Annotated in this window: 106 protein-coding genes, 1 tRNA gene, 1 rRNA gene and 4 pseudogenes; 32 read left to right on the top strand and 80 right to left on the bottom strand. The window is 54.7% G+C overall.

Annotation, left to right across the window (positions count from 1 at the left end; genetic code table 11):
• The first annotated feature begins 190 nt into the window (after positions 1–190).
• Positions 191–544: a helix-turn-helix domain-containing protein gene (locus ACOTY5_RS16170; RefSeq protein ID WP_045142499.1), complete on the top strand. Its 354-nt coding sequence runs from the start codon at positions 191–193 to the stop codon at positions 542–544.
• A gap of 101 nt (positions 545–645) precedes the next feature.
• Here the strand turns inward: ACOTY5_RS16170 and guaA are convergent, their stop codons facing one another.
• On the bottom strand, positions 646–2223 hold the full coding sequence (gene guaA / locus ACOTY5_RS16165) for a glutamine-hydrolyzing GMP synthase (protein ID WP_006811514.1): 1578 nt from the start codon (positions 2221–2223) through the stop codon (positions 646–648).
• Between the two features lie 67 nt (positions 2224–2290).
• Complete coding sequence (guaB, locus tag ACOTY5_RS16160) at positions 2291–3757, bottom strand: IMP dehydrogenase (RefSeq protein WP_003860601.1); 1467 nt, start codon at positions 3755–3757, stop codon at positions 2291–2293.
• A gap of 159 nt (positions 3758–3916) precedes the next feature.
• Here guaB and xseA point away from each other — a divergent pair, with 159 nt between their 5' ends.
• Genes xseA through ACOTY5_RS16145 form a run of 3 tightly spaced genes read left to right on the top strand, consistent with a single transcriptional unit; the run spans position 3917 to position 6719 of the window.
• The gene (gene xseA, locus ACOTY5_RS16155; protein ID WP_062934017.1) at positions 3917–5290 is read left to right on the top strand and encodes an exodeoxyribonuclease VII large subunit; all 1374 of its coding nucleotides are present in this window, start codon (positions 3917–3919) and stop codon (positions 5288–5290) included.
• Positions 5291–5348: 58 nt separating this feature from the next.
• Positions 5349–6368: a M4 family metallopeptidase gene (locus ACOTY5_RS16150; protein WP_045142497.1), complete on the top strand. Its 1020-nt coding sequence runs from the start codon at positions 5349–5351 to the stop codon at positions 6366–6368.
• Positions 6369–6719: a protealysin inhibitor emfourin gene (locus ACOTY5_RS16145; protein ID WP_006811517.1), complete on the top strand. Its 351-nt coding sequence runs from the start codon at positions 6369–6371 to the stop codon at positions 6717–6719.
• Here the strand turns inward: ACOTY5_RS16145 and ACOTY5_RS16140 are convergent.
• The 17 genes from ACOTY5_RS16140 to ACOTY5_RS16060 all read right to left on the bottom strand — a co-directional run bounded on the left by ACOTY5_RS16140 (position 6716) and on the right by ACOTY5_RS16060 (position 31027).
• Positions 6716–6937: a zinc ribbon domain-containing protein gene (locus ACOTY5_RS16140; RefSeq protein ID WP_015572176.1), complete on the bottom strand. Its 222-nt coding sequence runs from the start codon at positions 6935–6937 to the stop codon at positions 6716–6718. The two genes, ACOTY5_RS16145 and ACOTY5_RS16140, sit on opposite strands and share 4 nt — an antisense overlap.
• 50 nt (positions 6938–6987) lie before the next feature.
• The gene (locus ACOTY5_RS16135) at positions 6988–8022 is read right to left on the bottom strand and encodes a Gfo/Idh/MocA family oxidoreductase (protein ID WP_045142496.1); all 1035 of its coding nucleotides are present in this window, start codon (positions 8020–8022) and stop codon (positions 6988–6990) included.
• Between the two features lie 61 nt (positions 8023–8083).
• Positions 8084–9625 (bottom strand): peptide MFS transporter, encoded by a 1542-nt coding sequence (locus ACOTY5_RS16130; RefSeq protein ID WP_045142495.1) that lies wholly within the window; start codon positions 9623–9625, stop codon positions 8084–8086.
• A 299-nt stretch (positions 9626–9924) separates the two neighbouring features.
• Positions 9925–11397, bottom strand: coding sequence for a ribosome biogenesis GTPase Der (gene der / locus ACOTY5_RS16125; RefSeq protein WP_022648998.1), 1473 nt, complete (start codon positions 11395–11397; stop codon positions 9925–9927).
• 112 nt (positions 11398–11509) lie between these two features.
• Entirely contained in the window at positions 11510–12688 is a 1179-nt protein-coding gene (gene bamB / locus ACOTY5_RS16120; RefSeq protein WP_421631973.1) for an outer membrane protein assembly factor BamB, read from the bottom strand.
• Between the two features lie 10 nt (positions 12689–12698).
• Complete coding sequence (locus ACOTY5_RS16115) at positions 12699–13319, bottom strand: YfgM family protein (RefSeq protein WP_017383526.1); 621 nt, start codon at positions 13317–13319, stop codon at positions 12699–12701.
• 13 nt (positions 13320–13332) lie between these two features.
• Positions 13333–14607, bottom strand: coding sequence for a histidine--tRNA ligase (gene hisS, locus ACOTY5_RS16110; protein WP_022649001.1), 1275 nt, complete (start codon positions 14605–14607; stop codon positions 13333–13335).
• Positions 14608–14688: 81 nt separating this feature from the next.
• Positions 14689–15807, bottom strand: a complete 1119-nt coding sequence (ispG, locus tag ACOTY5_RS16105) for a flavodoxin-dependent (E)-4-hydroxy-3-methylbut-2-enyl-diphosphate synthase (protein WP_017383528.1) — start codon at positions 15805–15807, stop codon at positions 14689–14691.
• 26 nt (positions 15808–15833) lie between these two features.
• A complete protein-coding gene (gene rodZ / locus ACOTY5_RS16100) occupies positions 15834–16844 on the bottom strand; it encodes a cytoskeleton protein RodZ (protein WP_032649072.1) in 1011 nt (336 codons plus the stop codon).
• A 291-nt stretch (positions 16845–17135) separates the two neighbouring features.
• The gene (locus ACOTY5_RS16095) at positions 17136–18302 is read right to left on the bottom strand and encodes a bifunctional tRNA (adenosine(37)-C2)-methyltransferase TrmG/ribosomal RNA large subunit methyltransferase RlmN (protein ID WP_003860623.1); all 1167 of its coding nucleotides are present in this window, start codon (positions 18300–18302) and stop codon (positions 17136–17138) included.
• A 147-nt stretch (positions 18303–18449) separates the two neighbouring features.
• The gene (ndk, locus tag ACOTY5_RS16090; RefSeq protein ID WP_003860625.1) at positions 18450–18881 is read right to left on the bottom strand and encodes a nucleoside-diphosphate kinase; all 432 of its coding nucleotides are present in this window, start codon (positions 18879–18881) and stop codon (positions 18450–18452) included.
• 124 nt (positions 18882–19005) lie between these two features.
• Positions 19006–19881, bottom strand: coding sequence for a 4Fe-4S binding protein (locus ACOTY5_RS16085; protein WP_032649074.1), 876 nt, complete (start codon positions 19879–19881; stop codon positions 19006–19008).
• Positions 19881–20660, bottom strand: a complete 780-nt coding sequence (locus ACOTY5_RS16080; protein ID WP_032103986.1) for a dimethyl sulfoxide reductase anchor subunit family protein — start codon at positions 20658–20660, stop codon at positions 19881–19883. The genes ACOTY5_RS16085 and ACOTY5_RS16080 overlap by 1 nt, the downstream gene beginning before the upstream one ends.
• Complete coding sequence (locus tag ACOTY5_RS16075; RefSeq protein WP_015572168.1) at positions 20653–21282, bottom strand: DMSO/selenate family reductase complex B subunit; 630 nt, start codon at positions 21280–21282, stop codon at positions 20653–20655. Before ACOTY5_RS16075 ends, ACOTY5_RS16080 begins: the two co-directional genes overlap by 8 nt.
• Entirely contained in the window at positions 21279–23657 is a 2379-nt protein-coding gene (locus ACOTY5_RS16070; protein WP_421631972.1) for a DMSO/selenate family reductase complex A subunit, read from the bottom strand. Before ACOTY5_RS16070 ends, ACOTY5_RS16075 begins: the two co-directional genes overlap by 4 nt.
• 88 nt (positions 23658–23745) lie before the next feature.
• Positions 23746–26073 (bottom strand): peptidoglycan glycosyltransferase PbpC, encoded by a 2328-nt coding sequence (pbpC, locus tag ACOTY5_RS16065; RefSeq protein WP_062934016.1) that lies wholly within the window; start codon positions 26071–26073, stop codon positions 23746–23748.
• 1 nt (position 26074) lies between these two features.
• Entirely contained in the window at positions 26075–31027 is a 4953-nt protein-coding gene (locus tag ACOTY5_RS16060) for an alpha-2-macroglobulin family protein (RefSeq protein WP_045142492.1), read from the bottom strand.
• A gap of 286 nt (positions 31028–31313) precedes the next feature.
• Between ACOTY5_RS16060 and ACOTY5_RS16055 the strand changes: the two genes are divergently transcribed.
• From ACOTY5_RS16055 to ACOTY5_RS16040, 4 genes are all read left to right on the top strand, one after another.
• On the top strand, positions 31314–32858 hold the full coding sequence (locus tag ACOTY5_RS16055) for a PTS transporter subunit EIIC (RefSeq protein ID WP_045142491.1): 1545 nt from the start codon (positions 31314–31316) through the stop codon (positions 32856–32858).
• Between the two features lie 12 nt (positions 32859–32870).
• On the top strand, positions 32871–34238 hold the full coding sequence (locus tag ACOTY5_RS16050; protein ID WP_017692919.1) for a 6-phospho-alpha-glucosidase: 1368 nt from the start codon (positions 32871–32873) through the stop codon (positions 34236–34238).
• An 89-nt stretch (positions 34239–34327) separates the two neighbouring features.
• Positions 34328–35173: a 3-mercaptopyruvate sulfurtransferase gene (gene sseA, locus ACOTY5_RS16045; protein WP_017383536.1), complete on the top strand. Its 846-nt coding sequence runs from the start codon at positions 34328–34330 to the stop codon at positions 35171–35173.
• Positions 35173–35943, top strand: coding sequence for a MurR/RpiR family transcriptional regulator (locus tag ACOTY5_RS16040; RefSeq protein ID WP_045142490.1), 771 nt, complete (start codon positions 35173–35175; stop codon positions 35941–35943). Before sseA ends, ACOTY5_RS16040 begins: the two co-directional genes overlap by 1 nt.
• A 17-nt stretch (positions 35944–35960) precedes the next feature.
• Here the strand turns inward: ACOTY5_RS16040 and sseB are convergent, their stop codons facing one another.
• The 11 genes from sseB to trmJ all read right to left on the bottom strand — a co-directional run bounded on the left by sseB (position 35961) and on the right by trmJ (position 44758).
• Positions 35961–36737, bottom strand: a complete 777-nt coding sequence (gene sseB / locus ACOTY5_RS16035; protein ID WP_023325069.1) for an enhanced serine sensitivity protein SseB — start codon at positions 36735–36737, stop codon at positions 35961–35963.
• A gap of 141 nt (positions 36738–36878) precedes the next feature.
• Positions 36879–38165, bottom strand: a complete 1287-nt coding sequence (pepB, locus tag ACOTY5_RS16030) for an aminopeptidase PepB (protein ID WP_023304219.1) — start codon at positions 38163–38165, stop codon at positions 36879–36881.
• Positions 38166–38226: 61 nt separating this feature from the next.
• Positions 38227–38427 (bottom strand): Fe-S cluster assembly protein IscX, encoded by a 201-nt coding sequence (gene iscX / locus ACOTY5_RS16025; protein WP_003860650.1) that lies wholly within the window; start codon positions 38425–38427, stop codon positions 38227–38229.
• A 1-nt stretch (position 38428) separates the two neighbouring features.
• A complete protein-coding gene (gene fdx / locus ACOTY5_RS16020; RefSeq protein WP_003860652.1) occupies positions 38429–38764 on the bottom strand; it encodes an ISC system 2Fe-2S type ferredoxin in 336 nt (111 codons plus the stop codon).
• Position 38765: 1 nt separating this feature from the next.
• The gene (hscA, locus tag ACOTY5_RS16015; protein ID WP_032654486.1) at positions 38766–40616 is read right to left on the bottom strand and encodes a Fe-S protein assembly chaperone HscA; all 1851 of its coding nucleotides are present in this window, start codon (positions 40614–40616) and stop codon (positions 38766–38768) included.
• A 14-nt stretch (positions 40617–40630) separates the two neighbouring features.
• Positions 40631–41146: a co-chaperone HscB gene (hscB, locus tag ACOTY5_RS16010; protein WP_003860657.1), complete on the bottom strand. Its 516-nt coding sequence runs from the start codon at positions 41144–41146 to the stop codon at positions 40631–40633.
• Between the two features lie 76 nt (positions 41147–41222).
• Positions 41223–41546, bottom strand: coding sequence for an iron-sulfur cluster assembly protein IscA (gene iscA, locus ACOTY5_RS16005; protein ID WP_003860659.1), 324 nt, complete (start codon positions 41544–41546; stop codon positions 41223–41225).
• A 13-nt stretch (positions 41547–41559) separates the two neighbouring features.
• The gene (iscU, locus tag ACOTY5_RS16000; RefSeq protein WP_003860661.1) at positions 41560–41946 is read right to left on the bottom strand and encodes a Fe-S cluster assembly scaffold IscU; all 387 of its coding nucleotides are present in this window, start codon (positions 41944–41946) and stop codon (positions 41560–41562) included.
• 24 nt (positions 41947–41970) lie between these two features.
• Positions 41971–43185: a cysteine desulfurase gene (gene iscS, locus ACOTY5_RS15995; protein WP_003860663.1), complete on the bottom strand. Its 1215-nt coding sequence runs from the start codon at positions 43183–43185 to the stop codon at positions 41971–41973.
• Between the two features lie 119 nt (positions 43186–43304).
• Complete coding sequence (gene iscR / locus ACOTY5_RS15990) at positions 43305–43796, bottom strand: Fe-S cluster assembly transcriptional regulator IscR (RefSeq protein ID WP_015572158.1); 492 nt, start codon at positions 43794–43796, stop codon at positions 43305–43307.
• A gap of 236 nt (positions 43797–44032) precedes the next feature.
• Positions 44033–44758 carry a tRNA (cytosine(32)/uridine(32)-2'-O)-methyltransferase TrmJ gene (trmJ, locus tag ACOTY5_RS15985; protein ID WP_015572157.1) on the bottom strand — a complete coding sequence of 242 codons (726 nt, stop codon included), beginning with the start codon at positions 44756–44758 and terminating at the stop codon, positions 44033–44035.
• 132 nt (positions 44759–44890) lie between these two features.
• On the opposite strand from trmJ, the gene suhB reads away from it, so the two are divergent.
• The 4 genes from suhB to ACOTY5_RS15965 all read left to right on the top strand — a co-directional run bounded on the left by suhB (position 44891) and on the right by ACOTY5_RS15965 (position 48570).
• Entirely contained in the window at positions 44891–45694 is an 804-nt protein-coding gene (gene suhB / locus ACOTY5_RS15980) for an inositol-1-monophosphatase (protein WP_003860668.1), read from the top strand.
• 210 nt (positions 45695–45904) lie between these two features.
• Entirely contained in the window at positions 45905–47263 is a 1359-nt protein-coding gene (gene tssD / locus ACOTY5_RS15975; protein WP_227789158.1) for a type VI secretion system tube protein TssD, read from the top strand.
• Between the two features lie 33 nt (positions 47264–47296).
• Entirely contained in the window at positions 47297–47890 is a 594-nt protein-coding gene (locus tag ACOTY5_RS15970; RefSeq protein WP_227789156.1) for a hypothetical protein, read from the top strand.
• Positions 47887–48570 carry a DUF2931 family protein gene (locus ACOTY5_RS15965; protein WP_045142488.1) on the top strand — a complete coding sequence of 228 codons (684 nt, stop codon included), beginning with the start codon at positions 47887–47889 and terminating at the stop codon, positions 48568–48570. Before ACOTY5_RS15970 ends, ACOTY5_RS15965 begins: the two co-directional genes overlap by 4 nt.
• Before the next feature lie 46 nt (positions 48571–48616).
• On the opposite strand, the gene ACOTY5_RS15960 is transcribed toward ACOTY5_RS15965, so the two are convergent.
• Together ACOTY5_RS15960 and ACOTY5_RS15955 are read right to left on the bottom strand one after the other, a co-directional pair.
• Entirely contained in the window at positions 48617–49597 is a 981-nt protein-coding gene (locus ACOTY5_RS15960) for a nickel/cobalt transporter (RefSeq protein WP_045142487.1), read from the bottom strand.
• Positions 49588–50226 (bottom strand): DUF1007 family protein, encoded by a 639-nt coding sequence (locus ACOTY5_RS15955; RefSeq protein ID WP_017692913.1) that lies wholly within the window; start codon positions 50224–50226, stop codon positions 49588–49590. Before ACOTY5_RS15955 ends, ACOTY5_RS15960 begins: the two co-directional genes overlap by 10 nt.
• A 125-nt stretch (positions 50227–50351) precedes the next feature.
• Between ACOTY5_RS15955 and csiE the strand changes: the two genes are divergently transcribed.
• Positions 50352–51629 (top strand): stationary phase inducible protein CsiE, encoded by a 1278-nt coding sequence (gene csiE, locus ACOTY5_RS15950; protein WP_015572154.1) that lies wholly within the window; start codon positions 50352–50354, stop codon positions 51627–51629.
• Here the strand turns inward: csiE and ACOTY5_RS15945 are convergent, their stop codons facing one another.
• Positions 51630–52769 carry a 3-phenylpropionate MFS transporter gene (locus tag ACOTY5_RS15945; RefSeq protein ID WP_032669382.1) on the bottom strand — a complete coding sequence of 380 codons (1140 nt, stop codon included), beginning with the start codon at positions 52767–52769 and terminating at the stop codon, positions 51630–51632. It lies immediately after the preceding gene.
• A 172-nt stretch (positions 52770–52941) separates the two neighbouring features.
• Between ACOTY5_RS15945 and ACOTY5_RS15940 the strand changes: the two genes are divergently transcribed.
• A complete protein-coding gene (locus ACOTY5_RS15940) occupies positions 52942–53364 on the top strand; it encodes a DoxX family protein (RefSeq protein ID WP_015572152.1) in 423 nt (140 codons plus the stop codon).
• A 53-nt stretch (positions 53365–53417) separates the two neighbouring features.
• Here the strand turns inward: ACOTY5_RS15940 and glyA are convergent, their stop codons facing one another.
• On the bottom strand, positions 53418–54671 hold the full coding sequence (gene glyA / locus ACOTY5_RS15935; RefSeq protein ID WP_003860678.1) for a serine hydroxymethyltransferase: 1254 nt from the start codon (positions 54669–54671) through the stop codon (positions 53418–53420).
• A 304-nt stretch (positions 54672–54975) separates the two neighbouring features.
• Here glyA and hmpA point away from each other — a divergent pair, with 304 nt between their 5' ends.
• Positions 54976–56166 carry an NO-inducible flavohemoprotein gene (gene hmpA / locus ACOTY5_RS15930; RefSeq protein WP_023304225.1) on the top strand — a complete coding sequence of 397 codons (1191 nt, stop codon included), beginning with the start codon at positions 54976–54978 and terminating at the stop codon, positions 56164–56166.
• An 80-nt stretch (positions 56167–56246) separates the two neighbouring features.
• On the opposite strand, the gene glnB is transcribed toward hmpA, so the two are convergent.
• The 5 genes from glnB to purL all read right to left on the bottom strand — a co-directional run bounded on the left by glnB (position 56247) and on the right by purL (position 64602).
• On the bottom strand, positions 56247–56585 hold the full coding sequence (gene glnB, locus ACOTY5_RS15925) for a nitrogen regulatory protein P-II (protein ID WP_003860685.1): 339 nt from the start codon (positions 56583–56585) through the stop codon (positions 56247–56249).
• An 80-nt stretch (positions 56586–56665) separates the two neighbouring features.
• Positions 56666–58003: a two-component system response regulator GlrR gene (glrR, locus tag ACOTY5_RS15920; RefSeq protein WP_015572150.1), complete on the bottom strand. Its 1338-nt coding sequence runs from the start codon at positions 58001–58003 to the stop codon at positions 56666–56668.
• Complete coding sequence (qseG, locus tag ACOTY5_RS15915) at positions 58000–58752, bottom strand: two-component system QseEF-associated lipoprotein QseG (protein WP_015572149.1); 753 nt, start codon at positions 58750–58752, stop codon at positions 58000–58002. Before qseG ends, glrR begins: the two co-directional genes overlap by 4 nt.
• Positions 58749–60182, bottom strand: a complete 1434-nt coding sequence (qseE, locus tag ACOTY5_RS15910) for a two component system sensor histidine kinase QseE/GlrK (RefSeq protein ID WP_032103989.1) — start codon at positions 60180–60182, stop codon at positions 58749–58751. Before qseE ends, qseG begins: the two co-directional genes overlap by 4 nt.
• A gap of 532 nt (positions 60183–60714) precedes the next feature.
• On the bottom strand, positions 60715–64602 hold the full coding sequence (gene purL / locus ACOTY5_RS15905) for a phosphoribosylformylglycinamidine synthase (protein WP_045142486.1): 3888 nt from the start codon (positions 64600–64602) through the stop codon (positions 60715–60717).
• A 268-nt stretch (positions 64603–64870) separates the two neighbouring features.
• Between purL and mltF the strand changes: the two genes are divergently transcribed.
• Complete coding sequence (mltF, locus tag ACOTY5_RS15900; protein ID WP_017692908.1) at positions 64871–66421, top strand: membrane-bound lytic murein transglycosylase MltF; 1551 nt, start codon at positions 64871–64873, stop codon at positions 66419–66421.
• Here mltF and tadA read toward each other — a convergent pair.
• From tadA to murQ, 4 genes are read right to left on the bottom strand one after another with little or no spacing between them, the layout of a single operon-like run.
• The gene (tadA, locus tag ACOTY5_RS15895; RefSeq protein ID WP_023295164.1) at positions 66309–66848 is read right to left on the bottom strand and encodes a tRNA adenosine(34) deaminase TadA; all 540 of its coding nucleotides are present in this window, start codon (positions 66846–66848) and stop codon (positions 66309–66311) included. The two genes, mltF and tadA, sit on opposite strands and share 113 nt — an antisense overlap.
• Before the next feature lie 24 nt (positions 66849–66872).
• Positions 66873–67508 carry a phosphatidylglycerophosphatase C gene (gene yfhb / locus ACOTY5_RS15890; RefSeq protein WP_045142484.1) on the bottom strand — a complete coding sequence of 212 codons (636 nt, stop codon included), beginning with the start codon at positions 67506–67508 and terminating at the stop codon, positions 66873–66875.
• Between the two features lie 3 nt (positions 67509–67511).
• Positions 67512–68876, bottom strand: a complete 1365-nt coding sequence (locus ACOTY5_RS15885) for a PTS transporter subunit EIIC (RefSeq protein ID WP_015572146.1) — start codon at positions 68874–68876, stop codon at positions 67512–67514.
• A gap of 9 nt (positions 68877–68885) precedes the next feature.
• Entirely contained in the window at positions 68886–69782 is an 897-nt protein-coding gene (gene murQ / locus ACOTY5_RS15880) for an N-acetylmuramic acid 6-phosphate etherase (RefSeq protein ID WP_015572145.1), read from the bottom strand.
• Between the two features lie 118 nt (positions 69783–69900).
• Between murQ and ACOTY5_RS15875 the strand changes: the two genes are divergently transcribed.
• Together ACOTY5_RS15875 and ACOTY5_RS15870 are read left to right on the top strand one after the other, a co-directional pair.
• Positions 69901–70749, top strand: coding sequence for a MurR/RpiR family transcriptional regulator (locus ACOTY5_RS15875; RefSeq protein ID WP_003860702.1), 849 nt, complete (start codon positions 69901–69903; stop codon positions 70747–70749).
• A 56-nt stretch (positions 70750–70805) separates the two neighbouring features.
• The gene (locus ACOTY5_RS15870) at positions 70806–71066 is read left to right on the top strand and encodes a YfhL family 4Fe-4S dicluster ferredoxin (RefSeq protein WP_003860704.1); all 261 of its coding nucleotides are present in this window, start codon (positions 70806–70808) and stop codon (positions 71064–71066) included.
• Here ACOTY5_RS15870 and acpS read toward each other — a convergent pair.
• The 11 genes from acpS to ACOTY5_RS15815 form a co-directional block, all read right to left on the bottom strand.
• Positions 71063–71443, bottom strand: a complete 381-nt coding sequence (gene acpS, locus ACOTY5_RS15865; protein WP_015572144.1) for a holo-ACP synthase — start codon at positions 71441–71443, stop codon at positions 71063–71065. The genes ACOTY5_RS15870 and acpS overlap by 4 nt on opposite strands.
• Complete coding sequence (gene pdxJ / locus ACOTY5_RS15860; protein WP_015572143.1) at positions 71443–72174, bottom strand: pyridoxine 5'-phosphate synthase; 732 nt, start codon at positions 72172–72174, stop codon at positions 71443–71445. The genes acpS and pdxJ overlap by 1 nt, the downstream gene beginning before the upstream one ends.
• A gap of 75 nt (positions 72175–72249) precedes the next feature.
• Positions 72250–72957 carry a DNA repair protein RecO gene (gene recO, locus ACOTY5_RS15855; protein WP_015572142.1) on the bottom strand — a complete coding sequence of 236 codons (708 nt, stop codon included), beginning with the start codon at positions 72955–72957 and terminating at the stop codon, positions 72250–72252.
• A 17-nt stretch (positions 72958–72974) separates the two neighbouring features.
• Positions 72975–73880 carry a GTPase Era gene (gene era / locus ACOTY5_RS15850; RefSeq protein WP_003860709.1) on the bottom strand — a complete coding sequence of 302 codons (906 nt, stop codon included), beginning with the start codon at positions 73878–73880 and terminating at the stop codon, positions 72975–72977.
• Complete coding sequence (rnc, locus tag ACOTY5_RS15845; RefSeq protein WP_003860711.1) at positions 73877–74557, bottom strand: ribonuclease III; 681 nt, start codon at positions 74555–74557, stop codon at positions 73877–73879. The genes era and rnc overlap by 4 nt, the downstream gene beginning before the upstream one ends.
• A gap of 223 nt (positions 74558–74780) precedes the next feature.
• Positions 74781–75755, bottom strand: coding sequence for a signal peptidase I (lepB, locus tag ACOTY5_RS15840; RefSeq protein WP_006811565.1), 975 nt, complete (start codon positions 75753–75755; stop codon positions 74781–74783).
• Between the two features lie 15 nt (positions 75756–75770).
• Positions 75771–77576, bottom strand: coding sequence for a translation elongation factor 4 (lepA, locus tag ACOTY5_RS15835; protein ID WP_003860714.1), 1806 nt, complete (start codon positions 77574–77576; stop codon positions 75771–75773).
• Between the two features lie 975 nt (positions 77577–78551).
• Entirely contained in the window at positions 78552–79484 is a 933-nt protein-coding gene (locus ACOTY5_RS15830; RefSeq protein WP_062934012.1) for an RNA-guided endonuclease InsQ/TnpB family protein, read from the bottom strand.
• Between the two features lie 147 nt (positions 79485–79631).
• On the bottom strand, positions 79632–80708 hold the full coding sequence (locus ACOTY5_RS15825) for a FliC/FljB family flagellin (RefSeq protein WP_045142482.1): 1077 nt from the start codon (positions 80706–80708) through the stop codon (positions 79632–79634).
• A gap of 758 nt (positions 80709–81466) precedes the next feature.
• Positions 81467–81889, bottom strand: coding sequence for a hypothetical protein (locus ACOTY5_RS15820; RefSeq protein ID WP_045142481.1), 423 nt, complete (start codon positions 81887–81889; stop codon positions 81467–81469).
• 116 nt (positions 81890–82005) lie between these two features.
• Entirely contained in the window at positions 82006–82554 is a 549-nt protein-coding gene (locus ACOTY5_RS15815) for a recombinase family protein (RefSeq protein ID WP_045142480.1), read from the bottom strand.
• An 83-nt stretch (positions 82555–82637) separates the two neighbouring features.
• On the opposite strand from ACOTY5_RS15815, the gene ACOTY5_RS15810 reads away from it, so the two are divergent.
• Entirely contained in the window at positions 82638–83462 is an 825-nt protein-coding gene (locus ACOTY5_RS15810) for a hypothetical protein (protein WP_230373254.1), read from the top strand.
• Here the strand turns inward: ACOTY5_RS15810 and ACOTY5_RS15805 are convergent.
• The 15 genes and pseudogenes from ACOTY5_RS15805 to ACOTY5_RS15735 form a co-directional block, all read right to left on the bottom strand.
• Positions 83428–84006, bottom strand: a complete 579-nt coding sequence (locus ACOTY5_RS15805; protein WP_230941198.1) for a hypothetical protein — start codon at positions 84004–84006, stop codon at positions 83428–83430. The two genes, ACOTY5_RS15810 and ACOTY5_RS15805, sit on opposite strands and share 35 nt — an antisense overlap.
• Positions 84007–84261: 255 nt before the next feature.
• A pseudogene (locus tag ACOTY5_RS15800) lies at positions 84262–84564 on the bottom strand (hypothetical protein); the annotation flags it as partial.
• Between the two features lie 137 nt (positions 84565–84701).
• Positions 84702–85154 carry a hypothetical protein gene (locus tag ACOTY5_RS15795; protein ID WP_072044163.1) on the bottom strand — a complete coding sequence of 151 codons (453 nt, stop codon included), beginning with the start codon at positions 85152–85154 and terminating at the stop codon, positions 84702–84704.
• Entirely contained in the window at positions 85151–85723 is a 573-nt protein-coding gene (locus tag ACOTY5_RS15790; protein WP_045142476.1) for a Panacea domain-containing protein, read from the bottom strand. The genes ACOTY5_RS15795 and ACOTY5_RS15790 overlap by 4 nt, the downstream gene beginning before the upstream one ends.
• A 338-nt stretch (positions 85724–86061) precedes the next feature.
• The gene (locus tag ACOTY5_RS15785) at positions 86062–86781 is read right to left on the bottom strand and encodes a C40 family peptidase (RefSeq protein ID WP_045142475.1); all 720 of its coding nucleotides are present in this window, start codon (positions 86779–86781) and stop codon (positions 86062–86064) included.
• 1 nt (position 86782) lies between these two features.
• A pseudogene (locus ACOTY5_RS15780) lies at positions 86783–86932 on the bottom strand (phage minor tail protein L); the annotation flags it as partial.
• Positions 86931–87053 (bottom strand): annotated as a pseudogene (locus ACOTY5_RS15775) (terminase small subunit); the annotation flags it as partial. The pseudogenes ACOTY5_RS15780 and ACOTY5_RS15775, both read right to left, overlap by 2 nt.
• 219 nt (positions 87054–87272) lie before the next feature.
• Entirely contained in the window at positions 87273–87503 is a 231-nt protein-coding gene (locus ACOTY5_RS15770; RefSeq protein WP_017692897.1) for a hypothetical protein, read from the bottom strand.
• Between the two features lie 1095 nt (positions 87504–88598).
• Positions 88599–88868, bottom strand: a complete 270-nt coding sequence (locus ACOTY5_RS15765) for a hypothetical protein (protein ID WP_032637826.1) — start codon at positions 88866–88868, stop codon at positions 88599–88601.
• A 7-nt stretch (positions 88869–88875) separates the two neighbouring features.
• Positions 88876–89505, bottom strand: coding sequence for a glycoside hydrolase family 19 protein (locus tag ACOTY5_RS15760; protein ID WP_032635818.1), 630 nt, complete (start codon positions 89503–89505; stop codon positions 88876–88878).
• Positions 89505–89786, bottom strand: a complete 282-nt coding sequence (locus tag ACOTY5_RS15755; RefSeq protein WP_022651286.1) for a phage holin family protein — start codon at positions 89784–89786, stop codon at positions 89505–89507. Before ACOTY5_RS15755 ends, ACOTY5_RS15760 begins: the two co-directional genes overlap by 1 nt.
• Positions 89773–90159 carry a phage holin family protein gene (locus ACOTY5_RS15750; protein ID WP_015570936.1) on the bottom strand — a complete coding sequence of 129 codons (387 nt, stop codon included), beginning with the start codon at positions 90157–90159 and terminating at the stop codon, positions 89773–89775. The genes ACOTY5_RS15755 and ACOTY5_RS15750 overlap by 14 nt, the downstream gene beginning before the upstream one ends.
• A gap of 178 nt (positions 90160–90337) precedes the next feature.
• Positions 90338–91309 carry a P63C domain-containing protein gene (locus tag ACOTY5_RS15745; RefSeq protein WP_045142474.1) on the bottom strand — a complete coding sequence of 324 codons (972 nt, stop codon included), beginning with the start codon at positions 91307–91309 and terminating at the stop codon, positions 90338–90340.
• A gap of 155 nt (positions 91310–91464) precedes the next feature.
• Positions 91465–91538: transfer RNA gene (locus tag ACOTY5_RS15740), tRNA-Arg, on the bottom strand.
• Between the two features lie 412 nt (positions 91539–91950).
• On the bottom strand, positions 91951–92760 hold the full coding sequence (locus ACOTY5_RS15735; RefSeq protein ID WP_045142473.1) for an antitermination protein: 810 nt from the start codon (positions 92758–92760) through the stop codon (positions 91951–91953).
• Positions 92761–92812: 52 nt separating this feature from the next.
• Between ACOTY5_RS15735 and ACOTY5_RS15730 the strand changes: the two are divergent.
• The 5 genes and pseudogenes from ACOTY5_RS15730 to xis all read left to right on the top strand — a co-directional run.
• Positions 92813–93862: pseudogene (locus ACOTY5_RS15730) on the top strand (PD-(D/E)XK nuclease-like domain-containing protein); the annotation flags it as partial.
• Between the two features lie 9 nt (positions 93863–93871).
• Positions 93872–94957, top strand: a complete 1086-nt coding sequence (locus ACOTY5_RS15725; protein ID WP_045142472.1) for a RecT family recombinase — start codon at positions 93872–93874, stop codon at positions 94955–94957.
• A gap of 34 nt (positions 94958–94991) precedes the next feature.
• The gene (locus tag ACOTY5_RS15720; protein ID WP_045142471.1) at positions 94992–95603 is read left to right on the top strand and encodes a hypothetical protein; all 612 of its coding nucleotides are present in this window, start codon (positions 94992–94994) and stop codon (positions 95601–95603) included.
• The gene (locus ACOTY5_RS15715) at positions 95590–95832 is read left to right on the top strand and encodes a DUF4060 family protein (RefSeq protein ID WP_017692869.1); all 243 of its coding nucleotides are present in this window, start codon (positions 95590–95592) and stop codon (positions 95830–95832) included. The genes ACOTY5_RS15720 and ACOTY5_RS15715 overlap by 14 nt, the downstream gene beginning before the upstream one ends.
• Positions 95833–95878: 46 nt before the next feature.
• A complete protein-coding gene (gene xis / locus ACOTY5_RS15710) occupies positions 95879–96163 on the top strand; it encodes an excisionase Xis (protein ID WP_022651668.1) in 285 nt (94 codons plus the stop codon).
• Here the strand turns inward: xis and ACOTY5_RS15705 are convergent.
• The 5 genes from ACOTY5_RS15705 to rpoE all read right to left on the bottom strand — a co-directional run bounded on the left by ACOTY5_RS15705 (position 96141) and on the right by rpoE (position 100485).
• A complete protein-coding gene (locus ACOTY5_RS15705; protein ID WP_045142470.1) occupies positions 96141–97370 on the bottom strand; it encodes a tyrosine-type recombinase/integrase in 1230 nt (409 codons plus the stop codon). The two genes, xis and ACOTY5_RS15705, sit on opposite strands and share 23 nt — an antisense overlap.
• A 431-nt stretch (positions 97371–97801) precedes the next feature.
• On the bottom strand, positions 97802–98278 hold the full coding sequence (rseC, locus tag ACOTY5_RS15700) for a SoxR-reducing system protein RseC (protein WP_006811609.1): 477 nt from the start codon (positions 98276–98278) through the stop codon (positions 97802–97804).
• Positions 98275–99228: a sigma-E factor regulatory protein RseB gene (gene rseB, locus ACOTY5_RS15695; protein ID WP_003860717.1), complete on the bottom strand. Its 954-nt coding sequence runs from the start codon at positions 99226–99228 to the stop codon at positions 98275–98277. Before rseB ends, rseC begins: the two co-directional genes overlap by 4 nt.
• The gene (gene rseA, locus ACOTY5_RS15690) at positions 99228–99878 is read right to left on the bottom strand and encodes an anti-sigma-E factor RseA (RefSeq protein WP_015572138.1); all 651 of its coding nucleotides are present in this window, start codon (positions 99876–99878) and stop codon (positions 99228–99230) included. Before rseA ends, rseB begins: the two co-directional genes overlap by 1 nt.
• Positions 99879–99909: 31 nt before the next feature.
• Entirely contained in the window at positions 99910–100485 is a 576-nt protein-coding gene (gene rpoE / locus ACOTY5_RS15685; RefSeq protein WP_006176728.1) for an RNA polymerase sigma factor RpoE, read from the bottom strand.
• A 425-nt stretch (positions 100486–100910) separates the two neighbouring features.
• Between rpoE and nadB the strand changes: the two genes are divergently transcribed.
• Complete coding sequence (gene nadB / locus ACOTY5_RS15680) at positions 100911–102530, top strand: L-aspartate oxidase (protein WP_017692868.1); 1620 nt, start codon at positions 100911–100913, stop codon at positions 102528–102530.
• Here the strand turns inward: nadB and trmN are convergent.
• Positions 102515–103252, bottom strand: a complete 738-nt coding sequence (gene trmN / locus ACOTY5_RS15675; protein WP_032649123.1) for a tRNA(1)(Val) (adenine(37)-N(6))-methyltransferase TrmN — start codon at positions 103250–103252, stop codon at positions 102515–102517. The two genes, nadB and trmN, sit on opposite strands and share 16 nt — an antisense overlap.
• A 132-nt stretch (positions 103253–103384) precedes the next feature.
• Between trmN and srmB the strand changes: the two genes are divergently transcribed.
• Complete coding sequence (srmB, locus tag ACOTY5_RS15670; protein ID WP_017383554.1) at positions 103385–104713, top strand: ATP-dependent RNA helicase SrmB; 1329 nt, start codon at positions 103385–103387, stop codon at positions 104711–104713.
• Positions 104714–104766: 53 nt separating this feature from the next.
• Here srmB and grcA read toward each other — a convergent pair whose 3' ends face one another.
• Positions 104767–105150, bottom strand: a complete 384-nt coding sequence (grcA, locus tag ACOTY5_RS15665; protein WP_003860727.1) for an autonomous glycyl radical cofactor GrcA — start codon at positions 105148–105150, stop codon at positions 104767–104769.
• Between the two features lie 315 nt (positions 105151–105465).
• Between grcA and ung the strand changes: the two genes are divergently transcribed.
• Positions 105466–106155 (top strand): uracil-DNA glycosylase, encoded by a 690-nt coding sequence (gene ung / locus ACOTY5_RS15660; protein ID WP_032654620.1) that lies wholly within the window; start codon positions 105466–105468, stop codon positions 106153–106155.
• Positions 106156–106194: 39 nt separating this feature from the next.
• On the opposite strand, the gene ACOTY5_RS15655 is transcribed toward ung, so the two are convergent.
• Positions 106195–107280: a tRNA/rRNA methyltransferase gene (locus ACOTY5_RS15655; protein WP_017383555.1), complete on the bottom strand. Its 1086-nt coding sequence runs from the start codon at positions 107278–107280 to the stop codon at positions 106195–106197.
• Positions 107281–107484: 204 nt separating this feature from the next.
• Between ACOTY5_RS15655 and trxC the strand changes: the two genes are divergently transcribed.
• The 5 genes from trxC (at position 107485) to ACOTY5_RS15630 (ending at position 113206) form a co-directional block, all read left to right on the top strand.
• The gene (gene trxC / locus ACOTY5_RS15650) at positions 107485–107904 is read left to right on the top strand and encodes a thioredoxin TrxC (RefSeq protein WP_032649129.1); all 420 of its coding nucleotides are present in this window, start codon (positions 107485–107487) and stop codon (positions 107902–107904) included.
• Between the two features lie 70 nt (positions 107905–107974).
• On the top strand, positions 107975–108673 hold the full coding sequence (gene tapT / locus ACOTY5_RS15645; RefSeq protein ID WP_015572132.1) for a tRNA-uridine aminocarboxypropyltransferase: 699 nt from the start codon (positions 107975–107977) through the stop codon (positions 108671–108673).
• A gap of 35 nt (positions 108674–108708) precedes the next feature.
• Positions 108709–111372 (top strand): bifunctional acetate--CoA ligase family protein/GNAT family N-acetyltransferase, encoded by a 2664-nt coding sequence (locus ACOTY5_RS15640; protein WP_045142468.1) that lies wholly within the window; start codon positions 108709–108711, stop codon positions 111370–111372.
• 109 nt (positions 111373–111481) lie between these two features.
• Positions 111482–112837 (top strand): CDP-diacylglycerol--serine O-phosphatidyltransferase, encoded by a 1356-nt coding sequence (pssA, locus tag ACOTY5_RS15635; RefSeq protein ID WP_023304259.1) that lies wholly within the window; start codon positions 111482–111484, stop codon positions 112835–112837.
• A gap of 45 nt (positions 112838–112882) precedes the next feature.
• Positions 112883–113206 (top strand): YfiM family lipoprotein, encoded by a 324-nt coding sequence (locus tag ACOTY5_RS15630; protein WP_003860739.1) that lies wholly within the window; start codon positions 112883–112885, stop codon positions 113204–113206.
• On the opposite strand, the gene ACOTY5_RS15625 is transcribed toward ACOTY5_RS15630, so the two are convergent.
• From ACOTY5_RS15625 to rrf, 3 genes are all read right to left on the bottom strand, one after another.
• On the bottom strand, positions 113203–114510 hold the full coding sequence (locus ACOTY5_RS15625) for an MFS family transporter (protein WP_045142467.1): 1308 nt from the start codon (positions 114508–114510) through the stop codon (positions 113203–113205). The two genes, ACOTY5_RS15630 and ACOTY5_RS15625, sit on opposite strands and share 4 nt — an antisense overlap.
• 151 nt (positions 114511–114661) lie before the next feature.
• On the bottom strand, positions 114662–115114 hold the full coding sequence (locus ACOTY5_RS15620) for a DUF4385 domain-containing protein (protein ID WP_045142466.1): 453 nt from the start codon (positions 115112–115114) through the stop codon (positions 114662–114664).
• Between the two features lie 128 nt (positions 115115–115242).
• Positions 115243–115343: ribosomal RNA gene (gene rrf, locus ACOTY5_RS15615) — 5S ribosomal RNA — on the bottom strand; the annotation flags it as partial.

Below are 115343 nucleotides of genomic sequence, written 5' to 3'. Positions count from 1 at the left end.
GTAGGAAGGCGCTTAATTAAGTGCAAGAATAATTGTTGCACTTTATGTGCTATTTGCGGCGAAGATAAATCACGCGTTTTGAGAAGGGATTTAAATGCAACAATAAAACTTGCAATTAATGTAAAAACGGGTCACCTTTAAGTGCAACAAACAAAGATGCTTTTTAATGCGCGGCGTAGGGGGAAGCAAAATGTACACGGGTGCATTCATTCACGATTTACTCGACTGGATCGACAATAACCTCGATACCCGTCTGGACATTGAAACCGTCTCCAGGCGAGCCGGCTATTCGAAATGGCACCTCCAGCGGCTTTTCAAAGAGCATACCGGCTCCCCTCTCGCCGAATATATTCGCGCGCAAAAGCTGCAAAAATCGGTTGAGCGCCTGGCCCACAGCGATGAACCGATTCTGAACGTGGCGATCGCGCTGGGCTTTGACTCTCAGCAGTCCTTCAACCGCAGCTTTAAGCGTCAGTATGGTCAGGCACCCGGCGCATGGCGACGCAGTATCGGCTGCCGTGAATCGCGGCAGATGAGCCAGTAGTTCACCGCCGGGCCGGATATCGGCCAAAAAGAAAAACCCTCTGTAAACAGAGGGTTTTATCAGTCTTACCTGCTTATAACTTCGCAGGAAAGGTTATGGGCTTACTCCCACTCGATCGTCGCCGGTGGCTTACCGCTGATGTCATACACCACGCGGGAAATACCGTTCACTTCGTTGATGATGCGGTTAGACACGCGGCCTAAGAAGTCATACGGCAGGTGCGCCCAGTGCGCGGTCATGAAGTCGATGGTTTCCACCGCACGCAGGGAGACAACCCAGTCGTACTTGCGGCCATCGCCCATTACGCCGACGGAGCGAACCGGCAGGAATACGGTGAACGCCTGGCTCACTTTGTTGTACAGGTCAGCTTTGTGCAGTTCTTCGATGAAGATAGCGTCCGCGCGACGCAGCAGGTCGCAGTACTCTTTCTTCACTTCGCCCAGCACGCGCACGCCCAGACCCGGACCCGGGAACGGGTGACGGTAGAGCATGTCGTACGGCAGACCCAGTTCCAGACCGATCTTACGCACTTCGTCTTTGAACAGCTCGCGCAGCGGTTCAACCAGGCCCATCTTCATCTCTTTCGGCAGGCCGCCCACGTTGTGGTGAGATTTGATGACGTGCGCTTTACCGGTGGCGGAGGCCGCAGACTCGATCACGTCAGGGTAGATGGTGCCCTGCGCCAGCCATTTCACATCTTCCAGCTTCAGTGCTTCTTCGTCGAACACTTCCACGAACACGCGACCGATGATTTTACGTTTCGCTTCCGGATCGTTCTCGCCTTTCAGCGCGTCCAGGAAGCGCTGCTCGCCTTCCACGTGAACGATGTTCAGACCGAAGTGGTCACCGAACATGTCCATTACCTGCTGGGCTTCGTTCAGACGCAGCAGACCATTGTCCACGAAGACGCAGGTCAGGTTTTTGCCGATGGCGCGGTGCAGCAGCATCGCGGTCACGGAGGAGTCCACACCGCCGGAGAGGCCGAGGATCACTTTGTCATCACCAACCTGCTGGCGGATACGCTCCACGGCATCGTCGATGATTTTTGCCGGGGTCCACAGGGCTTCACACTGGCAGATGTCACGCACGAAGCGCTCCAGCATGCGCATACCCTGACGGGTGTGGGTCACTTCCGGGTGGAACTGAACGCCGTAGAAGCGTTTTTCTTCGTTCGCCATGATGGCGAACGGGCAGCTTTCAGTGCTGGCAACGGTCACGAAGTCGGACGGGATAGCGGTGACTTTGTCGCCGTGGCTCATCCACACGTCCAGCAGCGGTTTGCCGTCTGCGGTCAGGGAGTCTTCGATACCGCGCACCAGCGCGCTGTCGGTGACGACTTCAACCTGTGCGTAGCCGAACTCACGCTCGTTAGAGCCTTCTACGTGGCCGCCCAGCTGCATCGCCATGGTCTGCATGCCGTAGCAAACGCCGAACACCGGTACGCCCGCTTCGAACACGTACTGCGGCGCACGCGGGCTGTTCTCTTCGGTAGTGCTTTCCGGGCCGCCGGACAGGATGATGCCGCTTGGATTGAACTCGCGAATCTGTGCTTCCGTGACATCCCACGCCCACAGCTCACAGTAAACGCCCAGTTCACGCACGCGGCGCGCCACCAGCTGAGTGTACTGAGAACCAAAGTCCAGGATGAGAATGCGATGTTTATGAATGTTTTCCGTCATTGACGCTAATTCCGAGGCAAGTGAAACAAAACAAAGCGCCCGGCATTGAGCCGGGCGCGGAAATTTATCAGGAGCCCAGACGGTAGTTCGGGGACTCTTTGGTGATCGTCACGTCGTGAACGTGGCTCTCCTGGATACCCGCACCGCTGATGCGTACGAATTCCGCTTTGGTACGCAGCAGGTCAATGGTACCACAGCCGGTCAGCCCCATACAGGAGCGCAGGCCGCCCATCTGCTGGTGAATGATCTCTTTCAGGCGGCCTTTATACGCCACACGGCCTTCGATACCTTCCGGCACCAGTTTGTCTGCGGCGTTATCGGTCTGGAAGTAACGGTCAGAGGAACCTTTAGACATCGCGCCCAGGGAGCCCATACCGCGGTAGGATTTATAAGAACGCCCCTGGTAGAGTTCGATTTCACCCGGGGATTCTTCGGTACCGGCCAGCATGGAGCCCACCATCACGGCTGCGGCACCTGCGGCGATCGCTTTGGCGATGTCGCCAGAGAAACGGATACCGCCGTCCGCGATGACCGGAATACCGGTACCTTCCAGCGCTTCAACCGCGTCAGAAACCGCCGTGATCTGCGGCACGCCTACGCCGGTGACGATACGGGTGGTACAGATAGAGCCAGGACCGATACCCACTTTCACCGCGCTGCAACCCGCTTCCGCCAGCGCGCGAGCGCCTGCGCCGGTTGCTACGTTACCGCCGATGATCTGGAGATCCGGGTATTTAGCACGGGTTTCACGAATACGTTGCAGAACGCCTTCGGAGTGGCCGTGGGAGGAGTCAATCAGCAGCACGTCAACGCCCGCAGCAACCAGCGCATCAACGCGCTCTTCGTTACCCGCACCTGCGCCAACCGCAGCACCGACGCGCAGACGGCCATGCTCGTCTTTACAGGCGTTCGGTTTACGTTCTGCTTTCTGGAAATCTTTAACGGTGATCATGCCGCGCAGGTGGAAGTTCGCGTCCACTACCAGCGCTTTCTCAACACGTTTTTCGTGCATTTTCGCCAGCACCACGTCGCGGGTTTCGCCTTCACGCACGGTCACCAGACGCTCTTTTGGCGTCATGTAGACGCTGACAGGCTGGTTCAGGTCAGTCACGAAACGCACGTCACGACCGGTAATGATACCCACCAGTTCGTTGTCTTCAGTGACTACCGGATAGCCTGCAAAGCCATTACGCTCGGTCAGGGCTTTCACTTCGTGCAGCGTGGTGGTTGGCAGAACGGTCTGAGGATCGGACACGATACCGGATTCATGCTTCTTCACGCGGCGAACTTCTTCCGCCTGACGCTCGATAGACATGTTTTTGTGGATAAAGCCAATGCCGCCTTCCTGTGCCAGGGCGATAGCCAGACGCGCTTCAGTCACGGTGTCCATTGCTGCGGAGAGCATAGGAATGTTCAGACGAATGGTTTTCGTCAACTGCGTGCTGAGGTCGGCAGTATTCGGCAGAACGGTGGAGTGAGCGGGAACGAGGAGGACGTCGTCAAACGTCAGTGCTTCTTTAGCGATACGTAGCATGGGCAATATCTCTGACCTGGGTGGTTAAATATTGCCGTGGCATTATACAGAGCGTAACCGATTGCATCCACACTTTTTTGAAAAAAATGCTTGCGCTCACCTCTCAGCAGGTTACTATCGACTGAATAACTTGCTGATTTAGAATTTGATCCCGCTCACATGTTATCCTCTCAATCCCCCTCAATTTATACTGTCAGCCGCCTTAATCAGACGGTACGTTTGCTGCTTGAGCAGGAAATGGGACAGGTCTGGATCAGCGGTGAAATCTCTAACTTCACGCAGCCTGCTTCCGGTCACTGGTACTTTACGCTGAAAGACGACACCGCTCAGGTGCGCTGCGCGATGTTCCGCAACAGCAACCGTCGCGTGACGTTCCGTCCTCAGCATGGCCAGCAGGTTCTGGTTCGCGCCAACATTACCCTGTATGAGCCGCGCGGCGATTATCAGATTATCGTCGAGAGCATGCAGCCCGCGGGCGAAGGCTTGCTGCAACAGAAGTACGAGCAGCTCAAAGCCATGCTTTCGGCTGAGGGATTGTTCGACCAGCAGTTTAAAAAGCCCCTGCCCTCACCCGCTCACTGCGTTGGGGTCATTACCTCGAAAACCGGTGCGGCCCTGCACGATATTTTGCACGTCCTGAAGCGCCGTGACCCTTCCCTGCCCGTCATTATTTACCCAACTGCCGTTCAGGGTGACGATGCGCCGGGGCAGATCGTGCGCGCGATTGAACTGGCAAATGCCCGTCAGGAGTGTGATGTCCTGATCGTCGGGCGCGGCGGCGGCTCGCTGGAAGACCTTTGGAGCTTTAACGACGAGCGCGTGGCGCGGGCAATCTTTGCCAGCCTTATCCCGGTGGTAAGCGCCGTCGGCCATGAAACGGATGTGACGATAGCGGATTTTGTCGCGGATTTACGCGCGCCCACGCCGTCCGCAGCGGCAGAGGTAGTCAGCCGTAACCAGCAGGAGCTGCTGCGTCAGATCCAGAACGGGCAGCAGCGCCTGGAGATGGCGATGGACTACTTCCTCGCCAACCGTACCCGCCGCTTTACCCAGCTTCACCATCGTCTGCAACAGCAGCATCCGCAATTGCGTCTGGCGCGTCAGCAAACCGTGCTGGAACGTCTGCGTCAGCGGATGAACTTCGCGCTGGATAACCAGCTTAAGCGGGCGGTATCTCGCCAGCAGCGCGTCACGCAGCGTCTGAACCAGCAAAACCCGCAGCCGAAGATTTATCGCGCACAAACGCGTATCCAGCAGCTTGAGTTCCGCCTCGCGGAAAATACCCGCTCACGCCTGAGCACCACGCGCGAGCGTTTCGGCAATGCGGTCACCCATCTGGAAGCCGTCAGCCCGCTCTCCACGCTGGCTCGCGGCTATAGTGTGACCACCGCGACGGACGGCAAAGTGCTGAAACAAACGAAACAGGTTAAAGCCGGGGATGTGCTCACCACCCGGCTTTCTGACGGCTGGGTCGAGAGTGAGGTGAAAGAGATCAAACCGGTGAAAAAAACGCGCCAGCGTAAAAGCGGATAAATCTTCGCCGGTTACAAACTATACTGCTGCTATTGCCTTTTTTAATAAGGAGAGCAGCATGCCCCATTTTCATAGCGTCATCCCTCCGTATATTCTTCGCCGTATTATCGAAAGCGGTTCTGAGCCGCAGCAGCGCTGCGCCCGTCAGACCTTAACCCACGTCCAGACGCTGATGGCCCATATGCCGGGCAAACCCGCCGCGCCGCATGTGAATAAAGCCGGTCAGCTTGAGCGTGACATCTACGATGCGAAACAGACCCAGGAGCTGCCGGGTAGCCAGGTGCGCTATGAAGGCCAGCCCTCCAACGGCGATGTGGCGGTGGATGAAGCGTACGATTATCTGGGTATCACCCATGATTTCTTCTGGAAAGAATATCAGCGCGATTCACTCGATAACAAAGGACTGATCCTCACCGGCACCGTGCATTATGGTCGGGAATATCAGAACGCCTTCTGGAACGGCCAGCAGATGGTCTTTGGCGACGGTGACGGAGAAATCTTCAACCGCTTCACCATTGCCATCGACGTGGTGGCGCATGAGCTGAGCCACGGCGTGACCGAGACCGAAGCCGGACTGATCTATTTTGAACAGTCGGGCGCGCTGAACGAGTCGTTATCCGACGTGTTTGGCTCGCTGGTGAAGCAGTATCATCTGAAGCAAACCGCCGATAAAGCAGACTGGCTGATTGGTGAAGGGCTGCTGGCAGCGGGGATTAACGGCAAAGGGCTACGTTCCATGTCTGAACCCGGTACCGCCTACGACGATCCGCTGCTCGGCAAAGACCCGCAGCCCGCGCACATGAAAGATTTCATCAAAACGCGCGAGGATAACGGCGGCGTGCATCTTAACTCCGGCATCCCCAACCGCGCGTTTTACCTGGCCGCAACGGCGATCGGTGGCTACGCCTGGGAAAAAGCGGGTTATGCCTGGTACGACACGGTTTGCGATCGCAACCTGGCGCAGGATGCGGATTTTGACGCTTTCGCAAAACTGACGATCGCGCACGGCGAGAAACGATCCGGTAGCGACGTTGGGGCGGCTATAAAGCAAGCCTGGGAACAGGTAGGAGTGCTGTAAATGCAGGTTCCGGAATTGACGGATGACGCCGTGGTTGAGCTGGCCCGGGAAGGCGGCGTCGCCTTTATCCCTAAGCTGAGCGGCCAGCGCACCATTGCGCTCTCCTCGCTTAATGAGGCCCAGCGCCAGCGCCTGGTGAGCATTCTTGAGCAGGCTTTCCCGCGCGGCCAGCCGCCCGGGCAAGCCTCTTCCCCCGGCAGCGGTGACCAGCGCTATTTCCGCATCCAGATTATCTGGACCGGCCAAAATCAGGCGCACTACGCCGATATCATCGTGCTGGTACCCGAGCAGGAAGCACCCGAGTCGCTGGTGGAACTGTGGCAGAAAGGTGAAGGCTGCGTGTGCGATTAACCTTCGGCCCGAACAAACTCCACGCGTTTTTTAGAGATAAGACCGTGGCCGTTCTGGCAAAAATAGTCCACCGCACCACAGGCTTTTAGTACCTGGAGTGGCTGATGACACTCCGGGCAGCGGGCTTCGAGCGCGATATCTTTATTACAACTTTCGCAGTGCGCTACCCCGTTCAGGGGCTCCAGCGGTGTCTGGCAATCCGGGCAGGTAATCGTCATGGTGACTCCTTCAAAGCGTTCAGGTCTGCGATAATTTTACCACGTCGCGTTCAGTGCGGGCCACGCAACTGTTGCTGTAAGGTCAGCAGCAGCGTCACCTCCTCGACCCTGCGGCGCGTCGTGCGGCTCACCTGGTGCGGATCCCGTTCAAAGAGACTTTTTGCCCCCAGAATATGCTCCGCAAGGCAATGCTCGTAGATCGTACCGGGAATATGCCAGCGCTGAATTTCTTTACCCTTAATCAGCTCCAGCACATCTTCTGCGCCGCGTCGGTCGTGGCTGACGATACGCCCGTCGCGCAAATGGAAGCGTAATCCCTTTTGCCCGCCCGCAGGTCCCGCGTATTTGTTAAGCCAGATGTCCACCGGCACGCCGCTGATGCTTCCCTGCAAATGCGCCTCGCCTTCCGCCGTGGTCAGATCGCCCGTTGCGATTTCGCGGTCCAGGCGGTCTTTTGCTGTCACCACCTGCAACGTCATATCGTCACTGCCGCCCAGGTAACGCACCGTTTCACGCAGCATCGCCAGCACGTGCGTACCGATATCCAGAATCACACCATCTGGATGGCGAAGCGTTCGCGCGTCTGGCTCGCCGGTGGCGAAGTTGAGCGCAATGGGCTCTCCTTCGGCGTTATACCCGCTTGGCTCCTGCAAAAAGCCTTCGATTTTGACGATGTCAGAAACATGAGCGACCAGTGATTGCTTTACGCTATCGAGACGCGCCATCCAGTGATCGAGCGCCAGCACGCGGTCGGCGGCTCCCGGTTGAGCCAGCAGCGCTTTCAGTTTTTCAATTTGGGGCAGCGTGGCGACAATCGGTTTTTCTACCACAATACGCGACGCGGGTGAGGCCAGCGCCTGCTCAAGTACCTCGAGATGGTACAGGGAGGAAGTGGTGATAAACAGGGTATCCAGCGGGTGGGAAAGAAGTTCACCGAGCGACGCGCAACGTGTGACCCCTTCAGGCTGCTTCTCGGGATGAATATCAAAACCTAAACAGCGCGGAGTATCAGGAAAAAGATTTCGTATTGCCGGTAAGTAAGCCGTTTCAACCACAGCACCAAGCCCAACAAACCCTAACAGCATGTTCTTACCTCGTTAAGTCAATTGCCGGGGCATAACGCCACCCCGGCAAGGTCGAGGTTTATCAGGCGTTAGCGGCCGGTTTAGTCTGCGCATTTTCCAGCATGCGGCGCACCGGAACAATGAGGACGATCAGCACCGCAGCACAAATCAGCAGCGCAATGGAGCAACGGGCAAAGAGGTCTGGCAGCATATCCAGCTGGTCGGCCTTCACGTGACCACCAATCAGCCCCGCAGCCAGGTTACCCAGCGCACTGGCGCAGAACCACAGGCCCATCATCTGGCCGCGCATTCTCTCCGGCGCCAGCAGGGTCATGGTCGCCAGACCAATCGGACTCAGGCACAGTTCCCCGAGCGTCAGCATCAGGATACTGCCCACCAGCCAGAACGGAGAAACCCCTGCCCCACCGTTGCTCAGCACGCTCTGCGCCGCCAGCATCATCAGGCCAAAGCCCGCCGCCGCGCACAGAATGCCGATCACGAACTTGGTGATGCTGCTCGGACGAATGTTTTTGCTCGCCAGCTTCGGCCATGCCCAGCTAAATACCGGGGCCAGCAGAATGATGAACAGGGCATTGATCGACTGGAACCACACCGCCGGGATCTCAAAATCACCGATCATGCGGTTAGTGTAGTCGTTGGCGAACAGGTTGAAGGAGGTTGGCTTCTGCTCGAACGCGGACCAGAAGAACGCGGCGGAGACCAGCAGAATAAAGCACACCAGCAGCCTTGCGCGCTCTTTGCGATTCAGCCCGGCGAAGATGAACAGATAGATGAAGTAGAGCGCGACGGAGGCGGCAATCACATACACCAGCACGCTGGCGACCGCGACCGGATTAATCACAATCACGCCCTGGGCAATCAACGTTACGATGATTGCAACACCCACAGCCAGCGCCAGCAGCCAGGCACCCACGCCGTTACGTTTCACTACCGGACTGTTCCAGGTGGAGTCCAGACCGACTTCACTGTCGTAGCGCTTCATGGCCGGAACGGCAAACACGCGGAAGATAATCAGGGCGACCAGCATCCCGATACCACCGATACCAAAGCCCCAGTGCCAGCCGTGGGTTTTAATCAGCCAGCCGGAAATCAGAGGGGCAATGAACGAGCCCATGTTGATGCCCATATAGAACAGCGAGAAACCGCCGTCACGACGCGCATCGCCTTTTTTATACAGGGTGCCGACCATGACCGAGATACAGGTCTTGAACAGGCCGGAGCCGAGCACGATAAACATCAGGCCGATGAAGAACAGGTTGTCGCCCATGATGGCCGACAGGGCGATCGACAGGTGCCCGAGCGCAATCAAAATCGAACCGTACCAGACGGCCCGCTGCTGGCCGAGCCAGTTATCCGCCAGCCAGCCGCCCGGCAGCGCAGCGAGGTACATGGTGCCGGCAAAGATGCCGACAATCGCCGAGGCGTTTTCACGCGCCAGGCCCATTCCGCCGTCATACACGGTGGCGGCCATAAACAGAATCAGTAGCGGGCGAATACCGTAAAACGAAAAACGCTCCCACATCTCGGTGAAGAACAGCGAACCGAGCGGATAAGGATGGCCGAAGAAGGTTCGGCTCTCTTTTTGATTAACAGAGGATTGCATAATTCTCCCGAAAAGGTATGTGTCGTGCTTGTAAACACCAGCATGTACGCCGAACGGTTACGTATCCGATCGATTTTTTACATGCGGCGAAATGTTGGTTAACCATTTGATAACCAGGCGCTAGTTTTGTCTAGTACCGAACCCTGGACTTTAAGACGAAAATTCGATGATTGTCTACTTTCTTAGATATAAACATGGTTAAAAGCGAATAGTGATTGACATCACACAGGGAAGGCAGGCCTTTTGAATGGGCGAAGAAAACCCGCGACAGGCGCGGGTTTTAGTGAGTTCGGTAAGAATTATTTGCTTTTCTTAATGTGCTTAATCAAACGCTTACGCTTACGCATCTGGTTCGGCGTCAGGGTGTTGCGTTTATTCGCAAACGGGTTCTCCCCTTCCTTGAACTGAATACGGATAGGCGTACCCATCACGTCCAGCGACTTGCGGAAGTAGTTCATCAGGTAGCGTTTGTAGGAGTCCGGCAGATCCTTCACCTGGTTACCGTGGATCACCACGATAGGCGGGTTATACCCCCCGGCGTGAGCATATTTCAGCTTCACGCGACGACCGCGCACCAGCGGCGGCTGGTGGTCTTCAGCAGCCATGTTCATGATACGGGTCAGCATCGCCGTGCTCTGACGGCGGGTAGAGCTGTCATAGGCTTCACGAACGGATTCGAACAAGTTGCCAACACCACTCCCGTGCAGGGCAGAGATGAAGTGAACGCGGGCAAAGTCGATAAAGCCCAGACGGAAGTCCAGCGTCTCTTTCACCTGCTCGCGCACTTCATTGCTCAGCCCGTCCCACTTGTTGACGACGATAACCAGCGAGCGCCCACTATTGAGGATAAAGCCGAGCAGAGAGAGATCCTGATCGGAGATACCTTCACGTGCGTCGATGACCAGCAGCACCACGTTGGCGTCTTCAATCGCCTGAAGGGTTTTGATCACCGAGAATTTTTCTACCACATCGGTGATTTTCCCACGCTTACGAACCCCTGCGGTGTCGATAAGTACGTACTCACGTTCGTCGCGCTGCATTGGAATGTAAATGCTGTCACGCGTTGTGCCTGGCATGTCGTAAACCACCACGCGCTCTTCACCGAGAATACGGTTAGTAAGCGTAGACTTACCTACGTTTGGGCGACCCACGATAGCCAGCTTGATAGGCAGATCCTGCGGGTTGAAGTCGTCTTCCGGCTCTTCCTCGCCTTCCTCTCCGGCTTCAAACTGCGCCCAGTATTCAGCGTCCTCGTCCACCTCTTCCGGCGGGTTCACTTCATCTACCCACGGCAGCAGAACGGTTTCCAGCAGGCTGGTGACGCCACGACCATGCGAGGCCGCGATAGGATAAATATCGCCCAGGCCTAAAGACCAGAAATCCGCAACAGCCTGATCGGCATCGATGCCGTCAGTTTTGTTCGCCACCAGGAAGGTAGGCTTTTCGCGTGAACGCAGATGTTTAGCAATAGCAGAATCCGCGGGCATCAGGCCAGCGCGAGCATCCACCATAAACAGAACCACATCCGCTTCTTCGATAGCCAGCAGAGATTGCTCTGCCATGCGGGTTTCTACGCCGTCTTCCGTACCGTCAATACCCCCGGTATCGATACAGATGAACTCGCGTCCTTCCACCTCTGCACGACCGTACTTACGGTCACGCGTCAGCCCCGGGAAATCCGCAACCAGCGCATCACGGGTGCGTGTTAAACGGTTAAAAAGAGTGGATTTTCCAACGTTAGGGCGCCCGACAAGCGCGACCACAGGTACCATGTTTGAAGCCTCATAAAATTCAAAATAACGTCGCTTTCGCAGCGTTTTTAAAAATGTCAAAACGGCTCCTGAGTGAACAGGAGCCGTTTAGTATACTACAACCGCCGTGTAATTAACGCGTGATCGCGTACAGCGTGCCGTCTTTTGCCTGAATCAGCAGTTTGCCGTCAGCCACAACGGGCTCCGTCAGGAAGCCTGAGCTATCCACTTTCTGCTGTGCCACGAAGCGACCATTCTCTGGATCGATCCAGTGCATATAGCCTTCGCTGTCGCCCACCACCAGGCTGCCGTTATACAGTGCCGGTGCTGTCAGCAGACGGTGCAGCAGATCGCTCTGCGTCCACAGCGTCACGCCACCTTCGGTGCTCAGCGCCAGCAGACGGTCGTTCTGATCCACCATATAAATACGGTTGCCGTCGACGATGAAATCGTTCACGGAACCCAGCTCACGTTTCCACATGATCTGGCCGCTACGCAGGTCCAGCGCCGTCAGGTTGCCGTTGTACGCCAGCGCGTAAACCACACCGTCAACGATGACTGGCGTGGTGTCCACGTCACTCAGACGGTCAATTTCAGTTGAACCGGTCGCCTGGGAAATACGCTGCTGCCAGATCATCTGGCCCTGCTGCATCAGTACCGCGCTGACACGGCCGTTGTCACCGCCCACAATGGCGGCGCCAAAGGCGGTCGCCGGAGCAGATTCACCACGCAGAGACAGCGCTGGCATATCCAGGTTAACCGTCCATTTTACCAGACCATCGGCTTCGTTCAGCGCCTGCAACTGGCCGTTGCTGGTATGGATCAGCACCAGGCCGTCGCTGACAACCGGACGCGACAAGGATTCACCGGCAACGGTGGTCTGCCATGCAACCGAACCGTCGCTGGCATTCAGCGCGTAAACCTGCGCTTTTTCGCTGCCCACATACACGTGACCGCCAGCAACGGTCAGGCCGCCAGAAAGCAGTGCAGGTTTACGGGAGAACCAGCCGTCTTTTTCCGCCAGGTTAATGGACCACACTTCTTTTCCGTCATCAGCGTTCAGCGCTTTAACGGTGCCTTTGCGATCGGCCGCATAGACAACGCGGTCAGCAAATGCCGGGTGCAGGTTGGAATAAAAATCGCCAATACCATCTCCCACAGAGGTGTCCCAGGCGGTGGATGGGGTGAACTGGTTTTCAACCGTCGGCAGCGGGGACATTTTAACAACGTCTTCTTCGCCACTGAACAGTGAACAACCACTCAATAACGTAACAGAAAGCAGTCCTGGCAGAAGTAATTTACGCAATTGCATTGGGTCCCTCTCAGACGGACAAATTATTTATTTTCATCTGCATCATTTCGCTCAGCGCAGGTGAAGCTTTACTATCCACGCCAGCTTGCCACGCTTTACGCGCGCCCGCTTTATCACCTTTACTCAGCAGTGCTTCACCGCGAAGATCGGCAACAATAGCGGCAAAGCCTTCGCCTTTGATGGTATCAAGCGTTTTCAGCGCGTCGTCGGCTTTTTTCTGCTGAACCTGGATACGCGCCAGACGCAGATTGATCACCGCTTTCAGATTTTCGTCACTGGCAGCAGCAAGCCCCTGAGACAGTTGCGCAGCGGCTTTGTCCAGTTCGTTTTTATCAACATACTGCTGAGCCACTTCCAGCGCAGCCAGCGCGCCGTAGGTGTTTTTGTTGTCAGCGGCAAATTTCTCCGCAGCCGTCAACGTTTGCGGCTGATCGGCACGGATTGCGCTAACGGTATTTTCGTAGTTCAGGGACGAACCGCGAGCAGAGTCAGCCTGATGATTGTTCCAGTAACGCCAGCCTACCAGCGCACCAACACCTAAAATAACCCCTACAACCAGTGCTTTGCCGTTTTCAGCAAAGAAGCGCTTAACCGCATCAACCTGGTCGTGTTCGTTCTCGTAAATTTCCACGCAGTCCTTCTCCTTAGCCCAATAGAGTGCGCAAGTGCGCCGCAACGCCATCCTGCGTTACCGTAGTTTGCTCACCAGAGCGCAGGTCTTTGACTACCACTTCGCCGTTGGCCACTTCGGACTCACCCAGCACCAGTGCGATACTTGCGCCCCACTTATCGGCACGAGCAAACTGTTTTTTAAAGTTGCCGCCGCCGTGGTTGGTCATCAGCTTAACGTCCGGCAGCGCATCGCGCACGCGTTCGGCAAGCTGCATCGCCGCAGACTGCGTATCCGCACCTGAGGCCACCAGGTATATATCGACAACAGGATCGGCTTTAAATTCCGGATTAACTGCCTGAACCAGCAAAACAAGTCGCTCAAGGCCCATCGCGAAGCCTACAGCCGGTGCTGCGCGACCACCCAGTTGTTCGACCAGACCGTCATAACGACCGCCGGCACAGACGGTGCCCTGCGAACCGAGGCTGGTGGTGACCCACTCAAATACGGTGCGGTTGTAGTAGTCCAGACCGCGCACCAGACGCTGGTTAACGGTATAAGCAATGCCCGCCGCTTCAAGCAGCTTGCACAGGCCGGCAAAGTGTTCGCGGGAATCCTCATCCAGGTAGTCACCCAACGCTGGCGCATCGTTCAGCAGCGCCTGTACGTCAGGATTTTTGGAATCGAGTACGCGTAGCGGGTTGCTGTACATACGACGCTTACAGTCTTCGTCGAGCTTCTCTTTGTGCTGTTCCAGGAACGCCACCAGCGCATCACGATAGTTCGCACGCGCTTCCAGAGAACCGATAGAGTTCAGCTCCAGGGAAACGTGCTCAGAAATACCGAGCGCACGCCACCAGCGGGCAGTAAGCATAATCAATTCGGCATCAATATCTGGTCCTTGCAGACCAAACACTTCCACGCCAAGCTGGTTGAACTGACGGTAGCGGCCTTTTTGCGGACGTTCGTGGCGGAACATCGGGCCGATATACCACAGGCGCTGCTCCTGATTGTACAGGAGACCATGTTCGATGCCGGCGCGTACGCAACCCGCCGTCCCCTCAGGACGCAGGGTCAGGCTGTCGCCGTTGCGGTCCTCAAAGGTGTACATCTCTTTTTCAACCACGTCGGTTACTTCGCCGATCGCGCGTTTGAATAACGGGGTCTGCTCTACAATCGGCAAACGAATTTCGCTGTAACCGTAGCTGCCGAGCACCTGCTTCAGTGTGCCTTCAATGCGCTGCCAGATGGCGGTTTCGCCAGGCAGATAATCGTTCATGCCGCGGATGGCTTGAATGTTTTTTGCCACGTTTATTCTCTTTCTATATACAAAAAAGAACCCAAAGAATGGGTTCAATCATACATGGGAAGCAGCCTGCTTCCCATCACGTTATTTTTCAACCTGCTGAACGCTGATGCGCTTCGCTTCGTCCATCATCGTCGCTTTCGCGCGAATCCGGGCTTCGAGCTGGTCGATCATATCACTATTATCCAGACGATCTTTACGAACGCCATCTTCATAGAGACCACTTTTCTTGTTACCGCCGGTCACGCCCAGCGTGGACACCAGCGCTTCACCCGGACCGTTCACCACGCAGCCGATGATGGAAACGTCCATTGGGGTGATGATGTCTTCCAGGCGCTGCTCCAGAGCATTCACGGTGCCGATAACGTCAAATTCCTGACGTGAACAGGTTGGGCAGGCAATGAAGTTGATCCCACGCGCGCGGATACGCAGTGATTTCAGGATGTCGAAACCGACTTTGATCTCTTCCACCGGATCGGCGGCCAGGGAGACGCGTAACGTGTCGCCGATGCCTTCAGAGAGCAACAGGCCGAGACCAATCGCCGATTTTACCGAACCGCTTCGCAGACCGCCCGCCTCGGTGATCCCAAGGTGGAGCGGCTGATCGATCTGTTTTGCCAGCAGACGATACGATTCAACGGCCAGGAAGACGTCAGACGCTTTCACGCTCACTTTGAACTGATCGAAGTTAAGGCGATCCAGATGATCGACGTGACGCATCGCGGATTCGAGCAGCGCCTGCGGCGTCGGCTCACCGTACTTTTCCTGGAGATCTTTTTCCAGAGAGCCAGCGTTCACGCCGATACGGATTGGAATGTTTTTGTCGCGGGCGCAGTCAACCACCATGCGAATGCGCTCTTCGTTGCCGATGTTGCCTGGGTTAATACGCAGGCAATCGACACCGTATTCAGCGACTTTCAGCGCGATACGGTAATCGAAGTGAATATCGGCAACCAGCGGAACGCTCACCTGCTGCTTGATCAGTTTGAACGCCTCGGCGGCATCCATGGTCGGCACAGAGACGCGAACAATGTCTGCGCCGACGCGTTCTAATGCTTTGATTTGATTGACCGTCGCTTCTACATCCGTAGTACGCGTATTGGTCATCGACTGGACGGCGATAGGCGCCCCATCGCCGACTGGCACGTTCCCAACGTAAATCCGTTTCGATTTTCTACGTTGAATAGGAGCCTGGTTATGCATGTAAAATCTCCCGCATTGCCCGTCTGTTACTGTGCTGCTGATTGTTCGGCATTAACGGTAAGACGCGCAACCTGGTTAGTTCTGATAAAACGGCTCAGATCGACAGGTTTTCCTTGATACTGGATCTGTACCGCTGCCGGTGCGCCGATTTTAAGCTTGTAAGGTGCCTGGCCCGTTAGATTTAACGTGCCATCTTTACGTTGCAGGCCGCTGAACAGCTTTTTACCTGTCGCGTCAGTCACTTCCAGCCAGCAATCCGCCGTAAAATTCATCACCAGCGCATTCGGGTCAACGGCAGGTGCCGCCGTACCCGCCGGGTCAGTTGGCAGTGACGCCGCGGTGTTATCTGCCGGTGCCGTTGCCGCAGGGGCGGTATCAACATTGGCCTGTGAAGGTGATACGACCGCGTTCTGATCCTGGGCCTGGGTGGCTGGTGCGGTATTCGCCGTCGCTTCTGGCGTCGTCGCTGGCTCGGTTGCAGGCGTGCTGCTTGCTGCCGCCTGAGGTTCGCTGGAGGTCGCAGCTCCTTCGGTGCTCAGCGGCACGCTTTGCGCGCCGTTATTACCAGACTGATTGAGCTCAGCGGAGGACTGATCGGCCATCGTCGTGATCTCTTCCTGCTGCGCTTTGTGGTTTTGCCACCACCATGCGCCCGTCAGGCCGACAACCACGAACAGGACCAGCCAGGTAAAGCTCATCAGCCAGCCATCGCGTTTTTTACGACGTTTACCCAGAGAGAAGCTCTGCATCGGCGCAACTTTTGCCGCACGCACAGGCGCCTGCTTCTCCATCATCGGCAGTAATTCGTCTTCAGGGATATGAACCAGTTTGGCGTAAGAACGGATATAACCGCGCAGAAACGTTGAAGCCAGATCGGCGGGTGCCTTATCTTCTTCAATATCGCGAACGGTGGAAACCTTCAGGCACAGGCGTTCTGCAACGGCTTGCTGGCTGAGTCCGAGTTGTTCACGGGCGTTGCGAAGACGAACGCCAGTGGAGAGTGCTGCATTTTGATCGTGAGTGGCTTCAGTATTCATTCGCTACAACTACTGGTACGTGAAAATAAGGGTTCAGGTGCCGGTGAGTCACAATGCCACCCGCACCGCGAAACTTTAGGTCAGTTAACCTGGAACAAACAGTATAAGACTGTCGGGCCGCAGATGACAGCGCTGGCAGGCCTTCACGCTAAACTGTTGTTACGTCGTTACATACTGCCCGAAAGTCGTATGAAACGCACCGTAATTATTAATCAGTCATAATGATTGTGACTGAATATTCAGTAAATTAATGCTTCACGGCGCAAAAAACGCGCCGTGTCTGCATAATAATCAAACGGTTTTGACCGCGATTGACTCACCCTGCATGCGCTTACGCAGCGTACGTTTGGTACGGTCAATAACGTCACCCGCCAGCTGACCACAGGCTGCGTCGATATCATCGCCACGCGTTTTACGAACGATGGTGGTGAAACCATACTCCATCAGCACTTTTGAGAAGCGATCGATACGGCTGTTCGAGCTACGGCCATACGGCGCGCCCGGGAACGGGTTCCATGGGATCAGGTTGATCTTACATGGCGTATCTTTCAGCAGTTCAGCCAGCTCATGTGCATGTTCGGTACCGTCGTTAACATGATCCAGCATCACGTACTCAATGGTCACGCGGCCCTGGTTCGCGTTAGATTTCTCCAGGTAACGGCGCACGCCAGCCAGGAAGGTTTCGATATTGTACTTTTTGTTGATCGGCACAATTTCGTCACGGATGGCGTCGTTTGGCGCGTGAAGGGAGATGGCCAGCGCAACGTCAATCATGTCGCCCAGTTTGTCCAGCGCAGGCACAACGCCGGAAGTAGAGAGCGTAACGCGGCGCTTGGACAGACCAAAACCGAAATCGTCGAGCATGATTTCCATCGCCGGAACGACGTTGGTCAGGTTGAGCAGCGGTTCACCCATCCCCATCATCACCACGTTGGTGATTGGACGTGTACCGGTGACTTTCGCCGCGCCCACGATTTTCGCGGCACGCCAGACCTGGCCGATGATTTCCGACACGCGCAGGTTACGGTTAAAGCCCTGCTGCGCCGTAGAGCAGAATTTGCACTCCAGCGCACAGCCCACCTGAGAAGAGACGCACAGCGTGGCGCGATCGTCTTCCGGGATATACACGGTTTCAACGCGCTGATCGCCAACGGCAATGGCCCACTTGATGGTGCCATCTGAAGAGCGCTGCTCTTCCACCACTTCCGGTGCGCGGATTTCCGCCACTTCTTTAAGCTTATTGCGCAGCACTTTGTTGATGTCCGTCATGTCATCAAAGTTGTCGCTGCAATAGTGGTACATCCATTTCATGACCTGATCGGCACGAAATGGCTTCTCGCCCATCTCTTTAAAGAACTCGCGCATCTGCTGACGGTTCAGGTCCAGCAGGTTAATTTTTCCATTTTTATTGGGAACCGCAGGAATGGCGACTTCGGAGGTATTCACTAATTCAGACATAATTTTTTCCGGCCTTGTTGTTACACGTTGTGGCCCTTGGTGGGTTGAAAAGAAACGCCCCGGTAAGCAGTCTGCTCGTCCGGGGCGTTGCATTGTACAAAGTCTGGCGCAGGGATGCCACGTTTGCACGCGGCATTTACGAAATTATTAGCGAGTGCGCGGGCACACTTCGCCTTCAGCGAAGAAGAACGCGATTTCGCGCGCAGCAGATTCAACAGAGTCGGAACCGTGGGTGCCGTTCTCGGTGAAGCTGTCTGCATAGTCGGCGCGCAGAGTACCTGCCAGCGCGTTGTCCGGGTTGGTTGCACCCAGCAGATCGCGGTGACGCTGTACCGCGTTTTCGCCTTCCAGTACGGATACCACGATTGGGCCAGAGGTCATGAACTCGACCAGACCATCAAAGAATGGGCGACCTTCGTGCTCAGCGTAAAAACCGCGAGCCTGCTCAACGGTCAGGTGCAGCATTTTGGTGCCAACGATCTTAAACCCTGCTGATTCAAAGCGAGCGAAGATGCTGCCAATAACGTTTTTTGCCACCGCGTTTGGTTTGATGATGGAAAAAGTACGTTCAATAGCCATTGATAACCTCTGTAAAATGTTCTGTTGTTTTTGCATACCTGAGTATGGTGTGGCGCGGATTATAAAGAGCAATAGCGCCATTGCCTATGGTTATGCATAACATTTTTTTAAAATGAGACGAAGATTAGCAACAGCTCGTATTTCGCATACCGTGTTGATGATGAAAACAGAGCGGACACTGCTTTTCATCAGACGTAAATGACCAGAAATGACGGTGGCACGTCAGGCAAACGGCTTCATATGCCGGTATGGTCACGCTTTTCGCTGTTCCTTCTGTTTGCGTCACGTTTACCGCCGCATGCTGGCATACCGCTTCGCAGCCGCCGCACCCCGTACAGCGTCCGGTTTCCACGATCAGTTCAGCGTTCTCAAACCGAATCGCGTTTTCCATACAACTTCGCCAGCACGCGCCGCACAGTATGCAGGATTTGGCATCGAGAGTTATCTCTGCCTCGCTAAACGCAGAAAACGCCCTGCGCAGTTCACGCTGACCGGGCACGACGCTACAGGCCCGGACATCCTCACGGGGAACGTGCATCAGCGCACGCCGGGCGGTATTAACCTCGTTGACGGGTATATGTTTAAACGCCCACGCCGCTTCACCGCGTCGGCGAAGCGCCAGATTCAGCCGGGCAATCGCCAGCAACCAGTCAGGATTCTGCTCCGCGTCGATACTGATAAAACGAACGTGGTACTGCGCGTGCCACAGCAGAAGCTCATTCACCCCTGGCGCACGGTCAGTAAACGGCCCAACAAGCGTATCGCCACACAGAAAGCGTTTTCGCGGCGTGATGCCGGTGATGGCCTCAGCGGGGCAGACGAACAGGCAGTCACCGCATTCAATACAGCGGCTGTCATCAACCGAGACGCTTGAGTCGGTAAAAGTAAAAGCCTGCACAGGACAGACGTCCGCGCAGGCGAGGCAGGAAGCGTGGCGAAAACGGCGACGGACGCACGCATGCGTCACGTCCATCGCCGGGGCAAAGGTCAATCCACCCATCAGCCAATACTGAAGAAAACGAAGCGCAGCATCAGCTCACCGACAATCAGCAATGCGCTTCCCAGCAGCATGGGAGATCGCGCCGCTTTCAGACCGCCCGCAGCAAAGCACAGCATACCCGCAACGGATACGCACCAGCTCAGCAGATGAACGGTTCGCAGTTGCTCCAGCATCTGTAGCGGTGCGTGAGGGAACGTCACCACGGTGTTGTCCATAGCCGTAATATCTGCCAGCCAGACGGGCTGCATCACCAGACGCACAAGCACCAGCAGCGTGATAATGACAACCGCCGCACGCACGGTAGTCTGGGAACGCGTCCCAACGGCCATGCAGGCTGAGCCGATAATCCCCACCGAACCGAAAAACAGCACCAGCGTGTTAACGTGCTGCCATGTCACCACGGATGCGTGCATGTAGATCTGCGCCATGCAGAACACGTCGACTAAACCAACCAGACCTGCCACAACCAACAGTGGCTTCCAGCCTGGCTTTTTGACAAACATCAGCAGCGTTGCGAAGCCAAGCGCCGCAAGATAAAGACTGGCAAAGATAATCTCACGACTCAGCCAGGAGCTGGATACGTGGCGCAGCGCGTTAAGAGCATTAAGCGGATAGCCCATGTGCAGCGCGGAGGCGAGCAGCCCCAGACTCGCCAGCACAAACGCTCCGGCTGCCGGCAGCAGCGCGCTGCGTTGCGTGCTTCCGAACGCCAGCCACAGCGTAACGCCAACCGATCCTTGCAGGAACAACGTAAAAATCAGCAGTGGTAACTCATGCATGACGTTTCCCCTCTTTCTCTGCGCCCTGATGCGCTTTGATCACCAGGTTTGGTTTGGTGATGGAGGAATCAGGCAGGCCTTTCACATCACAGACCGCACCATACTTCGCCCGCAGTTCATCAATCGGCCCGAATTTAATCGCTTCGAGTGGACAGGTTGCCACACAGACGGGCTGCTCTCCCTTCGCCTGGAGATCCACGCAGAAATCACATTTGGACATCTGCCCGGTCTGCTCGTTGAGCTGTGGCGCGCCGTAAGGGCAAGACCATGCGCAGTAGCCGCAGCCGACACACTTATCAGTATCAACGCGCACAATGCCGTCCCCCGGACGCTTATGCATCGCGGTGGTTGGACAGTTTTTGGTGCAGACAGGATCTGCGCAGTGGTTACAGGAAATAGAGAGCGTGTAGGCAAAAACGTTGTTGCTGACGCCGCCCTGCCCGGTCGGGATAAAACTCCCGCCGTTGACTTCATAAACGCGACGGAAACGACGTCCGACCTCAAGGTTGTTTTTATCTTTGCACGCCACCTGACATGCCTTGCAGCCCGAGCAGCGAGAAGAGTCGATATAAAAACCCAGCTGTTTGTCGCTCACCGGTGCGTAATGTTTAAACTGACTCATGCTTTAGCTACCTCCACCAGCATGGTTTGATGGGAATTCCCTTTCGCAAGCGCGGTAATACGGGCGGAACTGAGCACGTTCGCGCAGCCGCCTTTATCGATACCCTGCGCGTCCGGCTGCCACCAGGCGCCTGCCTGCATGGCCACCACGCCTGGAATGATGCGCGGCGTGACCTCCGCCGGGATCTCACAAATGCCGCGCGCGTTATGAATACGCACGGTATCCTCCTGCGCAATGCCGCGCTTTTGCGCATCCTGCGGGTTGATCCACAGCTTTTGCTGCTGCGCCTCAATTAACCACGGGTTGGCGTACTGGGTGGAGTTAGCGCGGTTTTTCCCTTTCCAGGTGATCAGCTGGAGCGGGAAGGTTTTGACCAGCTCGTCTTCCGGCCCTTCATGGGCAGGCACGTAGTGCGACAGCGCCGGGATTTCCGGGTGCTGCATGTCGTACAGACGCTTCGAGAAGATCTCAATTTTTCCGGACGGCGTCGGGAACGGATGATTCTGCGGATCGCGAATGTTGTCTTCAAAGGCAACGTACGGCGCGCTTTTGAAAAGATGCTGACGCGTCTTCTGTAGCGTCGCGAAGTCCGGCAGGTTTTCATCCGGCATGGACAGCCGCGTCTGCTCCCAGATGTGCTCAATCCACGCTTTTTCGTCACGGCCCTCGCTGAACGCTGGCTCGACGCCAAGCTTAGCAGCGACCTCCCGTAGCCAGTCGTAGTCTGAACGGCGTTCAAATTCAGGTTCAATCAGCTTTTCTGACAGGATCAGATAGCTTGCCGTGCCCCAGGTTTCGCCGATATTCCAGCGTTCCATGAAGCTGGTTTCCGGCAAAAGCAGGTCGGCGTATCTGGCGCTCGGCGTCATAAACAGATCGCTTGCGACGATAAACTCGATTTTCGACTCGTCTTCCAGGACACGGGTTGCATGATGAAGATCCGGGTTCTGGTTAGCCAGATAATTGCCCGCCAGCGAGAACAGGATGCGGATATTGCTGTCCAGATTCTCAGCATCCTTCAGGCCATCTTCCGCGGTTACCTTAGAAGCATCATCCGCGGCCTGGACCCAGTTCATGACCGAAATTTTGGCGTTGACCGGGTTGTCCGGCATCTCTGGCCCGGCCGCAAATTTGCGGTTTGCGCAGCCGCCATAGCCTGCTGCCCAGCCGCCTTTCACCCCGACGTTACCCGTTAGCGTGGCCAGTATCGTCGAGCCGCGCGCGGTGCGCTCGCCGCAGTTGTGACGCTGCGGTCCCCAGCCCTGGATCAGCGCGGCGGGTTTGGTGGTTGCGTAGTCACGCGCCAGCTGACGAATAGTTTGTGCAGGCACGTGGGTGATTTTCTCTGCCCACTCAGGCGTTTTCGCCACGCCATCCTTTGCACCGCTCAGGTAAGCCATCAGGGATTCATTGGCCGGAACGCCCTCTGGCATGGCGTCTTCGTCAAAGCCCAGGGTGTAGCGTTGAATAAAGTCGCGATCGTGCAGATTCTCCGTGACGATCACATACATCATCGCGTCCATCAGGGCGTTGTCTGTTGTGGGAAGCAGCGGGATCCACTGATCGGCAAGGGAGGAAACCGTATCGGAATAGCGTGGGTCGACAACAATGAAGCGCGTGCCGTTTTGCTTCATCTTCTGGTAGAAGTGGTTGCTGTGCCCGAAGATGGTTTCCGTCGGGTTATGCCCCCAGAGAATGACCAGTTTGGTGTCCAGCAGCGTGTCCAGAGAGCTGCCGCTGGCGGCGGTGCCATAGGTATACGGCGTTGCCGCCGCCGTGTTACCCATACTGACCGAGTGATAGCTTTCGAGATAGCCGCCGGTTAAGTTGAGCAGACGACGAACCATTTTATCGCCGGAAAAGGTCCCGCCGGACACCGCGGTGCCCACATGAACATAGCGTGACGCAGCACCGTATTTTTGCGTAATAGTTTTTAATTGATTCGCAATGAGGGTGGTGGCTTCATCCCAGGTAATACGCTCAAATTTTCCTTCGCCACGTTTACCTACACGTTTCATTGGATATTTCAGTCGATCGGGGTGATAAACAAATTTCCGATAAGCCCGACCACGAACGCAGGCGCGCATTACTGGCATCTGCGGATCCAGCGCGTTATCCGGACGCGTTGAAATTCGGGTCACAACGCCATCACTGACGTGAGCACGAATATCACATTTGCCGCCGCAGTCAAACGTACTACAGGTTTGCACCACTTTTTCTTCAGGCGTAGCGTCTGAAACCGCCGCGCCCTGTGCCTGTACTTTGCCGGTTTTGACGACAAACGGCAGGGCGGCGAGCGCCGACCCTGCCTGAATAAACTGACGCCGGGATATGGCGGGAATAAGCCCTTCTCCCTGATGTTTATTTTTTTTCATAGCTCGTTCCTTCAAATAAAAACGCATTCTCGTTTTTTTTCAGGAACGAATATTGATAATTATCAAGCTAACTCTTGAGGGGTAATACTTAGCGATCTAATTCAAAATTCACTGTCGCCGTTTGTCCTGTTTCATCTAATACAATTAATTGATATTTACCCGGTAAATATAATTGCAGTGAATAATTTTTCTGATGCCCGTCCAGCGGTTCGCCATTCAAAAACCACCATCGTTGCCCCTCTCCGCCGCTGGTTGAAACGTTGAGGGTCATATTTTTCTCACCCGGAAGACGTTTAATTACCGCCCCTTCTCTGACGCCTGACAACATCAGCGGCGCCGCATTATGGTTATCCAGCGGAGGGCAAACCGCTGAACGGGCGGGGAGACGAGCAGCCCGTTTTTCGGCAGCAGGCAGCCAGGGCTCCAGCGGCAGCGGCCAGACATCCAGCACTTTCTCTGTCGCATCAGGACAATCCGCCGCAACGCGCTTGCCTTCTTTATCCAGCCAGACCGGGAAACGGATCCCGCGAATACCTTCCTGTTCCGGCAGCAGTAGCGTAGGCGGTTCACTGCCTTCCAGCAGCCAGGTTGACAGTCGACGCCGACAGTTTTCGCTCCCTTCAGGCAGGGACTGGCCGCCCGGCCAGCAAATCACGCCCCGTCCTACGCTTGCGGGACGCGGATCACGCGGCAGACGCGCTTCATCCACCATCGAGCGGGACTGAAGCATGTTATTGATCTGATTCAGAAGCGGTACCGCGCTGGCGAAACCAAACTGCCCGGCAACGGGCGTGCCGTCCGGGCGTCCGGTCCAGATTCCAATGACATACCGGGCGTTCAGCCCGATGGCCCAGGCATCCCGGTAGCCATAGCTGGTGCCCGTTTTCCACGCCAGCGGCGCAACCTGGGGCAACGCACTGTCCGGCAGGGGCTGTGCTTCATTAGCGAGAATGCGACGAATGATCCACGCCGCCCCCTGCGACAGCAGCGGACGTTCGATCAGCGGATCGCCCGGCTGTAAACGCAGCCGGCCCGCCTTACCCTGACGCGCAAAGGCGCTATAGGCGGCAGCGATATCAGCCAGGCGTGCGCCTGCGCCCCCCAGGATCAGAGAGAGGTTGGGCTGTGCCCCCGCAGGCAGAATGAGCGGTAATCCCGCGTTGCTCAGCATTCCGGCAAAACGTTTTGGGCCGTACGCTTCCAGAACCTGTACCGCAGGCAGGTTGAGGGAACGCACCAGGGCTTCGCTCATACTGACCGGCCCATGGAAGCCGCTGTCAAAGTTGCCGGGACGATAATCCCCCGTTTTTCTTGGCACATCCTGCAATAACGAAGCGGGATGGATCAGACCATCGTCCAGCGCCATGCCATAGATGAATGGCTTGAGGACCGATCCCGGCGATCGGATCGCATTGACCATATCCACGTGGCTGAAACGGCTGTCATCATTGATATCTACCGAGCCTACCCAGCCACGCACTTTCATGGATGTATGATCCACGACGATCATCGCCAGCGAACTACGGGCGGGCAGGCGTGATTTCCAGTTCATTGCCAGCTCTTCAAGCTGTCGTTGCAAAGCTGCATCCAGCGTGGTGACTATTTTTGTGTCACGACTTTTACTCAGCATCATGCGGGAAAAGAGCGGTGCCAGCTGCGGCATCTGCCGGGGAGCCAGCCAGACCGGCTCTTCACGGGACTCTTTCACCTGCTTCTCAGACCAGACACCCTGAGTCAGCATACGGTCGAGCACTTTGTTCCGCGCCGCTTCGGCACGTTCCGGCCAGCGATCCGGGCGCAGACGGCTGGGTGCCTGCGGCAGCACTGCCAGCAGCGCCGCGTCGGAATAGCTCAGCTGAGACGGCGGTTTGCCAAGGTAAGTCCAGCTTGCCGCGCCCACGCCCTGCAACGTGCCGCCAAACGGGGCACGGTTAAGATACAGCGTCAGGATTTCACGCTTGGAGAGATGCCACTCCAGCTGCATCGCCCGCCACAGCTGACGAATTTTACCGCCAAAGGTACGCGGATGCGGATCCAGCAGGCGCGCCACCTGCATGGTAAGCGTGCTCCCGCCGGAAACCACTCTCCCGGAGGTGAGATCCTGCCAGGCGGCACGCAGTACAGAAAGCGGATTGACGCCCGGGTGATCCCAGAACCAGCGATCTTCATACTGGATCAGCGCCTCAAGATAGCGTGGGGAAACCTCTTCAATGGTAACCGGATAGCGCCAGATGCCTTCGCTGTCGGCAAAACGCCACAGCGGAACACCCTGCTCATCCACCACCACTCGCGCTGGGTTGACCTCTTTCAGGGGCAACGGCCACACGCGGTCAGCGACGACAATCAGCCCCCCTGAAACGAGAAGCGCTCCCGCCAGCCACAGCCAGCGGGAGCGAATCAGGCGTGCTATCCGCATCTTACGGAACAACGATCAGCGGGCCACTGGCCGCCCCCGTTGCCCGCCACTGCGGAACGTACATGGACTCGACCATCGGAACAGGCACCTGGTAGGTTCCCGGCGTAACGGCACGGGCCAGGTAAACCAGCGTGACCGGCTGACCTTCATTGACCGGCACCGCGGCCACAAAGCGATCGTCGCGGAATTCCATGTGCTGAATATCAGACTGTTGCATCTGATTCAGCAGGTTTTGCACTTCACTGCCGCTGTCCTGCAAGCTGGCGCTGCTGCTCGCCAGATTCTGGTTTTCCAGCTCCAGACCTGCCGGGAGCAGATCCACCACCAGCGCATCCGGCACGTTCTGGCTGGCCTTCACCTCCAGCCACACCAGAACCAGCTCACCGCTCTTCAGAGAAGAGAGCGACTTGCTGCTGCCGTCTGTCGCCAGGATATGACGTTCAATCTGCAAGACATTAGAGGATGGCTGAGGCGCGTACTCCGGATAGCCAGTCGTGTCCAGTCGTACCCACAGCGGCGTAGTGCCGGTATTCGTCACCTGCAAGGCATCAAGCTGGTCGCCGTTCAGGTTTTCTACCTGCGCTTTATCACTGCTCTGGGTCTGTTCAGAGAGGCTGGTCGTTGCCGTCCACGCGCCTGACAAGGTTTGCAGTGAACGTCCGGCCATGAACAGCGCATTGCTCTCCTGGGTAGACAGCCAGCGCTGGCTGAACGCGTCTTCAGATAACGCGTTCAGCAGCCTGTTTTGCGCATCCGGCAGCAGCTTGTACTCTTCCAGCAGGGAGAGCATCAGGGCATTATCACGCAGCTGGCTGCCGTAATCCGCCATCCAGTTTCGGCTGTCGTTACGGGGAGTTTTGAGAGCCAGATCCAGCGCCTGCTGGCTGCGCGGTGCATCCCCCATCAGTTTGAGTGCCATGCCCAGCTGCATCAACGGAAGCCCGGAAGCAGCCTGAGCGTGGCGCTCCCAGATTTCACGCAGCGCACCGAGCGGCGCTTTTTGCTGACGAGCCAGCACCAGCGAAGCGTACGCCTGAACAGCAAATTTGCTGGCCTGGGTGTCGTCGCTGTAGCGGATGGACATCATCCCCGGATCCTGTAAATAGCGCAGCAGTCGGCTGTTGGCGTTATTCACTGCCTCGGCAGGCACGCTGTAACCCTGCTCCCCTGCCCGCACCAGGAAGTCCGTGACATAGGCGGTCAGCCAGTACTCTTCCGGGCCGTTTTTATCCCACAAGGCAAAACCGCCATCGTCACGCTGCATTTGCAGCAGACGGGAGATCCCGATATCAATGGCCGCACGGCGTTTATCGTCGGTATCGCCTTTAATACCCAGTGCCTTAAGTTGTGCCGCGTTGGTGAAAAGCGACGGGAACAGGCCGCTGGTGGTCTGCTCAAGACATCCGTATGGATAGGCCTGAAGTTCACGAATGTAGCGCGCCAGATTTAAAGGTGGTTTACCGCTGAGCAACAGCTGCCCCTGTAGCGTGGCAGGCGAGAAACCGTTGATATGCTGTGCTGGTGCACTCCAGGATTCGCCAGGGTTCAGCATCGTGCCCGTATTCACCGTTTGCGCCGGGAATGCGGGACGCACGCCAATTTTCCAGCTCTTCTGCTGCGGCGCAAACGTCTCACCAGGGAGCTGAAGCCCCGACACCTGAGCAGTCACTTCACCATCACCATAGCCTTCCAGGGCGCGCACCGGAATAAACAGGGTGCTACGTGCGCCAGGCGGCAGCTTAACCGGCTCTGGCTGAGCACCTTCGAGCGACAACTTACCGGTTGCGGTTAACGCAATGTTCAGCGTTTGCGGCTGGTCCGTCAGGTTAGTCAGGTCCAGCGTCAGGCGAGAGGTATCGCCACTTGCGAGGAATCGCGGCGTATTAAGCTCGGTGATAATCGGAGCCGCCACAATGATTTTGCTTTCGCTGCTGCCGAAATCGTCTTCCGTCCAGCCCTGCGCCATCAGACGCAGTTCGCCGTTGAAATCGCCAATCGGCAGCGTGATGGTGCCTTCGCCGTTGGCATCAAGCGTAACCGGCTGCGCCTGCTGGGCAATTATGGTGACATGGTTCACCGGTGGCTTACCGCCGCGTTTCAGTTCATCGCCGTCTCCGCCAAAGCGCAGTGCGGCCAGACGTCCCTGACCTTCAATCACCTGGCCGTAAACATCATAGATGTCCGCGCCATAGCGCTTCTGACCGAAGAAAGCTTCCCACGGATCCGGCGTGACGTAGTCGGTAATGTTCAGCACGCCGCTATCGACAGCCGAGACCAGTACGTTCACCTTCTGTGGCACAGTCCCCTCTTTTACGCTGGCTTTCACTTTCACAGAAAGCGTCTGGTTCGGACGCATTTTTTGCGGGTTATCCAGTGCGATGTTCAGGCGACGATTTTCGTCCCCCATTGGCAGATGCAGCAGGCCAACCGCCCGTTTTGGCGTGGCGGATTTGGATTTATCGCCAGGACGAACCACCAGCGTGCTGAGGTAGAGATCGTGACGTTTCCAGTCCTTATCCACCGGAATGGCGAGATCCAGACCGTTTGCTGGCACGTCGATCTCTTTCCACCACAGCGGTCCTTCGCTGGATTCGATCATTGCATAGCCCTTGCCTGCGGCCGGCGCTGCAATATGCAGGTTGATGGTATCGCCTGGCTGATAGGATGGCTTGTCCAGTTTCAGCGTCACACGATCCGGGCGAGCAGCGCCCGTGCCATCGCTGTTATCCTGCCAGCTGTACCCCGCCCAGAAGCGCACGCTGCTGACCATGTCATCAGGGGCTTTCACTTCCAGACGGTATGAGCCCCACTCCACCGGGAAGGTGACTTTACCGGTTTCATCGGCCTTGAGGTTTAGCTCCTGCTCGCCCTCAACCAGATCTTTTTGATCAAACTGGGACTGCCAGCCCTCACTCTCGGACCAGTTCCAGAAGTAGTCGCGACGCTCACGGATCAGACGCACCTGCAAACCAGATACCGCTTTTTTCGTCCCGCTGGCATCGGCATAGACGATGTCAAAGCTGGCGTTGCCGTTTTCATCGACAATCGGCTGATTGACGGTGGTATCGGTACGGTAGTCGTAAACGGCCTTGCTGGCGAACTGTGGGCGGATCCCCGGAAGTTCAGCCGCAGGCCAGATAGCCTGCTCGGCGCGTCGCGTTACCGGACGCCCACCTGATTCCAGCAGGCTGGCCTGCAAAATCAGTTGCAGCGGCGAGTGCGCCTCTTTCCACTGGCTTTCGGTGGTAACCTGCCCACGCCCCTGTTCGTCCAGCGTAAGCTGCACTTCATCCAGGCTGCGGCTCAGGTTCTCCTCGGCAATATCACCGAACTGGAAGCCAGGCAGCGTAGGCACCGCGTCACGTAGCGGACGCAGGAAAAGCTGGCCTTGCAGAGAATTACCGTTAGCCGGCGCGCCATACAGGTAATAGCCAGCAACGTTAAAGTCGACATTATCCTGCGGGGAAACTGGCGTTTTTTGCCCGGTCAGATTCAGCGCCATACGCTCAGGCATAAAATCTTCGACGTGGAAATCCCACATGCGCTGCTGGTTATCGCCCGTATTCGCGCGAATATGCCACATGCCGGTCTGGGCGCCGCTATCGAGCGGATAGTTGAAGCGATAAAGGCCGTTCTCAGGTTGCACAACGACCGTACGCGCCACCTGTCCGTCCGGGCGCAGCACGTCAAGTTTTACCGGCTGATCGGGAAGCGGTTTGCCATCGCTGTCGCGAAGCAGGCCGTTCAGGATCACCGTTTCACCCGGACGATAGAGATCGCGCGGGCCAAACATAAAGAACTGTTTGCTGTAACCCGGGTTACCGGCGATATCAAACTCCGCCAGATCCAGCGCCGGAAGTTTGAGGTCGAGAAGCGTCGTCTGGCCATCTTTACTGGCCAGGATCAGCGCGGCTTCTTTATCGGTTTCCAGTTTCGCATGACCATCGGCGTCGCTGTTCGCCTCGGCCAGGGTCTGCCCTTTATCGTTCAGAAGGGTAATAGCCACACCTGACTGTGCCGCACCGTTTTCAAGACTCTGGGTGAAGATGTCCAGGCGGTTATGATAACGGTGAGCGGACAGCCCAATATCACTTAAGGTAAAGAGCGTCGCGGCGTTACTGTAGTTATAGTGACCAGCCTGATTCATCACGGCGATATAGACGCCAGACTGCTGGAGCGGCTTAATATCTTTGAGCGGCAGGAGCAGTTTTTCACGCGTATTGCGCGCCGGGTTGAGGTCGAAACGGCCGGTGTAGACCAGTTCCGCCATCTTCAGCAGGTTGTCAGATTCCCAGTTGGTCAGCGAGTTACGGTACTCCCACTGGCTGACAAACGAGGCCAGCGACTCCGGCTTCACGCGATAGAAGTTCACATCCACATTGTTGACGTTGAGCGCCATCACCGGCAACCCTTCCACCACCTTACCCGGCAGCAGCGATCCGCGGCTGGCGAATCCGACCGTCGGTTCAACATCCCGGGTGGTGATCGCTTTTTCATAGTCGATGCCGAATGTCGCTTTGTTCAGCGCCAGCAAATTACGTTCGACGGTGACGACCAGATTACGATTCGGCTCCAGATGGCGCAGGCGCAGCTCTTTCAGATTGGGGGCCAGTTCCCAGGCGCCGTCCACTTTGCCGCTTTTTTTATCCACCACATGCACCGTTTTCGCAAAATCCTGGCTGGGATCCAGCGGTACAGAGAAGGTCAGAACCAGCGTCGCAGCGCCGTCGAGTTGCACTTCAGAGGCATCCAGCAGCGTCAACGCCTTGCCCTGACTCTGCGCGGCCAGCTTAGCCAGCTTTTCAGGATCCGGTTTTGCCGGGGTTTTCTGTTCTGATGCAGTAGACGCTGCGGGGGCAGCGGCCTGAGGTTTGTCGTCGCTGTTATCACAGCCGACAAGCGTAAAGGTGGTGAGCAGCGCGAGAGAGATCGCAGCTAAGCGAAACGGTTTCATCCTGTGTCCCTGGCCTGAGGGGCCTGTTGGTCATCGTCCGGATAAGTATTATCCGCAAGTTTCGTTAATACAAAAAGTCCAATTTTATAATCTGGAAAGCACCTCGCAGAATGGCATCACGCAGCCAAACCGTGATGGAACGGCGATCACAGCGCATAACGTAACATGTTACCTTTCGCGTCATTTGTTTTTAAAACAAGAAGATAGCTGGATAAGCTCGCATCAGGCCTGCTAGTTTTATGACCATGACGCACCCCGAGTGCGCGGTTCAATAAGAGAGAAAGCCATGAAACGAGCCGTGAACGCCCTACAAAATTTCGGAAAATCATTGTACGGACCTGTACTTATCTTACCCATCGTCGGCCTGTTTATCGCCTTCGGGAATGTACTGGGTAACGGCAATCTGGCCGAGTACCTGCCGTTTCTCGGCCACCCGCTGATCCAGAGTGTCGGCCAGCTGATCGCCAAATCTGCCGTGTCGGTGCTGGTCAACCTGGCGCTGGTATTTGCCGTCGGGATCCCCATTGGACTGGCAACACGAGACAAAGGCTACGCGGCGTTGATTGGGCTGGTGACCTTTATCGTATTCATTAACGCGATGAACGTGACGTTACAGCTTCAGGGAGAACTGGCCCCTGCGGAACAGATGAAGGCCGCCGGACAAAGCATGGTGCTGGGCATCCAGGTGCTGGAGATGGGCGTTTTCGCCGGGATCCTGACCGGGGCGCTCTCCGGTTATCTGTACAACAAATATTCCGGTGTCCAGTTTAACGGCGCGATGGCGATTTACTCCGGTCACTGCTTTGTCGCGATTGTGATGCTGCCTGTCTCTATGCTGCTCGGCGTGGTCATGAGCGAACTCTGGCCGTACGCACAGCATGGAATAAGCGCTCTGGCGCTGGCGATCAAAGGGTCCGGTCCGTTTGGCGTGGCGATCTACGGTTTCCTTGAACGCATTCTGGTGCCGACGGGCCTGCATCATCTGGTCTATACGCCGTTCCTGTATACCGAACTGGGCGGTACGCAGGAGGTGTGTGGCGCAACCTATCAGGGCGCGCGCAATATCTACTTCGCCGAGATGGCCTGCCCGGACGTGAAGCAGCTCAGCAGTACCGTGGTGTGGGATGCGCGCGGCATCAGCAAGATGTTCGGCCTTCCTGCCGCCGCGCTGGCGATGTACATGACCGCGAAGCCAGAGCGTAAAGCGATTGCGAAAGCGATTCTGATCCCGGCGGCGCTGACCTCGCTGCTGGTCGGCGTAACCGAGCCGATTGAATTCTCCTTCCTGTTCGTCGCCCCGCTGCTGTTCGTGGTGCATGCGGTGCTGACCGGCATCGGCATGATGCTGTTCTCGCTGTTTGGCGTTCACGCCATCGGCGCCAACGGGATTATCGATTTCATCCTCTACAACCTGCCGCTCGGCACGGAGAAGTCCAACTGGCCCATGTACATCGTGGTCGGGCTGATCATGTTCGCCCTTTATTTCGTGGTATTCCGCTTCCTGATCCTGCGCTTCAACATGAAAACGCCGGGGCGTGAAGATGAGGACCAGGAGACACGCCTTTACAGCAAACAGGAGTACCAGGCGAAGGGCAATAACGACGGGCTGGGCGAATCCATCGTGGTGGGTCTGGGCGGTCGGGAAAATATAGAGGTAGTGGATAACTGCTATACCCGCTTACGCGTCACGGTGAAGGACGTCGACATCATCGACGAACCGCGCCTGAAAGCGACCGGCGCGAAAGGGGTTATCAAACAAGGTAACAACGTTCAGGTGGTCTACGGGCTGCATGTCAAAAAAATGCGAGAAGCCGTTGAGACGTTTCTCTGAAAGGAGCTAAAGATGTTTACACCCCCATTTATTCTGTCGATTGCCGGCGGCGGTAGCACCTACACGCCAGGTATTGTGAAAAGCCTGATGGTACGTCTGCATGATTTCCCTCTGGCAGAGATCCGCCTGTATGACATTGACGAGGCGCGCCAGAACACCATTGCGCCCGTGGTGGAGAAGGTTATTCGCGACCACAGCCAGAGCATCAAATTCACCGTCACCAGCGACCCGGAAGTGGCCTTCAGCGGCGCGCATTTTGTTTTTGCCCAGATGCGCGTCGGACAGTACAAAATGCGCGAGCAGGATGAAAAGATCCCGCTGCGCCACGGGGTGGTCGGCCAGGAAACCTGCGGACCCGGCGGGCTGGCATATGGCCTGCGTACTATCCTGCCGATGGTAGAGCTGATCGATCGGGTGGAACGCTACGCGCACGAAAAGGCGTGGATCGTGAACTACTCCAACCCGGCGGCGATTGTCGCTGAGGGCGTGCGTCGCCTGCGCCCCAACGCACGCGTGCTGAACATCTGCGATATGCCTGTCGCCGCGATGCGCAATATGGGCGCCATTCTGGGCGTGGATCGCCATAAACTGGAGGTGGACTATTTTGGCCTCAACCATTTCGGCTGGTTTACCCGCGTGCGGGTGGACGGCGAGGACAAGCTGCCGGAGCTGCGTAAACATATCGCGAAGTTTGGCCTGCTGACGGAAGATGCCGCGAAAACCGACCCGCAGCACTCGGATCCGTCGTGGGTGAAAACCTGGCGCAACATCAAGCCGATTATGGATAACTTCCCGGAGTACCTGCCGAACCCGTATCTACAGTACTACCTGATGCCAAACCAGATTGTGGAGCATCAGAACCCTGACTATACCCGCGCCAACGAAGTGATGAACGGGCGTGAGAAAAAGCTGTTTGCCGCCGCCGAAGAGTACCAGCGCACCGGAATTTTACCGGACGCCTTCCACGTAGGTGTTCACGGCGAATTTATCGTCGATGTCGCCTGCTCACTGGCGTTCAACCTGCGCCAACGCCATCTGGTGATGGTGGAAAACCGCGGGGCGATTACCAACCTGCCGTACGATGCGGTGGTGGAAGTGCCTGCCTATATCACCTCCGAAGGGCCGGAGCCTGTCCGCGTGGGTCAGGTACCGCTGTTCCACCAGACGCTCCTGCAACAGCAGCTGGCCTCTGAACAGCTGCTGGTTGAGGCAACCATCGAAGGCAGCTACGAGAAAGCGTTGCAGGCGTTTACTCTGAACCGTACCGTGCCGACCATGGAGCACGCGAAAGCGATTCTGGATGAGATGATCGAAGCCAACCGCGACTACTGGCCTGCGCTGCAAAAGGCCTGGCAGGACGGTGAAGCGGTGAAAAAATAGGGGCTTGCTCGCGAGTTGAACGTGGTTAGCTTGTCGGTGTCAGAAAAAACACCGACAATCCTTTTTTACGGAAAAGAATGGAGGCAACCATGTCCACCTCATATTTTGTCGCTGCCGACTGGCTGATTGAGCACGGCGACGACCCGGAAGTTCAGATTATCGACGCGCGCATGGCCCCTCCGGGCCAGGAGCATCGTGACGTTCCCGCTGAATACCGTGCAGGGCACCTGCCTGGCGCGGTATTTTTTGATATCGAAGCCCTCTCCGATCACACCTCTCCCCTGCCGCACATGCTGCCTCGCCCGGAAGCGTTTTCCGTGGCGATGCGCGAGCTGGGCATCAGCAAAGATAAACATCTTGTTGTTTACGATGAAGGTAATCTGTTTTCCGCGCCGCGAGCGTGGTGGATGCTGAAAAACTTCGGCGTGGAAAAGGTATCGATTCTGGCGGGCGGACTTGCAGGCTGGAAGCGCGACGAACTACCGCTTCAGCAGGGTGACGTCACGCTGCCGGAAGGGGAATTTGATGCCACGTTTGACGCTAACGTGGTCAAGCGCCTGACCGACGTGCTGGTCGTGAGCCACGAAAACACGGCGCAAATCGTCGATGCGCGTCCCGCTCCACGTTTCAACGCAGAAGCGGACGAGCCGCGTCCGGGACTGAAACGCGGACATATCCCGGGGGCGCTGAACGTACCGTGGGGCGATCTGGTGTTTGAAGGCGAGCTGAAAACCACCGATGAATTGCGTGCCATTTTTGAACGTCAGGGCGTGGATTTGCATCGTCCGGTTATTGCCAGCTGCGGCTCCGGCGTGACGGCCTGCGTGGTGATCCTGGCGCTGGCAACCCTTGGCGCGAATGACGTGACTCTGTACGACGGCGCCTGGAGTGAATGGGGTGCACGGGACGATCTGCCGGTTGAACCGGCGAAATAATGGATAACCGCCTGGCAACGCTGTTAACGCGCGGATCGTCGCTGACCCGCGCGGAGTATCGCGTCCTCGCCCACCTCACTAAGCATCCATTGCTGGTGGGCAACATCACGGTGCGCGAGCTGGCGCAGGCGACATTTGTCTCTACCGCGACGATTATGCGGCTGTGTCAGAAGCTGGGGTTTAGCGGCTTTAGCGAGTTTATCTGGCACTGCAAGCAGCTGCTTTCTGACACGCCGCATATCACCGTACAGCCTGAACAACATGCGGAAATGCCCGCGCTTTTTACCCGGTTCGTTGCCAACTATCAGCAGACCTTCCAGTGGGTCACTCAGGACAAACGCCAGCAGTTTGCCAGCCTGCTGCGCCAGAAAGAGAGCTTCTTTCTCTACGGCGCCGGGTTTTCGTACCTTTTTGCCGAGTACCTGACCAAGAAGTTGCAGGTGCTGGGAAAAACGGCGTTCATCTCCGGGCCGGGAGACAGCCGGAATATTTTTCTCAGCAACGCCGCGCGCTATCAGGTGTTTATTGCCGTTTCACGCAGCGGCGAAACGGAGCAGGTACTGGATAAAGCGCGGATCGCCAAAAACGTCGGCATGACGATCGTCGCCTTTACCCGCGCGTCGGCCAATACGCTGGCGGGTATGGCGGACGTGCATTTTGCCCTCTATGACGAAGCGGTACATTTCGCCGCCGAAGCCGCAGGGGTAACGTCGTTTGAGTCGAATCTGGTGCTGCTGATGGATTTACTGCTGCTGGAAGCAACGGGGTGAAGGTCACCCCGCCGTAATCAGATAATGCGGTTGGTCTTGAGATCGCGCAGGAAGCCGCCCCAGCGACGCTCGTAGAACGGGGTGATGTGCTCGGTAATAAAGTGGCTGATCCCCTTCTCACCTTTCTTCACCTGACAGATATCAATCGGCTCATCGCCCGGCAGGGTGTCGGTTGCCACGCTTCCCGCCGCCTGGATGATCTCGTCGATATCGCCGTCGGCCTCAATCCCTATCAGCAGAACAGGCTTTTCGTCAGCGCTCTCTTTGATGGAGCAGAGAAACGCGCGTTTTACCGGCTTGATGGTTTTAAACAGCGTGGTCAGGGAGTCAATCATCTGCGCGGGCGGCTCGGCCACTTCAGACAGCAGCAGCGTTTCGCCCCCTTCCAGCACCTCCTGAGTGCTGAGCGGGTTCCCCTCGTCACCAATCAGGTGGCTGATTTCGCGCGGAGTAAACTCTTTCCCGGTCGGCAGTTTGGCGTTGAGGAACAGCGTCTGCCCCAGGGTCATTTCGAACAACGTGCGCACCGGCATCACCACGAACGCCTGTTCGTCTTCTACCGCTTCCTGCAAGGCCTCGAGCGAAGTAAAGAACGGGATCACCGAGGTGCCGTCGTCTTTCTCCCAGTGCAGCAGATCCAGCGCGCTGTCTTCGACAACCTGCTCCCCTTCCGCCGCGGTGCCCGGCACCCAGACGGTGGATTCCAGCAGCGTGCGGAAAAATGCCGGACGGTGGGCGGGTTCGGTCGCCGCCTGCTCCAGCAGGGTTTCTAATTCGTTTTTGGTTTCTGACATAGTTTGGCTACTTCAAAAAACGCCGGGTGGCGCTTCGCTTACCCGGCCTACAAAACCGTAGGCCCGTGCAAGCGCAGCGCCGCCGGGCAATACGATGACTCCGAAGGCGCGCGTAAGCGTAGCGCTACCCGGCAAAAAAGATCACTCAGCCGTCAGCAGGTTCGCCACGGTACGCACGCCCAGACCGGTCGCACCCGCAGACCACTGCTCAACCGCCGCTTTACGGTAGGTTGCGGAGCAGTCAATGTGCAGCCAGCCTTCATGGTAGTTCTCAACGAAGTGAGACAGGAAGCCTGCTGCGGTGCTTGCCCCCGCCGGGTACGCCGCGCTCGCGGTGTTGTTCAGCTCGGCGAAGTTAGACGGCAGCTGGCTGCGGTGGAACTCGGCCAGCGGCAGACGCCAGAACGGTTCGTTTTCCGCCGCCGCGCTGGCCAGCAGGCGAGCGGCCAGCTTGTCGTCGAAGCTGAACAGGGCGTGATAGTCGTTACCCAGCGCCGTTTTCGCCGCGCCGGTCAGGGTTGCCATGTCGATAATCAGCTCCGGCTTCTGCGCAGAGGCGTCGATCAGGCCATCGGCCAGCACCAGACGGCCTTCGGCGTCGGTGTTCATCACCTCAACGTTTTTACCGTTGCGGTAGCGAATGATGTCGCCCAGCTTGAAGGCGTTGCCGCTCACCATGTTGTCCGCGCAGCACAGGTAGAGCTTCACGCGCTTGTTCAGGCCACGGGTGATGGCGAACGCCAGCGCGCCGGTAATGGTGGCCGCACCGCCCATGTCGGACTTCATGGAATCCATGAACGCGCTCTGCTTCAGGCTGTAGCCGCCGGTGTCGAAAGTGATGCCTTTTCCGACCAGACAGGCAAAGACCGGCGCTTCTTTATCGCCGGTTGGGTTGTAATCCAGCGCCAGCAGGACCGGAGGACGCTCGGAGCCACGGCCCACGGTGTGGATGCCCATGTAGTTTTGCTCGCGCAGGTCTTCACCTTTAGTGATGCGGTAAGACATCTTGTCGCCCGCCACGCCGCACAGCAGGTCGACGGCGCGCTGCGCCAGCTGCTCAGGGCCTAACTCTTCCGCCGGGGCGTTGATGGTGTCGCGCACCCAGTCGATGATTTGCAGGCGGCTTTCCAGCTCTTTCTGACCGGCTTCGTCGAGGTTCGCCCACTCGATTTTGCGGGTGCCTTTCGGGCCTTTGTAGCCTGCCCAGAACGCCCAGCTGCGGTCGGTGTCCCAGCCTTCGCCTTCCAGCGACACATGCTTAATGCCAAGGCCGTCAATTTTACGCGCGGCGCGCTGGATCAGGCCCAAATCATCATTGCCCGTCAGGTGCAGGGTAATACCGTCGTTGTTGATGCTGTAGGTGGCTTTTTCGCCCCAGCGTGAGTCGGCTGGCTGCGTGGAGAGCGTAATCTTCATCGCTTCGGTCATTTTATTTATCCTTATTAGCAACTAGCAAACGGGCCGCCTGAAGGCAGCCCGTTTATGTTATCTATTCTGCTTCATCTAACCAGACTAACAGAATCGCCTCCAGAATTTTTTCATTGGATGCGTTTGGATCGTCGTCAAAATCTTCCAGATCGCAAATCCACTGATGCATATCGGTGAATCGTACGGTCTTCGGATCGAGATCCGGGTTCGCGTCGTAGAGCGCCTCGCCGATTTCACGGCTGTCTGTCCACTTCAGTCCCATATCAATGCTCGCGTGCGTGGTTGATGGTGTAACGTGGGAACTCCACGACCAGATCTTCATCGGTCACCGCGGCCTGGCAGCTCAGGCGGCTGTCTGGCTCCAGACCCCATGCTTTATCCAGCATGTCGTCTTCGTCTTCGGTGCTCTCGGCGAGAGAGTCGAAACCTTCACGCACGATGCAGTGGCAGGTGGTGCAGGCACAGGATTTTTCACAGGCGTGTTCCACTTCGATACCTGCACGCAGGGCAACATCGAGAATGGTTTCACCGGTCTTCGCTTCCAGAACAGCGCCATCCGGACAGAGGTCCGCATGAGGCAAAATTACAATCTTTGGCATATTAAACCTCGTCCACGGACTGGCCTTTCAGCGCGACGCGGACAGATTTGTCCATGCGGCGAGCAGCGAAGTCCTGGGTTTGTTTATCAACGTTTTTAATGGCTTCTTCTATTGCGTCAGCGTCATTGCCTTCGGCGACTGCGCTTAAGCGCGCGGCAGCGTCGTCAATCACCTGGCGCTCAGCGGCGCTTAACAGCGCGGCATCGGCAGCGAGCGCGCCGTTCAGGCTTTCCAGCACGCGTGCGGCTTCCACTTTTTGTTCGGCCAGCATACGCGCCTTCACATCCTGCTCGGCGTAACTCATTGAGTCCTGAATCATGGAGGCGATTTCGCCATCGGTCAGGCCGTAGGACGGCTTCACCTGGATGGACGATTCCACGCCGGTGGATTTTTCCATCGCCGTGACGCTCAGCAGACCGTCCGCATCCACCTGGAAGGTAACGCGAATATGCGCCCCGCCCGCCGGCAGCGCCGGAATTCCGCGCAGCGCAAAGCGCGCCAGAGAGCGGCAGTCCTGCACCAGCTCGCGCTCGCCCTGCATCACGTGGATGGACATCGCAGTCTGGCCGTCTTTGAAGGTAGTAAACTCCTGCGCGCGCGCCACCGGAATGGTGGTGTTACGCGGAATGACTTTCTCCACCAGGCCGCCCATGGTTTCTAAACCCAGAGACAGCGGGATGACGTCCAGCAGCAGCATTTCGCTGTCCGGCTTGTTGCCGACCAGGATATCGGCCTGGATAGCGGCGCCCACGGCAACCACTTTGTCCGGGTCGATAGAGGTCAGCGGCGTGCGGCCAAAGAATTCGCCCACGCGCTCGCGCACCAGCGGCACGCGGGTTGAGCCGCCAACCATGACCACTTCCAGCACCTCGCTGGCCTCCACGCCCGCATCTTTCAATGCGCGACGGCAGGCCAGCAGGGTACGCTTAACCAGAGGCGCAATCAGTTCGCTGAACTGATTGCGGGTGATCTCACCCTGCCAGCCCGCAACGTTAACCGTGACCGACTGCGCGTCGCTCAGGGCGATTTTGGCGTCGATGGCCGCATCCAGCAGTTCACGCTGTACGCGCGCATCGCTGCGATCGCTGATGCCCGCCTGCTCGCGGATGTAGTCCGCCAGCAGATGGTCGAAGTCATCGCCGCCGAGCGCGGAATCCCCGCCGGTCGCCAGCACTTCGAACACGCCGCGGCTCAGGCGCAGGATTGAAATATCAAACGTCCCGCCGCCGAGATCGTAAACCGCAATCACCCCTTCCTGACCGGAATCGAGGCCGTAGGCAATGGCCGCCGCCGTCGGTTCGTTCAGCAGACGCAGCACATGCAGGCCCGCCAGACGCGCGGCGTCTTTGGTGCCCTGACGCTGTGCATCGTCGAAGTAGGCCGGAACGGTGATTACCACGCCGTCGAGATCGCCGCCGAGCGTCGCCGTGGCGCGCGCCGCCAGCGCTTTGAGGATGTCAGCGGAAACGCGAATCGGGTTCAGCAGACCGGCAGACGTCGCGATCATCGGCAGGCCGTTTTCGCTGGCCTGTAGCTGATACGGCAGATGCGGGTAACGGGTCTGGATATCAGCCAGCGAGCGGCCCATCATGCGCTTAACCGAGCTGATGGTGTTGGCCGGATCGCGCGCGGCGTTGGTGCGGGCATCAAACCCGACCGCGTGACCCTGCTGCTGGTAGTGGACCACGGAAGGCAGCAGATGGCGCCCCTGCTCGTCAGCCAGCGTTTCCGCCTGGCCGCTACGCACGGTCGCCACGAGAGAATTGGTGGTGCCCAGATCAATACCGACCGCCAGACGACGCTGGTGCGGTGCGGCGCTTAAGCCAGGCTCACTAATTTGTAATAAGGCCATAATTGCTTCCGAAATTAAAAATCGAGCAGCTTTTCTTCGAGTTGTTCAGCACTGCTTCGCAGTTTATCGAGAAAACGGAGTTTGCGCACAGTGTCTGCCGCCACGTCCCAGGTCTCGTTGTTCAGTTGCTCCACCATCTGCTGATGGCGGGTATCGAACATGCCCTTTACGCGCGTGATAAAGCTTTCCAGGCGCGCTTCGTCTTTAGCCTGTTCAATTTCATCCAGCTCTTCGCGCAGCTCCAGCTGTTCCATCAGAAAGGCGGTGTCGCGCACGGTATGCTGTTCGCTCGCCAGATCGAAACCGTGGAGCGAGAGCAGATATTCTGCACGCGCCAGCGGATGACGCAGCGTTTGCCAGGCCTGGTTGATGGTTGCGGAGTGTGATACCGCAGCCAGCTGCTCTGCCTGCGTCCCGCTGGCGAATTTATCCGGATGGTACTGACGCTGGAGATCCTGAAAACGGACCGTCAGCGCCTGGAGATCGATCGGGTATTGAGCGGGTAGTCCGAAGAGAGTGAAGTAATCCATAACAATCTCAGGGGTAGCCTGTTAGAACAAACCCCACGCGTAGCAAAGCCACGGTGGGGTTTCGGATGACGCGCGGTTAAACGTGGAAGCTTTCGCCGCAACCACACTCGTCTTTGACGTTCGGATTCGTGAATTTGAACCCTTCGTTCAGGCCTTCTTTTACGAAGTCCAGCTGAGTGCCGTTGAGGAATTGCAGGCTTTTGCCATCGACCACCACCTTCACGCCCTTGTCTTCAAACACGGTGTCATCAGACGCCGGTTCGTCAACAAACTCCAGTACGTAAGCCATACCAGAACAGCCGGAGGTACGTACGCCCAGTCGCAGGCCAAAGCCTTTACCACGGTTCGCCAGAAAAGAGCTTACTCGCGCGGCAGCGCTGTCGCTAAGGGTAATCGACATACTCAAACCTCAATTATTTTGCTTCACGTTTGCTTTTGTAATCCGCAATGGCGGCTTTGATCGCGTCTTCTGCCAGAATTGAGCAGTGAATTTTCACCGGCGGCAGTTCGAGTTCTTCAGCAATATCCGTGTTCTTGATTGCCTGTGCTTCGTCCAGAGACTTGCCCTTCACCCATTCGGTGACCAGGGAGCTGGAAGCGATAGCAGAACCGCAGCCGTAGGTCTTGAAGCGCGCGTCTTCAATGATACCTTCATTGTTGACTTTAATCTGCAACTTCATCACATCGCCACACGCTGGCGCGCCAACCATACCGCTACCGACAGATTCATCGCTGTTGTCAAAAGAGCCAACGTTGCGCGGGTTTTCGTAATGATCGATAACTTTTTCGCTGTATGCCATGATTAAATTCTCCTTATGTACCGATTAGTGATGTGACCATTCAATGCTGTTCAGATCCACGCCCTGCTTGAACATTTCCCACAGTGGAGAAAGGTCGCGCAGACGGCCAATGGAGTTACGAACCAGTTTGATGGTGTAGTCAATCTCTTCTTCGGTAGTAAAACGACCTAAAGAGAAACGGATAGAGCTGTGTGCCAGCTCGTCAGTCATACCCAGCGCGCGCAGCACGTAGGATGGCTCCAGGCTTGCAGACGTACAGGCAGAACCGGAAGAAACCGCCAGGTCTTTCAGCGCCATGATCAGCGACTCGCCTTCAACATAGTTGAAGCTGACGTTGAGGATGTTTGGCGCGCCCTGCTCGAGATCGCCGTTCAGATACACTTCTTCCATATCTTTCACGCCGTCCCACAGACGGTTACGCAGCGTACGCAGGCGTGCCATCTCGGTTTCCATCTCTTCTTTCGCGATGCGATACGCTTCGCCCATGCCCACGATCTGGTGAACAGGCAGCGTACCGGAACGCATGCCGCGCTCGTGACCACCGCCGTGCATCTGTGCTTCGATGCGGATACGTGGCTTACGACGAACGTACAGCGCGCCGATACCTTTCGGACCATAGATTTTGTGACCGGAGAAGGACATCAGGTCCACTTTCAGCTGGCTCAGGTCGATAGGCAGTTTGCCCACGCTCTGGGTCGCATCCACGTGGTAGATGATGCCGCGCGCACGGCACATTTCGCCGATGGTTGCGATGTCCTGCACAACGCCGATTTCGTTGTTAACGTGCATGATGGAAACCAGAATGGTGTCATCACGCATGGCCGCTTCGAGCTCTTTCAGGTCGATGATCCCGTTGCTCTGCGGCGCCAGGTAAGTCACTTCGAACCCTTCACGCTCCAGCTGACGGCAGGTGTCCAGCACGGCTTTGTGTTCGGTTTTGCTGGTGATGATGTGCTTGCCTTTTTTCTGATAAAAGTTGGCTGCACCTTTGATCGCCAGGTTGTCGGATTCGGTCGCACCGGAGGTGAAAACAATTTCACGCGGGTCGGCACCGACCAGGTCAGCAATCTGATTACGGGCGATATCAACCGCCTCTTCAGCATGCCAGCCAAAACGGTGAGAACGGGAAGCTGGGTTACCAAAGTTTCCGTCCAGGGTCAGACACTGCATCATTTTCTCGGCAACACGCGGGTCCACCGGCGTGGTTGCGGAGTAATCGAGATAAATCGGTAATTTCATTGCTCTATAAACTCCGTACATCGCTTCAATGCAAGGAATCAGGCAACCGGCTGGATGTACGACCGAGTACACGGGGCGAGCTAACGCCCCGGCCTGATTCTGAAATACTTATCTTTTTATTACGCGCGCAGTTTAACGTCGATAGCGTCCTGCGAACGGGTGCTGCGCTGTGATTCATGGCTTTGCTGACGACCCGACACGTCCAGAACTTCCTGGTTATTCACCAGTTCACCCAGGGTGATGTTGTTCAGGAAGCCGGTCAGACGGTCGCTCAGATCGCGCCACAGCGCGTGGGTGAGGCATTTATCGCCGCCCTGGCAGCCGCCTTTACCCTGGCAACGGGTCGCGTCGACGGATTCGTCAACCGCGCTAATCACTTCGCCAACCGCAATACTGCCTGCGTCTTTACCCAGCAGATAACCGCCACCCGGGCCACGAACGCTGGACACCAGTCCATTTTTACGCAGTCTGGAGAACAGCTGTTCCAGGTAAGAGAGGGAGATCCCTTGTCGTTCAGAAATATCAGCCAACGGAACCGGGCCCGCTTCGGAGTTGAGCGCAACGTCCAGCATCGCGGTCACGGCATAACGCCCTTTAGATGTCAGTCTCATGTCTTACTTAACCTCAAACTCGCCCCTGCCCGGGGTTTTTTATTGTAAAATGGGGGTATTGCATAGCAGGGCCAAGTCTGACATTCCTGACTAAATTGGTCAACTATTTACTTGACTGTTTTAGTCAGGTATTTAACCTTCTGTGCCGTATTTTTTGCCCGGCGGCGCTGCGCTTGCACGGGCCTACGGGCTTTGTAGGCCGGGTAAGCGAAGCGCCACCCGGCGAACAGACGACACTATTCCTTATTCTTCTGCTCAATCGACGCCAGAATCCCGCGCAGGATGTTCAGCTCCTGGCTTTCCGGACGCGCGCGGGTGAACATACGGCGCAGCTTGTTCATCACCTGGCCCGGGTGGCCTTCACGGATAAAGCCGGTTGAGAGCAGCGTCTGCTCCAGATGACCGTAGAAGCGCTCGAGGTCGTCCACCAGCGGGTAGGCCGTCTCTTCTTTAGGTTCGACCGGTTTCTCCTGCGTCGCCAGCCATGCCATGCGCACTTCGTAGGCAATAACCTGCACCGCCATCGCCAGATTCAGCGAGCTGTATTCCGGGTTGGCGGCAATCGCCACGTGATAGTGGCACTTCTGTAATTCCTCGTTGGTCAGGCCAACACGTTCACGGCCAAACACCAGCGCAACCGGCGCCTGTTCCGCTTCTGAGATGCTTTTCAGGCCGCATTCGCGCGGGTCCAGCATCGGCCAGGGCAGCGTACGGGAGCGCGCGCTTGTCCCCACCACCAGGCTGCAACCGGCCAGGGCTTCATCCAGGGTGTCCACGATCTGCGCATTCCCGATCACGTCGCTGGCGCCGGCCGCCAGAGCAATAGCCTGAGAGTCTGGTTTCACCAGAGGATTCACCAGCCACAGGTTCGTTAAGCCCATGGTTTTCATAGCGCGGGCCACAGAGCCCATGTTGCCGGTGTGCGATGTTTCGACCAGCACGATTCGAATGTTTTGCAGCATAATTTTTAAATGTCTGGATTCAGTGTCTGAAGAATATTCGGGCATATTATCATAAACGAGAGACATAATCCGATCCCGCTGCTATACTCTGCGCCGATTTTCCTGTTCTTTAACATCCAGTGAGAGAGACCGATGCATCCGATGCTGACCATCGCCGTGCGCGCAGCGCGCAAGGCGGGTAATGTAATTGCCAAACACTACGAAACCCCAGACTCCGTAGAAACCAGCCAGAAAGGCAGCAATGATTTCGTGACGAACGTAGATAAAGCCGCAGAAGCGATTATTATCGAAACGATCCGCAAATCTTACCCGCAGCACACCATCATCACCGAAGAAAGCGGTGAACATGAAGGTACCGATCAGGATGTTCAATGGGTTATCGATCCACTGGATGGCACCACCAACTTCGTCAAACGCCTGCCACACTTCTCTGTGTCTATCGCAGTACGCATCAAAGGCCGTACTGAAGTCGCCGTTGTTTACGATCCAATGCGTAACGAACTGTTCACCGCGACCCGCGGTCAGGGCGCGCAGCTGAATGGCTACCGTCTGCGTTGCAGCAATGCACGCGATCTGGACGGCACGATTCTGGCGACCGGCTTCCCGTTCAAGGCGAAGCAGCACGCAACCACTTATATGAATATCCTGGGCAAGCTGTTCACCGAATGCGCGGACTTCCGTCGCACCGGCTCTGCTGCACTGGATCTGGCCTATGTCGCGACCGGCCGCGTTGACGGTTACTTTGAGCTGTCTCTGAAGCCGTGGGACTTTGCGGCGGGCGAGCTGATCGCTCGTGAAGCTGGTGCGATTGTTTGCGACTTCACCGGCGGCCATAACTATATGTCTACCGGCAACATCGTTGCAGGTAACCCGCGCGTTGTTAAAGCCATGCTGGCAAACATGCGTGATGAACTGAGCGATGCGCTGAAGCGTTAATCCCGGTAACTGCACTCAGCGGCTATTTCCCCAATGCTGTCTGTGTTTATAAATCCCCGATATTCATCATCGGGGATTTTTTTATTAGTCGTTCCTGTTACGCCTAAATAACCATCAGTATTTACTCTGTAATTTGATTTATAGCAGATTGCCTTTTCGTTTTTATCATTACGATACTTCTTGACTAAACGCCTCACTCAGGAAAAATAAATGAGCAACCTTATTTATTTAACGCTTGAGGGCAATATTCAGGGAAAGATTTCTGCTGGCTGTGGTTCTCAGGCTTCAGTCGGCAACCGCTATCAGCTGGGGCATGAAGATGAAATCTTTGTTTTCAGCCTGATGCAGGAAGCGGGCGGTACCGGTGGCCGGATTTACCATCGCGGACTACAATTCTGTAAGCTCCTGGATAAAAGCTCTCCGTTAATCAGTAACGCTATTAATTATAATGAACGTCTTAAGCTTACCTTTGATATTTACCGCACTAATCGATACGGTCAAATGGAGAAGTATTATCTTATCGAATTACGTGGTGCATCAATACGGTCCATTCAGCTGCATTCAAAAATGAATGATATAGACTATGAATATATCTCGGTGGATTATGATTATATTCTGAGTCGCCATCTTATTGCCGGTACCGAATTTGATTATCTGCTGACGCCTGAAAATTACAGCCGTCTTTTTCCGGTGGTGCAGAAGACTATCCTCCCCGAAGAGCAGCCTGAACGGAGAGTGACATTGGTGCTGGGGATATTCTTTGATGGCACCGGTAATAACGCGGTAAACACCCGGAACATGCTTGAGGCCCTTACGGCGCAGCACTTTGATATTAACAGCCCGGATGCGGTAACCATTCTCGCCAGAAATGCATCGGAAAAGATGGGGATTAGTGGGATCGGGGCGGGCAGCTATCTGGGGTATTACACGAATATTCACTGGTTGAATGAACTGTATGTAATAACTTTTCCCCCAGAGAGTAGTTACATTCAAAATACTGTTTATGTCGAAGGCATTGGAACTCGAGCTGGAGAACCCGATAATCCGATAGGGCTTGGGTTAGGTACAGCAGAGACTGGTATTATTGCCAAAACTGACGATGCGGTAGCGCAGTTGGCGACAACCATAGATGCAGCGCTTGGTTTACTGAAAGGGAAGTTTATCGTCGACAAACTGCGATTTGATATCTTCGGCTTCAGCCGCGGCGCTGCGGCGGCTCGCCACTTCGCCAACCGTGTCCAGGCGGAAGACCAATCCATTATCAGCGCCATTTCAGCGGGTATGGGTAAAATTAGCTACCGCGGTGCTCCGGCAGGCAGAAACCGTTTTCTCGGAATCATGGACACCGTGGCGGCCGTCGGCACGCTGGCGAACGGTCTCAATCCACACAGCGCCGATACCGGCAATGTCGACATACGCCTGCGTCCCGGCGTGGCGGAAAAAGTATTCCACATCACCGCCCAGCACGAATGCCGCTATAACTTTGCCCTCAACAGCGTTGCTCCCGCCTGGCCGGAACTCATACTTCCCGGCGCTCATTCTGATATCGGCGGCGGCTATCTGCCCTAGCTGCGGGAAGACCTTTTTCTCACCCGTCCACTGGTGGAAACCCTGCCTCACAACCAGCCAGGCGCGCAGTCGCACGCTTACCAGCAAACGATGGCGCAGCTACGCGCGCTGGAGCATTCACCGGCCATCATGCCCGTCATTCGTACCAGTGCCATCACCCCGGACGTATGGGAAGACGATTTTGCCCCGCCGGACCACTACAGCCAGCCGCAGAAACGGACCTTTTCCGCTCTGACGCTGCGCCACCGGACGGTCTTTTTTGACTGGTCGAAAGTGGCGCTGCGGCTCATGGTTGATGCAGCGGTAGAGGCTGGGGCGTTATTTGCTGACGTAGATGGCAACAAAACGCACGGCTTACCTGATGAGCTAAAGCCGTTGTCTGACCGCGCCCGAGAAATGGGAAAAGCGGCCCGTCAGCAAAGAAGCGTAACCGGCTTTACACCTGATGAAGTGGACATAATTGCCCGGAAATATATCCACTGCTCAGCCCACTGGAACGCTGTTGAACTCAAAAAGTCCGGTGAATTACAGGGTGGTGCCTCAGCGTCCGAAACCGTCGGCTTTGTCAACCGGCCGGATGAGAACTGGAGCAGAACGATTTACAACATGGATGGAACCAAACGATGAAAAAACGCAACGTGCTGGCGCTTGCCCTGCTGCTTACGGCTGCAGGCTGCAGCCCACAAAAATCTCACCCTTTACAGTCAAAACAGGCCGCCAGCGGTGACTGGACGCTTCCCTATGACAAGTGGTTTTTTTTATTTATCACACCCAGAGAATTACCGTCTATGGTAAATCACGCCAGAGTCATCGACACGGATGGTTATCTGTATACGTTCAATACTCTTGATCCGACGTCCAGAGATCCTGGCTCTGTTGATAGATGGCCTGAGAATGCACATGGCTTTGGCGGTCAATTTAACAAAGTCAAAGCCCCCCCGCAGTATATTGTCTTCTGCTGGGAATCCTATATTGACCAGCAAACCTACGAAACCAGCGCCGTCTTCGGCCCGGACACCTGGCTGCGAATGAAAACACCTGCCGATCATATCAGTCCCACGGGCAGAACTGTCTGGTACAACAGAATGGTATTTGGCCTCTCCCCCGGAGGAAAAGTCAAAATCTGGTTTTCAGATGTCGCCGGACGCCCCAGCCTGCCCGTCAAACCGCTGAAACTGACGACCCGCTCCGGCAAGGACCTTACCCTGTGCAAAGGCTACGTCGTTCCCGGCGGTACGTTTAACGTCATCCAGTCAACGCAGGATTTCATCAAAGGCAAAACCTACCCCTACGGTAACTGGGATTAACAAGAAGCGACAGACTCGTGGTTATGGGGGATCAGACCGTACGTCGCTAAAACGGCCGCAACCCCCTTCCCACCGGCACCGCACTCATCCACATTGTCACCGCCGCTACCAGCAGAATCACCCCACCCGCCAGTGCCAGCGTCGTCCAGCCAACCTGTCGCCACAATACCGGCGTTTTATTGCCGCTGAGTTTTACCGCCAGCTGACGGAAGCTGTGCACCAGCAGGGCTAACGAAGAGATCGTCAGAGACGTTCCCGCCGCCATCGCCAGCGCCGAGAGCATGCCCCAGCCAAATACGCCTGTCACTTTGCTGAACAACAGCACCATGATTGCGCCCGAGCATGGACGCATCCCCATTGAGAGAACAATCATCAGGCGCGCACGCCAGTCCTCACTGTTCTGTAATTGTTCCTGCGTCGGCAGATGCTGATGCCCGCACCCGCAGTTTTCATGGTGAACGTGATGCGGTGTAAAGGATTTGAATTTTGGTTTTCGCAGCAACGCGCGCAATTTTTTCAGCGCCCGCCAGCAGAGGATCAGCCCCAGCACGCCTACCAGCGCGTAACTCCCCTTCTCCAGCCAGAAGCTGCTCATATGCAGCTGGCGGGCCGGCAGCTGTAGCAGCGAAAGGACGACCACGACCAGCGCAATCGCCACACCGCCCTGAAGTAAAGAGGACGCCAGCGTCAGGCCGATACTCGATTTCAGCTTCGACGGATGCGTGGCAAGCCAGGTCGTGATAACGATTTTGCCGTGTCCCGGTCCCAGGGCATGCAGCACGCCATAGATGAAGCTGAACGCCAGAAGAGCGCCGCCCGCTTTGGTCGGATTTTCCGCCACGGCTTTCAGCAGACCGCTCATCTGCTGATTAACTTCCCGCTGCCAGAGGATGCTTTTCACCATCACCTGCGGCCATGCCTGCCACAGCCAGAGCGCGCCGCCAACCGCAAACAACAAAAAGAGCGCCAGAGGCCAGAGGTGCAGCCAGCGACGCGGCTTACTGACGGGAGAGGAGATCACTGACATTGTAACGTCACCTCCTGCGCAAACTGTTTACCTAACTCCATGTCTTCGGGAGGCGCATCCTCTTTATCAAGAGAAACGGCAAAGTTCAGCATCTCTTCGCTGGGTTTCGGGGTGTGCACGGCAATTTTGCAGCTTTTTTGCAGCGCGTCCGGCAGCCGTACGTCGCTGTCATTGTCATAGCGCATATCGACATAGTAGGTTGGGTCAAACGTGGAAAACCTGTACTTCTGCCCGGCCAGCGGTTGAGGGTGCGCCAGCGGAAGGATAAAGGTCAGCACCGCCTGATGTCCGTCGCGGGTCATACCGTACACCGTGGGACGGTTGAGAAATTTCACCTTTTGTCCGTTGTGCCAGAACTCGGTGAAGTAGTGCTGACCCAGCACGTTGGCCATCACTTCCGCCGCCAGCTTTTTCCAGATCTCATCGCCGGGCTTTGCGTTTCCGGCATCGTACAGCAGGTCGGCGGAGGTGATTTCATCCATCGTCCAGCGCATTTTCAGGCCGCTGAGCTGCGTGCCGTCCGTCACCAGTTCGGTTTTCAGGCTGATAAAACTGTGAGGATGTGCGCCGGCGGCACAAGTGAAAACCGCCAAAAATAACGCTACCGCGCTTTGTTTAACTATTTGCATCTGTTCCTCACGTCAAAAATTCTGTGATGTTCGCCAGCAATCCTGAGTGAAAGGCCTGCCGGTGCGCTTTTCAGCGCCCATCCTTTAGCTATTCTTATCAAACATTCACACTGGATACCCGACAGATGATGACGACGCTTGAAATTCCATCTGTGCTTTCCAGTTCGCAGCGCCGCTGCCAGGTGCTTTTGATGCTTTACCTGCCCGATGCTGCCATCACCGCACAGAGCATAATCGCTGCCAACGGCGTGGACGACGTCATGGCACGGCAAGATATAGCCGAGACGCGCGATGAAATCCAGCGCTATCATCGGCTTGATATTGTCACGCACCATGATGGCTGCTACCGAATTGAGGGTTCCGCCCTTAATCAACGTTTGTGCCTGCTGCACTGGCTGCGCAGGGCGCTTCGGCTCTGTCCACATTTTGTCGCCCAACAGTTTACCCCTGCCTTAAAAACCGCGCTTAAACAGCACGGCATTGCCCGCCCGCTTTATGACGATGCGAACCTTCGGGCGCTTATCAACTTTTGCGCGCGCAAGCTTCAGCGCCAGTTTGAGTCCCGCGACGTACAGTTTTTACAGCTTTATCTGCAATATTGTCTGATTCAGCATCATCTGGGCAATACGCCAGAGTTTTCGCCCGTTCAGCGCAGCTGGACGCAGTCCCGAGGGGAATACTTTACGGCGCAGGAAATTGTCCGCCACTGGAAACGGCGCGTCCCGCAGGGAACGCACAGCGATGAACAGCTGTTCCTGGCGCTGCTATTTATGATGCTTCGCACACCCGACCCGGTGATGGATAAACACCAGCAGGATCAGCGCCTGCGTCGCGCCATCGTGCGTATGATTGCCCGTTTCCGGGCGCAAACCGGGATGAACTTCAGCGATGAGCAAGGGCTGACCGATCAGCTTTATATTCATCTGGCTCAGGCGCTGGACCGCTCCTTATTTGACATCGGCATCGACAACAGTCTGCCGGAAGAGATCCACCGTTTATACCCCCGGCTGCTGCGCACCACTAAAGAGGCGCTGTTTGAGCTGGAAGCCGAATTTGGTCTGCGATTCTCCGGTGAAGAGATGGCTCTGGTGGCGGTGATTTTTGGTGCCTGGCTGATGCAGGAGACCGACCTGCATGAAAAACAGGTGGTTCTGTTAACGGGGGAAGATAAAGCCTGCGAAGCGTTAATTGAGCAGCAGCTTCGCGAGCTGACGCTGCTGCCGCTCAATATTCGTTATCTTAGCCTGGAGGCGTTTAAGAAGGAGGGCGCCCCCCGCGAGGCGGCGCTGGTCATTACGCCTTATCCAACCGCCTTGCCGCTGTTCTCGCCGCCGCTCATTCATGCCGTTGAGGCCCTGAACACGCAGCAGCAGGAACATATTCGCGTTATGCTCGAATCATAGTTACGAGCGAGCAGCCACCTTTGGGCGGATGACGATGGCAGGTAAAGCGACCAGCGCCATCACCCAGAACACACCGTGCCCCAGGTGCTGATAGAGGAAACCGGCAAATACGGTCATCACCGCAATACTGCCGCCCATCGCCACCGCTGAATAGACCGCCTGAAGACGAATAACGTCCCCACCCTCTCGCGCCGCGATGTAGCGCATCGCCGCCAGATGGCACACGGTGAAGGTTCCGCAGTGCAGAATTTGCGCCACAATCAGCCACGGCAGCTCAGTCGTCCAGCCCATGATGCCCCAGCGCACCACGCCGCAAACGGCGGAAAGCAGCAGCAGGTCACGCGCCCCGAAACGACGGAAAAGTTTTTGGCTCAGCGCGAAGATAATGACCTCCGCCACCACGCCGAGCGACCACAGGTAGCCTACCGCAGAAGCCGAGTAGCCCGCCCCCTGCCAGTAGATGGCGCTGAAGCCGTAATAGGCCGCATGTGCCCCCTGGAGCAGACAGACGCAGGCCAGGAAACGCCAGCTTTGCGCCACCAGCGAGCGCCAGGCGGGCCAGCCGGCGCTCTCCTGATGGCGGCTTTCGCCCTGCGGCATCACCGACGGACGCAGCAACATACCGAGCAGCATCGAGGCGATGCCGAGCGTTAACAGCGCCAGAATGGCACGATAGTCATAGAGGCTGACCAGTTTCCCGACCAGCGCAGAGCCGATCACGAAGGCAATCGATCCCCACAGGCGCACGCGGCCATAGTCCATGGTGATCTGCTTTTGCCAGGTGTTCGCCAGGGCATCCGTCAGCGGCACCAGCGGGGAGAAGAACAGATTAAAGCCAACCATTACCACCATCAGCCAGGCAAACTGATGGCTGACCCAGAAACAGGCCGCAAAGACCAGCGTCAGCAGGGCCAGAATTCGCACCGCTTTAATCAGTAAGGAGGGATCGCTGACGCGGGGCGCAATCAGCAGGCTACCCAGGAAACGTGCCACCAGCCCCGCGCCCAGCAGGATGCCAATGGTCTCAGGCGTCAGACCAATTCCCTTGAGCCAGACGCTCCAGAAAGGCAAAAAAATACCGTAACTAAAGAAATAGGTGAAATAGCTGAGCGCCAGCCAGCGCGTGGAATGCAAGACCATGAATCCCTCCCGAAATGGAGGCGATAGTCTGGCGTTAATCCCTGACTTTAGCAAGTCGTTAGCGCGCTATAAATTAACGATAAATTAACATCATGGACAGCCGGTCGGCGTATGGCGAGAGCGGCAAAATTGTATTACGTTTAAAGAACATCGCCTGAAGAGGTCGTTTGCCATGAACAACTTACGTTATTTCGATTTCGGCTCCTCTCGTTCTTTCCTGCTTTTAATTGCCCGCATTGCTATTGTGGTCCTGTTTATTATTTTCGGTTATCCCAAGCTGACGGGGTTTAGCGGCACCGTTCAGTATATGACGTCGCTCGGCGCCCCCATGCCCATGCTGGCCGCCATTGTTGCGGTGGTGATGGAAGTCCCCGCCGCGATTCTGATTGTGCTGGGCTTTTTCACCCGCCCCCTCGCGGTGATCTTTGTCTTCTATACGCTGGGAACAGCGGTGATTGGTCACCACTACTGGGATATGACGGGCGATGCGGTTCTGCCAAATATGATTAACTTCTACAAAAATGTAAGTATCGCTGGCGGCTTTATTTTGCTGGCGATTACCGGGCCGGGGGCCATCTCCCTCGACCGACGTTAGCCCATAAAAAAAGGCCGCATGAGCGGCCTTTTTCAGTTCTGCGACGCAGAGAATTATGCGTACACCGGGAAGCGTGCGCAGATGTCCAGAACTTTACCTTTAACGCGCTCGATAACCGCGTCGTCATTGATGTTGTCCAGAACGTCACACATCCAGCCCGCCAGCTCTTTCACTTCCGCTTCTTTAAAGCCACGGCGAGTTACGGCCGGAGAACCGATACGGATACCGGAAGTCACGAACGGGCTCTTCGGATCGTTTGGCACGCTGTTTTTGTTGACGGTAATGTTGGCGCGACCGAGGGCTGCGTCAGCTTCTTTACCGGTCAGGTTCTTATCAACCAGGTCCAGCAGGAACAGGTGGTTTTCAGTCCCGCCAGAGACCACTTTGTAGCCACGGTTCAGGAACACTTCCACCATCGCTTTGGCGTTTTTAGCAACCTGCTGCTGATAAACCTTGAACTCTGGCTCCATCGCTTCTTTCAGCGCGACGGCTTTCGCGGCAATAACGTGCATCAGCGGGCCGCCCTGGGCGCTTGGGAACACGGCGGAGTTCAGCTTTTTGTACAGCTCTTCGTCACCGCCTTTCGCCAGGATCAGACCACCGCGTGGACCCGCCAGGGTTTTGTGGGTAGTGGTGGTCACAACGTGCGCATGTGGAACCGGGTTCGGGTAAACGCCTGCCGCAATCAGACCGGCAACGTGCGCCATGTCGACGAACAGGTACGCACCGATGCTGTCAGCGATTTCACGCATTTTTGCCCAGTCAACGATGCCGGAGTAAGCAGAGAAGCCACCGATGATCATCTTCGGCTTGTGCTCTTTGGCCTGCTTCGCCATGTCTTCATAGTCAATTTTACCGGACTCATCAATACCGTAAGGGATGATGTTGTACAGTTTGCCAGAGAAGTTAACCGGGGAGCCGTGAGTCAGGTGGCCGCCCTGCGCCAGGTTCATACCCAGAACAGTATCGCCCGGCTGCAACAGCGCGGTGTAAACAGCGAAGTTAGCCTGAGAGCCAGAGTGCGGCTGGACGTTCGCGTAGTCAGCGCCAAAGAGTTCTTTCGCACGGTCAATCGCCAGCTGCTCAACGATATCAACGTATTCGCAACCGCCGTAGTAGCGCTTGCCCGGATAACCTTCAGCATATTTGTTGGTCAGCTGAGAACCCTGCGCCTGCATTACGCGCGGGCTGGTGTAGTTTTCGGAGGCGATCAGTTCGATGTGCTCTTCCTGACGTACTTTTTCCTGCTCCATAGCCTGCCACAGTTCGGCATCATAATCGGCAATGTTCATTTCACGCTTTAACATCCGCATCTCCTGACTCAGCTAACAAGTAAATTTTTGGCCTGAAAAGGCAGTCCTGTTGGACGACGGGCAACAGTATAACTGAATAGTTCTGCGATAACAGGTCTTGACAAACGATTTTACGCAAACGTTTACCTCCACGCCACGCAAGGGTTTGAGCAATAAAGCTCTCGCCATTTTCAACGGATTTCTTTTCAGCTTTGTGATGCATATTTTTCACGATGCAAAGAACCATTTACATTGCAGGGGTATTTTTATAAGATGCATATAAAATACATCATTAAAGTAACATCAGAAGGAAGCTGCTATGCTCGACGCCCAAACCATCGCTACCGTGAAAGCCACAATCCCCCTGCTGGTTGAAACGGGTCCTAAACTGACCGCCCATTTCTACGATCGCATGTTCGCGCATAACCCGGAGCTCAAAGAGATTTTCAACATGAGCAACCAGCGTAACGGCGATCAGCGCGAAGCGCTGTTTAACGCTATTGCCGCCTATGCCAGCAACATCGAAAACCTGGCGGCTCTGCTGCCTGCGGTGGAAAAAATCGCCCAGAAGCACACCAGCTTCCAGATCAAACCTGAGCAGTACAACATCGTCGGCAGTCATCTGCTGGCAACCCTGGACGAAATGTTCAGCCCGGGCCAGGAAGTACTGGATGCCTGGGGTAAGGCCTATGGCGTACTGGCAAACGTATTCATCAACCGTGAAGCGCAGATCTACAGCGAAAACGCCAGCAAGAATGGCGGCTGGGAAGGCACGCGCGCCTTCCGCATCGTTGAGAAAACCCCGCGCAGCGCACTGATCACCAGCTTTGAGTTTGAGCCAGTGGACGGTCAGCCGGTTGCCGATTACCAGCCGGGCCAGTATCTGGGCGTCTGGCTGAAGCCTGAAGGCTTCCCGCACCAGGAGATTCGCCAGTACTCCCTGACCCGCAAGCCAGACGGCAAAGGCTATCGCATTGCGGTTAAACGTGAGGAAGGCGGTCAGGTATCCAACTGGCTGCATAACGAAGCCAGCGTGGGCGACGTGGTCCATCTGGCGGCACCGGCGGGCGATTTCTTTATGGCCGTTGAAACGAATACCCCGGTGACGTTGATCTCCGCAGGCGTAGGTCAGACGCCAATGCTGGCAATGCTGGATACGCTGGCGAAAGCAAACCACAGCGCGCAGGTTAACTGGTTCCACGCGGCGGAGAACGGTGATGTGCACGCCTTTGCGGATGAAGTCAAAGCGCTCGGAGCGACCCTGCCGCGTTTCACCGCGCATACCTGGTATCGCCTGCCGACGGAGGCAGACCGCGCAGCGGCTCGTTTCGACAGCGAAGGCCTGATGAATTTAGGGCAGCATGAAGGGGCGTTCAGCGCACCGGGGATGCAGTTCTACGTTTGTGGGCCAGTAGCGTTTATGCAGTATGCCGCGAAGCAGCTGGTAGACCTGGGCGTGAATAAAGACAACATTCATTACGAATGTTTCGGCCCGCATAAAGTGCTGTAATCGCCCGGCGGCGCTGCGCTTGCACGGGCCTACGAAGGGTTTTGTAGGCCGGGTACGCGCAGCGCCACCCGGCAAGAATGTTAAATCGCCGCGTCGTCTTCTTCGCCGGTACGGATACGGATCACACGCGCCACGTCAAAGACGAAGATTTTCCCGTCGCCAATTTTGCCGGTCTGCGCCGTGCGGATGATGGTGTCCACACAGGTATCGACGATATCATCGCTCACCACGATCTCGATTTTCACTTTCGGCAGAAAGTCCACCATGTACTCTGCGCCACGGTATAGCTCGGTGTGGCCCTTCTGACGACCAAAACCTTTTACTTCAGTTACGGTCATCCCGGTGATGCCTACTTCTGCCAGCGCTTCACGTACATCATCCAGTTTGAAAGGTTTAATAATCGCATCAATCTTTTTCATGGTGGGTCCTTAAACTCTTGCCAGTAAGCAGCCTCGTAATCGGTTGCTCACAGTATCATATTCAGGCGAATTTTGCGGTATTACTCTTTAAAATCGTTCGCTTCCAGCTCGTGGCGTGAGAGCAATTTATAAAACTCGGTACGGTTACGCCCGGCCATGCGCGCCGCATGGGTTACGTTGCCTTTGGTGATTTGCAGCAGCTTGCGCAGATAGTTCAGCTCGAACTGGTTTCGCGCTTCCGCAAACGTCGGTAAGGCCGTGTTTTCCCCCTCGAGCGCCTGCTCCACCAGCGCATCGCTGATCACCGGCGATGACGTCAGCGCCACGCACTGCTCAATCACGTTCACCAGCTGGCGTACGTTGCCCGGCCAGCTTGCGGTCATCAGGCGTTTCATCGCATCGGTGGAGAACGCGCGCACGAATGGTTTGTGGCGGTCAGCGGCCTGGCGCAAAAGGTGATTTGCCAGCAGCGGGATATCTTCCGCACGCTCGGCCAGCGCCGGGATTTTCAGGTTGACGACATTCAGTCGATAGTAAAGATCTTCACGGAACTCGTTGCGCGCCATCACCTTGGGTAAATCGCGATGGGTAGCGGAAATAATACGCACGTTGATATCGATATCGCGGTTGCTGCCAAGCGGACGCACTTTTCGCTCCTGCAACACGCGCAGCAGTTTGACCTGCAACGGCGCGGGCATATCGCCAATTTCATCAAGAAACAGCGTGCCCCCCTCAGCCGCCTGGAACAGCCCTTCACGGCTGCTCACCGCGCCGGTAAAGGCGCCGCGGGCATGGCCGAAGAGCTCAGACTCAAGCAGCTGTTCCGGCAGCGCGCCACAGTTGATGGCAATAAAGGCATTTTTACTGCGCGGGCTGGCGTTGTGGATCGCCTGGGCCAGGATCTCTTTCCCGGTCCCGCTCTGGCCGTTGATCAGCACGCTAACGTCGGATTGCGCCACCATCCGCGCCTGTTCCAGCAGGCGCAGCATCACAGGGCTACGCGTCACGATGGATTCACGCCAGGCGTCGTCGCCGGATGGCGCCGCATGCTCAAGGGCGCTGTCGATTGCTTTATAGAGGGCGTCTTTATCCACTGGTTTGGTGAGGAAGCTGAATACCCCCTGCTGCGTCGCGGCCACCGCATCAGGAATAGAGCCGTGAGCGGTGAGGATAATCACCGGCATCCCGGGCTGCTGCTTCTGGATCTCCGTGAACAGTTGCAGGCCATCCATTTCATCCATGCGCAAATCACTAATCACCAGATCGATTTTCTCGCGGCTGAGCACTTTCAGCCCCTCCTGCCCACTTTCAGCGGTGACCACGCTGTAGCCTTCGCTGACCAGACGCATTCCCAGCAGCTTTAACAGCCCGGGATCGTCATCCACCAGTAACAGATGGGCAGGTTTACGGCTTGTCATGGCTTCACATCCTCTTGTTTCGGCGTCTCACTGTCTGGCGTCGTGGCAGAGTTGCCTTTCGACCCATCGGGCAGATAGCTGCCTGCCGGCTTACGCGTCGAGAGCTGTCTTTCGATATCGGTCAGATTTTCGAGCTTGCGGGTGGTGGTTTCCAGCTGCTCGCGCAGCGACTCCTGCTGCTGGCGAAGCGCATCAAGCTCGCTGTCGCTCGACTGCTGCAATTTGCTGTAGCGGAAACGCTCTTCAGACAGTTGTAATTGCAGGGTTTGTCCATCCCGCCAGAGCTGATAGACCGGGCGCACCTGCGGGGGAATATTGATCACGTAAGTATCCAGCCGCGTCACGTTGGCGCGGCGTTCGACAGGCGTGATTCTGGCATCCGCCATCACGATCCCACGTTTAAACGCGTCCTGCCAGGTATCGTCCACCAGCATCGCCGCCTGGGCACGGGCCTCGGCGGGCGCCAGCCGCTGGGCGCAGTCTATTCCGCGCAGCCAGAACAGCGGATTGGATTCAACATCACGCCCCGACAGGTTCCAGATATCATCGCAACGTGTTGAAAGGAAATCGGCCAGCTGTTTTTGCGGCCATTTATCTTCCTGTTTGTGGCTAATTGCACTTTTCGGCGCATGGGTTACACAGCCGGCCAGCAGTAAGCAGGGCAGGCTCAGGCGCACATTTTTGCTGGAAAACACCGCGCGCAGTGCGCGGTAAAAGACGTGTGACATACTCACCAGGTTGTTATTCATTTCATTGATTTTTCCGGCTCAAGAGGCAGTTCGATACGAAAACAGACATCGGCGCGTTCATCACTCACGATGTTAAGCTCACCCTGCATGCGTCGTATGCAGTCGCGGGCAATACTCAGCCCCAGACCACTTCCTTTTACCGCACCTTTTCGCTGATGACTCCCCTGGAAGAAGGGCTCAAAGATCATCGTTTTTTCATCATCCGGAATCGGGCTTCCCGTATTCGCTACGTCAATAAATACCCGCGAACCGTTGTTATTGCTTCTGATATAAATGGTACCGGATTCAGTACCATAGTGCACCGCATTGGAATAAAGATTATCCAGTACGCTCATTAACAACATCGGCTCTGCCAGGCAGGAAGGTGCATTGAGATCCACCTGGGTATGCATCATTTTAGCTCTTGCTGGCAGGCTATGGGCGGAGATCACCATGTCCACCAGCGGTTCAATCTCAACGCTTTCAAGCACCACAGCACCATCCGCCAGCTTGCGGTTATAGTCCAGCAGTTGTTCAATAAGTTTTTGTAAATTGCGGCTACTGGCATCCAGAATCGCCACGATCTCTTTTTGCTCAGGGGTTAACGGCCCCGCTACTTCGTCTGCCAGCAGCTCCGTGCCTTCACGCATACTGGCCAGCGGTGTTTTGAGTTCGTGTGAGATATGGCGCAGGAACTGATGACGCTGCGATTCCAGCCACGCCAGGCGTTCAGAAAGCCAGATGATACGCTGACCGACCGAGCGCAGCTCGCGCGGGCCTTTAAAAACAACCGTATCCCCGAGAGATTTGCCCTCCCCCAGGCGGTTAATCATCCGCTGGATCCCCTTTACGGGGCCGATGATCATGCGGGTAAAGAGCAGTACCAGCCCAAGGCTGACGAGGAACAGCACCAGCGCCTGCCAGCCGAAGAACTGGCCGCGCTCGGCAATCTCCTGCTGGAGTTGCTGGCCACGGGAAAAGATAACCGTACGGGTGGACTGCACCATCTCCGTATTGGCGTTCGCGAAGGCTTCAAGTCGGGCGGCGGCGGCGGCATCAGGACCGCTGTTTTTGCACTGGAGCTGCGCCAGATCGTTCAGATCCTGACGCAGCGCCTGATAGAGTTTGTCATCCGGCAAGACCCCGGCATGGGCATCCAGCATTTCGCTGTAGCGTTTACGCTGGTTCTGATAAACCCTCGCCAGCGTGCGGTCGTCCAGCACGCAGTACTGGCGATAGCTACGCTCCATCTCCAGCGCGGCGTTGGTCATTGCCTCGCTACGGCGGGCATCAATAAGCGTGGTGCGGTTAGTCAGGGCCGCCTGGGCACTTAACGCATTCAGGCTTTGCCATGCCTGCCACGCCAGAACCAGCAAAGGTAGCAGGATCAGCAGGAAGGCCATCATAACGAGCTGTCGCAGGGAGCGAGGGAAAGCGGGCCAGCGTTTCAACACATTACTCTCATCATCCGGGTTTGAGGAGAGCGTAACTGAGTCTGCCCTTCAGATACAACAAAGCCGGGTAAAAACCCGGCTTTGTCATGGAATAAGGCGGTGCCTAACTCGACGTTTCGCCCTGGCCTGATAAAGCATTGCAATAATCAGTAGTTGGACGGCAGGCACCTTTTTGTGCGTCATTCGAAGTTTATGTAGCACGTCCCGAAGGGGCTGACATAAGAAGGTGAATGAGCCACTGGTTACTATTATGCAACGCGCGTGCCAGATTGCAAAAATTGATACTATCCTTATGATTAATAATCGCTTTATTATTAAAATGCATTGATTGTCAGGTGAATGATTTCCAGGCTAAGTGTCGCTATTAAGCAACACCTTAACGGGAACCCGTCCTGACATATATAAATCAATAAGTTAAATGTCTCTTATTGGAGACACTCAACCCAGAGGATTGTCGCGATTTTGCGACAGGTACAAAAAAGCCCGGTGGCGCTCGCGCTTACCGGGCCTACAGTCAGGGCGTTGAAACTTAACCCAGTTGTTTACGCGCGTTGCGGAAAATGCGCATCCACGGGCTGTCCTCGCCCCAGTTTTCCGGGTGCCAGGAGTTGCTCACGGTACGGAAGACACGTTCCGGGTGCGGCATCATGATCGTCACCCGACCGCTTTCGCTGGTGACGGCGGTAATGCCATTTGCCGAACCGTTCGGGTTAGCCGGATAGGTTTCGGTGACCTTGCCGAAGTTATCAACAAAGCGCAGCGCCACCAGTCCTTTGCTTTCAAGCTGAGCCAGGTGCGCCGCATCACGCACTTCAACCTGACCTTCACCGTGCGAAACCGCGATTGGCATCTGTGAACCGACCATTCCCTGCAACAGCAGAGACGGGCTTTGGGTCACTTCTACCAGGCTGAAGCGCGCTTCGAAGCGGTCAGACTGGTTACGCACAAAGCGCGGCCAGGCTTCGCTGCCCGGGATCAGCTCGCGCAGGTTAGACATCATCTGACAGCCGTTACACACGCCCAGCGCCAGCGTCTGCGGACGATGGAAGAAGGCTTCGAACTCGTCACGCACGCGGCTGTTGAACAGAATAGACTTCGCCCAGCCTTCGCCCGCGCCCAGCACGTCACCGTAGGAGAACCCCCCGCAGGCGACCAGCGCCTGGAAATCATCGAGCCCGGTACGCCCGGCCAGCAGGTCGCTCATGTGGACGTCGATGGCGTCAAAGCCCGCCCGGTGGAAGGCCGCCGCCATCTCAACGTGGGAGTTAACGCCCTGCTCGCGCAGCACGGCCACTTTTGGCCGCGCGCCGGTCGCAATGTACGGCGCGGCAATGTCTTCGTTAATGTCGAAGCTGAGCTTCACGTTCAGGCCAGGATCGTTGTCGTTCGCCTTCGCGTTGTGTTCCTGATCGGCGCATTCCGGATTGTCACGCAGGCGCTGCATCTGCCAGGTGGTTTCCGCCCACCACATACGCAGCGTGGTGCGGCTTTCGCTGAACACCGCGTGGCCGTCGGCTTCAATCACGAAGCGGTCGCCCTGCACCGCTTTACCGAGATAGTTTACGCAGTCTGCCAGACCGTGCTGCGCCAGAATCGCTTCCACCGCGTCGCGATCTGCGGCGCGTACCTGAATGACCGCGCCAAGCTCTTCGTTAAACAGCGCCGCCAGGCGGTCTTCGCCAAGCGTGGCAATGTTTGCTTCAACGCCGCAGTGACCGGTGAAGGCCATCTCTGCCAGCGTCACCAGCAGGCCACCATCGGAACGGTCGTGGTAGGCCAGCAGCTTACGCTGCGCCACCAGCGCCTGAATTGCGTCGTAGAAGCCTTTCAGCTGGGCGACGTCGCGCACGTCGGCTGGCTTATCGCCGAGCTGGCGGTAAACCTGCGCCAGCGCGGTGGCGCCCAGTGCGTTATGGCCTTTGCCGAGGTCAATCAACAGCAGGGCGTTATCTTCAGTGGAAAGCTGCGGCGTAACGGTATGACGCACGTCTTCCACGCGCGCAAACGCGGTGATCACCAGCGACAGCGGAGAGGTCATCTCGCGCTGCTCGTTACCTTCCTGCCAGCGGGTTTTCATCGACATGGAGTCTTTACCCACCGGAATGGTCAGGCCGAGCGCAGGACACAGCTCTTCACCCACCGCTTTCACCGCTTCGTACAGGCCGGCATCTTCGCCCGGGTGACCGGCAGCGGCCATCCAGTTCGCGGAAAGTTTGATGCGTTTGATATCGCCAATCTGCGTCGCGGCGATGTTGGTCAGCGCTTCACCGACCGCCAGACGGGCAGAAGCGGCGAAGTCCAGCAGCGCCACTGGCGTGCGTTCGCCCAGGGCCATCGCTTCGCCGTAGTAGCTGTCGAGGCTCGCGGTGGTCACGGCGCAGTTAGCGACCGGGATCTGCCACGGGCCGACCATCTGATCGCGCGACACCATACCGGTCACGGTACGGTCGCCGATGGTGACCAGGAAGGTTTTCTCTGCCACGGCAGGCAGGTGCAGCACGCGGTTAACCGCTTCTGCCACGGTGATGCCCTGGCGATCCAGCGCTTTGCCCGCCGCTTTGCGAGTCTGCACGTCGCGGGTCATCTTCGGCGTTTTGCCGAGCAGCACGTCCAGCGGCAGATCGATCGGCTGGTTGTCAAAATGGGTGTCGCTTAAGGAAAGGTGCTGCTCTTCGGTCGCTTCACCGATGACGGCATACGGCGCGCGCTCGCGGCGGCACAGCTCGTCAAACAGCGGCAGCTGATCGGCGGCAACCGCCAGCACGTAGCGCTCCTGGGATTCGTTACACCAGATCTCCAGCGGGCTCATGCCCGGCTCATCGCTCAGGATATCGCGCAGGTTGAAGCGTCCGCCGCGACCGCCGTCGCTCACCAGCTCAGGCATAGCGTTGGACAGGCCGCCCGCACCCACGTCGTGGATGAACAGAATCGGGTTGGCATCGCCCAGCTGCCAGCAGCGGTCGATCACTTCCTGACAACGGCGCTCCATTTCCGGGTTGTCGCGCTGCACGGATGCGAAGTCGAGATCCGCATCAGACTGGCCGGAAGCCATAGACGAGGCTGCCCCGCCGCCCAGACCGATGTTCATTGCCGGGCCGCCGAGCACGATCAGCTTCGCGCCGACGACGATCTCGCCTTTCTGCACATGATCGGCGCGAATGTTGCCGATCCCGCCCGCCAGCATGATCGGTTTGTGGTAGCCGCGCAGCTCTTCGCCGTTGTGGCTGTCCACTTTCTCTTCGTAGGTACGGAAGTAACCGTTCAGCGCCGGACGACCAAATTCGTTGTTGAACGCCGCGCCGCCCAGCGGGCCTTCGGTCATGATATCCAGCGCGGTGACAATGCGCTCTGGCTTGCCGAAGTCTTCTTCCCACGGCTGCTCAAAGCCCGGAATACGCAGGTTGGAAACGGAGAAACCGACCAGACCCGCTTTTGGTTTCGCGCCGCGACCGGTCGCACCTTCGTCACGGATTTCACCACCGGAGCCGGTCGCTGCACCCGGCCACGGGGAGATCGCCGTCGGGTGGTTGTGGGTTTCCACTTTCATCAGGATATGCGCAGGCTCCTGGTGGAAGTCATAGCGCCCCGCTTCGCGGTCGGCGAAGAAGCGGCCCACCTCGGAACCTTCCATCACCGCGGCGTTGTCTTTATAGGCAGACAGCACGTGGTCAGGGGTTTGCTCCATGGTGTTTTTGATCATTTTGAACAGCGACTTCGGCTGCTGTTCGCCGTCGATAATCCAGTCGGCGTTGAAAATCTTGTGGCGGCAGTGCTCGGAGTTGGCCTGCGCGAACATATACAGTTCGATGTCGTTCGGGTTGCGATTCAGCTTAACGAATGCATCCTGAAGGTAGTCGATTTCATCTTCTGCGAGCGCCAGACCAAGACGCAGGTTTGCGTCGATCAGCGCCTGACGCCCCTGCCCCAGCAAATCCACGCTCTGTACCGGCGCAGGCTGATGGTGGGAGAACAGTTTCTGCGCATCATCCAGAGAATCAAACACGCTCTCCATCATGCGGTCGTGCAGCTCTGCGGCAACCACCTGCCACTGCGCGTCGCTCAGGGTTGACGCTTCCACATAGTACGCCACACCGCGCTCCAGACGGTTAATCTGGCTCAGGCCGCAGTTGTGAGCGATGTCGGTGGCTTTGGAAGACCAGGGGGAGATGGTGCCAGGGCGTGGCGTGGCGAGGATTAATTTGCCGGTCGGCGTATGGCTGCTCAGGCTTGGGCCATATTTAAGCAGGCGTTCCAGCTGTACGCGCTCCTCTGAATTCAGGGGGGCGTTCAGGTCAGCAAAATGGACATACTCAGCGTAAATATTGCTTACCGGAAGGTCGGCCGCCTGAAAACGTGCCAGCAGTTTGTTAATACGGAAGGCAGACAGTGCAGGCGAACCACGCAGAATTTCCATCATAAGTCTCTCGTCTTCGAAGCGCCGGGGCGCTTACAGTGTGCGCAAGGGGGGGAAAACGGGCGTCATTATAGAGAATCCTGAGCGCCGACGAAACCGTTTGCGTCGAAATAAAATCATCCTTTATGTTTAACAATAGATGTGACCTGTCTCTCTAATTGGTTGCCAACTGGCGCTACTTTGCGCAAAATGCCGCTCAATCAATGGCAAACTCTACTCTTAACATGACTACAGCACACTGAGGCAACCGGCGTCGCAGAGAATTAACTAATTGAAAAAATTAAAGATTAATTATCTGCTCATCGGCATTGTTACGTTGCTGCTGGCAGTGGCCCTCTGGCCGTCTATCCCCTGGTTCGGCAAGGCCGAAAACCGTATCGCCGCCATTCAGGAGCGGGGGGAGTTGCGCGTCAGTACCCTCTCCTCCCCGCTTATTTACGACGATATCAACGGTAAAACTATCGGTCTTGATTACGAACTGGCACAGCTGTTTGCGGACTATCTGGGCGTGAAGCTGAAAGTTACCGTGCGGCAGAACATCAACCAGCTGTTTGATGATTTGGACCATGACCGTGCCGATATTCTCGCCGCAGGTCTGGTGTACAACAGCGAACGCAGCAAAAACTATCAGCCGGGCCCGACCTATTACTCCGTGTCGCAGCAGGTGGTTTATCGTGTGGGTAGCCTGCGCCCGCGCTCACTGGCCGACATCACCGACCAGCAATTGACCATTGCGCCAGGCCATGTGGTGATTGACGATCTGCGGGCGTTGAAAGAGAAAAAATACCCGAACCTCAGCTGGACGGTCGATCCTAAACTCGGCACGACCGAATTACTGGAGCAGGTAAAAGATAAAAAGCTGGCCTATACCATTGCTGATTCGGTGGCGATCAGCCTTTTCCAGCGCGTTCATCCTGAAATTGCCGTGGCGCTGGATGTGACCGACGAACAGCCGGTGACCTGGTTTACCCAGCTGGACGACGATCAAACCGTCTCTGCGGCTATGCTCGATTTCTTTAATTCCATCAATGAAGACGGCACCCTGGCGCGCCTGGAAGAGAAATATCTCGGTCACGGAGACGATTTTGATTACGTTGACACCCGCACCTTCCTGCGCGCGGTGGACAGCGTGCTGCCGGATCTGCAACCGCTGTTTGAGAAGTACGCCCAGGAGATTGACTGGAAGCTGCTGGCGGCGATTTCCTACCAGGAATCGCACTGGGATGCTCAGGCCACCTCCCCCACGGGCGTGCGCGGGTTGATGATGCTGACCAAAAATACCGCCCAGAGCCTCGGCATCAGCGACCGGACCGATGCGGAACAGAGCATCAGCGGCGGCGCGCAGTATTTACAGGATATGATGGCGAAAGTGCCGGAGACGGTCCCGGAAGGGGAGCGGATCTGGTTTGCGCTGGCCGCCTATAACATGGGTTATGCGCACATGCTCGACGCGCGGGCGCTGACGGCGAAAACCAAAGGTAACCCGGACAGCTGGTCAGATGTAAAACAGCGCCTGCCGCTGCTTAGCCAGAAACAGTGGTACCAGAAGCTGACGTACGGCTATGCGCGCGGGCATGAAGCGTATGCCTACGTGGAAAATATTCGTAAGTACCAGATAAGCCTGGTGGGATATCTGCTGGAGAAAGAAAAAGAGGCGGCCGAGGCGCAACAGCTGGCTGAAAGCTATCCGGTGGTCGCACCGGACGAGCTTAATCATCCTGCGGTTTCAATTCTGCCTTTTGTTGCTTTTTCTGCTGCCGACGCATTCGAAAAAAGTCACTTAACAGACCCGAACATTCTGGTGCAAGTACCCCGCCGATAGTTTTCACCTGGTGGTTCATCCCCGGATGCCCAAGTACGTCCATCAGTGAACCAGCAGCGCCCGTCTTTTCATCCCGCGCGCCAAACACCAGCGTACCGATTCGGCTGTGCACCATCGCCCCGGAGCACATTACGCACGGCTCAAGGGTGACATACAGGGTGGTATCAAGCAGACGATAGTTTTGCAGCACCAGTCCGCCCTGACGCAGCGCCATAATTTCAGCATGCGCGGTAGGATCGTGACGGCCAATCGGACGGTTCCACCCTTCCCCAATCACCTGATTGTTATGGACCAGTACCGCGCCCACGGGCACTTCGCCCTCGTCCCAGGCGCGCTGAGCCAGCGCCAGCGCATGGCGCATCCAGTATTCATGATTGTGTTCAGGGTTGGACAAGGGCTGATACTCCAGTCGAAAAGCGGGCGGCATTATACACAGCCGGTACAGATAAGACTATTCGAGTTGCTGAAGTTCGCCCAGAGGCGTGACGCGCCAGCGGTGCTGGCAAAAATAGAGCAGCGGGTTGTCCTGCTTGCTGTCGCTGTAGCCGCTGTACAGACGCAGCGGCGTACCGATACGTTTCTCCAGCTGCACCACTTTTTCATGTCCGAGGCAGCGCATAGTCAGCACCCAGCCGCCGTAGCCGCGCGCGATTTGTGTCGCGATAAGATTCACGCGCGGCAGCCAGGACGTATCAAAATAGACATGCTCCACCAGCGTCTGCGGGGAGCCGGTAATCAGCCAGATATCGGCATCGTTGGCGTCGAGATAGCTGGTCAGGCGCGCCTGTACCACGGGAAACGCGGCGACGTGCCCGCGAAACCAGTGCGCAAAATCCTGTTCGAGCTGCTTAAGGCGCGCTTCGCTATGACCAAACGTGCATCCCCAGAGCAGCAGGCTCATCGGCCAGCGCGCTGCACGGCCTTTCACCAGCAGCGCGATACCAATAACGGGTAACAGGGGTAATACCAGCAACGCGTTAAGGGGCTGGCGCCGCAGCAGGTAGCGCATAAAGGTGCCGAACATATCCTGCTGATGCAGCGTTCCATCCAGATCAAAAAAGACAACGCGACGCTCGTGACTGGCCAAACCTTACTCCTCTGGGTCGTTGAATCCTAACAGCCAGGTAAACAGGAACCCGGCGATCACCGCTACCAGATAGCCTAACAGATAGAGCATCACTTTTCCGGTCACGATGGTTAATGCCAGCGGTAAACCGGAGATCCCGAAGGTAATGACGGTCGCCACTTTCCAGTAGCTGATTAACGCCCCGCCCACCGCGCCACCGAGACAGGCGGCCAGGAACGGCTTACCCAGTGGCAAGGTCACGCCGAAAATCAACGGTTCGCCGATACCGAGTAACCCGACCGGCAGCGCCCCTTTAATGACCTTTTTCAGACGCGCGTTGCGGGTTTTCATCAGCACCGCGATGGCCGCGCCGACCTGCCCAACGCCCGCCATCGACAGGATCGGCAGCAGTGCGTTATAGCCGTGCGCCTGTACCAGTTCGACGTGGATCGGCACCAGCCCCTGATGCAGACCGGTCAGCACTAACGGCAGGAAGGTCCCGGACAGCACGGCCCCCACCAGCAGCCCGCCGCGATCGATCGCCAGAGACGCGCCGTGGGCGATGGCTTCAGAGATCGCGCCGCCTAACGGTTGCAGCGCCACAATCGCCACGCTCCCGGTAATCAATGTGGTCAGCAGCGGGTTGAGGATCAGCTCAATCGAGCCTGGCAGCAACGCGCGCAGCTTTTTCTCGATCCAGCACATCAGAATGACCACCAGCAGCACGGCAATCACCCCACCGCGGCCAGGCTGAAGCGCCTCGCCAAACAGCGTAATCTGCGCCAGCTGCGGGCTGGAGAGGATACCCGCCATTACGCCGCCCATCGCCAGCGAGCCGCCGAACACTTTGGCCGTGTTTACCCCCACCAGAATGTTCATGATGGCAAACACCGCGCTGCCGAAAATCGCCAGAATACCCAGCAGGTTCGGATACTGGGTGGCGAAATTCCCGACAATATCCGGACGCTTGAGGATATTGATAATCCCGGTGATCAGCCCCGATGCGATAAACGCCGGGATCAGAGGAATAAAGACGTTTGCCAGCTGGCGCAGCGCATCGCTCATGGGGGCTTTGTATTTGGCTTTCGCCTGCGCTTTGGTGCGTTCCGCGTCGTCAAAGGCGGGAGCCGTTTCACTGCCCGTCATCAGGGCGCGCATGGCATCAACCACCTGCGCCGCTTTGCCCGGACCGACAATCAGCTGGTGCTGTTGCCCCTGTTTAACGTACCCGCTCACGCCGGGGAGCTGCTTCAGGCGCGTTAAATCAAGCTTTTCGTCGTTGTGCACCTCGACGCGTACACGCGTCATGCAGTTTTCCAGACGCTGAATATTTTTTTCCCCACCGATCCCAAGCAGGATGTCGCTGGCGAGCGCTGCTGTTTTGTCCATACACGCCTCTTATTGGTGTTCTAATGCCGCCCGTAAAAACCCGTGATGGGCTTCGAGCCTGGCTCTGGCCGCGGCTGCATCCAGCCCGGTTAATATCATCAGAATGGCGGGTTTGACGTCGTAATCGGTCTGTTTGAGTACCGCTTCCGCCTCTTCCCGACCTGCCCCTGTCGCCTCTATCACCATGCGGCAGGCTCTGTCCACCAGCTTGACGTTGGTGGCCTGCATATCCACCATCAGGTTTTGGTAGACCTTGCCGAATTTCACCATCGCGCCGGTGGAGATCATATTGAGCACCAGCTTCTGCGCGGTTCCCGATTTCAGGCGCGTGGAGCCGGTGAGCGCTTCCGGCCCGACGACCGGAGAGATGGCAATGGCAGCCACCTGCGCAATCGGCGAACCCGGGTTACAGGAGATGGCCACCGTGGTACATCCCGTCTGTCTGGCGTATTCCAGCCCACCAATGACGTACGGCGTACGACCAGAAGCCGCCAGCCCGACGACCAGATCCTGCGCGGTCAGGTTCAGCGCCCTGAGATCGTCTTCCCCAAGCTGTTTATTGTCTTCTGCCCCTTCCACCGCTTTCAGCAGCGCGCCGGGGCCACCGGCAATCAGGCCAACGACCAGACCATGCGGAACGCCAAAGGTCGGGGGACACTCTGAGGCATCCAGCACACCGAGGCGCCCACTGGTACCCGCCCCCATGTAAATAATGCGTCCTCCTGCTTTCAGAGCGTCGGCAGCGGCGTCTACGGCTTTCGCCACCTCGGGCAATGTCTCTTTGACTGCCAGCGCGACGAGGGTATCCTGTTGATTAAAGCGGTTTACCAGCTCCAGCGTGGACAGTGCATCAAGATCCATGGTTTGCGGGTTACGCGTTTCAGAAACAAGAGAGCCTAGATTCATGTTATTTACCTCTGGAATTTTTAATTCATAATAAACGCACTATAATGGAATATAAAATTCATTCAGGCGAGCAAAATTCGTATTTGCGCGGGTAATCACATTTTCGCCAGGAGACCGTATGAACTGTTTAATTCGTATTCGCCAGCGCTACGCAGGGTTTGCCCAGAGTGACAAAAAGCTGGCGGATTATTTACTTTCCCAGCCCGACCGCGCGCGACACCTCAGCTCCCAGCAGCTGGCAGGCGAAGCCGGGGTGAGCCAGTCGAGCGTGGTGAAATTTGCCCAGAAGATAGGCTATAAAGGCTTTCCGGCGCTAAAACTGGCGATCAGTGAAGCACTGGTAAGCAACCCTAATCCGCAGTCAATGCCGGTGCATAACCAGATCCGCGGCGACGATCCGATGCGTCTGGTCGGCGAAAAGCTGATCAAAGAGAACGTGGCGGCAATGCATGCCACGCTGGATGTGAACACGGAAGAGAAGCTGCTGGAAAGCGTAGCCATGCTTCGCGACGCGCGGCGTATTGTGTTGACCGGGATCGGCGCCTCCGGACTGGTTGCGCGTAACTTTGGCTGGAAGCTGACAAAAATCGGCTATAACGCCATCGTTGAACAGGATATGCACGCGCTGCTGGCGACCGTGCAGGCCATGGATCCTGACGATTTACTGCTGGCCATCTCCTATTCCGGCGAGCGCCGTGAAATTAATATGGCTACCGACGAAGCCCTGCGCGTAGGAGGAAAAATTCTGGCGATTACTGGCTTCAGCCCGAATGCGCTCCAGCAGCGGGCCACCCGCTGTCTGTATACCATCGCCGAGGAACAGGCCACTCGCAGTGCGGCGATTTCGTCGACGAGTGCGCAGATGATGCTGACGGACCTGCTGTTTATGGCGCTGGTTCAGCAGGATCTGGAGCGTGCGCCAGAGCGTATTCGTCACAGCGAAGAGCTGGTAAAAAAACTGGTCTGAACAACGAATGAGCGTATAATGCCCGCCCTGTTTGTGATGTTTCTGAGAATTTCCTGATGGCGCTGTTAATCACCAAAAAATGCATCAACTGCGATATGTGCGAACCCGAATGCCCGAACGAGGCGATTTCGATGGGCGACAGCATTTATGAGATTAACAGCGACCGCTGCACCGAATGCATCGGCCACTATGAGACGCCGACCTGCCAGAAGGTGTGCCCCATTCCCAATACGATCTTAAAAGATCCGGCACACGTCGAGAACGAAGAACAGCTGTGGGATAAGTTTGTCCTGATGCACCATGCGGACAAAATTTAACTTTCGATAATCACCGTCGCACAGGCGTAGTGGCGTTCATCGGCAAGCGTTACGTGCATGTGCGCCACGCCCAGCTTTTCCGCCAGCTTAAGCGCCTCGCCCCATAAACGCAGACGTGGCTTACCCAGCTCATCGTTAAACACTTCAAACTGGTTAAACGCCAGGCCGTTACGAATGCCCGTGCCGAACGCTTTCGCCGCCGCCTCTTTTACCGCGAAACGCTTTGCCAGAAAGCGCACCGGCTGTTGATGCGCCTCCCAGATAGCCCATTCGTTATCGCTCAGCACGCGTCTTGCGAGGCGATCGCCACTCCGGGCGATCACCGCTTCAATGCGAGCTATTTCAACGATGTCGGTGCCTAAGCCCAGAATAGCCATTACTGACGCGCTTCCAGCATCAGGCGCTTCATCTCGGAAACCGCTTCTTTCAGACCGCTCATCACCGCGCGGCCAATGATGGCGTGGCCGATGTTCAGCTCGTGCATTTCCGGCAGGGCAGCGATGGCTTTTACGTTATGATAGGTCAGGCCGTGACCGGCGTTAACCTTCAGTCCCAGGCTCGCGGCGTAGGTTGCCGCTTTGGCGATTCGCTCCAGCTCTTTCGCCTGCGCTGCATCGTTTTCGGCATCGGCATAGCAGCCGGTGTGAATTTCAATATACGGCGCACCCACGTCGGCAGCGGCTTTAATCTGGGTGAAATCGGCGTCGATAAACAGAGAAACCAGGATACCGGCATCCGCCAGGCGTTTGCAGGCATCGCGCATTTTGTCGAGCTGCCCGGCCACATCCAGACCGCCTTCGGTGGTCACTTCCTGACGCTTTTCCGGCACCAGGCAGCAGAAATGCGGTTTGGTCTCGCAGGCAATCGCCAGCATCTCTTCGGTGACCGCCATCTCCAGATTCATGCGGGTGTCCAGCGTCTGACGCAGGATGCGCACGTCCCGGTCGGTGATGTGGCGACGATCTTCACGCAGGTGAACGGTAATGCCGTCGGCGCCAGCCTGCTCAGCGATAAACGCCGCCTGAACCGGATCGGGATACGCGGTACCGCGTGCATTACGTAACGTGGCGATGTGATCGATGTTGACGCCTAACAGTAATTCAGCCATGACAATCCTCGGTATTTTTGTTCATTTACCTTCTCCCTCTCCCTCCGGGAGAGGGCTGGGGTGAGGGGTAAAACATTAGCGTTTCGGCATAAACTGCCTGAATAATTCGCGGCTCTTTAAAGGTTTGCCCCCAAGATACGGCTTGAGCGCAATTCGGGTAAAGCGTTTTGCCGCACGCAGGGTGTCGGCGTCCGGGAACTCGCGTTCATACAGTGCTCTGAGCTGGCGCCCGGTAAAGGTGCTGTTATCGACGACGACACTGGCAATAAAGCCCTTTTCCTCACGATAGCGATAGGTCATGGTATCTTCTACCTCGTCGCCGCTTCCCGCACAGTGCAGAAAATCAACGCCGTAACCAAGGTGTCCGAGCAGCGCCAGTTCGAAACGACGCAGCACAGGCTCAGGGGTGCCGGTTGCGCCAGCAAGTGCCTGAATACAGTGCAGGTAATCAAAGAAAAGTTCAGAGAAGCGGGTCTCATGTTCAAGAACCCGTGAGATGAGTTCGTTAACATACAAACCGCTGTAGAGCGTGATACCAGAAAGAGGAAGCGCCAGGGAGACGGCTTCAGCACTGCGCAGGGTTTTGACTTCTCCTCGCCCGCCAAAGCGGACCAGCAGCGGGGTGAAAGGCTGCAAGGCACCTTTCAGATTAGAACGTCTGGAACGTGCGCCTTTGGCAACAAGGCGCACGCGACCGGACTCTTCCGTGAAGACGTCCAGCATCAGGCTGGTTTCGCTCCAGGGACGACTATGCAGGACAAAGGCGCGCTGCCATCCATCCATATGCTCGTCGTCTTAGGTTACTGATCTTCGCCGTAACCGAGGCTGCGCAGCGCACGCTCATCATCGGCCCAGCCAGATTTCACTTTCACCCACAGTTCCAGGTGAACCGGTGCTTCAAACATGTCCTGCATGTCTTTACGGGCTTCGATTCCGATAGTTTTGATCTTGGCGCCTTTATTGCCGATCACCATCTTCTTCTGCCCTTCACGCTCAACGAGGATCAGACCGTTAATATCGTAGCCGCCACGCTCGTTGCTCTGGAAACGCTCGATCTCCACCGTCACAGAATACGGAAGTTCAGCGCCCAGGAAACGCATCAGCTTCTCACGGATGATTTCAGACGCCATAAAACGCTGAGAGCGATCGGTGATGTAGTCTTCCGGGAAGTGATGAGTCGCTTCCGGCAGATGCTTGCGCACGATACCCGCGATGGTATCAACGTTCAGACCCGTTTCCGCAGACAGCGGGACGATGTCCAGGAAGTTCATCTGGCTGCCCAGCCATTGCAGGTGCGGCAGCAGATCGGCTTTTTCCTGCACGTTGTCCACTTTATTGACTGCGAGGATCACCGGCGTTTTGCCGTCGCGCAGCTTGTTCAGGACCATTTCGTCGTCCGGCGTCCAGCGGGTGCCTTCCACAACGAAAATCACCAGCTCTACGTCGCCAATGGAGCTGCTCGCCGCCTTGTTCATCAGACGGTTGATGGCGCGCTTCTCTTCCATGTGCAGGCCCGGGGTATCGACGTAGATCGCCTGATACGCGCCTTCAGTATGGATACCGACGATGCGGTGACGCGTGGTCTGCGCCTTACGCGAGGTGATGGAAATCTTCTGCCCAAGCAGATTATTCAGCAGGGTGGATTTGCCAACGTTCGGACGTCCGACGATGGCAATAAATCCGCAATAGGTTTTGTCGATGCTCATTCCAGCTCCAGCATTTTTAACGCCTGTTCGGCGGCAGCCTGTTCAGCCTTACGACGGCTTGAACCCGTGCCGACCACCGGTTCACTCAGGCCACTGACCTGGCAATGGATGGTAAATTCCTGATCGTGGGCTTCGCCACGCACCTGCACCACCAGATAGGATGGCAGCGGCAGATGACGACCCTGCAAATATTCTTGCAGACGCGTTTTAGGATCTTTTTGTTTATCGCCCGGGCTGATTTCGTCCAGGCGGGTCTGATACCAGTTCAGGATCAGCTTTTCTACGGTCTGGATATCGCTGTCCAGGAACACGCCACCGATCAATGCCTCGACCGTATCGGCAAGGATGGATTCACGACGGAAACCACCACTTTTCAGCTCACCTGGCCCCAGACGCAGACATTCACCCAGCTCAAACTCGCGTGCGATTTCAGCGAGGGTATTGCCGCGCACCAGCGTGGCGCGCATGCGGCTCATATCACCTTCGTCCACACGCGGAAAACGATGATAAAGCGCATTTGCAATCACGAAACTTAAAATAGAGTCGCCTAAAAACTCGAGACGCTCATTATGTTTGCTGCTGGCACTGCGATGGGTTAATGCCTGTTGCAACAACTCCTGATGATGAAAAGTGTAGCCCAGCTTCCGTTGAAGCCGATTAATTACGATGGGGTTCATGCGATACCAATAAATGAATGCGTCAAAAATGCAGCACACGAAACCGACCTGAGAAAACCAACGCGGTTTCGTGTGCCGTGGCACCCTTGCAGGGCCAACCTTAAACTTCGGGGGAATATTCTATACACAACGACAGGGGATGTCGTTAGTTCAAAGAGATTTATCGCTGAAATAATTCACGTAGCGGCGAATAAAAGCCGCTACGTGTTATTTTTGACGAAAATTAATGAATTCCGCCAATACGATTCAGGCGAACGCCGGTCGGCCACTCGCCTTCCTGCTTCTCAAAACTCATCCAGATAGCGGTTGCTTTACCGACCAGATTCGCTTCCGGCACAAAGCCCCAGTAACGGCTGTCCGCAGAGTTATCGCGGTTATCACCCATCATGAAGTAGTGTCCCGGCGGCACAATCCAGGTCGCCAGTTGTTGGCCTGGCTGCTGGTAGTACATTGCCAGCTGATCCTGTGCGATGGGCACGGTCAGAATGCGGTGAGTAACATCGCCCAGCGTCTCTTTGCGTTCAACCAGACGAATGCCATTCTCTTTGGTTTCACCTTTTGGCACCTGGAAGAATCCGCTGGTCGCTTCACCGCCGTTACGGCGGGCGAAGGTCTGCACAAAATCAGCTGGCTCAACGTTGGAGTAAGTGACTGGCAGCGCATTTTCACATGCGGTGCCAGAGCTACAGCCTGGCTGAATGGTCACCTCTTTCGCCACCGGATCGTAGGTCACTTTATCGCCCGGCAGACCTACCGCGCGTTTAATATAATCCAGCCGCGGATCTTCCGGATATTTAAACACCACGATGTCGCCACGTTTCGGATGACCCGTTTCGATCAGCGTTTTCTGGTAGATCGGATCTTTGATGCCATAGGCAAACTTCTCAACCAGAATGAAATCACCGATCAGCAGCGTTGGCATCATCGATCCTGACGGGATCTGGAACGGTTCATAGATAAATGAACGCACCACCAGCACAATCGCCAGCACCGGGAATACCGATGCCCCTGTTTCCAGCCAGCCCGGTTTTGGGCCGACTTTTTTCAGGGTTTTCGCGTCCAGCGCATCGCCCGTGGCTGCCTGCGCGGCAGCCTGACGTTCACGGCGTTTTGGGGCGAAGATAAACTTATCGAGGCACCACAACAGACCTGTCACCAGGGTAGCGATGACCAGGATCAGGGCAAACATGTTCGCCATGCCAACTCCTTAAGGTTATTTACCGTTACCGTCTTTACCAACATGAAGGATGGCAAGGAATGCTTCCTGCGGCAGCTCAACGTTACCGACCTGCTTCATACGCTTCTTACCTTCTTTCTGCTTCTGCAACAGCTTTTTCTTACGGCTGACGTCGCCGCCGTAGCACTTAGCCAGAACGTTTTTACGCAGCTGCTTCACGGTTGAACGGGCAATGATGTGGTTACCAATGGCCGCCTGAATCGCAATGTCAAACTGCTGACGCGGGATCAGATCTTTCATCTTCTCAACCAGCTCACGACCACGGTACGGGGCGTTATCGTTGTGGGTGATCAGCGCCAGCGCATCCACACGCTCGCCGTTGATCAGCACGTCCACACGAACCATGTTCGAGGCCTGGAAGCGTTTGAAGTTGTAGTCCAGCGACGCATAGCCACGGGAGGTAGACTTCAGACGGTCGAAGAAGTCGAGCACCACTTCTGCCATCGGAATTTCATAGGTCAGCGCCACCTGGTTACCGTGGTAAACCATGTTGGTCTGCACGCCACGCTTCTCAATACACAGGGTGATCACGTTACCGAGGAACTCCTGCGGCAGCAGCATGTGACACTCTGCGATAGGCTCGCGCAGTTCCTGAATATTATTCAGCGGTGGGAGCTTGGACGGGCTGTCGACGTAGATCACCTCTTTCGAGGTGGTTTCTACTTCGTAGACAACCGTCGGGGCGGTGGTGATCAGATCCAGATCGTATTCACGCTCCAGACGTTCCTGAATGATCTCCATGTGCAGCAGACCGAGGAAGCCACAGCGGAAGCCAAAGCCCAGCGCCGTTGAGCTTTCTGGCTCGTAGAACAGGGAGGCATCGTTGAGGCTCAGCTTTCCGAGCGCATCGCGGAAGTTTTCGTAATCGTCAGAGCTGACCGGGAACAGACCCGCATAAACCTGCGGTTTCACCTTTTTGAAGCCTGGCAGCGCTTTATCTGCCGGGTTACGTGCACCGGTCAGGGTATCGCCTACTGGCGCGCCGAGGATGTCTTTAATTGCACAGACCAGCCAACCCACTTCGCCGCATTTCAGTTCGGTACGGTCAACCTGTTTTGGCGTGAAGATGCCCAGACGGTCAGCGTTGTAGACCTGGCCGGTGCTCATGACCTTGATTTTGTCGCCTTTACGCATGGTGCCGTTTTTAATACGCACCAGCGAGACAACGCCGAGGTAGTTATCAAACCAAGAGTCGATGATCAGCGCCTGTAGCGGCGCATCCGGGTCGCCTTCCGGCGGCGGAATATCACGCACCAGACGTTCCAGTACGTCCGGAACACCGACACCGGTTTTCGCCGAGCAGCGCACTGCATCGGTCGCATCAATACCGACGATGTCTTCAATCTCTTCCGCTACGCGCTCAGGATCGGCGGCTGGCAGGTCGATTTTATTCAGAACCGGCACCACTTCGAGATCCATTTCCATGGCGGTGTAGCAGTTTGCCAGCGTCTGGGCCTCTACGCCCTGCCCGGCATCCACCACCAGCAGCGCGCCTTCGCAGGCCGCCAGCGAGCGTGACACTTCATAAGAGAAGTCAACGTGCCCTGGGGTGTCGATAAAGTTCAGCTGATAGGTTTCACCATCGGAAGCTTTATAGTCGAGCGTCACGCTCTGCGCTTTGATGGTAATACCGCGTTCGCGTTCCAGGTCCATGGAGTCCAGAACCTGGGCTGCCATTTCACGATCAGACAGGCCACCGCAAATCTGGATAATACGGTCAGACAGCGTCGACTTACCGTGGTCAATGTGAGCAATGATGGAGAAATTTCTTATGTTCTTCATATGTATGGATTTATTTACTCGCTATGCGGATTAAATCTTCTTGATGGACACAGCGGTGGACACTCCACAGTAACTACCCCATCAACGACTGGCATGCATATTACACTGTAGCGCCCAAATCGTCAGCATACGATCTCCTGTTCATTGAGTGATAACGAGTGCCTACAGTTAAGCAATGTAAATTAAATTGTTGGGCAGTCATCATCACCCAGCGCGCGGTTGATGAAGAACGTCACTCTACCAAGCACCTCCCCCCTTCCAGAGCAGCACCTTCGATCGCTTCGCCATCATCTGTCATGAGTGACAGCCCCATCAGATTGGCAAACTGTGTGTGGCAGTCGCACAGAATCAACAACACATCACCTGGCGTCTTCTTCATTACAGGTTCGATTACCGCAAAGCCTTTATCAGTTTCGAAGCTCGCTCTGCAACTCTTACTATCGCCCCATCACCGGCCATTCGCCGCCCGTTTTGCATAAGACGGGCGGCAGTTTACTTTACTCGTTCTATTAAGGATATTGCGTGTTTTACTCAGCTTTTTTATCTTCTTTTTCTGCCTCGTAAATTGCTCCTATACTTCAATTTTCACTCATTGTTCCGTACACAGCCAATAGAGCAGTCAAGTAATTCTATTTTGTAAACAAGCTTGGTAACCTGAGTCTGTCGCTGACCCAGTAAGTTTTAAGCCTATTTTCAAGAATCACTGAGGGGCGGTACTAGTTGAGATACCGAGTAGTTTATAAATTACGTTTTGAGTTAGCTTTTAGCTTTCACAACCGAAAACTCGCAAATCCATTTCAACACACTTATATACTTCCGCTTGTAAAGTATTGGACCAGACGTTGACATTCTCAATAACAATCAAGAGATTCTTGCTTCAACGGAAGTTGAATTAACCTTCCTCCACAAGCAGAAACGACATGCCCTGCCGCTTAAAATTCATCACATAGTACAACATCATCACGGAAAAAACCGTTACAAGAGTTTACTCTCCTGGCGAATAATTTCACCACCCAGCCACTCTTGTTTGTATATCAACTGCCTGACAAATTCGTATCTCATACTCAGAGTGTTATCGTTCTTGTCAAATACAGAATCCATCAAGTTCACAACCTCAACAACAGCGTGATTTTTACAAATTGCCGTGGTTGCCTTATGGATATTATCGAGTCTTATCCTTGCTGCCTTTGATTTTACTCTATCGATTTTACCTTTGGTTTTTAGCCAATTTTTGCTGTATCTCTTTCTTCTGGTCAGTGTTTTATTGAGACGGACTAACTTTTTCTTTTCTTCCGCTTGGTAAGTGTTATCACCGCCGACCCCAGATGACAGATGAACACTATTCACATTATTAAGTACAATTGTAGTTTTGATATCAGAGGGGTGTATTGGTTCAGGAACTGTTTGTTCTGTATTAAAACTGATATACCATTTCCCCTGATTCAGGGAAATAGTTGCGTTTTTTAAATCACCAATGATTTCACGGCTCTTGCGATACTTTACCCAGCCGACTTTAGGGAGAGATACTAGTTTTTTTTCTTGATCTACTCTAACCCTTTGGCATGGTATACGGAAAGAATCATGCCGACCTTTCTTTTTAAACTTTGGATATTGTGATTTGCCGGTGAAAAAGTTTCTGAATGCTCTGTCTAAATCTCTTAACGATTGCTGTAAACACTGAGACGGAGCTTCTTTCAACCAAGAAAGGCTCTCTTCATTCTTCCATTCCACCAATTCAGAAGCCAGCTTATTGTAGCCTATGAATTTTTTACCCGCACGGTAATTCTCGTTAAGAAGAGCAAGGCCTTTGTTGTAAACAAAACGACAGGAGCCAGCAAAGGCCAAAAAGTCAGATAACTGACCTTTGTTAGGTTCAAGCAAAAATTTGAATGCCTGTTTTTTAATCACAACTGGACCTGTGTAAACGAAGATAAACTGGTTAAATGCTAAATCATCGTGCGAGCTTTGATTAAAGGATTTGACTACTTTTAACGGCCCTATTCAGCCAATAAAAAAAAGCCCCACATATATGGGGCTTTTACACTTAATATGAAATTAGCCTTGCAGCAGAGACAGAACCTGCTGAGGAACTTGGTTAGCTTTGGACAGTACGGAGTTACCAGCCTGCTGAATGATCTGCGCTTTGGACATATTCGACACTTCAGTCGCATAGTCGGCATCCTGAATACGGGACTGCGCTTCAGACAGGTTGGTAGTGGTGTTGTTCAGGTTGGTTACAGCAGAGCTCAGACGGTTCTGAATTGCACCAAGTGAAGAACGGAATTGGTCTACATCTGAAATTGCTGCATCCAGAGCTGCTAAAGGATCCGCGGTCTTGGTTACAGAGTTGTCATCAACAGCTTCACCATCTGTCGCAACGACTAATTTGCCTTCAGCATTAGTTGCAGCATCGTCAGCAATATCTACCTTCGCATAAGTACCATCATCTTTCTTGTATGCATAGGCGGTAACATCGGCATCGGTTGTATATTTTAACAACTCAACTTGCTTGCCCTTATCATCAACAATATTAGCAGCAGAAACACTTACATCATCACCGTCAGCATTTTTCACCGCAAGGGAGGTTACTTTCTCGTATCCACTTGCAACATTGAATTCGTTCAGCTTAAGTGATGTGGAATTAATTTCTTTCAGATCAATTGTGATAGTCTGGCCATCATTCGCACCAACCTGAATGTTCATTTTTCCGGTTTTCGCCAGCACGTTGACACCGTTGAACTGAGTTTGATCGGAAACGCGGTCGATTTCCTCAAGACGGGATTTGATTTCATCCTGAATTGAAGAGAGGTCAGAATCAGAGTTGGTTCCAGTCTGAGCCTGAACGGTCAGCTCACGAATACGCTGCAAGTTGTTGTTGATTTCAGACAAAGCGCCTTCAGTGGTCTGCGCCAGAGAGATACCGTCGTTGGCGTTACGCGCAGCCTGAGTCAGGCCTTTGATGTTAGAGGTGAAGCGGTTAGAAATTGCCTGACCCGCAGCATCATCCTTCGCGCTGTTGATACGCAGACCAGAAGACAAGCGCTCGATAGAAGAAGACAGTGCAGACTGGTTCTTGTTGATGTTGTTCTGAGTGATCAGCGAGAGGCTGTTGGTATTGATGACTTGTGCCATGATAGTAATTCCTATTTGACTGAACTTAATTTAAGTTTACGGCTTCCACCATTAGGCTCCTGCGCCGCTATGTTCACTATCGGCAAAGTACTCTGGACCTTTAGAAAAAAAAGTGAAAACCGTCCCCATCTGCTTTCAGGCCCCAAGCGAAACAGAACTGTATGCTTGTGATAAGTTCGTTTTAACGCCCTTCAACCCACCATAATAAAGCCATATAATTCAATATGTTGAGCATCGTAAATAAACTATCTCGTTTGACAAACTGGCTCCCTCTTATAAACCTCTAATCTCTTCATTTCTCAGCACTCAACAAGCGAGCATAACCCGATGCTCCGATGGTAAGACCTATCCAAGGCGCAAATGCTTAGCTATCTCATCGTATGGCACCTTGTTTTATCTGTCTTTTTTAGTAGGTGTATGTAAGATGGTTTTACATTACAGTCATTCTCTGTCTAATACATGATCAGGAGATTTGTTCAGTGAATGTTTCCGCCCGTTTTGTTATACTATTAAATCTTGCATGCGCTGCTTTATTATTTACTCTACTCAATGCCAGGTTTGATTTATTCTGATCAGGATCTCATTTTACTTACTCGAAAACCCTCCTAAGATTCATGCATGTACATATCTTACATCCAATCGAGTAGTAAATCGAAAATCATCAGGGAGAATAATGACTTGATAAAGGACGTGATCATTGACCATCGTCCTAACTTTCCATAAACAGGTGGGTATTTAGTGTATGAACCCTCGTCCAACTAGTTCCTTCCGATTACCCTTAAAGCACTTTTCATGGTGATGTTTTTCCTTGTTACATATTTGGATGCTTGTTTTAAGGCATTATTCATTGCTATTACAGTCACAGGCCTAGCTAACCCTTTAACTCGATTTGATCTACTCTGGAAAACATAAATATCAGAAGGATAGCAATCCTTTCTGTACGCAATTAACTTAGAAAGCAATAAATTTAATCTAATTGTTCGTGGCTCAAATTTTGGAGTTCCAGCCAAGTGCAGCATGTCATCTTCGATATCGGCATATCTAATAGTAATCACCCTGCTGCCTTCAGCACGGAGAGAAAACAATGTTAACCATAAGTCTGCCCATGTTGATGAAATTTTAGACAATTCAAAGTGAATAGCCCTGAACTCTTCAGGTGTAATAGAATCTGTTTTTGCCATGAATACCCCCAATGCTCAACCCAACCGCTTACCAAAATTTCAACAACTTTATTACATTATTTCAATACTTTATTACGAAAATTGGATTAAATGTTCAATATTTTTTTCCTCTACCCCTACCGCGCCGGAAATTTCTTATACAAGGTGCACACCGCAACGTCGTAAATAATCGCCACCTGCTTTCTGTCCACTCCGTTTGCGATCAGCCTGCCAGCCTGCGCCCATTGCTCAGGGGTTAACTTCGGCCGTCTGCCGCCTATGCGCCCTTTCTCCCGGGCTGCCGCCAGTCCTGCCCGGGTGCGTTCCACGATTAACTCCCTCTCCATCTCGGCCAGGGCTGACATGATGTGGAAGATGAAACGACCCATTGGGCTGGAAGTGTCGATGCTGTCCGTAAGGCTTTTGAAGTGGATGCCGCGCTGCCGTAGTTCGTCCACCAGCAGCACTAAATTTCGCATGCTTCGCCCGAGGCGATCCAGCTTCCACACCACCAGCGTATCGCCCTCATTCAGGGTTCGCAGAAGCTTTTTAAGCGCTGGCCGGTTCGCTACCGTCCCGCTCATTTTTTCCTCAAAAACCTGTTCACATCCTGCGCGTTCGAGAGCTTGTCGCTGAAGATCTGTGTTTTGGTCATTTGTTGACACCCTTACGTAGCCAATTTGCATATAATTCACCCAACATTTTTTACAAATAAAATCAGGTGAAGTTATCGGCATGGCTGCCACAGGGCAATCTATAAAACGTCGGTTTGGTAGACAGCAATGGTGTCATCCCATTAGAACTTGGAGGAACAGGTGCAAAGACTTCCAGTTCTGCACTCTCAAACCTTGGCGCGCTGGGCCTGAGCGGAGGTACATTAACGAATGCTCTGAATATCGCAGGTATCGCTGGCAACCCTTACGCTTTTACCGTTGAAGGACTTTCAACGGTGGGTAGTGTATGGGCTCATACGGTGATGGTTAACGGTACTCCTCGCTTCAGGGCAGGTATTGCAGGCATTGGTGGTGCCGTCTCTTACCAAATCGCAGGAAGAAATAACGGCACCGATGCATTCTCAACAATGCTGTCTGTGAAGCCAGGCTCAGTTGTTTACACTTCTGAAAATACCACTAAAGCCTCCGATGGCACGCTGAAAGCAGCTTCGCCGATGGCCAGAATCGTGAAATCTCAGAATGAGAATCAGCGCACCGATATTGATGAAAATGATTTTATCTGGTGCGGCTGCGGTACTGCGAACGCCGAGGCGGAGGGAATAACCCTTTCCCGCCTCGATGTTGGGGTTTACATGCTGACCGGTTCGGCAGGCCTGGCGTCAGAGGGATGGCAGCTCCTCCCTCCAATGGACCCGGGAGGCATGGGAGAACTGGGTGTGGTTGAGGGCGAGCAAACCGAAAGCGGCGGACTTACTATCCGCCTGTTCAAGCGAAGATATCTGCTGAGCGATGACGGGGAGATCGTCAAAACGAAAGGGGAACCAATGGACGTGCCGGTGAACAGTTGGATCGATGTTCGCCTGGATATGCCTTATGATTCTGCCTTTAATCAGCGGATGAGTCAGGAACTTCAGCCATAGCCGCACGCTGATTCCAGATACTGTTTTGCGGCATCTCTACACGGACACTGATAAACTGATCGGCCGGAATATCGGCCGGGTCTCCATCCGCGTAACCTTCCCGTGAGTTCCTCGCAAATGCCGGCGCTGTCGGGTATTCCCGGTGAAAAGTTCTTACCAGCACCGACCCGTCGGCATTAACCTCATAGTCCAGCCAGATCAGGGCCTGCCCGTTGCGATCTTCAGGGATATCGAACCCGCCATCAATACCCCCCCACGCAGCATCAGAGTTCATCCCCATGCAGCCCTCGATCAGATACACCCCAACTTTCACGCGGGTTACAGTGCAGCCCTCAGATTCATCGTTAGTCTGGTATGTTCCATCTGAAAATACTTTGATCACCGGTGATGCAACTTTAAGCGTTCCATCACTGGCTTTCGTGGTGTTCTGCGTCGAATAAAGGGTGTGCGTCGTTGAGAACCCGACGTTAGTATTGCCCTGAATTGTACCGTTGCCCTGACGATACTTCAGTCCCTGAGAGGTTGACGCAAGCTGCCACGACACATAGCCACCACCTGACGGATCATGCCACCCACGTAGTGTTAGCATATCCGCGTATTGCTTCCCTCAAGTTTTGCCATGCTCTTGTATATGGCCATGTATGGCTGCGGCTGACCGCCAGCCGATATAACCCCGGTAATTAGCCCCAGCATGGCAGGCATACAGGCCCACTTCCCCGCCAGAGTTGTATTGATGTTGTATCCTGAGCTGGCATCCACCCCGGCGGTACCGAGGGTGACAACATCGCTCAGTGTGCGCGTTCAGGCTGTTGATGGATGCCTTGTTGCCGTTCACGTCAGTCTGCAAACTCAGCAGCGAACGCGCCGTTGCCTCCTTCTCGTTGACGATCACCTCATCAATGCGGTCCAGCTGCGCGCTGTTACCAGCGACGGATGCAGACAGCGTTTTGCGCGCGGCCACCTGCGCCAGGTTGCCCTGAATAATCGCGATAGCGGAGTTCTTCACTCCCCCCGTCATGCCGTCCACAGACACGCTGATATTATCGATACGCTGACCCAGTGCGGTATCGGCCGTCGCCACTGTCTGCTCAAGCTTGCTCACCTAGCACGCCATAAAGCCGGACTGTTCTGAGCGGTTCTTTATCGAGTGAAATTGCCATATTTACTCCATAAAAAAACCCGCCGAAGCGGGTGTGTAAGATATCATAAAGCAAAAAACCGCCAGATGGCGGGTTTAAGTTATGTGCCTGTCAAACCATCGGTCGGTTCAGGCTGATCTATTAATGACGTGTTCGTACAATACTTTTCTTTAAACCTGATGTGCTTTGGTTTTGCTTGTTCTGAAATATCGAAGCCTGAGAGTACTCTCTCGAATGCAGCTTCTGGCATATCATCATGCGCCGTTATTTCACCGGCTGCATGCTTTCTTGCAACATTATCGACACGCCAGATAACTGCCTCGGCATAGACTATATAACTGGGATGCTGGATAAATCGATGGTCACCAGGGTTAAGCACACACGCATCATCATGAGGAACGCCCGGCTTAATACTGGACACGTTAACAACCAAAATGCAGTAACAGTCGTTTACTGGGTAATAAACAGGATCGTTGCAAATCACATGAAGATGATTGCATGGCCCGCTTGGAGCTAAAACGGTTCCTTTTTTATATGGTTGAAATGTGCTCATGACAATTGAGAAGAAAACTCCTTGAGCTCTTGTGATTCGCACATGCTCCTGAAAATATTTTCAGCTTCTTCAGGAGTTTTACCCTCATTCAAAAAAATTTCACGCACGTCAATAGGGGTTCTAGACCCGCGAGGATCATGCCATTCCGGGCAAACATCACGCAGGTGAGTCATATCGCGCAACTCGTATCTATTCATGTGACCATACTGGGCATAAATTTCATCGAGGATGCGGACATCTGCCCGGCTCAATTCATCGAACACTTCATCAGCATCCATTTCACGCGGATCAGCACTCAGGCAAACATCATGCCCCGCTGTTTGAATCAGCCGATACCAGTATTCACCGCCAGTCTCTGCTCTACCGCGGATTAAATCCAGGGTAGTAGACATCACAGGGCCATGAGGCATTGAATAGAGACGATCCTCACCCATCATGCGTCCATGTCGGATCATAGATTGGCGATTTGCCAAGTATAATAATTTCATAAGCTTCAGATATGCCATGCGCCCGCCACGTTTAAGTAGCAGGTAAGCAGCCATCTGAGCTACTTTTTCTTCGCTAAACATATTGAACCTCTAAATCATTTATGAAAGCAGCACTCTACAGTGATTCTATAGCTAGCTATAACTTTTAAGCAATCCTCATTTGGTCAAGATAGCCCCACGTTCGACGATGATCGCAATGACCATTTTGAAAGTTAACAGCACTATCGCAGAAGTTACCCCTCAGGTAATAGTAAACTATTGTCACGTTCTCGGGAGATAGGCGGTGCCTATGAGCCAGCTTGAGCTTTCAAGAATGGCATAAATAGCACTTTTTGCACAAAATGTATGGCTTGGTTGGAATGCAGAACAACAAAGATTGCTGTAGTATTTCGCCCCCTCTGAATGGAGGTGCTCAGATTTCAACCACACTCTAATAAGATTTTATGTCTGAGTATCTTCATGGTTCTTTCCATCCAGTAGCCGCCATAAGGAACGCGCTGGCTCAGATGCCCATAAAGGTGATGCAGTAGCATGTTACCTTCCAGCAGAATCCCCGCATGATTCCACTTATCAGCCTGAACCTGCATGATTACCATATCGCCAGGTTTCGGCGGCCCGTCGAATTCACGGAATCCGCACTCGTACCAGCAATCCTGATAGAAGTTGTCCGGATAGTCGTTTTCCCACCAGGGATAACCAACCCGGTAATCGTGGAGTTCGATACCATGCGTTTGCCGGAAATAGCTCATTACCAGCCCCCAGCAGTCGAAGTGACCAAGCACAAAAGGACGCTCCAGCAGCGGCAGCTCTCCGCGCGGCTGAATGGTGCGTAAATCCCCCTCTGGCCAGCTCACGATATGCCAGGGTAAAAGCGTTAAGTCGCATTGCGCTTTATCCAGTTCGCTCGGCTGCGTAGTGGCGTCAGGGTGGCTGTGAACGATGGCGATCACCGTACCCCAGTCCTCAGCAACTGCGTAATCTTCCGGGCAGAGGACAAAATTTTCCTCCGGCGCCGCGGCAAAATTCCGGCATGGAAAATAACGTTCAACACGGCTTTTTTGCGCCACCACACCACAGCACTCACGAGGATATTCAGCAGCAGCATGCGCCATAATCGCATCAATTGTTTTCTGACGCATATCAGCTCCTGATCAGCGACGTTCCCGGGAATCCACCAAACGAGAGTTGGTTATTTTCGCCGAACCGAAGTTTGCAGGCCGTCAGCGTGCCGTTGCATTCATCCAGTGACGGATCGCTTACCGGGTTGTTGTTTTTGTCGAAATAGCGCGTATCGTCGGGCGGTAGCGTAGTTCAGTCCCTGCGCTTCACACCATTCCTTTGGTGATACGCCGGTTGCGGCATGTTCGGACAGGAACCGTTGCTGAAGCTCTCCCCAGTCCGGTTTTGCCATTATTCACTCCAATAAAAAAAGCCACCAGCGAGTGCCAGTGGCTTGAATGTGGTAATCAGAAATGGGTTCGAACCGTTGGGACAAACAATATTAAGCGCTCACCCGCTGGATTAAAGTAGCATCACGCTTCGTCTGGCCGATATGAACTCCTGTATCACTCTACTGACGTATAGAACCAAGCATGACCCATCCTACTGCTACGCGCCAGTCTCGCTGCTTTCAACCAATCAGAGCATCATAAGCCTCGATAATTTCTTTCCTGCTCACGTATCTGTCGGCTGCCACCAATATGGCTCCACTTTCGCCTTTCAGAAAAGTTGAAAAAAAAATCACCACATCCAAACACCTCACCTCATTATTAGCATACAGATAAAGAATCTTGCTCCGATAACTTCGAATTTTCAGCAACTTAGCAGGTTCATCATCAGCAAAAATCAATAGCTGTGCCATAAAATCTCCTTCTACACTTAATTCCTTACAAGTGAAGATTGTTAGTCCCATGAACACTCAATCACATTGATGAATCTTTTGCCTGTGATTTACGTTACCTTTAATAGCCCAAAAGTCTTTTTTAACTCATACACCTGAATTCAATTCTGAAAGAAGTGAAAATGGCAGCAAACAAATCACCAGGAGTTTAACTTTATTTAATTAGTTATAGTGCAGAATGCTTAACCCTGTATATAGAGTTCGCTTCTTCGCACTTTTCTTTCAAGTATATGAACCGGGTGGATACTTCACTGTTTGAGCAGTTCGTCACAATGCAGTAACCCTCTACCCACGCCTTTTCATCCTTTTCGGCAAACAAACTTTCGAAAATGGCAACCCAAGTGCTGTTAGGCATGCGTTCCAGTTCAAAATACTTCATTGTCCCTCCCTCACGAAGGGTTCTGTACTCATCCAATCCTAAGATTTTCATACTGCATCTCACGGTCTTTTTAATGTTATGATTTCTAGCATCATATCCAGGCTTTTCCTACCCCAAAATCCATGGGACTCTGCATTTTATCATCATTAGCAACCAGCAGATGAGCTTTGTAATAGATGAAGAATGCGCATAAGAAAACCATAGCTATTCATGTGACATGCCTGTCCTCAGTATTGGATTTAGGTTACCTCCTGGATAAAAACTTACCCATCAACATTAAAAATACAACGATTCCAACAGGCACTCCAACAATAGGTGTAGCGAACGCGCTTACTCCCACGGCGGCAACCATACCTCCCAAAGTACTAAACATGATGGGTATGATTAACATAATGATAGCCTGGGGTATTCCTGCCTTCCAGAGGAGTAACACCATAATGACAACAAAGAACACCATGAGAAAAGGCATTGTTTGCCCCCTTAATTAAACACACTCTCTATATAACGACCATTTGGAAAATTTATTTAGTTATCTTTCAATTAAGGCCTACTTGCAGTTCGCCTGCCACGCTTTGTTATGCGCCAGGATGTCGCGCTTCGTCTGCCTGTCCAGTACATCCCAGTCGTGCGCTGTGCAGTAGATGGGTTTAACCCAGTCGCAAGACGTATCGGCTACCTCAACCCTTACGGGTCCAGTTGTCCCGCAGCTCGCGATCAACATCGTCGTCAGACATATGGTTAACAGTCTGCTGTACATTGCTGGCCTCTTTCGTTGCTTCTACCCGGCGTTCGGCTGCTGCGACCGTTGCCGCTGCGTTATCTTCGGTGCGCTGCTGGTCGGCTTTCACTTCAGCTTTGCTGGTGCCGCGAATATGGCCCAGGCCAAAAGCGCCGGCGATAGCGGAAATAACCAATGCGACCAGCCCAATTATCGTTTCGATCCCCACATTCACCTCATACCAGAACGGATTTCGCCAGGTTCAACAGCGCACGGCGTTTATCCAGCCCGTTGCGGCCGCCATTGATTAACAGTGTCACGCGCTCAACGTCGCCGGAATGAAGAAGGCAACCGCGGGAGGCATAGAACCATGCGGCAGAGCGCGCGGCGTATTCATCCTTTTCAAGCAGCTCCGGATGAGTAACAAGGTCCAGTTTCAACGCCTGGCCACAACTGCGATAGTTGCTCAGGCCGGTAATCTGTTTCAGCCCACGACCGCGATATTTCCAGCCATCACCAGCGACCTGATTGCCAAGGTGTTCTTTTCCCCACTCACCACCGTATACCAGATTGGCGATCGCTTTCTGGTTTGCCGGTTGCGTTGCCGTTCTGCCAAGTGCGGCGGATTGCTGTTGAGTGATGCGGTGGCTGCCGAACGTCGGTACCAGGTTTTCAACCGCGTAATTCAGGTTCTCCACCAGTCGGGTAAATCTGGTGCTTTCATGCCCCATCTGGGCAATAAACATGGCCTGATCAAGCGGTGCGGTGATGCCGTATTCCTTCATGGCGGCGTCGATATGCGGAAACCAGCGCGCAGCTAATCCGGCGCTGATACCAGCCGCCTTCTGAAATTGTGATTGGTTCATTAGTGCCTCAGATGATCAACCAGACGTGCAACGTTGCCTTTGACGGCCACCAGCACGGAAAGGAATATGATATTGGCCGCAATGGTGGCCCATGATGAATGCGGGTAAATCCCACACAGGTACGCCAGCGGTACAGCGCTGTAAGTGACGGTAATCAGCCAGGCTAAACGCGAAATCCATGGCCGATGCCGCGAATCACCACGGCGGTAAAACATCAGAGTAATTACAACTCCGGCGCAGAGCAGCGCGTTGATAGTTGCTGTTGGGTCATTTAGTACCACCTGAACCTCCCCGGCGCGTTATCAGCGCCACCAGCGAGCCGATGTCCTGCTTGTTCAGGAACGTAAGGATTTGAACGGCTAACGCAGAAGCTATTACGGCACCAATAGCATCCAGAGGCTTCTCGGTGTACCCCGTCCAGGATGTGAGTTTTGACCCCAACAACCCCGAACAAAGAATGCCGACGATATACGACACGAAGAAGTAGGCCAGGCGACGTAACACACTCAGGTCAGCTGCTGTCGCTATGTAGAATACTGCGCCTGCAAATGCTCCAAAAACAACACCGTAATCAGTTCCGGTCAATAGACCGTAAACACTTGCTCCAGTCAAAGCTAAACCGGCCAGCCCTGTGCCGGAAAATGGATCGGACATAGGTCTCCCCTCATATAGCTGTGTATCCTCTCAGTAATGAGGGGAATAAAAAAAGCCCGCACGGGAGCGGGCAACGAATGCAGATATTTATTTTTTTCAATTTCAGAACGAAGATTATCGGCAGTATTGGGAAAGACTTTAGACAATAAAAACCCGGCGCGGTGGCCGGGCAGAAAGTTTATAATTCTGGCTTCATACGGCCAAAAACTTTTTCAATGCCGGTCTCATACTCCTCTTTGTTGTCGCTCATTGCTGCAACGCCAAGAAGTTTGCCGATGTGTTGTCGTAAGGCCTTGACGCCAATTTCAGAAAGGAAGAGGTGTAGCTTATCTGATTGCTTTCCATTCTCATCCCTACTGGCGCGAATTTGCTCTAATATCTTCCCCTTACTCTTAGCCAGTGGGACGTAAATTTGCATATTAGTCAACTGTCCAAAGCGGATCGGCCTGCCTTTTTCCGGACGATTAAGTCCATATAACCGATACCATTCCTCATACAACTCGTCGGGAAACTCTTTCTCATATTGGCGGGCTTCCTCTCGTACAAATGCCTTAAAAGCATCGATTACCTCTTGAACTTCAGGTCGATAACCGGCCAATGCATAGGCTACGCCTTTTATACCTGATTTAGCGGAAGCATTTATTAGTTTTTGAGCTGTATCGGCAGCAGGAATTCTAGACGGTGGCAGAGCATCGGCACTTTTTGCATCTATCAGCGCCTTTCCGATATCAACGATCACATCAATATCAAACCCATGAGCGTTATTGATGTTTTTGGACTGCCCACTATATTGAAAATTAATAGGATTTTCAATTTTCGCTATTAAACTTGGACCACCAAACTCCTTCATGTAACCAGCGCTTAGTAGTTTATCGACATCCCTTGCGAAGTTGCCGATACCTAAAAGTCGAGCAAGTCCAGCCTTAGTAACTACTGCGGTTTTCGATTCATCACTTAAGACATAACACTCAGCATCTATTCCAAATTCATCTTTGAAATTACCCATATGGGTGGCTTTGTGAATTTTATCCCTCCACCTTGCAGCAGCAGCCTTTTTGGCAATGTCAGAACGCTGCTCTTTAGTAAGAGACTTAGCCCTAGCAATCCCGCCCTTAGCTTTACCCTTTGGATCTTTCTTATCGTCTGACATATGCAAGCACCTTTCCGTAAAATATGCTTGCATAATAAACAGCGATCAAAACACATAGCAAGCTTTTTTCACTATTTTATGCTTGCATAGTCAAGAGCATATAAAAGGCCGCCGGATGGTAGCCTTCAGTAAACTAATGTTGTTGTGCTTAATTGTACGCCATCGAGGATTCGAACCCCGAACCACAGAGGTAGAAGCTCCGTGCTCTTTCCAGTTGAGCTAATGGCGGAAAAAAAAGACCAGCAATGAGTTGCTGGTCATGGGTCATGCAGTTGTCTCTGCGAAGCGGGTGTATACCCCACCCAGTGTTATCAGTATCGAGAGCATTATCAAATGCCATAAAAACTATAGCACTGATGAAAAAATTCACTCTGTCAAAGGCCATCAGAAATGACCTTTTGCTCATAACGGGAAGCCAGCTCTCCCGAATGCTTAGTGTCACGCCTAAGAAGGGCATGAAAGCAGGCTTTCCGTTGTGTTTAAAACGAAAAAACCCCGCGGTATTAACCGCAGGGCTTTAAGGATTTCTTGCTGGTCGGAACGAATGAACGGATTCCCAGCATTAGAGTTGATGCTAGCCGAAAATTCCGCAGACCTCAACACCTTTTTTCTCTGACAATTGAGCTTTATAGAAAATCAGCCTACATCGTAACTGCCTTTAAGGCGCTGTCTGCATAACCTTCTTGCCTGTGGCATTCTTCCACCAGCAATTCAAACAGCGGTTGCAGCTGACCGTAAGCGGTGGTTTTTTTTACATCCCATACGGTGCGGACGCCCTCCAGCACATTGGAAAATTTTAGCCGGGCGTAACCTCTCCCCGTGCAACGGTCACACACCTTCATGACCGGCACGCCCTGTTCCTCTGTCTTTTTCTTATCCAGCACCCTCCCTTTCCCGTGGCAGCGACACGCATTGCTGATAACGCCTTTGCCGTTACACGCTTTGCACAGAACGCGCGCTCTCTCCCGAACTGATTTCCACTCTTCCCAGTATGAGGGGTAAACACCCTTTGTAACTTTTGCCCATTTTGGCGGCTTGCCGTCAGGGTAATGGATTTTGTTGGTGAATACCTCGACTTCGGTAAACCCGCTACCATCGCAGCAGTCACATCTGCGAACGCTTGCCGCACTACGGGCGTAATCCTGGTATGCAAAAGCACACATAATTTCGAGAACGCGCTGCCGGACTTTTTCATCGAGTTCTGTAACTGATTTAAAGCGTCGGCATAGGACCAACGATGCTCCATAAAGCGCCTCCATTGCCCGGTCAGGGCTGCTGATACCAATTTTTGCAAGGTATAAATCGAATCCAAACCCACACTTGGCGTTAACCAGTCCAAGCGCGGTCATAACATCAGTTCCGGTCAGATTGTCGGTGGCAGTCGCCCTCGAGGAGTCACTGAACATCGGTGATTTTGGCGCGAAATATTTAGCGATTGATTCGAGGTTCATTATGCGGCTCCTGCTGAATGATAGATTCGAACAAAATTACGAAGGATGCGGTATCCCAGAAGGCGCATTCACCACCACGGCGACACTGCGCACCTTTATCGATGAGTACAACAACGGCCTGCCTGTACTGCTGAGCGCAGACGATATCAAAAGATTTCTTGAAGAGCATAACGCCACGCTGCCCGCTCAGGTGCCGCTGGGCGCTAGCCTGGAAGAAACAGCGCAGAACTATATGACGCTGCCAGCTAACTTCCAGCGTATCGATGCAGACCAGAAGCAGACGGCAACGGCAATGAAAGCCTGCATCAAAGAGTACAACGCCACCCTGCCGACGCCGGTTAAAACTAGCGGCAGCCGTGACGCGCTGCTCGAGCAGTTAGCGATCATCAACCCTGACATGGTGGCGCAGGAAGCGCAGAAGCCACAGCCGCTGAAAGTATCTGGCACTAAGGCCGATCTGATTCAGGCCGTGAAGACAGTCAAACCAGATGCCGTGTTTGCCGACGAGCTGCTGGATGCCTGGCGCGATAACCCGGAGGGGAAAGTGCTGGTTACCCGCCAGCAGCTGGGCACCGCACTGAATATTCAAAAAGCGCTTCTGGCTCACCCGACCGCCAGCATGCTGCTGACCCACCCGAGCCGTGCCGTCGAGGTGAGTTACTTCGGCTTTGACGAGGAGACGGGCCTGGAAGTTCGTGTGCACCCGGACCTCGAGATCGACCTGGACGGTGTGCGTATCGGCGCAGACCTGAAAACTATCAGCATGTGGAACGTAAAGCAGGAAAGCCTGCGCGCCAGACTGCACCGGGAAATCATTGACCGCGACTATCACCTGAGCGCAGCCATGTACTGCGAAACCGCGGCGCTGGACCAGTTCTTCTGGATTTTCGTCAACAAAGACGAGAACTACCACTGGATCGCCATCATCGAGGCATCCGCTGAACTGCTGGAGCTGGGCATGCTCGAGTACCGCAAAGCGATGCGCGCTATCGCAACCGGATTCGACACAGGTGAATGGCCAGCACCAATCACTGCCGACTACACCGACGAACTGAACGACTTCGACCTGCGCCGCCTCGAAGCGCTGCGTACTCAGGCATAAGGGGGATATATGCAAAATACCAACGTTACCGTTGCTGATCAGAACACCGTTATTAATTCCAACGTGGCACTGTTCGATTCTCAATACCTTAACGCCATCAGCACTTTTGCGCAGATTATGGCTCAGGGCACCGCGACAGTTCCTAAGCATCTTCAGGGCAATCAGGCCGATTGCATGGCCGTAGCGATGCAGGCAGCACAATGGCAGATGAATCCCTTTGCTGTAGCACAGAAGACGCACCTGATTAATGGTGTGCTCGGGTACGAAGCGCAGTTGGTCAATGCCGTCATTTCGCGTAGCGGCGTGCTTGCCAGCCGCTTTGAATATGAGTGGTACGGGCCATGGGAAAAAGTTGTTGGAAAATTCCATATTCGTAAAGGCGAAAAAGGCGAGTACCGGGTCCCCGGCTGGATCCTGGCTGACGAAGCCGGGATCGGCATTATTATCCGCGCAACCCTGAAGGGTGAAGATCAGCCGAGAGAACTCGATTTACTGCTGGCTCAGGCTCGCACCCGTAACTCAACGCTCTGGGCTGACGACCCGCGCCAGCAGCTTGCATATCTCGCAGTGAAGCGCTGGGCCCGCCTGTTCTGCCCGGATGTGATTCTGGGCGTTTATACCCCGGACGAGCTGGATGATCGGCGTGAAGAACGGGAGGTAAACCCTGCCCCTGTGCAGCACATAAGTTTGACTGAAATTACTGATGACAACTTATCTACCACACAGAACGCGCAGCAGTCCTCAGTAAATATCGACACTTTGGCTGATGAATACCGTAAACGGATTGATTCTGCTGAAACTCTGGACGATGCCACTACCGTCGGAAACGACATCAATGCTTCTAAATCCGTACTGGGTGCAGCATTGCACACCGAACTGAAAAACAAAGCTACGCGCCGGTACCACTTTGTGAATGCGAAAAACAAAGTTGATACAGCTATCAAAGCACTTCCAAAACCGGGAGTGGAAGGTGCGGGAGAACGCTTCGAGGAAGTTGAAAAGATGCTCTTGGCGGCTAAACGGCACTTGGGTGATGAATTGCACGATAAGTACCGCATCACCCTCGATGATATGAAACCGGAATATGTGGCCTAAGGGAGGCGGGAGGGTTCGCCCTCCCGGTAACGATATGACGAAAATTATCGAACGCGGAATGATTTTTAACGGTGAGATGGTGCGGGCGATCCTCGATGGACGGAAGACGCAGACGCGGCGGATCATCAAGCCGCAGCCAGAGGGAACATTAAGCGGAAGTTTATCCGGTATGTGTTTAAGCAGGCCTCTTAACGGACTGTTGTTGCCGAAAATTGAAGATATCGCAATCCATTGCCCGTTCGGTGTCGTCGGTGATCGCATCTGGGTGCGGGAGACGTGGGCAGAGGCTGGAGCAAGCGCGCCGGATCTGAAACTTTATCGCGCGAATTACCCTGCGCATGTTCCAACTCATTACGAGAACGTGCCGCCGGCAGAGGATGTCCGCTGGACACCCAGCATCCACATGCCGCGCTGGGCCAGCCGTATTCTGCTGGAGATCACCGATGTACGGGTCGAGCAGCTGAACGATATCAGTGAGGAAGACGCACGTTCGGAGGGAATTTCTGGCTCCTCGGCACGTGACGTTAAAGAGGCTTACGCAGCGTTATGGCGGTCTATCTACGGTTCTGACAGCTGGCGCGCTAACCCATGGGTCTATGTGATCAAGTTTAAGCGTATCGAAGGAGATGGCCATGCGACTGATTAACCGAGGTAACCAGCAATCCCCGTTAGCGCGTCAGGCATGCGACATCGCGCTGGCAGCCCACCAGCAAAGATACGGCGACTATGGGCGCAGCAAGATGAAAGAGACGTATACGGTGAAGGTTGAAGGCGTGAAGGTCTGGGTGGAGGTGGTGAACCGCAAGGCGAGCTATGTGGCCACGGCAATGACAGGCATGCGCCGCTTGCGTGCCCTTCCCGGCCAGGCGTCCTGATAAAGAATTATCAAACGGCCCCGGTTGGGGCCCTTGGAGAACGAAGATGAGCAAAGCAACGAATAAATTTGAGCTGATGAGCACTAAAGACATCTGCGGGCAGCTGTGTATTTCCTCACGTACGCTCGAACGCTACAGGAAAAGAGCCCCAAACGAGAACCCTTTCCCTGAGCCAGATTGCGCTTACATGGGTGGACCCAATAAATGGCTCAGAACCAAAGTCACCGCCTGGCAGATTAAAGAGATGTCACGATCAACCCGTAAGCCGATGTCTCACCTGAACCTAACCCGTGATGATAAAGGCCGTCTCACCCGACCTGACGCGGCGTGAACTCCAGAATGTCGGGCTCGACGATGCTCATAAGTCGGGCCCACCACTTACCATATGCCACTCTCATTTCCTCAACATAGGTGTGCTTGTCGTACACTGACCACACACCAGGCAGTTTGTGGCCAAGCATTATTTCGGCGATATGCGGCTCGGTTAGCTCTGAGAAATTCGTTCGCGCAGTCCTGCGCAGATCATGAATAGTAAAGTGTGGGACCTGCTCGTTATAGGCCTTGAGCATGAACTTAACCAGGTTACTGCTGATGCTCATATGGAAGCCTTCACTCATCGGCTTGTCTTCATATTTTGAAAAAACAAAGCGTCCTGGCGCCAGCTCAATGGCCCGTTTTATCAGCGGGAGCATTTCCGGGATGATAGGTCGAATTATCGGTTTCTTTGTCTTCCGCCCTGTCTTGTGGTTTTCCCATGGAACAGTCCAGATCCCTTCTTCAAAATCAAAGTGTGCGACTTCAGCCTGCCGGAGTTCGCCAACCCTGCACGCCCATATCAGAGACAATTTATAGAGGATCTTGTTTCGCTCAATGAGGCGGGAATCCTCAATGGCTCGCCAGACAATCGCCAGTTCTTTACGGTCCAGGGTTCGCTCACCCATTTGTTTCTGGATGCCGAAATCACGCCCAGACATTTCTGACAGCGGGTTAACTTCCAGCAGTTGCCGTTTCACTGCCCAGGAATAACACTGTCGGCCGTTGCTGATCACGCGCCGGGTGATCTCGCTGTAACCCTGGGCCAATCTGTCCAGGACAGTGAGCCAGTTGTGTAGCGTGAGCTGATGCGCAGGGTATTTCCCGAGCTTGGGGAAAACGTGCAGTTCAAACGAGCGGAGGACCTGCCCGGCTGATTCTTTCTGAATGCAGACTATTGAGTGCCATTCACGGAACAGCTCTTCGAAGGTGTACTGGCTGTTAATCTTGGCTTTATCGAGGCTTTGCCTGATCCGAGGGTTTTCGCCACGGGCAAGAATAGCTGCCCACTTTGCGACTTCATCGCGCGCGGCTTTTAATCCGAACTCCGGATAGCTGCCGATCGTCATCTTGTCCTGTTTGCCCAGGAAGCGGAATCGGTAGAAAAAAGTAACGGCCCCCTTTTTGGAGATGCGTACCCACAGACCATCACGGTCTGCCTTTTCTTCAACTTTGTCTCGTTCGCGCCCAAGGCACGACTTTAGATAACTATCTGAAATAGCCATGATTTGTCCCTGCGTGTGTCCATCAGAACGGGAGGTTATGTGTCCATCATAGAATATGGACGCACTGGTGGACACAAAAACCATGACTTATGATGTCGTAGGTTGACTGTACATGCAAACAGTATAATTTTTGGAAAGGCTGATTTGATGGGGATCTTGAGGCGTTTTTGTCGGAGGTTTGCGGAGGCTGGCGGGGTATCAATTATCGATGTGAGCAATGATCGAAAAGTTACGTATGTTCTTCATATAGTTAAATAATTATGCCTTACGAATTCCTGGAGGCCGCTGTTCTTAGCCTGACGTTTTTCAGTGCGAAAACGCAGCATTCTACACTACATCCTCGTCAGCTGGAAATGCACTTAGAGCCAGGTATAGCGCGAAGAGACGGCGTTTTCTTTATTGCGATGTAAATAATAATAAAGCCCGGCAGATTACCGGGCCTCAGAAGAGAGCGTCTCAACACGAAGTTGGTCGGGTGCCAGTGCAACGCTGAGGATAACGGGCTGCCACGCTTCCCGGGCGGCAAGCCTTGGGGAAACGCCTTTAGCAAGCCAGAACCCGCCCACGCCGCCCAAAGCGGCACCGCACATGGCGGCCAAATCTGTGCCGAACAGCATCTGGAAAACCCCGCCCATCACGAACAGACCTGCCAGCGGAGAAAGGTAAACCAGCATGGCGGAAGTGAGCAGGCTACCTTCAGCGATGCCCAGCTCCACTTTTTGCCCTGCCACCAGCGGCTGATCGCTCGGCACAGCAATAGTGTGCGACGTTTGCGGCCCCAGCTTATTCAACACGCGGCTGCCGCAACCGGCTCGCGAAGCGCAGCTGCTGCATGATGCTTTAACGTCACAGCTGACAAGCGCTACGCCATCCTGCCAGGATACGACCGTGGCCCACTCTTTAATCATTGCGCAGCCCTGAATTTAATGCTGTCTGAAATACGTTTTGCCGTTGGCGGCGGTAATTCACCGACAATGGTAATTTCCGCATTATCGCGCACCGTCGTGCTGACCGTCCGGCGACCGGTACGGAGCATCTGTTCGGAACTGTTCGCCGTAGCGCGATTGATATTCACCGAGAAGCTAAACAGCCCATCGGAATAGAGTCGCGACTCAACCGGTGTTTCGATGGTTGGGAGCTGGCGACGGCTGCTGGAAACTTCGCTGAACCCTTGCGGGATCCAGGATGGTACCCAGTTAAAATTGACAGAATCGCCGGCAGGCACGGAAAGCAAAGGCGGCAGGCTGGCTTTGGCCAGATTCTGCATGCTGTTGCCAACCTGACTGTTCACATCGAAGGAGATCACGCGGAACTGCTCCAGCGTCTCACCGTCGCGATCGAGCAGATCAACGCGCATCGGAAGCTTCGTCTCTGCGTCAATCCAGACGATATAGCTGTAACGTGTCCCATCCCGCGCGACAACGCGGATCACTTCGCACAGCCTGTCGGCAATACGCGTTCGCCCCACCGAGATAAAATCATAGTAGGGGGCGAGACGTTTAAAATCGGTGTAAATGAGCGACGGCAGGGAGTCAACGATGTAGTCACCATTGAGCGTAAACGGCTCAAGGCCAGGCTCGAAATAGCTGATTTCGTTCCCACGCTGGACCACTTCCCGACGCGGGCCATCCATCTGTAAAAGCTGGGCGAGCGGCTGGTTATCAAGGCGGGCGTGGCGATAGCGTAACGATTCGACACCCTGCTTATTGATGCTGATAAATGCCAACTCGTAATTGAGTGACTGGCTGGCCAGGTTCATTTGCTGCAACAACGCCCCGGATGAAACATCAGCCGAGGCGTTAGCAGAGAAGAACAGGCTACCCGCCATCAAAGACATGGCGAACCAAAGTTGCTTCATTACTGCGATTGCGTTCCTAAAGTTTGGTTTCCTGGCACCTGCACAGCAGCCTGCTGGGTTTGGGCCTGCTCAAACTGAAGCTGCTCGGAGTGCAGACGGCGCTGCAACTCGTAATCCTGCAACATCGCATTAATGCGACGGCGCTGCTCCTGTACCTGCTGTTGCTGTCCGCCGCTTGCGGAGGCATCTGCCGGTACGCCCAGGCTAACCGGGCTGGCTTTACCCATCATCGGCAGCGTATTGAACACTGGCGCTTCAGGCTGCTGATTGGCTTCAGACTGAGTATTATAGTGCTGGACCCCAACGATAACTGCAAGCGATACGCACGCAGCGACCCCCATTTGGGTGAGCTGGCTGGCCCATGGACGCACCTTGTGCCAGAACGGCATTTTCTGCCATTGGTGAGGTGCAGGCTGCGCTTCAGGAATCAGCGGCGTGGTCTGATGAACAGGTTCGTTCTCAATGGCCGCCATAACGCGTGCTGAGATATCGAAATGGAGAACCTCGCTGGTATCACCGCGCAGAGAGTCGCGGATAAGATGATAGCTCTCCCAGGTCTGTTGCATTTCGGGAGAATGAGACAACTCATCGAGCAGCTCATTATCCAGCGTTTCACCATCCATTAAAGCGGAAAGTTTTTCTTTCTGCATGCCTAATACCTTTTCCAGTATCCCGCTATCGTCAACGCCTGATAAGCGGTTGAACTTTATTATCAATGGCTTCTCGCGCACGGAAAATTCGTGAACGAACCGTGCCGACCGGACAATCCATGATGGCGGCTATCTCTTCATAGCTTAGGCCATCCAGCTCCCGTAACGTAATTGCCATGCGTAAATCTTCCGGGAGCGACTCGATCGTGCGAAAAACGATTTGTCTCAGTTCTTCTGACAACATTAAGTTCTCAGGGTTCGAAATTTCTTTCAGCGCGCCGCCACTTTCGAAGTTTTCTGCGTCGATAGCGTCAACGTCACTTGAAGGCGGACGACGGCCCTGAGCAACCAAATAATTCTTAGCCGTATTGACTGCAATACGATACAGCCAGGTATAAAAAGCACTATCCCCCCGGAATGAATCCAGCGCGCGATAGGCCTTAATAAAAGACTCTTGCACCACATCAGGAACATCGCCTGACGGTACATAGCGGGAAACCAGACTCGCTACCTTATGCTGGTAGCGCACCACCAGTAGGTTAAAAGCTTTCTGATCTCCCTTCTGGACCCGTTCAACCAGGACCTGGTCCGTTAACTGCTCGCTCATCCGAGGTAATGTCTCCCCAAACCAAATTCCACGCGTTATCGAAACGCCACTCTAACAACATTGCACTTTGAGCAAGCACCGAATTAGAGTGTCTGTTCTTCAATAAGTTCCGTAACGCCTTTGTTTTTGTTCATCGCGCCGCAGACCGTTCATTTTCTCTCATTATAAGTCTGTTCACGATACGCACCCGCTTTCTGACAAGAATCATCAACTTTATCGTCAGAAGAGTAACGCAACACAGGCTTTATTTCACCACAAAATCTGAAGCTAACGATCTGCTTCGCAAAATATTTCCGGCCATTTAGCACAGATTTAACTTCCGGCCTTTCGTTTAGTCATTGCAACACACATCAAAAAAAACGTGCGATATCTCGCATCGCAATGCTATTCTCCCCACACCATGTTTAGTAAATTAAACAAACATCATGAACACGACGCCTGAACTTCATTGTGATGTACTGATCATCGGCAGCGGTGCTGCCGGCCTCTCCCTCGCACTGCGCCTGGCGGAACATCAGAACGTAATCGTGCTGAGTAAAGGGCCGATGAGCGAAGGTTCCACCTTCTATGCACAAGGCGGTATTGCCGCCGTGTTTGATGAAACGGATAGTATAGCCTCGCACGTAGAAGACACCCTGATTGCCGGCGCCGGGATCGTGGATGAGCATGCGGCAGAGTTTGTCGCCAGCAATGCCCGCCACTGCGTGCAATGGCTTATCGATCAGGGCGTGCTGTTTGATACGCATGTTCAGCCTAATGGTGAAGAGAGCTATCACCTGACCCGTGAAGGCGGGCACAGCCACCGCCGTATTCTGCACGCTGCTGATGCAACCGGAAAAGCGGTTGAAACCACGCTGGTCAGCAAAGCCCTCAGCCATCCTAATATTCGGGTGCTGGAGCGCAGCAATGCCGTCGACCTGATTATTTCCGATAAGATTGGCCTGCCCGGCACGCGCCGTGTTGTCGGCGCATGGGTGTGGAATCGGAATAAAGAGAAGGTGGAAACCTGCCAGGCAAAAGCCGTTGTGCTGGCGACTGGCGGCGCCTCCAAGGTTTACCAGTACACGACTAACCCGGATATCGCCTCCGGAGACGGTATCGCCATGGCCTGGCGCGCAGGCTGCCGCGTGGCGAATATGGAGTTTAATCAGTTCCATCCTACCGCCCTTTTCCACCCGCAGGCACGTAACTTCCTGTTAACTGAAGCGTTGCGCGGCGAAGGCGCGTATCTGAAGCGTCCGGACGGTTCCCGGTTTATGCCGGACTTCGACCCCCGAGGTGAACTTGCCCCGCGGGATATCGTGGCCCGCGCCATTGACCACGAGATGAAGCGGCTTGGCGTCGACTGTATGTATCTGGACATTAGCCATAAACCGGAAGACTTTATTCGCCAGCACTTCCCGATGATTTATGAAAAGCTGCTGAGTCTGGGTATTGATTTAACCCGCGATCCGGTGCCGATTGTACCTGCCGCACACTATACCTGTGGCGGGGTGATGGTTGACGATCATGGTCGTACCGACGTGGATGGTTTGTATGCGATCGGCGAGGTCAGCTACACCGGCCTGCATGGTGCGAATCGCATGGCCTCAAACTCGCTGCTGGAGTGTCTGGTGTATGGGTGGTCGGCTGCGGAAGATATTACCAAACGCATGCCCTATGCACGTCCGACAACACACTTGCCGGCATGGGATGAAAGTCGGGTAGAAAACCCGGACGAACTGGTGGTTATCCAGCATAACTGGCACGAGCTGCGGCTTTTCATGTGGGATTATGTCGGGATTGTACGCACAACGAAGCGTCTGGAACGCGCGTTACGCCGCATCATGATGTTGCAGCAGGAAATTGATGAATATTACGCCAACTTCCGCGTTTCTAATAATCTGCTGGAGCTGCGCAACCTTGTGCAGGTTGCCGAGCTGATTGTGCGCTGTGCGATGATGCGCAAAGAGAGCCGTGGCCTGCATTATACGCTGGACTATCCCGAACCGCTTGAAATGTCCGGCCCGTCGGTGTTGACGCCGCAGGTTCACATAAACAGATAAAAGGCCTGGGTCAGGGCAGTGTAATCTTCGGAATAACGCTGGTCTGGCCCACGAATGACCATCCTGTCGATAAAGCATTCCCCCTCTTTCGGCGAGAGCGCCAGCAACACGCGGTGCGGTAAGCGTCCTTCCGTATCCGAAATATCGGTACGAAGACGCAGATTCCAGCCGATCCCCCGTGCGATCTCAATGAAGGTATTACCCGTGCTTTCAGGCAAGACCACGCAGAAAAATCCCTCTTCCGAGATGAGCTCCGCCGCACTGGTCAGTAGCGCCTTGTGATCGAGCGAGCCGGTGTAACGTGCCTGCTCGCGTTCTGGCGTTCCACATTCCACGCCTGGCGTGAAATACGGCGGATTGCTGACAATCAAATCGTAACGCGCGGTTTGCTCCGGCGCCCAGGTCAGGACATCGGCGCATTCTACCCTGATGCGATCTGCCCACGGAGAGTCGGCAGCGTTTTCACTTGCCTGCCGGGACGCCTGAGGGTCAAGCTCAACGGCGTCGATCGTGACGTGTTCTTCCGTTCGCTGCGCCAGCATCAGCGCCTGAAGTCCGCTGCCCGTACCAATATCCAGAATGCGTTTTACACCTGCGACAGGCGCCCATGCACCCAGTAAAATACCGTCTGTACCGACTTTCATCGCACAACGATCGTGCGCCACAAAAAACTGTTTAAACGTAAAACCATCGCGGCGCAACTGCGCTTTGAGTTGAGACATGTCAGGGCAACCTTCTGAGTGAAACTGGAGTAGCATAGGGGAAAGCGAAGTGGTCGAAAAGCGATATCCATACAAACAGATGAAGATTACAGCCGTAACGTCTATAATCAGCGCCCCACACAGAGGTAGAACATGACTGTAACGACTTTTTCCGAACTTGAACTCGATGAAAGCCTGCTCAATGCCCTTGAGAGCAAAGGCTTTACACGCCCGACCGCCATTCAGGCCGCGGCCATTCCGCCTGCGCTTGAGGGCCGCGATGTGCTCGGTTCTGCGCCAACCGGCACGGGGAAGACAGCAGCCTACTTGCTGCCTGTGTTGCAGCATTTGCTCGACTTTCCGCGTAAAAAATCAGGCCCGCCGCGCATTTTGATCCTGACCCCGACCCGTGAACTGGCGATGCAGGTTGCCGAACACGCGCGTGAGCTGGCGGCGAACACCCATCTGGATATCGCGACCATCACCGGCGGCGTAGCGTATATGAACCACGCCGAAGTGTTCAGCGAAAACCAGGATATCGTTGTCGCGACGACGGGCCGTCTGCTGCAATACATAAAAGAAGAGAACTTCGACTGCCGCGCGGTGGAAACGCTGATTCTCGATGAAGCTGACCGCATGCTGGACATGGGCTTTGCCCAGGATATCGAACACATCGCGGGTGAAACGCGCTGGCGTAATCAGACAATGCTGTTCTCGGCAACCCTTGAAGGGGATGCCATTAAAGATTTCGCCGAACGTCTGCTGGAAGATCCGGTGGAAGTGTCCGCTACGCCATCGACCCGTGAGCGTAAGAAGATCCACCAGTGGTACTACCGCGCAGATAACCTTGAGCATAAGGTTGAGTTGTTGAAACACCTGCTGAAGCAGGAAGAGGCAACCCGTACCATCGTCTTCGTACGCAAACGTGAGCGCGTGCATGAGCTGGCAGAAATGCTGCGCAACGCCGGCATTAACAACTGCTATCTCGAAGGTGAAATGGCGCAGGTTAAGCGAACCGAAGGGATTAAGCGCCTGACCGATGGCCGCGTGAATGTGCTGGTTGCCACCGATGTTGCCGCGCGTGGGATCGACATCCCGGACGTGAGCCACGTAATCAACTTTGATATGCCGCGCAGCGGTGATACTTACCTGCACCGTATTGGTCGTACCGGCCGTGCGGGCCGCAAAGGTATTGCTATCTCTCTGGTAGAAGCGCACGACCATCTGCTGCTACAGAAAATTGGCCGCTACGTTGAGGAGCCGCTGAAAGCTCGCGTGATTGACGGGCTTCGTCCGACCACACGTGCGCCGAGTGAAAAAATGACGGGTAAACCGTCCAAGAAAGCGCTCGCGAAACGTGCTGAGAGAAAAGAGAAAGAAAAAGAGAAGCCGCGCGTTAAACAGCGCCACCGCGATACCAAAAATATTGGTAAGCGCCGTAAGCCAAGTTCTGCTGCGCCAGAGACAAAAACTGAAGAGTAAAAAAAAGCCGGGACATTCCCGGCTTTTTTATTCCCCCCCCCGAAACTGAAACCTTACAGGCTTTCAGTAAAGGTACGCGCGATAACGTCGCGCTGCTGTTCCGGGGTCAGAGAGTTGAAACGCACCGCATAGCCAGACACACGGATGGTCAGCTGCGGGTATTTTTCCGGGTGCTCAACGGCATCCATCAGCGTTTCGCGACGCAGGACGTTAACGTTCAGGTGCTGACCACCTTCCACGCGTACTTCTGGCTGCACTTGCATTGGAATTTCACGGTATTCAATTTCGCCCAGTTTGCTCACCGGAACGATTTCGTCTTCCGCAAAACCTGCTTTCGCTACTACACAGCGCGCTTCGTTTTTCTCGCTGTCCAGCAGCCAGAAAGAGTTCAGCAGATCGTCATTTGCAGCTTTAGTAATCTGGATACCTGTAATCATGTGTTGCCTCCCTTAGGCTACATTAACTGATGCTGGCCTTTTGCGGCCAATTGGTAAAACCATTGTTTGTTGTGTGTATATATAACATTCAGACCCGGGTGATTTATTGATTTAAATCAACAAAACCACCAACCATACAAAGAGTGTGGTCTGTATTTTTTGTTTTAGATCAATTTTAAAAGTTTACCAATTCAACTTATCCAGCCTGGTTTTCAACATAAATTGAGTCACTTAGCTTGGTTTTCCGCGGGTAATTTTGCTCATTGGTGTTTAACAGGTAAGCTAGACACAGAATGAGATTCGCAGGAGAGCGAGATGACAACACCTTTAACCTGGCATGACGTGCTGGCAGAAGAGAAGCAGCAGCCCTATTTTATTAACACCCTCAGTACCGTTGCGGCTGAACGGCAGGCCGGCCAGACAATTTATCCGCCGCAGAAAGATGTGTTTAACGCCTTCCGCTACACCGAACTGAGTGATGTAAAGGTGGTTATCCTGGGGCAGGATCCGTACCACGGCCCCGGGCAGGCTCACGGACTGGCATTTTCCGTGCGTCCGGGCGTGGCCATCCCCCCTTCTCTGCTAAATATGTATAAAGAGCTGGAAGGAACGATTCCGGGTTTTACCCGCCCTAATCACGGTTATCTGGAAAGCTGGGCGCGCCAGGGCGTGCTGTTGCTGAATACCGTATTAACCGTCCGGGCGGGTCAGGCACACTCCCACGCCAGTCTGGGATGGGAAACCTTTACCGATAAGGTTATCAGCCTGATCAATGAGCATCGTGAAGGCGTCGTGTTTTTACTCTGGGGTTCGCATGCCCAAAAGAAAGGGGCGATTATCGATCGTCAGCGTCATTACGTGCTGAAGGCACCGCACCCGTCGCCGCTGTCTGCGCATCGCGGTTTCTTTGGCAGTAATCATTTTGTTCTGACGAATGAGTGGCTGGAAAAGCGTGGCGAAAAGCCGATTGACTGGATGCCTGTGTTACCCGCAGAGAGCGAGTAGGGTTTGAATGTGCCGGGTCAGGCCCGGCACATAAAAGGCTTATGCCTTGTTCTGACGCCACCATTCCGCCAGCAGCACGCCGGTCGCAACGGATACGTTCAGGCTTTCAACGTTGCCTGTGCCGTCGATAGAGACGCTCAGGTCAGCGCTGGAGAGTGCCGCATCAGACAGACCATCACGCTCCTGACCTAACACCAGCACCATTTTGCGCGGCAGCGTCGCTTTAAACAGCGGCGTAGCGGCACGGCTTGAGGTGGTGACAATGGTGTAGCCCGCTTTACGGAATTGCTCCAGGGCTTCCAGCACGCTGTCGCCGGTGATCGGCTGAACATGCTCTGCACCGCCTTCCGCAGTACGAATCGCCGCACCGGATTCCAGCAGCGCGGCATCCTGCAACAGAACGCCTTTCACGCCAAAGTGCGCGCAGCTACGCATCATAGCGCCCAGGTTATGCGGGTTACCCACATCTTCCAGCGCCAGCACGCAGTCATCGGCATCCGCCTGGCTGACCCACTGCTGCACGGTAGTGCCGTTACGTTTTTTGATCAGGAAGCAGACGCCGCCGTGGTGTTCAGTCCCGGACGCTTTTGTCAGCTCGGCATCGTCAACCACGTGATAGGCTTTACGGTTCGCCGCCATCCAGCGCAGCGCTTCTTTAAAGCGCGGGGTCACGCTCTGAATAAACCATGCACGAACAATACACTCCGGGCGGCTCTGGAACAGGGCCTGACAGGCGTTCTCACCGTAGACACGGGTCTCTTCCGCACGCTGACGACGCAGCACTTCCGGATCGATAAAGCTTTTTCCGCTGATACCGCCGTGATCGGCTTTTTCGGTCGCCTCTTCACCGGGCGCGCGAGAAACGGTACGCCATGGCGATCCACCGTCACGGACAACATCATCGCGTTTGCGATCGTCACGCTTACGGTCATCACGTTTGCGGTCATCGCCGCGGTTATTTCTGTCATCGCGGGCGGGGCGACGGCCACCGTCTGCACGAGAAGACGCCGGACGCCCGCCACCTTTTCCGGTACGCGGATTTTGGGTGCGTTTATCAGAGTCATCATCACTGCGGACATACATCACTTTGACCTTGCCGCTTTTGTTTTTCATTTCGTCGTTCATGCTTTTCTCCACCAGCGCTGCGCGAAGCGCGCAGATTACCCGATGTGCAAGCTCATAGCCATAATTTCGTACAAAAGCCTGTGACTATTGTTCCCATTGAATAAAACGCATTGTCGTTTCATACAAGCTCACTGATAATATGTAACATATCAGAAACATTATCGGCGTTCTGCCGTTGTTCCACGGCTCTATCAGAGGTTAGTTATGAATACCGTATGTGCCAACTGTCAGGCTGTAAACCGCATTCCGGACGATCGGATGGATGACGGTGCGAAATGCGGGCGTTGTGGCCACGAATTATTTGATGGCGATGTCATTAACGCGACGGGTGCTACGCTGGACAAACTCCTCAAGGACGATCTGCCTGTTGTGGTCGATTTCTGGGCACCGTGGTGCGGCCCCTGCCGTAACTTTGCGCCCATCTTCGAAGACGTGGCTGAAGAGCGCAGCGGGAAAATGCGTTTTGTCAAAGTGAATACCGAAGCGGAACGTGAACTCAGCGCCCGTTTTCGCATTCGCAGCATTCCAACCATTATGATTTTCAAAAATGGTGAAGTGATCGATATGCTCAATGGTGCAGTACCGAAAGCGCCTTTCGACAGCTGGTTAAACGAATCCCTGTAACATTCACGGGGCATACCTTGTGCCCCGTTCGCTCCTCTGCGAAAATGAGGTTTTTCCTGCCTTTTCGCCCATGACTGATAACGCTGTACTTCAATTACGCGCCGAGCGCCTTGCGCGCGCCACCCGCCCTTTTCTGGCCCGAGGCAATCGTATTCGCCGCTGCCAGCGCTGCCTTTTACCGCTGAAAGTGTGTCTGTGCGAAACGCTTGCACCGAGCGAGGCGAAAAGCCGCTTTTGTCTGGTCATGTTCGATACCGAACCGATGAAGCCCAGCAACACGGGGCGTTTGATCGCCGATATTCTGCCCAACACCGCAGCGTTTCAGTGGTCGCGCACTGAGCCACCTCAGGCTCTGCTCGACCTGGTGGCAAGCCCGGACTATCAGCCCATGGTCGTTTTCCCGGCATCATATGCAGGCGAACAACGTCAGGTGCTTACGGCGCCACCATCCGGTAAGCCGCCGCTGTTTATTATGCTCGACGGCACCTGGACCGAAGCGAGAAAGATGTTTCGCAAAAGCCCTTACCTTGATGCGCTGCCGGTGATTTCCGTCGATCTGTCGCGTGTTTCGGCCTATCGCTTGCGTGAAGCGCATGCCGACGGTCAATATTGCACCGCTGAAGTCGCTATTGCGCTACTGGATCTGGCGGGCGATACCCAGGCGGCCGGCGCGCTGGGCTCCCACTTCTCCTGCTTCCGCGAACGTTATCTTGCGGGAAAAACCGTTCATAAGGGTAGCGTCACAGCAACAGAGACAGAAAGCGTTTAAAATCATCAGGTCGCTTGCATTCACGGGAGGCCTGCATGAGCCAGAGAGGGTTAGAAGCGCTACTCCGTCCTAAATCCATTGCCGTTATTGGCGCCTCGATGAAACCGGACCGCGCAGGGTATCTGATGATGCGTAACCTGCTGGCTGGCGGGTTTAACGGCCCGGTCATGCCCGTTACGCCCGCTTATAAGGCGGTACAGGGGGTACTGGCGTGGCCGGATGTGCAGAGCCTGCCTTTCGTTCCCGACCTCGCCGTGCTCTGTACGCATGCGAAACGAAACCTCGAACTGCTTGAGTCGCTCGGTCAGAAAGGCTGTAAAACCTGCATTATTCTTTCCTCGCCTCCTGAACAGCAGCCCGAACTGCTGGCCTGCGCCAGCCGCTACCAGATGCGCATTCTTGGTCCAAACAGCCTCGGTCTGCTTGCGCCCTGGCAAGGGCTGAATGCCAGTTTTTCCCCGGTTCCTATCCGTAAAGGCAAACTGGCCTTTATTTCGCAGTCGGCTGCGGTATCCAATACCATCCTCGACTGGGCGCAGCAGCGTGAGATGGGATTTTCCTACTTCATCGCTTTGGGCGACAGCCTGGACATTGACGTCGATGAGCTGCTGGATTTCCTGGCGCGTGACAGCAAAACCAGCGCTATCCTGCTCTATCTTGAACACCTGAGTGACGCCCGTCGTTTTGTGTCGGCGTCGCGTAGCGCATCGCGAAATAAACCGATACTGGTCATCAAAAGCGGGCGCAGCCCCGCGGCTCAGCGCCTGCTACATTCCCGTTCCGGGATGGATCCCGCATGGGATGCAGCGATCCAGCGCGCCGGTTTACTGCGGGTACAGGATACACACGAGCTTTTTTCCGCCGTTGAAACGTTAAGCCACATGCGCCCCCTGCGCGGTGAAAAACTGATGATTGTCAGCAACGGTGCCGCTCCCGCCGCCCTGGCGCTGGACGAGCTCTGGCTACGCAACGGCAAGCTGTCCACGCTGGGTGAAGAGACGCTTCAGCGCCTGCGGGACGCGTTACCGGGAAGCGTTGTTCCCGATAATCCCCTCGATTTGCGCGATGATGCCAGCAGCGATCGTTACATTAAGGCGATCACGATTTTGCTCGATAGCCAGGACTTTGATGCACTGATGATTATCCATTCGCCCAGCGCGGTTGCGCCAGGCAGCGAAAGTGCGCGTGCGCTGATTGAGGCAGTCCGAAACCATCCCCGCGGCAAATACGTTACCCTGCTGACCAACTGGTGCGGCGAGTTCTCCTCCCAGGAGGCACGGCGTCTGTTTAGTGAAGCCGGGTTGCCAACCTACCGTACCCCGGAGGGCACCATTACCGCGTTTATGCATATGGTTGAATACCGCCGCAACCAGAAGCAGCTGCGTGAAACGCCTGCCCTGCCGGGCAATCTCACCGCAAATTCGGTGGATGTGCACAGGCTTTTGCAGCAGGCCATCGAAGAGGGCGCCACTTCTCTTGATACACATGAGGTACAACCCATTCTTGGCAGCTATGGGATGCAAACCCTGCCCACCTGGATTGCCGGCGACAGCGCTGAGGCGGTACATATCGCTGAGCAGATTGGTTATCCGGTCGCGCTGAAGCTGCGCTCTCCCGATATTCCGCACAAATCGGATGTGCAGGGCGTCATGCTGTATCTGCGCACCGCGACAGAAGTACAACAGGCCGCGGATGCCATTATCGATCGCGTAAAAATGACGTGGCCACAGGCCCGGATCCACGGCCTGCTGGTGCAGAGCATGGCCAACCGTGCAGGTGCGCAGGAGCTACGCGTGGTTGTCGAACACGATCCGGTTTTTGGTCCGCTCATTATGCTGGGTGAAGGCGGCGTTGAGTGGCGGCCAGAAGAACAGGCGGTTGTCGCGCTTCCTCCTCTAAACATGAACCTGGCGCGTTATTTGATTATTCAGGCCATCAAAAGCAAAAAAATCCGCGGGAGAAGCGCTCTGAGGCCGCTTGATATCGCTGGGTTAAGCCATTTTCTGGTGAAGGTCTCCAACCTCATTGTTGACTGTGCGGAGATCCAGCGCCTGGATATCCACCCCCTTCTTGCCTCCGGAAATGAATTTACCGCGCTGGACGTGACGCTGGATATTGCGCCCTTTATCGGTGATCGGGAAAGCCGTCTCGCCATTCGTCCTTATCCTCTTCATCTGGAAGAGTGGGTGGAGATGAAAAATGGGGAACGGGCGCTGTTTCGCCCTATCCTGCCGGAAGACGAGCCGCTGCTGCGGGCGTTCATCTCGCAGGTGACGAAGGAAGATTTGTACTATCGCTATTTCAGCGAAATCAATGAATTTACCCACGATGATTTAGCCAATATGACCCAGATCGACTACGATCGAGAAATGGCGATTGTGGCGGTCCGCCGTTCCGGAGCGGGAGAGGAGATCCTCGGCGTGACGCGTGCCATTTCCGACCCGGATAACGTGGATGCGGAGTTTGCCGTACTGGTGCGTTCCGATCTTAAGGGTTTGGGGTTGGGCAGACGGCTGCTCGAAAAACTCATTGGTTATACGCGCGATCACGGATTGTCACGCCTGAATGGCATTACTATGCCAAACAATCGGGGTATGGTGACCCTGGCGCGGAAGCTCGGTTTTGACGTTGATATCCAGCTGGATGAAGGCATTGTCTCTCTGTCCCTCAGCCTGATTTCGACGGATAAACAAGAGTAAGCTGCTGGAAATGTTACCCACTTTTCGCGGCACTGGGGTATCATTGTCCGCTTATGTTGTTTGCCTGGTACAGACAACCCTTCAATGAACAGAGAAGAAACGCACTGTGATGTTGTCAAAATTTAAGCGTAATAAACATCAACAACACCTTGCTCAACTACCGAAGATTTCTCAGTCAGTTGATGATGTAGAGTTCTTTTATGCTCCCGCTCATTTCCGGGAGACGCTTCTTGAAAAGATTGCCAGCGCTACGCGACGTATTTGTATTGTGGCGCTCTATCTTGAACAAGATGAAGGTGGGCGTGCGATCCTGAACGCGCTCTATGAAGCGAAACGTCAGCGTCCAGAACTGGATGTTCGCGTGCTGGTTGACTGGCACCGTGCTCAGCGCGGCCGTATTGGAGCGGCTGCCTCGAATACCAATGCTGACTGGTATTGCCACACGGCCCAGGAAAATCCGGGTATTGATATCCCGGTGTATGGCGTACCGGTGAATACCCGTGAAGCGCTTGGCGTTCTTCATTTTAAAGGATTTATCATTGATGACAGCGTCCTTTATAGCGGTGCCAGCCTGAATGATGTGTATCTCCATCAGCTCGATAAATACCGCTACGATCGCTACCATCTGATCCGCAATCCGCAGATGGCCGACATCATGTTCAACTGGGTTGATAAAAACCTGGTTCATGGCCGGGGTGTGCACCGTCTTGACGATCCTCATCGTCCGAAAAGCCCGGAAATCAAAAACGACGTTCGCTCCTTCCGCCAGGAACTGCGCGATGCGGTTTATCGTTTTCAGGGGGATGCCAGTAATGAAGAACTGTCCGTTACGCCTCTGGTAGGCCTGGGAAAATCCAGCCTGCTGAACAAGACCATCTTCCATTTGATGCCGTGCGCGGAGCATAAGCTCACCATCTGCACCCCGTACTTCAACCTTCCAGCCGTTCTGGTGCGTAATATCATTCAGCTGCTGCGTGATGGTAAAAAGGTGGAAATTATTGTCGGGGATAAAACGGCAAATGACTTTTTCATTCCGGAAGATCAACCTTTCAAGATCATCGGCGCACTGCCTTATCTCTATGAGATTAACCTGCGCCGCTTCCTGAGCCGTTTACAGTACTATGTGAACACGGACCAGCTGGTTGTGCGTCTCTGGAAAGATGAAGACAACAGCTATCACCTCAAAGGAATGTGGGTGGATGATGAGTGGATGCTGCTGACCGGTAATAATCTCAACCCACGCGCCTGGCGTCTGGATCTGGAAAACGCCATCCTTATTCACGATCCTCAGCATGCGTTAGCCGCGAAACGCGATCGTGAGCTGGAGCTTATACGCACGCATACTACAGTGGTTCGTCATTATCGCGATCTGCAAAGCATCGCTGATTATCCGGTGAAAGTTCGCAAGCTGATTCGCCGTCTACGTCGGATCCGTATCGACCGCCTCATCAGCCGCATTCTGTAATACACGAGCCCTGTCATCGACGGGGCTTTTTTATGGAGTCTGTTAATGCGTACGCCTTTCCTGATAATCCCTCTTTTCCTGACCGGTTGCAGCCATATGGCTAATGATAACTGGTCGGGTCAGGATAAAGCTCAACACTTTCTGGCGTCTGCAATGTTGTCCGCTGCGGGTAATGAATATGCGCTGCACCAGGGTTATAGCCGGGATCGAAGTGCCACAATGGGGCTGATGTTCTCCATCAGCCTGGGGGCATCAAAAGAACTTTGGGATAGCCGCCCCTCGGGAAGCGGCTGGAGCTGGAAAGATTTTGCCTGGGACGTAGCCGGGGCAACAACCGGCTACGCCGTCTGGCAGATGGCGCATTATTAAAGGCGGATACCTTCTCCTTTACGATGCAGCATCAGGGAGACAATAAACGCCAGCGCCCCCATGATGGTGACATACCAGAAAAAGGTCGATTCACTGCCCCATGACTTAAGGGATAGCGCGACATACTCTGCCGAACCGCCGAACAGGGCGTTAGCGACCGCATAAGAGAGGCCTACGCCCAGCGCCCTCACCTGTGCGGGAAACATTTCCGCTTTCAAAATGCCACTGATTGCCGTGTAAAAACTAATAATAATAAGTGCCACCATAATCAAAGCGAAAGCGGCATAGGGAGAGGTTGTATGCTGTAGCGCCGTCAAAAGCGGAACAGTCCCCAGGGTGAGCATGCCACCAAAGATCAGCATGGAGGTGCGGCGACCTATTTTGTCCGACAGCGCGCCAACAATCGGCTGGATGAGCATAAAGACCAGTAACGCCACCGTCATGACGACACTCGCAACGTTAGCATGCATGCCCGTGGTGTTGACCAGATATTTTTGCATATAGGTGGTGAAGGTATAGAAGCTTAGCGAGCCTGCGGCGGTAAAGCCTAATACCATCAAAAACGCTTTGCGGTTTCGCCACAGCCCTTTCATCGAACCGGCTTCTTTCAGCGCCCTGACCTCCTGCTGGGAGGTTTCATCAAGCTGACGGCGTAACCACAGCGCCACAACCGCCAGGGCAGCCCCCAGGGCAAACGGGATGCGCCAGCCCCAGGCGCGTAAATCTTCATCGCTAAGGATTTGTTGAAGGATCACCACAACCAGTAACGCCAGCAGCTGACCGCCAATGAGGGTTACATACTGGAATGATGCATAGAAACCTTTGCGCCCTTCAACAGCTACTTCGCTCATGTATGTCGCGCTGGTGCCGTATTCGCCACCCACTGACAGCCCCTGGAACAGGCGTGCCAGCAGCAACAACGCCGGTGCCCATGTTCCGATAGTGTCATATCCGGGCAGGCAGGCAATCACCAGCGAGCCGACGCACATCATGCATACGGAGATGAGCATGGATGTCTTGCGCCCTTTCCTGTCCGCGATCCTGCCGAACAGCCATCCGCCAATGGGACGCATCAGGAACCCGGCGGCAAAAACGCCTGCGGTTTGCAGAAGCTGCGTTGTGGTGTTCCCTGACGGGAAGAAGATATGTGCAAAGTAGAGTGAACAAAATGAATAGACGTAAAAATCAAACCACTCTACAAGGTTCCCCGATGAAGCTCCAACGATTGCCCAAACCCGACGGCGAGTATCCTTGCCTGCTAAACTTGTGTTATCCGTATCTGCACTGGCTACGGTTTCTGTCATTTTAAAATCCCCTGTCTCACATTGCGGGCCATTGCCCACAAACAGTAAAACCGGATTTAAAACGAATCGTTAGGTAAATAAAATGTTTCCAATATGTTTCATTGGATTTTGTGAACTCGATCAGGTATCGAATTATTAGCGGACGTAGTAATTATCCCCACGCTTGCTGGTGAGCCTTTTTTCGCTGCAAATAATCTTCATCAGCACGAATTTTATCCCACCACGTTTTGAACACCGCAGCGGCTTCTGCTTTTACTGGATCGTGATCGAGGGGTTTGACCTGGAGCTTCTCATCATACTTTTTACCGCCTTTATGATTGGCGTATCGCCGGGCACGGGTGTATCCCATCTGTATGAATTTACGCGCCATATCCATGCCGACAAAATCGTTTTTCCTGCGGTATTCTTCAAAAAGGGCGTAGATCTCTTCTGCCGAACGCGCTGCGACTTCAGCATTTTTATAACGCCAGTGCGGCAGGATTTCGCTTTTATAAGGCTCGACCATCAATACGCCCTGCTCACCCCGGCCAACCTGATACCGTTCGGGATGTTCGCGAAAATTAATATTGGCAAAATCTTGTTGATAATCAAAGGGACGAGTCAAAGCGGCACCATTGTTAAAATTGTTTTAACAATTGTAGGCCGGATAAGGGGAAGCCGCCATCCGGCATGTTTTCTACGTACAAAGCAAAAAACCCCGCACCTTACGGTACGGGGTTCTTCTTAATTGATGCCTGGCAGTTCCCTACTCTCACATGGGGAGACCCCACACTACCATCGGCGCTACGGCGTTTCACTTCTGAGTTCGGCATGGGGTCAGGTGGGACCACCGC

Source organism: Enterobacter cloacae complex sp. SHL018 (assembly GCF_049237905.1).
GTDB classification, from domain to species: domain Bacteria; phylum Pseudomonadota; class Gammaproteobacteria; order Enterobacterales; family Enterobacteriaceae; genus Enterobacter; species Enterobacter hormaechei_C.
Note: the sequence above shows the minus strand (reverse complement) of the source record. Positions and strands in the feature narration are given on the sequence as shown.

What these genes read in the sequence shown, in the direction of transcription:
- guaB (WP_003860601.1), bottom strand. Translation starts at nt 3,757, where the DNA reads ATGCTACGTATCGCTAAAGAAGCACTGACGTTTGACGACGTCCTCCTC.
- der (WP_022648998.1), bottom strand. Translation starts at nt 11,397, where the DNA reads ATGGTACCTGTGGTCGCGCTTGTCGGGCGCCCTAACGTTGGAAAATCC.
- ACOTY5_RS15945 (WP_032669382.1), bottom strand. Translation starts at nt 52,769, where the DNA reads ATGGTCTTGCATTCCACGCGCTGGCTGGCGCTCAGCTATTTCACCTAT.
- rseA (WP_015572138.1), bottom strand. Translation starts at nt 99,878, where the DNA reads ATGCAGAAAGAAAAACTTTCCGCTTTAATGGATGGTGAAACGCTGGAT.
- rseB (WP_003860717.1), bottom strand. Translation starts at nt 99,228, where the DNA reads ATGAAGCAACTTTGGTTCGCCATGTCTTTGATGGCGGGTAGCCTGTTC.
- ACOTY5_RS15790 (WP_045142476.1), bottom strand. Translation starts at nt 85,723, where the DNA reads ATGTTTAGCGAAGAAAAAGTAGCTCAGATGGCTGCTTACCTGCTACTT.
- ACOTY5_RS16130 (WP_045142495.1), bottom strand. Translation starts at nt 9,625, where the DNA reads ATGCAATCCTCTGTTAATCAAAAAGAGAGCCGAACCTTCTTCGGCCAT.
- ACOTY5_RS15760 (WP_032635818.1), bottom strand. Translation starts at nt 89,505, where the DNA reads ATGAACCAATCACAATTTCAGAAGGCGGCTGGTATCAGCGCCGGATTA.
- ung (WP_032654620.1), top strand. Translation starts at nt 105,466, where the DNA reads ATGACAACACCTTTAACCTGGCATGACGTGCTGGCAGAAGAGAAGCAG.
- suhB (WP_003860668.1), top strand. Translation starts at nt 44,891, where the DNA reads ATGCATCCGATGCTGACCATCGCCGTGCGCGCAGCGCGCAAGGCGGGT.
- tssD (WP_227789158.1), top strand. Translation starts at nt 45,905, where the DNA reads ATGAGCAACCTTATTTATTTAACGCTTGAGGGCAATATTCAGGGAAAG.
- ispG (WP_017383528.1), bottom strand. Translation starts at nt 15,807, where the DNA reads ATGCATAACCAGGCTCCTATTCAACGTAGAAAATCGAAACGGATTTAC.
- ACOTY5_RS16075 (WP_015572168.1), bottom strand. Translation starts at nt 21,282, where the DNA reads ATGAGTCAGTTTAAACATTACGCACCGGTGAGCGACAAACAGCTGGGT.
- ACOTY5_RS15750 (WP_015570936.1), bottom strand. Translation starts at nt 90,159, where the DNA reads ATGTCCGATCCATTTTCCGGCACAGGGCTGGCCGGTTTAGCTTTGACT.
- ACOTY5_RS15715 (WP_017692869.1), top strand. Translation starts at nt 95,590, where the DNA reads ATGCGACTGATTAACCGAGGTAACCAGCAATCCCCGTTAGCGCGTCAG.
- ACOTY5_RS15655 (WP_017383555.1), bottom strand. Translation starts at nt 107,280, where the DNA reads ATGAACGACGAAATGAAAAACAAAAGCGGCAAGGTCAAAGTGATGTAT.
- ACOTY5_RS15825 (WP_045142482.1), bottom strand. Translation starts at nt 80,708, where the DNA reads ATGGCACAAGTCATCAATACCAACAGCCTCTCGCTGATCACTCAGAAC.
- hscA (WP_032654486.1), bottom strand. Translation starts at nt 40,616, where the DNA reads ATGGCCTTATTACAAATTAGTGAGCCTGGCTTAAGCGCCGCACCGCAC.
- fdx (WP_003860652.1), bottom strand. Translation starts at nt 38,764, where the DNA reads ATGCCAAAGATTGTAATTTTGCCTCATGCGGACCTCTGTCCGGATGGC.
- ACOTY5_RS16135 (WP_045142496.1), bottom strand. Translation starts at nt 8,022, where the DNA reads ATGCTGTTAGGGTTTGTTGGGCTTGGTGCTGTGGTTGAAACGGCTTAC.
- ACOTY5_RS15725 (WP_045142472.1), top strand. Translation starts at nt 93,872, where the DNA reads ATGCAAAATACCAACGTTACCGTTGCTGATCAGAACACCGTTATTAAT.
- ACOTY5_RS15705 (WP_045142470.1), bottom strand. Translation starts at nt 97,370, where the DNA reads ATGGCTATTTCAGATAGTTATCTAAAGTCGTGCCTTGGGCGCGAACGA.
- ACOTY5_RS16070 (WP_421631972.1), bottom strand. Translation starts at nt 23,657, where the DNA reads ATGAAAAAAAATAAACATCAGGGAGAAGGGCTTATTCCCGCCATATCC.
- pdxJ (WP_015572143.1), bottom strand. Translation starts at nt 72,174, where the DNA reads ATGGCTGAATTACTGTTAGGCGTCAACATCGATCACATCGCCACGTTA.
- ACOTY5_RS15960 (WP_045142487.1), bottom strand. Translation starts at nt 49,597, where the DNA reads ATGTCAGTGATCTCCTCTCCCGTCAGTAAGCCGCGTCGCTGGCTGCAC.
- ACOTY5_RS15640 (WP_045142468.1), top strand. Translation starts at nt 108,709, where the DNA reads ATGAGCCAGAGAGGGTTAGAAGCGCTACTCCGTCCTAAATCCATTGCC.
- ACOTY5_RS15875 (WP_003860702.1), top strand. Translation starts at nt 69,901, where the DNA reads ATGAACTGTTTAATTCGTATTCGCCAGCGCTACGCAGGGTTTGCCCAG.
- hscB (WP_003860657.1), bottom strand. Translation starts at nt 41,146, where the DNA reads ATGGATTACTTCACTCTCTTCGGACTACCCGCTCAATACCCGATCGAT.
- xis (WP_022651668.1), top strand. Translation starts at nt 95,879, where the DNA reads ATGAGCAAAGCAACGAATAAATTTGAGCTGATGAGCACTAAAGACATC.
- glrR (WP_015572150.1), bottom strand. Translation starts at nt 58,003, where the DNA reads ATGACAAGCCGTAAACCTGCCCATCTGTTACTGGTGGATGACGATCCC.
- ACOTY5_RS15625 (WP_045142467.1), bottom strand. Translation starts at nt 114,510, where the DNA reads ATGACAGAAACCGTAGCCAGTGCAGATACGGATAACACAAGTTTAGCA.
- ACOTY5_RS16050 (WP_017692919.1), top strand. Translation starts at nt 32,871, where the DNA reads ATGTTTACACCCCCATTTATTCTGTCGATTGCCGGCGGCGGTAGCACC.
- rnc (WP_003860711.1), bottom strand. Translation starts at nt 74,557, where the DNA reads ATGAACCCCATCGTAATTAATCGGCTTCAACGGAAGCTGGGCTACACT.
- murQ (WP_015572145.1), bottom strand. Translation starts at nt 69,782, where the DNA reads ATGAATCTAGGCTCTCTTGTTTCTGAAACGCGTAACCCGCAAACCATG.
- recO (WP_015572142.1), bottom strand. Translation starts at nt 72,957, where the DNA reads ATGGATGGATGGCAGCGCGCCTTTGTCCTGCATAGTCGTCCCTGGAGC.
- lepB (WP_006811565.1), bottom strand. Translation starts at nt 75,755, where the DNA reads ATGGCGAACATGTTTGCCCTGATCCTGGTCATCGCTACCCTGGTGACA.
- iscX (WP_003860650.1), bottom strand. Translation starts at nt 38,427, where the DNA reads ATGGGACTGAAGTGGACAGACAGCCGTGAAATCGGCGAGGCGCTCTAC.
- pepB (WP_023304219.1), bottom strand. Translation starts at nt 38,165, where the DNA reads ATGACCGAAGCGATGAAGATTACGCTCTCCACGCAGCCAGCCGACTCA.
- trmJ (WP_015572157.1), bottom strand. Translation starts at nt 44,758, where the DNA reads ATGCTGCAAAACATTCGAATCGTGCTGGTCGAAACATCGCACACCGGC.
- acpS (WP_015572144.1), bottom strand. Translation starts at nt 71,443, where the DNA reads ATGGCTATTCTGGGCTTAGGCACCGACATCGTTGAAATAGCTCGCATT.
- hmpA (WP_023304225.1), top strand. Translation starts at nt 54,976, where the DNA reads ATGCTCGACGCCCAAACCATCGCTACCGTGAAAGCCACAATCCCCCTG.
- ACOTY5_RS16085 (WP_032649074.1), bottom strand. Translation starts at nt 19,881, where the DNA reads ATGGGTGGATTGACCTTTGCCCCGGCGATGGACGTGACGCATGCGTGC.
- qseG (WP_015572149.1), bottom strand. Translation starts at nt 58,752, where the DNA reads ATGAATAACAACCTGGTGAGTATGTCACACGTCTTTTACCGCGCACTG.
- ACOTY5_RS15720 (WP_045142471.1), top strand. Translation starts at nt 94,992, where the DNA reads ATGACGAAAATTATCGAACGCGGAATGATTTTTAACGGTGAGATGGTG.
- trmN (WP_032649123.1), bottom strand. Translation starts at nt 103,252, where the DNA reads ATGTCTCAACTCAAAGCGCAGTTGCGCCGCGATGGTTTTACGTTTAAA.
- ACOTY5_RS15870 (WP_003860704.1), top strand. Translation starts at nt 70,806, where the DNA reads ATGGCGCTGTTAATCACCAAAAAATGCATCAACTGCGATATGTGCGAA.
- iscS (WP_003860663.1), bottom strand. Translation starts at nt 43,185, where the DNA reads ATGAAATTACCGATTTATCTCGATTACTCCGCAACCACGCCGGTGGAC.
- pbpC (WP_062934016.1), bottom strand. Translation starts at nt 26,073, where the DNA reads ATGCGGATAGCACGCCTGATTCGCTCCCGCTGGCTGTGGCTGGCGGGA.
- sseA (WP_017383536.1), top strand. Translation starts at nt 34,328, where the DNA reads ATGTCCACCTCATATTTTGTCGCTGCCGACTGGCTGATTGAGCACGGC.
- sseB (WP_023325069.1), bottom strand. Translation starts at nt 36,737, where the DNA reads ATGTCAGAAACCAAAAACGAATTAGAAACCCTGCTGGAGCAGGCGGCG.
- ACOTY5_RS15820 (WP_045142481.1), bottom strand. Translation starts at nt 81,889, where the DNA reads ATGGCAAAAACAGATTCTATTACACCTGAAGAGTTCAGGGCTATTCAC.
- ACOTY5_RS16095 (WP_003860623.1), bottom strand. Translation starts at nt 18,302, where the DNA reads ATGTCTGAATTAGTGAATACCTCCGAAGTCGCCATTCCTGCGGTTCCC.
- tadA (WP_023295164.1), bottom strand. Translation starts at nt 66,848, where the DNA reads ATGCCGCCCGCTTTTCGACTGGAGTATCAGCCCTTGTCCAACCCTGAA.
- ACOTY5_RS16055 (WP_045142491.1), top strand. Translation starts at nt 31,314, where the DNA reads ATGAAACGAGCCGTGAACGCCCTACAAAATTTCGGAAAATCATTGTAC.
- bamB (WP_421631973.1), bottom strand. Translation starts at nt 12,688, where the DNA reads ATGCAATTGCGTAAATTACTTCTGCCAGGACTGCTTTCTGTTACGTTA.
- pssA (WP_023304259.1), top strand. Translation starts at nt 111,482, where the DNA reads ATGTTGTCAAAATTTAAGCGTAATAAACATCAACAACACCTTGCTCAA.
- lepA (WP_003860714.1), bottom strand. Translation starts at nt 77,576, where the DNA reads ATGAAGAACATAAGAAATTTCTCCATCATTGCTCACATTGACCACGGT.
- csiE (WP_015572154.1), top strand. Translation starts at nt 50,352, where the DNA reads ATGATGACGACGCTTGAAATTCCATCTGTGCTTTCCAGTTCGCAGCGC.
- guaA (WP_006811514.1), bottom strand. Translation starts at nt 2,223, where the DNA reads ATGACGGAAAACATTCATAAACATCGCATTCTCATCCTGGACTTTGGT.
- ACOTY5_RS15745 (WP_045142474.1), bottom strand. Translation starts at nt 91,309, where the DNA reads ATGTCAGACGATAAGAAAGATCCAAAGGGTAAAGCTAAGGGCGGGATT.
- ACOTY5_RS16040 (WP_045142490.1), top strand. Translation starts at nt 35,173, where the DNA reads ATGGATAACCGCCTGGCAACGCTGTTAACGCGCGGATCGTCGCTGACC.
- rpoE (WP_006176728.1), bottom strand. Translation starts at nt 100,485, where the DNA reads ATGAGCGAGCAGTTAACGGACCAGGTCCTGGTTGAACGGGTCCAGAAG.
- ACOTY5_RS16145 (WP_006811517.1), top strand. Translation starts at nt 6,369, where the DNA reads ATGCAGGTTCCGGAATTGACGGATGACGCCGTGGTTGAGCTGGCCCGG.
- ACOTY5_RS15735 (WP_045142473.1), bottom strand. Translation starts at nt 92,760, where the DNA reads ATGAACCTCGAATCAATCGCTAAATATTTCGCGCCAAAATCACCGATG.
- rodZ (WP_032649072.1), bottom strand. Translation starts at nt 16,844, where the DNA reads ATGAATACTGAAGCCACTCACGATCAAAATGCAGCACTCTCCACTGGC.
- ndk (WP_003860625.1), bottom strand. Translation starts at nt 18,881, where the DNA reads ATGGCTATTGAACGTACTTTTTCCATCATCAAACCAAACGCGGTGGCA.
- purL (WP_045142486.1), bottom strand. Translation starts at nt 64,602, where the DNA reads ATGATGGAAATTCTGCGTGGTTCGCCTGCACTGTCTGCCTTCCGTATT.
- ACOTY5_RS15885 (WP_015572146.1), bottom strand. Translation starts at nt 68,876, where the DNA reads ATGGACAAAACAGCAGCGCTCGCCAGCGACATCCTGCTTGGGATCGGT.
- ACOTY5_RS15770 (WP_017692897.1), bottom strand. Translation starts at nt 87,503, where the DNA reads ATGGCACAGCTATTGATTTTTGCTGATGATGAACCTGCTAAGTTGCTG.
- nadB (WP_017692868.1), top strand. Translation starts at nt 100,911, where the DNA reads ATGAACACGACGCCTGAACTTCATTGTGATGTACTGATCATCGGCAGC.
- ACOTY5_RS15785 (WP_045142475.1), bottom strand. Translation starts at nt 86,781, where the DNA reads ATGCGTCAGAAAACAATTGATGCGATTATGGCGCATGCTGCTGCTGAA.
- ACOTY5_RS16150 (WP_045142497.1), top strand. Translation starts at nt 5,349, where the DNA reads ATGCCCCATTTTCATAGCGTCATCCCTCCGTATATTCTTCGCCGTATT.
- ACOTY5_RS16060 (WP_045142492.1), bottom strand. Translation starts at nt 31,027, where the DNA reads ATGAAACCGTTTCGCTTAGCTGCGATCTCTCTCGCGCTGCTCACCACC.
- rseC (WP_006811609.1), bottom strand. Translation starts at nt 98,278, where the DNA reads ATGATTAAAGAGTGGGCCACGGTCGTATCCTGGCAGGATGGCGTAGCG.
- ACOTY5_RS16170 (WP_045142499.1), top strand. Translation starts at nt 191, where the DNA reads ATGTACACGGGTGCATTCATTCACGATTTACTCGACTGGATCGACAAT.
- glyA (WP_003860678.1), bottom strand. Translation starts at nt 54,671, where the DNA reads ATGTTAAAGCGTGAAATGAACATTGCCGATTATGATGCCGAACTGTGG.
- ACOTY5_RS15815 (WP_045142480.1), bottom strand. Translation starts at nt 82,554, where the DNA reads ATGCAAATTGGCTACGTAAGGGTGTCAACAAATGACCAAAACACAGAT.
- iscA (WP_003860659.1), bottom strand. Translation starts at nt 41,546, where the DNA reads ATGTCGATTACCCTTAGCGACAGCGCTGCCGCGCGAGTAAGCTCTTTT.
- trxC (WP_032649129.1), top strand. Translation starts at nt 107,485, where the DNA reads ATGAATACCGTATGTGCCAACTGTCAGGCTGTAAACCGCATTCCGGAC.
- tapT (WP_015572132.1), top strand. Translation starts at nt 107,975, where the DNA reads ATGACTGATAACGCTGTACTTCAATTACGCGCCGAGCGCCTTGCGCGC.
- ACOTY5_RS15965 (WP_045142488.1), top strand. Translation starts at nt 47,887, where the DNA reads ATGAAAAAACGCAACGTGCTGGCGCTTGCCCTGCTGCTTACGGCTGCA.
- ACOTY5_RS16080 (WP_032103986.1), bottom strand. Translation starts at nt 20,660, where the DNA reads ATGCATGAGTTACCACTGCTGATTTTTACGTTGTTCCTGCAAGGATCG.
- ACOTY5_RS15630 (WP_003860739.1), top strand. Translation starts at nt 112,883, where the DNA reads ATGCGTACGCCTTTCCTGATAATCCCTCTTTTCCTGACCGGTTGCAGC.
- grcA (WP_003860727.1), bottom strand. Translation starts at nt 105,150, where the DNA reads ATGATTACAGGTATCCAGATTACTAAAGCTGCAAATGACGATCTGCTG.
- ACOTY5_RS15795 (WP_072044163.1), bottom strand. Translation starts at nt 85,154, where the DNA reads ATGAGCACATTTCAACCATATAAAAAAGGAACCGTTTTAGCTCCAAGC.
- ACOTY5_RS15940 (WP_015572152.1), top strand. Translation starts at nt 52,942, where the DNA reads ATGAACAACTTACGTTATTTCGATTTCGGCTCCTCTCGTTCTTTCCTG.
- xseA (WP_062934017.1), top strand. Translation starts at nt 3,917, where the DNA reads ATGTTATCCTCTCAATCCCCCTCAATTTATACTGTCAGCCGCCTTAAT.
- ACOTY5_RS15955 (WP_017692913.1), bottom strand. Translation starts at nt 50,226, where the DNA reads ATGCAAATAGTTAAACAAAGCGCGGTAGCGTTATTTTTGGCGGTTTTC.
- iscU (WP_003860661.1), bottom strand. Translation starts at nt 41,946, where the DNA reads ATGGCATACAGCGAAAAAGTTATCGATCATTACGAAAACCCGCGCAAC.
- iscR (WP_015572158.1), bottom strand. Translation starts at nt 43,796, where the DNA reads ATGAGACTGACATCTAAAGGGCGTTATGCCGTGACCGCGATGCTGGAC.
- glnB (WP_003860685.1), bottom strand. Translation starts at nt 56,585, where the DNA reads ATGAAAAAGATTGATGCGATTATTAAACCTTTCAAACTGGATGATGTA.
- srmB (WP_017383554.1), top strand. Translation starts at nt 103,385, where the DNA reads ATGACTGTAACGACTTTTTCCGAACTTGAACTCGATGAAAGCCTGCTC.
- ACOTY5_RS16140 (WP_015572176.1), bottom strand. Translation starts at nt 6,937, where the DNA reads ATGACGATTACCTGCCCGGATTGCCAGACACCGCTGGAGCCCCTGAAC.
- era (WP_003860709.1), bottom strand. Translation starts at nt 73,880, where the DNA reads ATGAGCATCGACAAAACCTATTGCGGATTTATTGCCATCGTCGGACGT.